This is a genomic window from Maritalea sp., from assembly GCF_051251695.1.
GTDB lineage: Bacteria > Pseudomonadota > Alphaproteobacteria > Rhizobiales > Devosiaceae > Maritalea.
Genome location: NZ_JBPOEU010000010.1, coordinates 57,672 through 145,998 on the forward strand (window position 1 = coordinate 57,672; position 88,327 = coordinate 145,998).

The 88,327-nt window shown below is 49.9% G+C and carries 81 protein-coding genes (1 of these 81 running past the window's edge); 35 read left to right on the forward strand and 46 right to left on the reverse strand.

The window, feature by feature from the left end:
- Together rimK and ACSHWX_RS07615 are read left to right on the forward strand one after the other, a co-directional pair.
- A protein-coding gene (rimK, locus tag ACSHWX_RS07610) for a 30S ribosomal protein S6--L-glutamate ligase (protein WP_435667603.1) crosses the window boundary here: on the forward strand, positions 1–564 show its 3' portion. Its footprint begins 342 nt before the window's first position; 564 of the gene's 906 nt are visible here — the last part of the coding sequence; the start codon falls outside the window, past its left edge; it ends in the stop codon at positions 562–564.
- Positions 564–1,616 carry a succinylglutamate desuccinylase/aspartoacylase family protein gene (locus ACSHWX_RS07615; protein ID WP_435667604.1) on the forward strand — a complete coding sequence of 351 codons (1,053 nt, stop codon included), beginning with the start codon at positions 564–566 and terminating at the stop codon, positions 1,614–1,616. Before rimK ends, ACSHWX_RS07615 begins: the two co-directional genes overlap by 1 nt.
- A gap of 34 nt (positions 1,617–1,650) precedes the next feature.
- Here the strand turns inward: ACSHWX_RS07615 and fghA are convergent, their stop codons facing one another.
- Both fghA and ACSHWX_RS07625 read right to left on the reverse strand, forming a co-directional pair.
- Complete coding sequence (gene fghA / locus ACSHWX_RS07620) at positions 1,651–2,484, reverse strand: S-formylglutathione hydrolase (RefSeq protein WP_435667684.1); 834 nt, start codon at positions 2,482–2,484, stop codon at positions 1,651–1,653.
- Between the two features lie 10 nt (positions 2,485–2,494).
- Complete coding sequence (locus ACSHWX_RS07625; protein WP_435667605.1) at positions 2,495–3,604, reverse strand: S-(hydroxymethyl)glutathione dehydrogenase/class III alcohol dehydrogenase; 1,110 nt, start codon at positions 3,602–3,604, stop codon at positions 2,495–2,497.
- A 148-nt stretch (positions 3,605–3,752) separates the two neighbouring features.
- On the opposite strand from ACSHWX_RS07625, the gene ACSHWX_RS07630 reads away from it, so the two are divergent.
- Positions 3,753–4,517 carry a hypothetical protein gene (locus ACSHWX_RS07630; RefSeq protein WP_435667606.1) on the forward strand — a complete coding sequence of 255 codons (765 nt, stop codon included), beginning with the start codon at positions 3,753–3,755 and terminating at the stop codon, positions 4,515–4,517.
- Entirely contained in the window at positions 4,514–5,527 is a 1,014-nt protein-coding gene (locus tag ACSHWX_RS07635) for an aldose epimerase family protein (protein WP_435667607.1), read from the forward strand. Before ACSHWX_RS07630 ends, ACSHWX_RS07635 begins: the two co-directional genes overlap by 4 nt.
- Positions 5,528–5,580: 53 nt before the next feature.
- On the opposite strand, the gene ACSHWX_RS07640 is transcribed toward ACSHWX_RS07635, so the two are convergent.
- Together ACSHWX_RS07640 and ACSHWX_RS07645 are read right to left on the reverse strand one after the other, a co-directional pair.
- Entirely contained in the window at positions 5,581–6,414 is an 834-nt protein-coding gene (locus ACSHWX_RS07640) for a hypothetical protein (RefSeq protein WP_435667608.1), read from the reverse strand.
- Positions 6,411–8,342: a vWA domain-containing protein gene (locus ACSHWX_RS07645; protein ID WP_435667609.1), complete on the reverse strand. Its 1,932-nt coding sequence runs from the start codon at positions 8,340–8,342 to the stop codon at positions 6,411–6,413. Before ACSHWX_RS07645 ends, ACSHWX_RS07640 begins: the two co-directional genes overlap by 4 nt.
- Before the next feature lie 229 nt (positions 8,343–8,571).
- Between ACSHWX_RS07645 and ACSHWX_RS07650 the strand changes: the two genes are divergently transcribed.
- The gene (locus ACSHWX_RS07650; protein WP_435667610.1) at positions 8,572–9,291 is read left to right on the forward strand and encodes an autoinducer binding domain-containing protein; all 720 of its coding nucleotides are present in this window, start codon (positions 8,572–8,574) and stop codon (positions 9,289–9,291) included.
- Between the two features lie 109 nt (positions 9,292–9,400).
- Here ACSHWX_RS07650 and ACSHWX_RS07655 read toward each other — a convergent pair whose 3' ends face one another.
- Complete coding sequence (locus tag ACSHWX_RS07655; RefSeq protein ID WP_435667611.1) at positions 9,401–10,567, reverse strand: M20 aminoacylase family protein; 1,167 nt, start codon at positions 10,565–10,567, stop codon at positions 9,401–9,403.
- 297 nt (positions 10,568–10,864) lie between these two features.
- Between ACSHWX_RS07655 and ACSHWX_RS07660 the strand changes: the two genes are divergently transcribed.
- Positions 10,865–11,446, forward strand: coding sequence for an ATP-dependent Clp protease proteolytic subunit (locus ACSHWX_RS07660; RefSeq protein ID WP_435667612.1), 582 nt, complete (start codon positions 10,865–10,867; stop codon positions 11,444–11,446).
- Positions 11,447–11,539: 93 nt separating this feature from the next.
- Here ACSHWX_RS07660 and ACSHWX_RS07665 read toward each other — a convergent pair whose 3' ends face one another.
- Entirely contained in the window at positions 11,540–12,349 is an 810-nt protein-coding gene (locus ACSHWX_RS07665; RefSeq protein WP_435667613.1) for an isocitrate lyase/PEP mutase family protein, read from the reverse strand.
- 263 nt (positions 12,350–12,612) lie between these two features.
- Between ACSHWX_RS07665 and ACSHWX_RS07670 the strand changes: the two genes are divergently transcribed.
- Together ACSHWX_RS07670 and ACSHWX_RS07675 are read left to right on the forward strand one after the other, a co-directional pair.
- Positions 12,613–13,938, forward strand: coding sequence for a lipopolysaccharide biosynthesis protein (locus ACSHWX_RS07670; RefSeq protein WP_435667614.1), 1,326 nt, complete (start codon positions 12,613–12,615; stop codon positions 13,936–13,938).
- Positions 13,939–13,950: 12 nt separating this feature from the next.
- The gene (locus ACSHWX_RS07675) at positions 13,951–14,604 is read left to right on the forward strand and encodes an NUDIX hydrolase (RefSeq protein WP_435667615.1); all 654 of its coding nucleotides are present in this window, start codon (positions 13,951–13,953) and stop codon (positions 14,602–14,604) included.
- Here the strand turns inward: ACSHWX_RS07675 and ACSHWX_RS07680 are convergent.
- Positions 14,601–15,272 (reverse strand): NnrU family protein, encoded by a 672-nt coding sequence (locus ACSHWX_RS07680; RefSeq protein ID WP_435667616.1) that lies wholly within the window; start codon positions 15,270–15,272, stop codon positions 14,601–14,603. The two genes, ACSHWX_RS07675 and ACSHWX_RS07680, sit on opposite strands and share 4 nt — an antisense overlap.
- Before the next feature lie 117 nt (positions 15,273–15,389).
- Here ACSHWX_RS07680 and rirA point away from each other — a divergent pair, with 117 nt between their 5' ends.
- Both rirA and ACSHWX_RS07690 read left to right on the forward strand, forming a co-directional pair.
- The gene (gene rirA, locus ACSHWX_RS07685; protein WP_435667617.1) at positions 15,390–15,860 is read left to right on the forward strand and encodes an iron-responsive transcriptional regulator RirA; all 471 of its coding nucleotides are present in this window, start codon (positions 15,390–15,392) and stop codon (positions 15,858–15,860) included.
- A gap of 24 nt (positions 15,861–15,884) precedes the next feature.
- Entirely contained in the window at positions 15,885–16,883 is a 999-nt protein-coding gene (locus tag ACSHWX_RS07690) for a YeiH family protein (protein WP_435667618.1), read from the forward strand.
- A gap of 249 nt (positions 16,884–17,132) precedes the next feature.
- Here the strand turns inward: ACSHWX_RS07690 and ACSHWX_RS07695 are convergent, their stop codons facing one another.
- The 7 genes from ACSHWX_RS07695 to ACSHWX_RS07725 form a co-directional block, all read right to left on the reverse strand.
- Complete coding sequence (locus ACSHWX_RS07695; RefSeq protein WP_435667619.1) at positions 17,133–18,164, reverse strand: trans-3-hydroxy-L-proline dehydratase; 1,032 nt, start codon at positions 18,162–18,164, stop codon at positions 17,133–17,135.
- The gene (locus tag ACSHWX_RS07700; protein WP_435667620.1) at positions 18,164–19,273 is read right to left on the reverse strand and encodes a cis-3-hydroxy-L-proline dehydratase; all 1,110 of its coding nucleotides are present in this window, start codon (positions 19,271–19,273) and stop codon (positions 18,164–18,166) included. Before ACSHWX_RS07700 ends, ACSHWX_RS07695 begins: the two co-directional genes overlap by 1 nt.
- A 22-nt stretch (positions 19,274–19,295) precedes the next feature.
- Positions 19,296–20,297, reverse strand: coding sequence for a 4-hydroxyproline epimerase (locus tag ACSHWX_RS07705; protein WP_435667621.1), 1,002 nt, complete (start codon positions 20,295–20,297; stop codon positions 19,296–19,298).
- Positions 20,298–20,310: 13 nt separating this feature from the next.
- On the reverse strand, positions 20,311–21,555 hold the full coding sequence (locus ACSHWX_RS07710; RefSeq protein ID WP_435667622.1) for an NAD(P)/FAD-dependent oxidoreductase: 1,245 nt from the start codon (positions 21,553–21,555) through the stop codon (positions 20,311–20,313).
- A gap of 59 nt (positions 21,556–21,614) precedes the next feature.
- Complete coding sequence (locus ACSHWX_RS07715; protein WP_435667623.1) at positions 21,615–23,045, reverse strand: aldehyde dehydrogenase family protein; 1,431 nt, start codon at positions 23,043–23,045, stop codon at positions 21,615–21,617.
- Positions 23,046–23,089: 44 nt separating this feature from the next.
- A complete protein-coding gene (locus ACSHWX_RS07720) occupies positions 23,090–24,049 on the reverse strand; it encodes a dihydrodipicolinate synthase family protein (RefSeq protein WP_435667624.1) in 960 nt (319 codons plus the stop codon).
- Positions 24,050–24,325: 276 nt separating this feature from the next.
- A complete protein-coding gene (locus ACSHWX_RS07725; protein ID WP_435667625.1) occupies positions 24,326–25,216 on the reverse strand; it encodes a LysR family transcriptional regulator in 891 nt (296 codons plus the stop codon).
- A 97-nt stretch (positions 25,217–25,313) separates the two neighbouring features.
- On the opposite strand from ACSHWX_RS07725, the gene ACSHWX_RS07730 reads away from it, so the two are divergent.
- The 3 genes from ACSHWX_RS07730 to ACSHWX_RS07740 all read left to right on the forward strand — a co-directional run bounded on the left by ACSHWX_RS07730 (position 25,314) and on the right by ACSHWX_RS07740 (position 27,190).
- On the forward strand, positions 25,314–25,727 hold the full coding sequence (locus ACSHWX_RS07730) for a DUF6326 family protein (RefSeq protein ID WP_435667626.1): 414 nt from the start codon (positions 25,314–25,316) through the stop codon (positions 25,725–25,727).
- 71 nt (positions 25,728–25,798) lie between these two features.
- Entirely contained in the window at positions 25,799–26,416 is a 618-nt protein-coding gene (locus ACSHWX_RS07735) for a class I SAM-dependent methyltransferase (protein ID WP_435667627.1), read from the forward strand.
- A 105-nt stretch (positions 26,417–26,521) separates the two neighbouring features.
- Positions 26,522–27,190 (forward strand): GntR family transcriptional regulator, encoded by a 669-nt coding sequence (locus ACSHWX_RS07740; protein ID WP_435667628.1) that lies wholly within the window; start codon positions 26,522–26,524, stop codon positions 27,188–27,190.
- 45 nt (positions 27,191–27,235) lie between these two features.
- Here ACSHWX_RS07740 and ACSHWX_RS07745 read toward each other — a convergent pair whose 3' ends face one another.
- Positions 27,236–27,796 carry a peroxiredoxin gene (locus ACSHWX_RS07745; RefSeq protein ID WP_435667629.1) on the reverse strand — a complete coding sequence of 187 codons (561 nt, stop codon included), beginning with the start codon at positions 27,794–27,796 and terminating at the stop codon, positions 27,236–27,238.
- A 416-nt stretch (positions 27,797–28,212) separates the two neighbouring features.
- Here ACSHWX_RS07745 and ACSHWX_RS07750 point away from each other — a divergent pair, with 416 nt between their 5' ends.
- From ACSHWX_RS07750 to ACSHWX_RS07760, 3 genes are read left to right on the forward strand one after another with little or no spacing between them, the layout of a single operon-like run.
- Positions 28,213–29,568 carry an NAD(P)-dependent oxidoreductase gene (locus ACSHWX_RS07750; protein ID WP_435667630.1) on the forward strand — a complete coding sequence of 452 codons (1,356 nt, stop codon included), beginning with the start codon at positions 28,213–28,215 and terminating at the stop codon, positions 29,566–29,568.
- 18 nt (positions 29,569–29,586) lie between these two features.
- Entirely contained in the window at positions 29,587–30,897 is a 1,311-nt protein-coding gene (gene preA, locus ACSHWX_RS07755) for an NAD-dependent dihydropyrimidine dehydrogenase subunit PreA (protein WP_435667631.1), read from the forward strand.
- Positions 30,839–31,840, forward strand: coding sequence for a DMT family transporter (locus tag ACSHWX_RS07760; protein ID WP_435667632.1), 1,002 nt, complete (start codon positions 30,839–30,841; stop codon positions 31,838–31,840). The genes preA and ACSHWX_RS07760 overlap by 59 nt, the downstream gene beginning before the upstream one ends.
- Here the strand turns inward: ACSHWX_RS07760 and ACSHWX_RS07765 are convergent.
- Complete coding sequence (locus ACSHWX_RS07765) at positions 31,837–32,475, reverse strand: TetR family transcriptional regulator C-terminal domain-containing protein (protein ID WP_435667633.1); 639 nt, start codon at positions 32,473–32,475, stop codon at positions 31,837–31,839. The two genes, ACSHWX_RS07760 and ACSHWX_RS07765, sit on opposite strands and share 4 nt — an antisense overlap.
- The gene (locus ACSHWX_RS07770; RefSeq protein ID WP_435667634.1) at positions 32,472–33,131 is read right to left on the reverse strand and encodes a TetR family transcriptional regulator C-terminal domain-containing protein; all 660 of its coding nucleotides are present in this window, start codon (positions 33,129–33,131) and stop codon (positions 32,472–32,474) included. Before ACSHWX_RS07770 ends, ACSHWX_RS07765 begins: the two co-directional genes overlap by 4 nt.
- 174 nt (positions 33,132–33,305) lie before the next feature.
- Here ACSHWX_RS07770 and ACSHWX_RS07775 point away from each other — a divergent pair, with 174 nt between their 5' ends.
- From ACSHWX_RS07775 to ACSHWX_RS07815, 9 genes are all read left to right on the forward strand, one after another.
- Positions 33,306–34,631: an aspartate aminotransferase family protein gene (locus ACSHWX_RS07775; protein WP_435667635.1), complete on the forward strand. Its 1,326-nt coding sequence runs from the start codon at positions 33,306–33,308 to the stop codon at positions 34,629–34,631.
- Positions 34,632–36,122 (forward strand): CoA-acylating methylmalonate-semialdehyde dehydrogenase, encoded by a 1,491-nt coding sequence (locus ACSHWX_RS07780; protein ID WP_435667636.1) that lies wholly within the window; start codon positions 34,632–34,634, stop codon positions 36,120–36,122.
- A 34-nt stretch (positions 36,123–36,156) separates the two neighbouring features.
- On the forward strand, positions 36,157–37,407 hold the full coding sequence (locus tag ACSHWX_RS07785; protein ID WP_435667637.1) for a Zn-dependent hydrolase: 1,251 nt from the start codon (positions 36,157–36,159) through the stop codon (positions 37,405–37,407).
- A 221-nt stretch (positions 37,408–37,628) separates the two neighbouring features.
- Positions 37,629–37,898, forward strand: a complete 270-nt coding sequence (locus ACSHWX_RS07790; RefSeq protein ID WP_435667685.1) for a GIY-YIG nuclease family protein — start codon at positions 37,629–37,631, stop codon at positions 37,896–37,898.
- Positions 37,899–38,102: 204 nt separating this feature from the next.
- On the forward strand, positions 38,103–39,557 hold the full coding sequence (gene hydA / locus ACSHWX_RS07795; RefSeq protein WP_435667638.1) for a dihydropyrimidinase: 1,455 nt from the start codon (positions 38,103–38,105) through the stop codon (positions 39,555–39,557).
- A 229-nt stretch (positions 39,558–39,786) separates the two neighbouring features.
- Positions 39,787–40,572, forward strand: a complete 786-nt coding sequence (locus ACSHWX_RS07800) for an ABC transporter ATP-binding protein (protein ID WP_435667639.1) — start codon at positions 39,787–39,789, stop codon at positions 40,570–40,572.
- Positions 40,562–41,461: an ABC transporter permease gene (locus tag ACSHWX_RS07805; protein WP_435667640.1), complete on the forward strand. Its 900-nt coding sequence runs from the start codon at positions 40,562–40,564 to the stop codon at positions 41,459–41,461. Before ACSHWX_RS07800 ends, ACSHWX_RS07805 begins: the two co-directional genes overlap by 11 nt.
- Entirely contained in the window at positions 41,458–42,321 is an 864-nt protein-coding gene (locus ACSHWX_RS07810) for an ABC transporter permease (protein WP_435667641.1), read from the forward strand. The genes ACSHWX_RS07805 and ACSHWX_RS07810 overlap by 4 nt, the downstream gene beginning before the upstream one ends.
- 51 nt (positions 42,322–42,372) lie before the next feature.
- On the forward strand, positions 42,373–43,362 hold the full coding sequence (locus tag ACSHWX_RS07815; RefSeq protein WP_435667642.1) for an ABC transporter substrate-binding protein: 990 nt from the start codon (positions 42,373–42,375) through the stop codon (positions 43,360–43,362).
- Positions 43,363–43,497: 135 nt separating this feature from the next.
- On the opposite strand, the gene ACSHWX_RS07820 is transcribed toward ACSHWX_RS07815, so the two are convergent.
- The 3 genes from ACSHWX_RS07820 to ACSHWX_RS07830 form a co-directional block, all read right to left on the reverse strand.
- Positions 43,498–44,646 (reverse strand): MFS transporter, encoded by a 1,149-nt coding sequence (locus ACSHWX_RS07820; RefSeq protein WP_435667643.1) that lies wholly within the window; start codon positions 44,644–44,646, stop codon positions 43,498–43,500.
- Positions 44,639–45,400: a DeoR/GlpR family DNA-binding transcription regulator gene (locus ACSHWX_RS07825; RefSeq protein ID WP_435667644.1), complete on the reverse strand. Its 762-nt coding sequence runs from the start codon at positions 45,398–45,400 to the stop codon at positions 44,639–44,641. Before ACSHWX_RS07825 ends, ACSHWX_RS07820 begins: the two co-directional genes overlap by 8 nt.
- 80 nt (positions 45,401–45,480) lie before the next feature.
- The gene (locus ACSHWX_RS07830; protein WP_435667645.1) at positions 45,481–47,115 is read right to left on the reverse strand and encodes an ATP-binding cassette domain-containing protein; all 1,635 of its coding nucleotides are present in this window, start codon (positions 47,113–47,115) and stop codon (positions 45,481–45,483) included.
- Positions 47,116–47,334: 219 nt separating this feature from the next.
- Between ACSHWX_RS07830 and ACSHWX_RS07835 the strand changes: the two genes are divergently transcribed.
- A complete protein-coding gene (locus ACSHWX_RS07835; RefSeq protein WP_435667646.1) occupies positions 47,335–47,565 on the forward strand; it encodes a hypothetical protein in 231 nt (76 codons plus the stop codon).
- A gap of 523 nt (positions 47,566–48,088) precedes the next feature.
- Here ACSHWX_RS07835 and ACSHWX_RS07840 read toward each other — a convergent pair.
- Together ACSHWX_RS07840 and ACSHWX_RS07845 are read right to left on the reverse strand one after the other, a co-directional pair.
- Positions 48,089–48,676: a histidine phosphatase family protein gene (locus ACSHWX_RS07840; RefSeq protein ID WP_435667647.1), complete on the reverse strand. Its 588-nt coding sequence runs from the start codon at positions 48,674–48,676 to the stop codon at positions 48,089–48,091.
- A gap of 83 nt (positions 48,677–48,759) precedes the next feature.
- Complete coding sequence (locus ACSHWX_RS07845) at positions 48,760–49,794, reverse strand: TRAP transporter substrate-binding protein (RefSeq protein WP_435667648.1); 1,035 nt, start codon at positions 49,792–49,794, stop codon at positions 48,760–48,762.
- Positions 49,795–50,099: 305 nt separating this feature from the next.
- Here ACSHWX_RS07845 and ACSHWX_RS07850 point away from each other — a divergent pair, with 305 nt between their 5' ends.
- Positions 50,100–50,537 carry a universal stress protein gene (locus ACSHWX_RS07850; RefSeq protein ID WP_435667649.1) on the forward strand — a complete coding sequence of 146 codons (438 nt, stop codon included), beginning with the start codon at positions 50,100–50,102 and terminating at the stop codon, positions 50,535–50,537.
- A 13-nt stretch (positions 50,538–50,550) separates the two neighbouring features.
- Complete coding sequence (locus tag ACSHWX_RS07855) at positions 50,551–52,104, forward strand: alanine/glycine:cation symporter family protein (protein WP_435667650.1); 1,554 nt, start codon at positions 50,551–50,553, stop codon at positions 52,102–52,104.
- Between the two features lie 239 nt (positions 52,105–52,343).
- On the opposite strand, the gene ACSHWX_RS07860 is transcribed toward ACSHWX_RS07855, so the two are convergent.
- The 6 genes from ACSHWX_RS07860 to ACSHWX_RS07885 form a co-directional block, all read right to left on the reverse strand.
- Positions 52,344–53,315: a carbon-nitrogen hydrolase family protein gene (locus ACSHWX_RS07860; protein WP_435667651.1), complete on the reverse strand. Its 972-nt coding sequence runs from the start codon at positions 53,313–53,315 to the stop codon at positions 52,344–52,346.
- Between the two features lie 109 nt (positions 53,316–53,424).
- The gene (locus ACSHWX_RS07865) at positions 53,425–55,215 is read right to left on the reverse strand and encodes a SulP family inorganic anion transporter (protein WP_435667652.1); all 1,791 of its coding nucleotides are present in this window, start codon (positions 55,213–55,215) and stop codon (positions 53,425–53,427) included.
- Positions 55,216–55,575 carry a TIGR01244 family sulfur transferase gene (locus tag ACSHWX_RS07870; RefSeq protein WP_435667653.1) on the reverse strand — a complete coding sequence of 120 codons (360 nt, stop codon included), beginning with the start codon at positions 55,573–55,575 and terminating at the stop codon, positions 55,216–55,218.
- Positions 55,576–55,659: 84 nt separating this feature from the next.
- Complete coding sequence (locus ACSHWX_RS07875) at positions 55,660–56,556, reverse strand: MBL fold metallo-hydrolase (RefSeq protein WP_435667654.1); 897 nt, start codon at positions 56,554–56,556, stop codon at positions 55,660–55,662.
- Positions 56,557–56,573: 17 nt separating this feature from the next.
- Entirely contained in the window at positions 56,574–57,014 is a 441-nt protein-coding gene (locus tag ACSHWX_RS07880) for a DUF6691 family protein (RefSeq protein WP_435667655.1), read from the reverse strand.
- 2 nt (positions 57,015–57,016) lie between these two features.
- A complete protein-coding gene (locus tag ACSHWX_RS07885) occupies positions 57,017–57,445 on the reverse strand; it encodes a YeeE/YedE family protein (protein ID WP_435667656.1) in 429 nt (142 codons plus the stop codon).
- Positions 57,446–57,531: 86 nt separating this feature from the next.
- Here ACSHWX_RS07885 and ACSHWX_RS07890 point away from each other — a divergent pair, with 86 nt between their 5' ends.
- The 3 genes from ACSHWX_RS07890 (at position 57,532) to panC (ending at position 59,597) form a co-directional block, all read left to right on the forward strand.
- Positions 57,532–57,840, forward strand: coding sequence for an ArsR/SmtB family transcription factor (locus ACSHWX_RS07890; RefSeq protein ID WP_435667657.1), 309 nt, complete (start codon positions 57,532–57,534; stop codon positions 57,838–57,840).
- Between the two features lie 90 nt (positions 57,841–57,930).
- Positions 57,931–58,749 (forward strand): 3-methyl-2-oxobutanoate hydroxymethyltransferase, encoded by an 819-nt coding sequence (gene panB / locus ACSHWX_RS07895; RefSeq protein WP_435667658.1) that lies wholly within the window; start codon positions 57,931–57,933, stop codon positions 58,747–58,749.
- Complete coding sequence (panC, locus tag ACSHWX_RS07900; protein ID WP_435667659.1) at positions 58,746–59,597, forward strand: pantoate--beta-alanine ligase; 852 nt, start codon at positions 58,746–58,748, stop codon at positions 59,595–59,597. The genes panB and panC overlap by 4 nt, the downstream gene beginning before the upstream one ends.
- Positions 59,598–59,618: 21 nt before the next feature.
- On the opposite strand, the gene ACSHWX_RS07905 is transcribed toward panC, so the two are convergent.
- Positions 59,619–61,478, reverse strand: a complete 1,860-nt coding sequence (locus ACSHWX_RS07905; protein ID WP_435667660.1) for an ABC transporter ATP-binding protein — start codon at positions 61,476–61,478, stop codon at positions 59,619–59,621.
- Positions 61,479–61,554: 76 nt separating this feature from the next.
- Complete coding sequence (locus tag ACSHWX_RS07910) at positions 61,555–63,399, reverse strand: ABC transporter ATP-binding protein (RefSeq protein WP_435667661.1); 1,845 nt, start codon at positions 63,397–63,399, stop codon at positions 61,555–61,557.
- A 163-nt stretch (positions 63,400–63,562) separates the two neighbouring features.
- On the opposite strand from ACSHWX_RS07910, the gene pepN reads away from it, so the two are divergent.
- Both pepN and ACSHWX_RS07920 read left to right on the forward strand, forming a co-directional pair.
- The gene (gene pepN / locus ACSHWX_RS07915; protein ID WP_435667662.1) at positions 63,563–66,199 is read left to right on the forward strand and encodes an aminopeptidase N; all 2,637 of its coding nucleotides are present in this window, start codon (positions 63,563–63,565) and stop codon (positions 66,197–66,199) included.
- A gap of 161 nt (positions 66,200–66,360) precedes the next feature.
- A complete protein-coding gene (locus tag ACSHWX_RS07920) occupies positions 66,361–67,833 on the forward strand; it encodes an ATP-binding protein (protein WP_435667663.1) in 1,473 nt (490 codons plus the stop codon).
- 8 nt (positions 67,834–67,841) lie between these two features.
- Here the strand turns inward: ACSHWX_RS07920 and ACSHWX_RS07925 are convergent, their stop codons facing one another.
- The 10 genes from ACSHWX_RS07925 to ccmI all read right to left on the reverse strand — a co-directional run bounded on the left by ACSHWX_RS07925 (position 67,842) and on the right by ccmI (position 80,542).
- The gene (locus ACSHWX_RS07925) at positions 67,842–70,724 is read right to left on the reverse strand and encodes a bifunctional [glutamine synthetase] adenylyltransferase/[glutamine synthetase]-adenylyl-L-tyrosine phosphorylase (RefSeq protein WP_435667664.1); all 2,883 of its coding nucleotides are present in this window, start codon (positions 70,722–70,724) and stop codon (positions 67,842–67,844) included.
- Positions 70,725–72,119, reverse strand: coding sequence for an ATP-binding protein (locus ACSHWX_RS07930; protein WP_435667665.1), 1,395 nt, complete (start codon positions 72,117–72,119; stop codon positions 70,725–70,727).
- Positions 72,112–72,783, reverse strand: a complete 672-nt coding sequence (locus ACSHWX_RS07935; RefSeq protein ID WP_435667666.1) for a winged helix-turn-helix domain-containing protein — start codon at positions 72,781–72,783, stop codon at positions 72,112–72,114. Before ACSHWX_RS07935 ends, ACSHWX_RS07930 begins: the two co-directional genes overlap by 8 nt.
- Before the next feature lie 75 nt (positions 72,784–72,858).
- Positions 72,859–74,355: a Do family serine endopeptidase gene (locus ACSHWX_RS07940; protein WP_435667667.1), complete on the reverse strand. Its 1,497-nt coding sequence runs from the start codon at positions 74,353–74,355 to the stop codon at positions 72,859–72,861.
- Between the two features lie 131 nt (positions 74,356–74,486).
- Complete coding sequence (locus tag ACSHWX_RS07945; protein ID WP_435667668.1) at positions 74,487–75,239, reverse strand: sulfite exporter TauE/SafE family protein; 753 nt, start codon at positions 75,237–75,239, stop codon at positions 74,487–74,489.
- 45 nt (positions 75,240–75,284) lie between these two features.
- On the reverse strand, positions 75,285–76,508 hold the full coding sequence (locus tag ACSHWX_RS07950; protein WP_435667669.1) for a bifunctional alpha/beta hydrolase/OsmC family protein: 1,224 nt from the start codon (positions 76,506–76,508) through the stop codon (positions 75,285–75,287).
- Positions 76,480–76,968, reverse strand: coding sequence for a cytochrome c-type biogenesis protein (locus tag ACSHWX_RS07955; RefSeq protein WP_435667670.1), 489 nt, complete (start codon positions 76,966–76,968; stop codon positions 76,480–76,482). The genes ACSHWX_RS07950 and ACSHWX_RS07955 overlap by 29 nt, the downstream gene beginning before the upstream one ends.
- Entirely contained in the window at positions 76,965–78,947 is a 1,983-nt protein-coding gene (locus ACSHWX_RS07960; RefSeq protein ID WP_435667671.1) for a heme lyase CcmF/NrfE family subunit, read from the reverse strand. The genes ACSHWX_RS07955 and ACSHWX_RS07960 overlap by 4 nt, the downstream gene beginning before the upstream one ends.
- Before the next feature lie 14 nt (positions 78,948–78,961).
- On the reverse strand, positions 78,962–79,405 hold the full coding sequence (gene ccmE, locus ACSHWX_RS07965) for a cytochrome c maturation protein CcmE (protein WP_435667672.1): 444 nt from the start codon (positions 79,403–79,405) through the stop codon (positions 78,962–78,964).
- Positions 79,406–80,542, reverse strand: a complete 1,137-nt coding sequence (gene ccmI / locus ACSHWX_RS07970) for a c-type cytochrome biogenesis protein CcmI (RefSeq protein ID WP_435667673.1) — start codon at positions 80,540–80,542, stop codon at positions 79,406–79,408. It abuts the gene before it with no gap.
- A 167-nt stretch (positions 80,543–80,709) separates the two neighbouring features.
- Here ccmI and ACSHWX_RS07975 point away from each other — a divergent pair, with 167 nt between their 5' ends.
- Positions 80,710–81,783 carry a hypothetical protein gene (locus tag ACSHWX_RS07975; RefSeq protein WP_435667674.1) on the forward strand — a complete coding sequence of 358 codons (1,074 nt, stop codon included), beginning with the start codon at positions 80,710–80,712 and terminating at the stop codon, positions 81,781–81,783.
- Entirely contained in the window at positions 81,770–83,647 is a 1,878-nt protein-coding gene (locus ACSHWX_RS07980; protein WP_435667675.1) for an FAD-dependent oxidoreductase, read from the forward strand. Before ACSHWX_RS07975 ends, ACSHWX_RS07980 begins: the two co-directional genes overlap by 14 nt.
- Positions 83,648–83,652: 5 nt before the next feature.
- Here ACSHWX_RS07980 and ACSHWX_RS07985 read toward each other — a convergent pair whose 3' ends face one another.
- The 6 genes from ACSHWX_RS07985 to ACSHWX_RS08010 all read right to left on the reverse strand — a co-directional run.
- Positions 83,653–84,960 (reverse strand): hypothetical protein, encoded by a 1,308-nt coding sequence (locus ACSHWX_RS07985; protein ID WP_435667676.1) that lies wholly within the window; start codon positions 84,958–84,960, stop codon positions 83,653–83,655.
- Positions 84,961–85,042: 82 nt separating this feature from the next.
- Positions 85,043–85,501: a hypothetical protein gene (locus ACSHWX_RS07990; RefSeq protein ID WP_435667677.1), complete on the reverse strand. Its 459-nt coding sequence runs from the start codon at positions 85,499–85,501 to the stop codon at positions 85,043–85,045.
- Positions 85,502–85,545: 44 nt separating this feature from the next.
- Positions 85,546–86,856: an ATP-binding protein gene (locus ACSHWX_RS07995; RefSeq protein ID WP_435667678.1), complete on the reverse strand. Its 1,311-nt coding sequence runs from the start codon at positions 86,854–86,856 to the stop codon at positions 85,546–85,548.
- 35 nt (positions 86,857–86,891) lie between these two features.
- Positions 86,892–87,551 (reverse strand): response regulator transcription factor, encoded by a 660-nt coding sequence (locus tag ACSHWX_RS08000; protein WP_435667679.1) that lies wholly within the window; start codon positions 87,549–87,551, stop codon positions 86,892–86,894.
- A gap of 24 nt (positions 87,552–87,575) precedes the next feature.
- A complete protein-coding gene (locus tag ACSHWX_RS08005; protein ID WP_435667680.1) occupies positions 87,576–87,905 on the reverse strand; it encodes a hypothetical protein in 330 nt (109 codons plus the stop codon).
- 44 nt (positions 87,906–87,949) lie between these two features.
- On the reverse strand, positions 87,950–88,327 hold a 378-nt coding region (locus tag ACSHWX_RS08010; protein ID WP_435667681.1), incomplete at its 5' end, for a hypothetical protein.

Genomic DNA, 88,327 nt, shown 5'->3' on the forward strand with positions numbered 1-88,327 from the left:
CCAAACACTACATTTGCGCACGATCCGAAACAAACTGAAGAAGTGATCAAACTGGCCGGTGGCGCACCATTGGTGATCAAGTTGCTTGAGGGCACTCAAGGTGTTGGCGTTATGCTTACAGATACCGATAATTCTTCAAAATCGGTAATCGAAGCCTTCCGTGGCGCGCAAGTGAACATTTTGGTCCAACAATTCATCAAAGAAGCTGGTGGGTCTGACATTCGAGCGTTTGTGATTGGCGGTAAAGTTGTTGCTGCAATGCTGCGTACTGGCGCCGAGGGGGACTTCCGGTCCAACTTGCACCGTGGTGGTTCAGCAAAATCAATCAAAATTACGCCAGAGGAACGCGCGACTGCAGTGCAAGCCGCCAAATCTATGGGGCTTAATGTTTGTGGTGTGGATATGCTGCGTTCTTCAACCGGTCCTGTGGTGATGGAAGTCAACTCCTCTCCCGGACTTGAAGGCATTGAAAACGCCACCGGGATCGACATTGCCGGCAAAACCATCGAGTTTTTGGAAAAAAATGCGAAACCAAACAAAACCCGTACACGAGGTAAAGGCTAATGCCTAAGCGCGCGCCTTTTCAGTTGGGAACACATGCAATTGAGGCTGGTAGCCGCGAAACGGTAGACTTACCCGTTAGCGTTCTTTCGGACCACACGCCCGTCACCTTGTCGGTGCATGTGGTTCATGGCCGCCTGCCCGGTCCAACGCTTTTTGTTTCGGCTGCGGTACATGGTGATGAAGTGATTGGCGTAGAGATTGTGCGGCGCTTGCTCAACAGCAAAAAGCTGTCTGGTTTGCGTGGCACTTTATTGGCCATTCCCATTGTGAATTCGTTCGGGTTTATGAACCATTCTCGGTATCTGCCGGATCGGCGCGACCTCAATCGCACCTTTCCAGGTAGCGCCCAGGGCTCATTGGCTGGACGGTTGGCGTATATTTTTACCCAGGAAATTCTCAAAAAATCTGACTATGGCATCGATCTGCACTCGGCAGCGGTAAACCGGGCAAACCTGCCACAGGCACGCGTTTCACATAAGTCCGACAAAGCGAAAGAGTTAGCGCAGGCATTTGGTGCTCCTGTCACCCTCCTCTCACCACTTCGCGAGGGATCGATGCGCCAAGTGGCTGATGGGCTTGAAACGCCTATGGTGCTTTACGAAGCAGGCGAAGGCTTACGGTTTGACGAACATGCTGCAAAAGTTGGCGTTACTGGCATTTTGCGGGTGATGAGCCATTTGGGTATGCTGAGCGCAAAATCTGTGAAACGGCCGAAGGTAAAGCCGCTTCTCTCCTCATCCAGTTATTGGGAGCGAGCTGCGGCTGGCGGGATCATGCGTACATTCAAAGGGAATGGCGAGATCGTACAAGAGGGCAGTTTGTTGGGCATCATTTCTGATCCTTTTGGCGAAAAGGAAGTGGAAATAAAAGCGTCATATCCCGGTCTAATTGTCGGGCGAACCAACTTGCCAGTGGTAAATGAAGGCGACGGATTGTTCCATATCGCCAAGATAACACACTCTGACGAATTGGCCGAAGTCGCTCTGGGCCACTTGCATTCGCAAATGGAAACAGAAGCCGAAGCGCTATTCGACGAAGACGAAATTATTTAGCGTCACGGGATTGGGCGGCAATTGCCGCCCATCTCTATTTCAAGTGGTCTGCATGCCAAGCAATGTGTTCTGGCATAAAGGTGGAAATGAAGAAGTAAGAGTGATCATACCCTTCCTGAATACGGATAGTCGCATCAATTTCAGTGCCCCTGACCGCTTTAGCCAGCGCTTGCGGGCGACAACCCTCTTCCATGAATTGGTCTTTGTCGCCTTGGTCGACAAGAATTGGTGAAAAGCGATTGCCGTCGACAATCAAATCACACGCATCATATTGCCGCCAACCGGCCTCGTCAGTGCCAAGATATTTTTCAAACGATGGTTTGGACCAACTCGCTTCAGACGGGCGACAAATCGGCGCGAAAGCTGAACAGCTTCTGAATGTGTTTGGGTTTTTCAAAGCGATTGTTAATGCGCCATGCCCGCCCATGGAGTGCCCCATTATCGACTGCCGTGACATGTCAGCGTTAAACTTTTCGCCTATCAATTTTGGCAATTCGTCCACCAGATAGTCATACATATTGTAGTGTTTGTTGAACGGCTCCTGAGTGGCGTTCAGGTAAAATCCTGCGCCTTTGCCAAACTGCCAATTGTCCGGCTCGTCCGGCACATCGTCACCACGTGGAGAGGTATCAGGACACACAATAATGATGCCCATTTCAGCCGCCATCTGACGGTATTCGCCCTTATCCGTCACATTGGTATGGTTGCAGGTTAAGCCAGACAAATACCAAATGACGGGACAAGCTTGTGATTCAGCCTGCGGTGGCACAAACACTGCGAAAGTCATTTCGCAATTGCATGCCGAAGAGGCGTACGCATAAACCCCTTGCACGCCGCCATGGGCGCGGGTTTCAGAAACTGTTTGCATCATTTTCCTCTTAGTATTTCACAACGCCGCGAATGCTTTTACCTTGGCGCATCAAATCAAACCCGTCATTGATTTTATCAAGCCCCATCGTGTGGGTAATCATCGGATCGATTTCGATTTTACCGTCCATGTACCAATCAACGATTTTTGGCACATCAGTGCGCCCTTTTGCGCCACCAAATGCAGTGCCGCGCCAGTTGCGTCCTGTCACCAGTTGGAAAGGACGTGTTGCGATTTCTTGGCCTGCACCCGCCACACCAATGATGATCGATGTGCCCCACCCTTTGTGGCAGCACTCCAGCGCTTGGCGCATCACATTTACATTGCCAATACACTCGAACGAGTAATCAGCGCCCCCCTTCGTCAGATCGACGATATAAGGCACCAGGTCGCCCTCAACTTCGTTCGGGTTGACGAAGTGGGTCATGCCGAAACGTTCGCCCCATGCCTTACGGTCAGGGTTTAGATCGACCCCAACGATCATGTTGGCACCGGCAAGCCGAGCGCCTTGGATAACGTTAAGCCCGATTCCGCCCAAGCCAAACACCACGACATTGTCGCCGGGTTGAACTTTTGCGGTGTTGATCACCGCGCCAATGCCGGTGGTTACACCGCACCCGATATAGCAAATGCTTTCAAACGGCGCATCTTCGCGCACTTTAGCCAGCGCAATTTCAGGCACAACTGTATGGTTGGCGAACGTTGACGTGCCCATATAGTGAAAAGCGGGTTCGCCTTTGATTGAGAAGCGCGACGTGCCATCCGGCATCAATCCTTGGCCTTGCGTCGTGCGAATTTTTTGGCACAGATTCGTCTTGCCCGACGTGCAATAGTCGCATTCACGGCATTCTGGCGTATAGAGCGGAATAACATGGTCGCCTTTTTTAAGGCTAGTCACACCCGGGCCGATATCGACCACAACGCCAGCGCCTTCGTGGCCCAAAATGGCTGGAAAGATACCCTCCGGGTCCGCGCCGGACAGCGTAAATTCGTCCGTATGGCAAATGCCTGTTGCGCGGATTTCAACCAACACTTCGCCCTCTTTTGGGCCTTCAAGGTCCACATCGCAAATTTCAAGCGGTTTGCCTGCTTCAAATGCAACTGCTGCTCTGGTTTTCATCGGTTTCCTCCCAACAAGAATTCAAACTATGTTTGGTGCCCTATGGCACGTAAGAATCTGCTATTTGAAATCATGCTAGCAATGTGCGTAGCAGATCAACAGCACTGTTTTTGTGATGATTGGGATTTTGGTTTGATGGAAGGCTTGAATGTCCACTGAAATAAAGGCAAGGGCCATCTTTAGGCAAGTTGAATGTTTGATCTCAATGCACAAGTCCGGTGCGTTGGGGGGTGAACACATGCCCGAAGATGTCCACCCGAAATTGCCTGCCGATAGCGCGGAATTGCTGCATTATTTCACCCTTGGCATGTGCTTGAATTATCAACGCGACGCCTATGCTCTTTGGCAAGCTTGTACAAAAACGTTCAACGACAGTGTTCACAAGTGGGTTTTTGATCCAAAGCTGGCGGCATCTGCATCAACTGACACGCTGCGCCAAGCATTGCTGCACTACAAAGTTGCTTTACAGCCCAACCGCCATGTTCAGAACTGGCAACGGGTCGCCGCCGGTATCGTGAAACATAGCAACGCAGATATACGCCAGCTTTTAGAGCGCGAAGACTATGATATCGACAAAATCCGCACCTTTATCCAAACGCACAAAAGTAATTTTCCTTATTTAGCGGGTCCAAAAATCTGTAACTATTGGTTATATGTGTTGTTGCAATATACGTCATTGCCGTTGCAAAATAAGGCAGCGCTTTCGGTTGCGCCGGACAGGCATGTTATCAATGCGAGTTTGAAACTTGGATTGATTTCTGCGTCCCAATTTGAGCAAAATGATGTTGCTGATATTACCGCCAAATCATGGGAACTATCGCTGCAAGGATCGGGCCTTAACCCCATAGATATTCACACCCCATTGTGGCTTTGGAGCCGTTCTGGCTTTATTGAAATGACAGGTAAAATATGAGTTTAACGATTGAAACCATTGGCGAAATTGACAACAAGCCGTTCAAACGCGCCGTACTTAAAAGCGAACAAGCACAAGTTACAATCCTCTCGTTAGGTGGGATCACCCAAAGTTGGATCATTCCCGGTCCAACCGGTCCTTTGGACGTGGTTTTGGGCTATGATGATCCAAATGACTATTTAGATAACCCGGACTATTTTGGCACAACGGTGGGGCGGGTTGCCAACCGGATTAGCGGTGCGCAATTCGAACTTGACGGGAACGTCTATAAGCTCAGCGAAAACGGACCCGGCATGATGCTGCACGGCGGCGCTAAGGGGCTTTCGAAGCGCAATTGGGATTTGGAAGAAGCGGACGAGAACACTGTTCGCCTCACCTATTCTTCTCCCCATTTGGAGGAAGGATTTCCCGGCAATGTCGAGTTTGAAATGCTGATCAGCCTTAACAACGCAAAATTGAGTTACGACATTAAAGCGCGACCAGACCGACCAACCCCGATTAATTTTGCCCAACACAATTACTACAACTTGCTGGGAGATGGCTCGAACCGCGACCATCAACTCCAAGTGTTGGCCGATCAATATACACCGCTTGGCGATGACCTTTTGCCCACGGGCGAGATCAAATCTGTCAAAGGCACGCGCTTTGATTTTCGCAATGCCAAGACGTTGATTGACGCTGATCCCGAACAACTTGGCGTTGACCTTGCATATGTTCTGCCCGCAGATCGCGACCATGATGAAGCGATTGCACATGTTTGTGCCCCAAATGGCGTAAAGCTAAAAATATGGTCAGACCAGCCTTGCTTACAAACATATAGTGGCAACAATCAAAGCGTGTTGAGTAGCGGCAAAAGAGCAAGAAAATTCGGACTGCTATCTGCGATTTGTCTTGAGCCACAAAAACACTCCAACGCGGTAAATACGCCAGCATTTCCAAGCATTATTTGCACACCTGAAAAACCATATTCCTATCAGACGAGTGTTGAGATATCAGCGGATGGTACGTAGCCAGAACAAAACTGGCGCGGTGTGCAGTTTTTGCTGACCGCGCCTTGATAATCTTAATCACTAACGCGCACAAAATGCCCGCGCACATCGGCCACACACATGGTTGAACCACCGGCCATTTTTGCCAATGCTTCTGCTAAGTTCATTTGCACATTAGCCCACACCGCCACTTTGGTGGGTGATAAAGCGTTCATCCCATAACGCACTTTAACGGCAATGCCCGCTTGACGCGCTTGTTCGCCGCCAAATTCGTAAATCTCCGAGATATACCCCCTGTTCCCTACACGTTTCCAGCTATGCACGCCAAGTTCGGACGAAAAATCGGTTGGATGATAGGGGCTGGAAAAGACAACGCTGTTGCTAAACGATTGGCCGATGCTTTGGCTTGCCATATTATCAAGTCCGGGAGGGCAGCCCGTGACTTTTTGGTCTGTCATCTCAGATTTCCAGGTGCCATTTTTAAGCGTAATTTGATTATCGGAGACGCCTTCAAACAAGTCGAGTGGCATTGTTTCAGGCAAGTCAGCAATATCAATTGGCAACACTTTGCGCATTTCATCAATCGTTACCAACCGTTCCGCATCAGTCATTGGCCGGATGATATCGACATTGCCATCCCCACCCAATTGACGGTCAATATCCTCCAGCGCCCCTGTAGCAATGCGGGCTGGTTTGCCTTTTTCTAAAATAATCGCAGTCGGTTTTGCCCCACCCTCAAGGGTAAATGCCGGGTCGATGGCCAAAATGGCCTGTTCAAACGAGACAGGTTTTTGTTCAAATTTTGGCTGACCCTGTGCATCAATCGTTACGATAATTGCATCGCCATCTGCGGCTAGGGCCGTGGAACTGGAAAGTGCAAAAACGGTCGCTAGGAAGATTTTTCTCACTGGTTGTCCTCATCTATGCGGGTCAAAATTTCCTCAATGTCATCGGTCGAAAGCTTGCGATATCCGATCGGGATTTCCCTCAAGCTTGTCGCGATGATTTCAAATTGTGCGCGTTCGTCGCCAATGGCATTTTCATTGCGACACAACTCGCCGCGCGGCACTGCAATGCAAGGCCCGCTTTTGGCGTCCCACATGCGTTGATTTAGGGCGACAATGAACGGATTGGGATCATCTGACCGTTTTACCAAAACCAATGTGGGGTGCGTTGCAACGGTTCCACCGGCGGTGGTGTAAAAATAGGGTTCTTCAGCCGACCAGCCTTTGGCCATGCTCCAATTTAGCTGCACACGCGGGTCCGAAAAACCGCATATCGCTTGTTCAACGCAATTATATTTGAAGTCAAACGAAGCCACGCTACCCGCTTGTTCTTGCGCCGCAGCTTGTTCTTGAGCAAGTTCCTCTTCGCTCATCATTGTGGATGGGTCTTCACCGCCAGAAGCATCCTCGCCCCCGCCCATTTCTATGGGCGCCACCGCGTCGTCATCATCTTCGCCAATGGTGTTTGCGCTCTCAGGTAAAAGTTGCACACCGCCCAAATAATAGGTCGCCTGATAGTCTCGATTGACCTCCAAAATATAGTCACCGGGCGGCAAGTCAGCAGGCAACGCGAATGGTTGTCCTTTTTCCGCATAAATTGAAGTCACCTCTTCTTCTGCCATGTTGCGGATAACAATCATGTCTCCTGCGCGACCACCGTCCGAAAGTTGAAGCATCGGCGCACCCGGGGTCACCGGACCTAACTCGATAATATGCAAATCGACTGGCGCCAGAGTGAACTCCAGTCGCACAACCTCTTGCCTCAAACTATAGGCATCTGCCACATAAAGCGCGTCATATTCACCGGGATCAAGCACGGCCAACATGGCCACTTCGGCCTGCGCCTCGGCTGACAATAATTCGTCCTCATCTTTGCCCCCGCGCGGCACAATCCGGATGCGATCATCAGACCCAATGTTGGCAAGCCCAACTTTAAAGCGTATATCCTCGCCCACTCTAGGGGTGCCCAATAGCGCCAGTTCAGCATTTACCTCGGGCCGTTTGGCCCAAATTGTAAACTCAGTTTGCCCACCGCGTTCAACCTTAACCGATGCTTCCCCTTGCGCTTGGCCGGTGCCAACATCAAAAGACACGCCAACTTGGTATTCCCCTTCAGCAAGATCAAATTTCGCATTGGTGATTTCGGTCTCTTGTGTTCGGGTCTGCCCGTCCAAACTGTTGAACACCCACACGGTTCGTCCATATTGAGAAATTTCATCGCCTTCCAAAATGGCGGATAGCGAAATTGTTCGCTTAATCGGCCCATCGCTAATCTTGTCCGCGTCCAATTGGGTCACGTCCGTTAAAGCCTTGGTCAGACCTTCAGCATCAGAAACATCAAAATACTTGCCACCAGTATTTGCCGCCAAACACTCCAGTTGTGCTTTATCTTCAGGTGCAGCTACATCAAAGCCCACCACATGAGCGGTGAAATCCACCCCTAAACGTTCCAGCTCCTGCCCAACAGCACAGGGATCAAGTTGGCAGGTTTCTTTGCCATCAGAGAGCAAAATCACGGTCGCCCGCTCTTCGGTAAACCGCAACTGCTCTGCCGCCATTTTTACCGCCGCAGAAAGCGGCGTTTTCCCTTTTGGTACAAGTTCTTGCACCAGTTTACCAAGGTTTAGCGAGGCACCGGGTGCTGGCGTCGAAATCAACTCAATATCGCTGCAATCGCCTTTGCGGCGATGGCCATAGGCAATAAGACCAGCATTGACCGACTGGGCGTCCCATCGGCCAGAAAGATCGTTGAACACCTCCCGTGCCAACTCAATCTTTGTGAGTCCCTCAATCTGCCCCCACATGGAACCAGAGGCATCAAAAACCACCATTATATCGGTTCTCTCTTGTCCGGTGGCTATTCCGGAGCCCAGCAGAAAGGACATCACTATCGGAACAAAAACCTTGGATAAGAATTTGAAATTTCGCACGAATAAGCACCCCGCTTGACCCAGAAACTGAGGCGAAATATGCTTCGGCGCGAGGCAACGAACAAGCTATGGATTTCCTTAGGGGCACACCAAAGCCTGGTTGACCGGTCTAAACTTGAAGGTCATGCATGTGTTAAACCAATTGGCTTGTGAATTTATTGAAGGTCTACAAGCCCAGAGCTCTCAATCTCAAATCTGGGCGCATAGCGCGAAATTTTTTGCGCAGTTTGGTTTTGAGGGGATCGTCTATCTGGATCAAAAGGGCGACGATGTTAATTTCATGTCCAGCTTGCCTGATTATTGGGTAGAGCATTATCGCGATCAAAACTACCACCTTATCGATCCGTTTGTTCCCGTTTGCTGCGCGCAGTTTGAAACCATTTTGACCGGGGTCACATTTATGGATCGCCATAAAAGCATGACCTCTGCTCAGAGAAACTTTGTGCGCGAGGCAGGCGAAACAGGATTTATCTCTGGCTTTTCAGTTCCTTTTCGCAAAATTGGCAAGGAAGGTGCTGGGGGCTGGAATTTCTTATCTGACAAGTCTGGTGGCGACACTATTGCGCTTCACAATCAACACGGTTCAACAATAGAACTGGCCAGCTTTTGTGCGCACCAAGCCATAAGTCGAGCCAAAAAATCAGCTGATCATTCACAGCTTAGTCCGCGCGAAATCGAGACGTTGCAATGGCTCAGCAAAGGCCTGCGCTCCCAACAAATTGCTCATAAAATGAATGTGAAACAGGTGACCATTGAGTTTCATTTTCGCAATGCCCGTCAAAAACTTGGCGCCGCGACCCGCGAGCAAGCTCTAGCCATCGCGTTGGCTCAAAATCTCATTCAGCCATAAAGCGCCTGGTCTGTTGTAGCTCTCCATTCCAAACCAACACCACCATGTTTCGCAAACAAAAAAGCCCTAGCAGAGCTAGGGCTTTTGCCAAAATACACAATTCGGTTTGTTAAGCAGGCATGCCTTTTTCGACAAGTTTCACCATGTACGAACAACCGGTCGGGATGATCTCGTCGTTAAAGTCATAATCAGGGTGATGCACCCCGGCGGTGTCGCCCTGCCCTAAAAAGATATATGCGCCTGGACGTGCGTTGAGCATGAAGGAGAAATCTTCTGCCCCCATTACCGGATCGGTATCGTTTACAACGCGGTCTTCACCAACAATTTCCTTGGCGACTTCCACCGCAAAATCGGTTTGGGCGGCGTGGTTGATCGTCACTGGGTATTCTCTGTTATATTGAACAGAAATCTCCGCGCCGTGCATTTCACCAATGGACTTACAAATTTGCTTGATCCGCTCTTCAGCAATATCGCGAATTTCTTCGTCCAGTGTGCGCACAGTGCCGGAAAGTTTTGCAGTCTGAGGAATAACGTTGTCCGTATCGCCACCATGGAATGTGGTGACGGATACCACAACGGATTTGAGAGGATCAGTGTTGCGCGAAGCAATTTTTTGGAATGCCTGCACCAAATCAGTGCCAATAATAATCGGGTCAATGCCAGAATGTGGACGCGCGGCATGCGCCCCTTTGCCTACAATATCGATATAGAATGTATCAGCAGCGGCCATCAATGGACCCGTACGTGTCGCAATGTGGCCTACTTCACGTCCTGGTGCGTTGTGAAGCCCATAGACTTCATCGACATTGAAACGATCCATCATACCGTCTTGGACCATTTCATTGCCGCCACCGCCGCCTTCTTCAGCCGGCTGGAAAATCATGATGGCCGTGCCGTCGAAATTGCGCGTCTCGGCCAGATATTTAGCTGCACCCAACAGAATAGTCGTGTGCCCATCATGGCCGCAAGCGTGCATAACGCCGGGATTGGTCGATTTATAGTCGTGTGGTTGTGCCTCTTCAATCGGCAACGCATCCATGTCGGCGCGCAAGCCGATGGTTTTGCCAGATTTGTTTGTTTTGCCTTTTATCACCGCAACAACGCCAGTGCGCCCAATGCCCGTCACAACTTCATCAACACCAAATTCCTTGAGCTTTTCAGCCACCAACGCTGCGGTGCGGTGTTCGTTAAAACCAAGCTCCGGATGGGCGTGGATATCTTGGCGGATCTCTGTCAGTTCATCATGAAATTCAGCAATACGATTGATAATAGGCATCTTCGTTCCCTAAATGTCGGGCACCCTAATTGGTGCAACCAATTTTAAAGCCATTCGATCACGACTTTTTTGTGAATGCAATTGCTTAAATTGCATCAAGTTATGCGCGATCACGCAATGTTGCCTTGAAGCGGGTGGCAACAGCCACTAGATGGGTAAGATGCGATTTACGATAAGTTTAGGCGAATCATAAACTGTTCGATTAAAAGTACATTGTGCCTTAGATTGGGCACCTTAAACTAAGCATGACCAGGGTTCTTAGACAAAGACCCAAAGCTGATTACAGGATGAAGAGACATGGCTGAAGAAAAAGATAAACCGAAAGACGAACAAGACAACGCATCGGTCGAAAAATTGCTTTTCAAAAGCCGTAACGTGCTGATCACTGGCGAGATCAATGATAAAATAGCACGCGAAGCGACCGCACGCCTGCTTGCATTGGCCGAAGATGGCGATGACCCGATTAATGTCTTTGTATCGTCACCAGGCGGCCATGTTGAAAGTGGCGACATGGTGCATGACATTATCAAGTTCATCAAACCAACAGTTCGCACCATCGGTTCTGGCTGGGTTGCAAGCGCTGGCGCATTGATCTTTATCGGTGCAAAAAAAGAAAATCGACTTTGCTTGCCCAACACGCGCTTTTTGATGCACCAACCTGCTGGTGGCGTTGGCGGACAAGTTTCCGACATTCAAATTCAGGCCGAACAAATCAAGCAAATGCGTCGCCGGTTTGAAGAATTGTTTGCTTTGGCAACAGGCAAAACGCCTGAAGAAATCGAAAAAGATACTAAGCGCGATTTCTGGCTGAACACTGACGAAGCTTTGGCTTATGGCCTTTTAGGCAAAGTCATTAAAAGTGCAGCAGAATTGACGTAATACATTGATCAAACTTTGAATTAAAACGCGCCCATGTGGCGCGTTTTTTGTTTTGGGGCGTAAGAAATGAACAATCCGCCACGCTCATATCCCCTAACGTTTGGTCAGCTTTTCAATTTCCGCACCAGAAATTGACTTTCCCAACAACGAAAATTCACCATTGTTGAACATGGCATTTGCAGCATCATGAATTGCACGATGGGTAACCCGCGCTAGACTTGAACCTAAGCTGATCCGCGCAACGCCTGCGTTGGCATAATCTTTAACGGTGTTTTGTGTAAACGGTCCGGCGCAAATCGCATTGACTGGCCCGTCCACTTCCCGGCAGATGCGGGCAACATCGTCCATTGTGCCCGGCATTGGGGCAAACAATACGCCAGCACCAGCTTTTCGGAATGCTTGCAAACGTCTTATTGCTTCATCCAAACTATATTTGCCGTGCATCACGCCATCTGCGCGCGCTGTTAGCACGAAATCATAGGGCAGCGCCTTCGCCGCCTCGGCTGCGGCCTCGATCCGTTCAACAGCCTGTTCAAACCCATATGGCTCAGCTGTTGGCAAATCCATATCTTCAATCCCACAACCAGCAATTCCAATTTTTCCCGACGCCTGAATGGTTTGCACCACATCTTCAAGCGTTGGGCCAAAACCGTTTTCAAAATCACCATTCAATGGCACAGCAACTGCTGAATTTAGTTCGTCGGCATGGCTTAGGGCATCATCGCGCGAAATCTCGCCCAAATCGCCAACACCTTTAACGAATGCCAGAGCGGCGGACGATGTTGCCACGGCCTGTGCGCCCATCGCCTCCAACATACGCGCGGAGCCAATGTCCCACGCATTTGCCAGTATGAACGGGTTTCCGGGTTGGTGCAGTTTTGCAAATGCAGATGGGTGCGTCATTTCATTCTCCAAAGATAATTAGGTCAACATCATTGACCCAATACTATCATATGGAAGGTTTCGCACAATCGAAGATCAGGCGTTTGTCGCAAAATCTTGCCAATTGAGGTTTTCCAATCCCTCGCGAAAGGTAAAACGGGCATATTCGCGTGGGGAAATATCTAAGAATTACCAAGAATTAATCCGAATGGCGGTATTGTTTTCTCGTCCACGCGATTTGCGTCGGCAGACCAACGCGCCGCAAGAATAAGGGCAATCACTCCATGGGCATACGGCAACAACTCGCATCAAAGTCCGTAATCCTTTTCGCCATTCGAATTGCAGGCGCTGGCACAATATTTTTGGTGCAAGCCGCCATTGCCCGTTTTTGGGGAACCGGATCGCTTGGCGAATATTTGGTGGCCATCGCCACCATCAACTTGTTGGCGATCACATTGCCTTTGGGCTTACAAACTGTGGGTTCCTACTTCGCAGCTGAATATGCCGCTAAGAATGATGGCGCAAGCCTTATTCGATTTGCCAAACTCGCCTACGGCTTGACCCTTTTTCCGGGGATATTGATCACCATCATTGGCTGCATGTTGGTGCCAAACCTTGGCGAAATCGGGAAAACGATGTCCATGCTGTGGGTACCGATTAGTTTGATGTCCGTCGGGGCGGCGGTTTATTACATCAATGCTGGGATATTGGTGGGGCTGAAACGACCATTTGCTGGACTGTTGGTCGATACAACTTTTCGCCCTTTGATTGTGGTTGGCGCTCTAATTGCCAGTTATTTTATCGCTGCGCCAGATGATCGCGTTTTGATGCTTTTGTGGATATTGGCCAGCTTTTATTGCTTGGTGATCGCAATCCAACTGTTGGTGACAGTCAAAGCATTGCTCAATCTCCCCCAAACGGCGACGCAGACCGAACCACAGTTTAAACGCTGGTTTTATTTCGCCCTCCCCTGGATCATCATTACCTTGTCGACCGACTTTTTCTTTGATGCAGACCTTTTGATGCTCACGGCATTTTTGCCCAAGGATCAAATTGCTGTTTTTGGGGTATGCACACGCATTTTCGTTTTGGCCTCGTTTGGCATCAGTGCGGTTTATGCCGTCACCATGCCCAACATTATGGAGCGTGTTTCAGCCAACAACCAAGATGGGTTGGATAAAGTCATACTAGATTCAAATTTGGTCGCGACTGGGCTGGCCATTATTTTGGCGCTCGGCGTCGCCATTGCGAGCCCCTTGGTTTTGATGCTGTTCGGCAAGGACTTTTCGGGTGGCTATTGGCCCCTCCTCATCCTATGCGTTAGTTTGGTGGTGCGCGCTGTTTTCGGCCCCGGCCCGCTCATATTGTCATCGAAAAATCGACCCTATGCGGTGCTACCCTCTGTTGCGCTTGGCCTTGGTATGTTGCTGATTGCAAATATTGTGTTGGTGCCAAGTTTGGGGCTCACTGGGGCGGCAATTGGTGCTGTCATGTCCTATTTAGTTGGATCATTTATGGTCTGGCGAACCACAAAAAAACTAACAGATATAGATGTTTCAATTTTCCCAGTGGTTGGACGGATTTTGGGAAGAAGCTCCACAAATACTTAGAGAGAAATTGCAATGCTTGATCAAAACGACAGACCAACACCGTGGACAATCCTTGAAAGCAAAACACGGGTCAAAGACAAGTGGATTAATCTTAGAACCGATAAATGTCAGGCCACCAATGGCGACATAGTCGAGCCCTATCATGTGCTCGAATACGGCAATTGGGTGAACGTGGTTCCGTTTTGTGCTGACAGTATGGAGCTGATCTTGGTTGATGAATATCGACATGGCATCGGCATGCCTGTGCTCGGACTTTGCGGCGGTGCTGTAGATAAGGAAGATGGCACAGACCCTCAAATTGCAGCAGAAGCAGCCGCGATAAGGGAAATGCGTGAGGAAACGGGCCACCAGGTTTCGCTCGCCGCCTGTGTACTCAAATCCATGCCCAACCCTGCTTTACAAAACAATTGGGTTTATTGCTTTGTCGCATTTGATGCCCAAAACGTTGGGGCTCCATCCTTTGATGAAGGGCATGGTGAGTTTTGCGTAACCGTAAAGCGCAACTTGATTGACGTTCTCACTCAAATTTCCAGTGGCGAACTGCAAATGCCAGCGATGCATGTGGCCGCGCTTTGGTCTGCGGCACAATTTATCCTGAAGTCCGACACGCTGCCGCAATCAGCGGTGCCTTTGCGCGATGACCTTAAGCGTTATTTACTGGGTTAGAAATAGGCGAGCGGGCTAACACCAATTGCGAATTCATGGGCGAAAAGCAAAACGAAGAATGCCAAGACACCCGCAACAATCTCAGCAATCAACTTGAAGCTCATCGCACGTTTTATCCGCGCCGGTAGCGGTCCAGTTGTGAGCGATGAAAACTTGGCAAAGGCTTCAGGGCTGAGTTTGTTGCGCGCGCGTTTTTCAACGGCTCTCATGCCGATAAAACTAAACGCCAACATGCCGCCAAATAGGATCAGCCCAATCACATCTCCATTGACCAACAGATGGGCCAACGACCAGAGCAAAAACGTCAATACAATTGGGTGACGGACCAACGCCAGAATGCCGGGGCTATCTATATCAGTCTCGCCGCCGCGAAATGCAATTGAAAGCGAATTCGCTCGGGTTACAGCGCTTGCAAATAAAATGCACGAAACCAACATGATCAATATAGCGAGCGCAACCGTAAATTGGGTCGTGGGCCAAAGCCCGATATAGGGCGCGTTTTGGGCAGCAATAATCAGCCAAACGAGCAGACCGATGGACGCAATTGAATATGCGGCCATGTAAATTTTACGGCCAAATCTATCCATACCCCAATCCCGAAAACCAGTGGCGCGTGGCAATGTGTGCGCACCAAGAAATGCAGCAAGTGCGGTAATAAAGTTGATCATGATTCATCCATTGACTATTTTGTTCATTTGCAGCGGATGCACGGTCTGGGTCAATGCGGCATTTCACCTTTTAAATTTAGCTGCTATAAAGATGACAATTGCAGTAAGGATTCATCTATGCGCCTAACCAAACAATCCAATTATGCCATTCGCATTTTGATGTATTGCGCCAGCAATGACGGTTTAAGTCGCATTGGGGAAATCGCCTCATTTTATGATATTTCAGAAACCTTCCTGTTTAAAATTCTTCAAATTTTGAACCATTCTGGGTTCGTGCAAACTGTGCGTGGCCGCCATGGTGGTATCAAACTCAAACGCCCGGCAGCTGACATAAAATTGGGCGAAGTTGTTCGCGCGACAGAAGACAATTTTGCCCTTGCGGAATGTTTTGAAGGCGGTGGCGATATTTCTTGCCCCCTTACCGGCACATGCGGACTTAACCATGCGCTGCACCGCGCACTGGATGCTTTCCTGTCCGTTTTGGACGAGTATACGATTGAAGATTTGACCGACAATCGCCGGAATATCAACGTCCTGCTGCAATTCGAAAATGCAATTCGCGACGCACCCAAGAAAGTCCAAGCGTAGCTATTTACCAAGTTGGATTTTGTTGTGACAGGTCTTAAACACTCAGTGTTGAACAATTGGCGTGGGGTGCTGCTTTGCGGTGCAATCGCTGTCGTCGCGATATTTCTGGCGTCAAATTATGGCGCACCGGTCATGGTGTTCGCGCTATTGTTGGGCATCGCGTTCAACTTTGTTTCACCTACGGGCAACATAATCGGCGGTGTCAATTTTGCTTCCAGCACATTGCTCAAAATAGGCGTCGCCCTATTGGGTGCACGCATCACCCTATCTGACGTATTGGCCCTCGGCCCTGTTCCTCTTATCGTCGTGATTGTTTGCCTTTTCAGCACCATTGGGGTGGGTGTTCTCGTCTCAACTTTATTCGGGCGCAACAAGGCGTTTGGATTATTAACGGGGGGCGCTGTGGGCATTTGCGGCGCGTCGGCCGCTCTGGCACTTACCTCCATCTTGCCCAAAGGCAAAGATGGTATTGGCGAGCAAGATACGATCTTCACCGTCATCGCCGTCACCACGCTTAGCACGGTCGCCATGGTCTTTTACCCGCTGATCATCGCCTATTGGGGCATTGAAGACCAAGCCGCAGGCGTATTTTTGGGCGCCACTATCCATGATGTGGCCCAAGTCGTGGGCGCGGGTTACTCCATTTCAGAAAGTGTGGGGGACGTATCAACCATCGTCAAATTGTTCCGCGTGGCCATGTTGGTGCCCGTCATCGCTGCCATCAGTTTTTTCGTTTTTAGCAGTGCGACCGGAGAACCTTCCGTGCGAAAACAGTTCCCGATGTTTCTCGCATGGTTCGTATTACTCGCCGCGCTGAACTCGGTGGGTTGGATCCCTCAATCTGTGGGGTCTGTTTTGGGCGAATTGTCCAAACTCGCGCTTGTGATGGCAATCGCCGGGTTAGGTGTCAAAACCTCGCTGAAAAAGCTGATTGAGGTGGGTCCCGTTTCCATGGCCATCGTGGTTATCGAAACCATCTGGATCGCCTTGATCGCAATTGTTGGATTGCAGTTTATTGGGTAATTGAAGTTGAAATGCCTCAAGGGTTTGGCTATCCACCGATCACCCTACCCCCATTCGTCACCCTCGTGCTCGACACGAGGGTCCATTCTGAGACTGCAATTACGTCCAGATACCAAGTCACTCACTTCGCTGCAAACGCTTCATGGATACTCGGGTCAAGTCCGGGACGGCCAAGAAATATAAAAAGAACCTCTAACCCTGCCGCCCCGGACTTGATCCGGGGCCACGCTACAATTGTGCAAACCTCAATCAGTCTTGCATCGGCCACGTATCGCTCAACCGATAACCTTCCGGCCACGGGTCGGAAGGGTCGAGCATATGCTGGTGCGTTCCGGTAATCCACGCGCGGCCATTGATGCGCGGTAAAATCGCGTCGCGGTCTCCGCAAGTTGTCACCTCACCAATATCGCAATTGAACTTTGAGCCGGTGATCGAGGTCGCAATGTATTTATCATCTCGCTTCATTTCGCCTTTAGCGAACATCAGCGCCATGCGGGCAGAACAGCCGGTGCCAGTCGGCGAACGATCAATTTTTCCCGGTCGTATAGCGACAGCATTTGCGCCGGTTAGCGTGTCGACATCGCGGCTGATTTTGCCCATGAATTGGCAAAACGAGATGTGATCCCAATCTGGATTTTCAGGATGAGTGAACCCCAATTGGTCATTCGCTGCCGCCGTGATGCGCATACCTAATTCAGCAATTTTGCGCGCATTTTCTGGTTTTATTTCAACGCCCAAAGCCTGGGCATCCACCATCACGAAACTATCGCCACCATAGGCGGTATCAACGATGAGTTCGCCCAACCCGTCGACCTGTAGTGGCACCTGTAATTGATCGACGAAGCTTTTCACGTTAGTGACCGTGATGCTTTGTGCCTTGCCATCTTTGCACTGCGCAACAACTTCAATCAGCCCGCCGGGAGCTTCCAACGTTAGTCTGGTTTCTGGCTCGGTCATGGGCAAAATGCCGCTATCCAATAGCACTGTCGCGACACATATCGAATTGGACCCTGACATAGGTGGCGTATCCGCCGGCTCCATAATGATGAAGCCCATCTGCGCTTTTGGATTTTTCGGCGGAACCAACAAATTGACATGCCGGAACACGCCGCCACGCGGCTCATTCAACATAAAGTTGCGCAAGGTTTCATCTTGCTCAATAAAATTACGTTGCTCCCACAACGTGTCGCCCGGTGGTGGAGCAACGCCGCCAACGATGACGTCACCTACCTCGCCCTCGGCGTGGCAGGACACAACATGAATGATTTTGGTTGACCGCATTATACTACTCGCAATTCAAACTCGGGCTCTCCCAGAACGTCAAAGTCTGGCTCAATGCCCAATCCCGGTGCGTCCGGCGCTGACATAAAGCCGTTCATGCGTTTTGGTGCGCCTTTAGCGAAATCAACAGTGCCGTATGAATTGAAATCCGTCGCGGAAAAAGAGAATTCTTCTGGCGTTGAAGCCGCCAAATGGGCGATTGTTGCCGTCACGATATCGCCGCCCCACGTATCCTCAATAGTCATCGCCAAGCCAGCATTTACGCACATGTCGCGCATCACCCGTGCTTTGGTGAGGCCACCAACTTTGGAAACTTTTAGGTTGATCGCGTCCATTGCGTCGTCGGCCAGCCCCTTGCGCAACATGGCTTCATCGGTGATGTTTTCATCCATAATGAACGGGCGCGCTGTGCGGCGGCGGATCGACAAGCACTCTTCATATGTCATGCAGGGCTGTTCGATATAGACATCCAAATTCGAAACCGCAGCGGTTACACGCGCCGCTTCATGTCGGTTCCAACCGGTGTTGGCATCTGCGACCAGCACTTCACCTTTATCGAGCACTTTGCGCGTCGCATGAATACGGGCAATATCGTCATTCGCATCGCCACCAACTTTGAGCTGGAATTTGGTATATCCCTCTTGGCGATAGCCATCGATCTTTTTGGCCATCACATCTGGAGCTTCTTGGGAAATTGCGCGGTAGAGTGCCACTTTATCCTGCTGCTTACCGCCAAGCAAAGTGTAGACAGGCAAGTCTGTGGCCTTGCCCAGAATGTCCCAACAGGCAATGTCGATTGGCGCTTTGGCATAAGGATGACCACGCAGCCCCTCGTCCATGGCTTTGTTGACCACGTTCAGGTCGCGCGGGTCCAAGCCGATTACATGCTGTGCCAATTCCTGCAATCCGGTGCGGACGCCAAGGGCATAACTGGGCAAATAGGCAGACCCAAGCGGACAACATTCCGCATATCCGGTGATACCAGCATCTGTTTCCAGAGCCAGAACAGTTGAGTCAAAAACTTCAACAAAATTGCCGTTCGACCAATTGTAACGTCCCTCACGCAAAGGCAGATCAATTTGATAAACGCGTAGCGCGGTAATTTTCACGTTGGTTCCTCCCAATGAATGCTTACGGCAGAATGAAGCCATGTTTGAATGGATCACGATCATCAACAAAGATCGTGTTGTAGCCCGTTTTGCGCGCCCATCCGCCAATCGATGGAATAATCGCGTCCAGTTCGCCAACCTTGGTTTCAGCTTCAACGCGACCGTGGAATAATGAGCCGATGATGCTTTCGTGAATGAAGTCGTCGCCAACGTTTAAGTCACCTAATGCTGCCCAATGGGCCATCCGCGCGGAAGTACCGGTGCCGCACGGGGAACGGTCAATCGCCTTGTCACCATAAAACACAGCATTGCGGGCCGAAGCGTGCGGATCACGCGGCGCACCTGTCCACAAGATGTGGCTTAGGCCCCTGATTTCAGGGTGTTCGGGATGGATAAACTCGTATTTCTCATTAAGTGCTTTGCGCAATAAAGGTGACCAACGGATCAAATCAAGCGAGGACAGGTCTTCAATGTCTCTGAAATTATCTTGCGGTTCGACAATCGCATAAAAATTACCGCCATAGGCGACATCAACGCTTATTTCGCCTAATCCCGGAACATCCGCAGCAACCCGCGTCGCGTGCAGATAGCTTGGCACATTGGTGATGCGCACTTCTTCGACATATCCATCGATCATTGAATATTCAGCTTTTATGCGCCCCGCCGGAGCATCAAGGTAGAGCACGCCCGGCTCCTTAGGCGTCACCAAGCCTTCTTCGATCGCCATTGTCACCGTACCAATGGTGCCGTGGCCACACATGGGCAGACAGCCCGACGTTTCAATAAACAGGATAGCCGCATCACAATCGTCACGGGTCGGTGGATAAAGAATTGAGCCCGACATCACATCATGGCCGCGCGGTTCAAACATCAGCGCCGTTCGCACCCAGTCATATTCGGCCAAAAAGTGCGCACGCTTTTCCAGCATGTTCGCGCCCTTAAGGTCAGGTCCGCCACCTGCCACAAGTCGCACAGGGTTGCCACATGTATGTCCGTCAATACAAAAAAAGCTATGTTTCGCCATGCTGCGTGCCTTTCTAAAAGCGAGATGGGTTGAAGGGGTTCATGTTGATTTTTGGCGCACGTCCTGCCACCAAATCTGCCACCAGTTTAGCCGTGGCTAAACTCTGGGTCAGCCCCAAATGTCCGTGCCCAAACGCATAAGTGATTTTATCTGTTGCCGACGCGTGGCCAATCGCTGGCAATGAGTCGGGCAGCGAGGGGCGAAAACCCATCCATTGCGTGCCGTTTTCTGTGCCTAATTCGGGCAAAAACCGTTTAGCTTTTTGCAGCATAATCTCGGCGCGTTTGTAGTTTGGTTCCGCTTCCAGCCCGGCAAATTCAACCGCACCGCCAACGCGAATGCCTGTGGAAAGCGGAGTCATAACAAAGCCATGGCTGCCAAAGATCAATTGCCGCTTGAGGTCAAATGCCCCCACTGGCAGTGTCGTGTTGTACCCGCGCTCCGTTTCCAACGGTATTTTGTCGCCCAGCTTTTCGGTCAAGCGATGGGACCATGCGCCAGCGGCGATAATGATATTGTTCGCGTTCAGCTTCCGGCCATCTGCGAGCGTGATTGCTCCAGACGCGTTGATGTCTGAAACTTCGTTTTCAATCAGACCACCACCATTTGCGCGCACCATATCCCAAATCGACATAGCCCATTCAAATGGATTGTCCACCGTTTGCCATGTGGGCAGAAATGTTGCGCTTTTGATGTGCGAAGACAGCCCGGGCTGTAACTCTAAGAGTTCTTCACCCTCAACGTGGCGAAAGGGTATGCCGTGTTTTTTGCGCTCAGCATTGTTTTCAATATTAGCTTTAACGTCTGCGTCATTTTCGTAAAGGTGCAGCGCACCGTCCGAGCGGATTTGACTGCCCATTTTGGGCAGTTGCGCAAATTTGGCGATTTCGGCACATGACAAAGTCATCAGGTCGGCTTGGGCTTCCACCGAGCGTTTAAATTGGTCCGGCCAACTGGCACGGAAGAACCGCATCAAGAAGGGGGCAATTGTTGGCAAGTAGCTGGGGCGAATGGTCAACGGTCCCAAGGGATCGGCCAACCACTTTGGTGCTTTGAGCAACATGCCGGGCGACGCCATGGGCAAAAGGTCTGTCACCGCGAACGCTGCTGCATTGCCAAAACTTGCTTCTTGGGCGATGCCTTTACGGTCAACCAAAGTGACGCGTCGGCCTTCTTGCTGCAAATAATGGGCGATTGAAAGGCCGATAATGCCGGCCCCGACAATAAACACATCATGTTGCTGGTCAGCTTTTGACATTGGCGCACCCAATCGAAGAGAAAAGACACCCGGCGACAAACCGCCGGGTGCGGGGTTGGTTAGGGTTGTGTGTAAGCCGTTTTAACACTGGTATAGAATTCAGCCGCATAGCTGCCTTGCTCGCGCGAACCAAAACTAGACCCCTTCGTGCCACCAAATGGCACATGATAATCAACGCCTGCCGTTGGCAGATTGACCATCACCATGCCCGCTTGCGCATTGGCTTTGAAGTGGCTTGAATACTTGAGCGAGGTGGTGCAAATACCAGACGACAGGCCAAACTCGGTGTCGTTCGCGACCGCCAGAGCTTCATCATAGTCTTTGACTTTGATCACACTTGCGACAGGGCCAAACACTTCTTCTTGGTTGATACGCATACCGTTTGTCGTTTGTGTCACCAAAGCTGGTGCCATATAAAAACCTTCAGTGTCACGGTTCAGCCGCTGACCGCCAAATACCTTGCCACCTTCTTTTGCGGCAACGTCCACATAGTCTAGATCTTGCTGGAGTTGGCTCTCATCGACCACGGGGCCAATTTGTGTATCTGAGCGCAGCGCGTGACCAACATTTAGGTTAGACAAACGTTCCTCAACAGCGCTCACGAATTTATCGTGAATGCCTTGTGTCACAACCAAACGCGACGATGCAGTACACCGCTGACCGGTTGAGAAAAACGCCCCGTTGACGCAAGCATCAACTGCGATATCCAGGTCAGCATCGTCCAATACAACCATGGGGTTTTTGCCACCCATTTCCAGTTGTACCTTTTTAAGCAACTTGCCGCATTCCGCAGCAATGCCCTTCCCTGTGGGAACAGAGCCTGTGAAGCTGATGGCGTTGATTTTGTTTGATCCAATAAGCTTGGGCCCAACTTTGGAGCCGCGACCAAACACGAGATTAAACACGCCTTCTGGCAGACCAGAACGTGAAATAATATCGGCCAACGCATAGGCACAACCCGGCACCAATTCAGCTGGCTTAAGCACAACGGCATTACCGTAGGCCAATGCAGGCGCGATTTTCCAAGCTGGAATGGCAATTGGGAAGTTCCAAGGCGTAATCAGCCCAACAACACCAATTGGCGAACGGGTCACATCTATATCAACGCCGGGACGAATAGACGCCAACACGTCGCCTGTTTGGCGCAATGTTTCACCCGCGAAAAACTTAAAGATTTGGCCAGCACGCCCTGCTTCACCAATGCCTTCAGGCAAGGTTTTGCCTTCTTCACGCGATAAAAGTTCGCCCAATTCAGCCTTACGCGCCAAAATTTCAGTGCCGATAAAATCAAGCACATCAAAGCGCTGTTGCGGCGTTGAAGCGGCCCATTGCGCTGCGGCTGTATGCGCTGCATCGATTGCGCGGTCCATATCTGCGGCTTCAGAAACAGCAGCATGGCCCAAAATGTCGGACGTATCAGACGGGTTGATATTTGGGGTGCTGGCAGAAGTTTCTTCCCACGCGCCACCAATAAAGCTCTTATATTCCATTTAGTTATTCCACTTTTCGGGCAATTAGATTCAGATTGTTCAAGTTAGGCTGCAAGCGCCAAAACATCAGGCTGCTGGCTCCAGCTTTGATACCATGTCTGGAACAATTTGAATTGGCGCTCCGCATAGTTTCGCTGACTATCTGAGAGTGCATCTGTTTGATTGAAATGCAAAGTGTATTCAGCGTCGCCCTGCAAAACCATCATGTGTTTATAATAGAGCACCAAATCTGCGCCCTCATCAAACGAGGACAAAACTTGCATAGCGGCATCAAGTTCCTGCGCTCTTAGGCGAGCGATCGCATCGCCCGCAGCGGCTTTTTCGCATAGCGCAACAAGATGCAGCGCTTCTTTGGGCAGCGCGTTGCCAATGCCCGTAATGGAGCCACCGGCGCCACAATTGATATAGCCGTGGAACACTTGGGTATCCACACCAATCATGAGGTTCACACTGTCGTCTTGTGAGGTGATAAATTCAGCCGCGTACCGAAGATCGTCCGCGCCGCCAAATTCTTTAAAACCAATCAAGTTTGAATGATCTTTGCGCAAATCAAAGAACAGATCGGCACGGGTCGCAAAACCATAATAAGGGCTGTTGTAAATCACTGAAGGTAAATCAGGCGCTGCGTTTAGAACTGCTGCAAAGTGTTGGCGTTGCGCTGCCATTGAGCTGCCGCGAGACAGGACGCGCGGGATAACCATCAAACCATGTGCGCCAACTTTTTGTGCGTGCGCTGCATGTTCCGCCGCGATTTTTGAATTGACCGCGCCAGTGCCCACAATGGTTGGAATGCCAGCTGCAACAAGACGGGCAACGCCTTCCATGCGGTCAGCGTCGCTCAGCAAGGGCCAGTCGCCCATGGAACCGCAGTAAACAACTGCGGACATACCTGTATCAATCAGTTCTTTTCCTTTGCGCACCAACGCATCAAAATCCACACTGCGATCAGCTTTGCAAGGTGTCATTAGCGCCGGAATACAGCCAGAAAAAATGTTCGTGTTCATAGTCTTATCCTTCATCGATCGGATTTAAACTTCGATAATTCATCAGAAATTTCAGCTTGTCACCAGCACGATCACTTGCCCGAAAATTGGGAACGAAAGGTGAGGTTCGATGGCGTTATATTATCCTATATCATAAATTGGATACAATCTTCAATATTCTTTATTTGGCGAATGTTCTTTTGGATAAGCAGAAGAAAAATCTGAGCGCGAGAACCCATAACCTGCAAGGCTAGCGTGCTAACTATATGACTTTAAGCGGTTTTTCGCGATGTAGCCCTAAGCTTCTTTGAGAACTTGCTCGAGCATATCAAAAACTACTCGAATTTTTTTCGATGTATGTAGTTCTTGATGCGTGACCAGCCAAACTGGAAAATCAATTGGTGGCACATGCGGCCAAATCCGAACAAGCTCGGGTTCCGATTTTGCAATTGCATCAGCGGTCACGCCCACGCCTAAACCTGCCCGCAACATTTCATGGGCAACCAGCGCACTTGTGCACCGTAATGTAAATTGATCCAACCTTAAGGTTAGCCCGAGACTTTTACATACTTCAATAAACTGAACGGGATCACGTGGCCCTACAAATTCAACATTCTCATGATCTTTCGAACCGGGGCGAAAGCCAATTTGGTCCAGATATGACTGAGAGGCATAAAAACTTGCCGTCCAGTTTCCTACAAGCTTGGCAACCAAGCTTGCCTGGGCTGGTCGTACGTGGCGAACTGCGATGTCCGCATCACGACGCTTTAAATCTTGAATCTGATCAGAAGAAAATATCCGTATCGTCAAACCAGGCGCCGACTTTTTCAATCGTCTGATGGCCTTCGTTATAAACTTCACACACAGAGTATCGACCGCGGTAATGGAGACCTCACCGGATACTTCATTATTGACAGTTTGTGCCACCATTGAAATGCGACTTGCTGCACTCCCCATATCGCGCACATGTTCGAACAATTGTTGTCCGGCCACTGTCATGGTCAGCCCGCGGGTACTGCGTTCAAACAGCAATAGGTTCAAGGAATTCTCTAGCCCTGCAATCTGCCGAGTAATGGTAGGTTGGGTAGTGGAAAGGATACGCGCTGCGCCACTGAAGCTGCCTTCTTCGGCTGTAGCCAAAAAAGCGCGCACTTGGTTCCAATCAAAGTCAACTTCCTGCCAGTTCATACATTTACGTATACCGAAACCACAAAACTAGGCAATTCCTATTTTGTTGGCGTATATATACTCTGAGCTGAAACGAGATTAGATTGAAGGATCAAAAATGACGAACCAAAATTCACGTCAAATTTTATCCACCTTGTGGGTATTCCTTCTGCTCAACATGGTTTTCCGCGACATCCACGAAATTGGAACAGCCGAATTCTTGAACGAAGCTTTGACAGGCAAGGTCAACGGGACAGTTATCACAGATGAATTGATGTTGATCGGGTTCGTTTTAGTCGAAATCCCGCTGGCAATGATTATAGCATCGCTTTTTCTACCTGATCGCATATGCAAATGGATTACTATTTTTGCCGCAACACTAACCGGCGCAATCCTCGCGCTTGGACTGCCCGGTGACTTAGATGACCGTGCCTTTGCGGCCGTAGAGTTCATCGCACTGAGTTCTATTTGCTGGATTGGTTGGCAACTGCCGTCAAGAACGAAAGCTAGCACTCAATTTCAACGCAACTGATTGCCTTGCATTTGCACGAGACGTCATCCGCACCACATCAGTTACCATCAGACAGTTAAAAGGAACACAGCATGAGCGCTCAATCAGTACGTTTTTGGGATAAACAGGCAAAAAGCTACGCGGAACGGCCAGTCAAAGACACAACGTCTTACGAAGAAATGCTTGTCCAAATTGCGCAACGGCTAAAGCCCGAGGACAAAGTGCTTGAGATTGGCTGTGGTACAGGCAGCACAGCGGTCCGCATGGCCGAACATGTTTCGAGTTGGACCGCAGCTGACATTTCACCTGAAATGATCGACATCGCAAAAAACAAAGCTGCACCTGATAACGCCAATTTTTTGGTTGCCGAAGCCGATTCCGAGTTTGCCGATGCACCCTTTGATGTGGTGTGCGCCTTTCACATTCTGCATTTGGTGCCTGACCCAAAAGCAACACTGCAAAGCATTTTCGACCAACTCAAACCCGATGGTTTGTTTATCTCCAAAACAGCATGCATCGGCGAGATGGGCTTTTTGCCCCTCATATTCTTGCCGATAATGAAGCTATTTGGCATTGCGCCTCCTTTGCATGTCCTTTCGAAGGACAAACTAGAGGGTTTGATTGAAAACACTGGCTTCAAAACGATCGATTGTCGAATTTTCGGCACCAGTAAATCCAGCATTTATGTTGTGGCACAGCGCCCACATTAGCCATTCTGGGCAGTTCATTGCCCTTCAAATCATCTCCGGGGATGGCGAAATCAAATGCGCTGAGATATATTGGAACGACAAAATTGATTTGAATTGAGCATTAATATGAAGCTGAGCACCGTGAATGTGCGCGCCGCTGCTTCGGCTGCGGACCTTATATTTGAGGCCCTGCGCGAAGCTATTTTTACCGGAGAACTAAAATCCGGCGAACATTTGCGTCAGGACGCTTTGGCGGAAATGTTCAACACGTCGCGCATCCCTGTCCGTGAGGCTCTTACGAAGCTAGAGCAGCAAGGATTGGTGAAAACCGAACGGTTTCGCGGCACGACAGTTTCGTCACTTTCTGCGGACGAAGTGAAAGAGATTTTCGAATTTCGCGCGTTGCTGGAAGGCGAAGTGATTAAGCAAGCAATCACCAATATGGACGACGAAACATTGGTGTTGGCAAAAGAGCATTGCGATGCATTTTCCAACGAGAGTGATTCTGCAAAATATGGCGAATTGAACCGCAATTTTCACTATTGCCTATATGAACGGGCTAATCGCCCCTACCATTTGCATATCGCAAAAACCACGCTTGACCGCATTGAAAGTTATCTGCGGGCGCAATTGGTTTTAACCGATGGCATGAGCCGTGCGCGGCGCGAACATATGGGCATTTTGCAAGCTTGTGTTGATCGCGATGGCGACCTGGCAGCAAAGCTGACCCGAGAGCATATTCTTGGTGCCAGCGAGAGCTTGATCAATTATCTCAAAGACCAGGAAACAAAATAAAAGGCGGGAAAACCCGCCTCTTTAATTCATCATTTATCGACAGAATTAAGCGACTGCTTCTTTAGCAAAAGGCTTATTGTCTTGGATCCAAGTAAGCACAAATTCAGGTGCTGAAAACTCATATGGATCGCTCTCAATATCGTCTTGGAAACCAGCTTCTTCGAACCAGCCAACGATCTCACCGTCATCAACAACAGTTGCATAACGCCAAGAGCGATAGCCAAAACCAACATTTTCTTTTTTGACAAGCATGCCCATTTTGCGGGTGAACTCACCAGAACCATCTGGGATCAAACCGACATTTTTTACGCCCTGCGACTCACCCCATTTGTTCATCACAAACGCATCATTTACAGACAAACAATAGATCGCATCGACACCAGCTTCTTGGAATTCACCGAACATTTTTTCAAAATTCGGCAATTGATATGTCGAACATGTTGGCGTGAAAGCACCCGGTAGGGAAAATAGAACAACCCGTTTGCCAGCAAAATAGTCAGCGGTTGTTTTGTCTTTCCAGCCAAATGGGTTTGGACCTTCAATAGATTCGTCGCGCACGCGTGTTTTAAAAACAACGTTTGGCACTTTCATTCCGACTTTAGCCATGTTCATACCTCTTGATAGTTGTTGTTTTTCCGAAACTTCTCGTCCAAACTTTAAGCATCACTATAAGGGGACTACTACCCTTTTAAGAGCTGAGATTTGAGGCGATGAAGCGTCAGAAATTTCGAGTAAATTGTTTGGATGAGTGAATAAGACATTCCCTGTACATGGGCAAGCCAAAAGCCTCAGAAATCACAACAATGAGCGCATATGCCTCACCATTTGTAACTAATACGCAAAAATTCAAATTCAAAAACTTGACTAGATGGTCAGAAAAGATTTGACCTTTTGGTAAAAATATCGAATATTTTATGGTGAAGGAAAGTGTTGTCACAATTTTTGGGTACCATCCGGTTTGAGGAGACTGGATGAGATGAAGCCCCATTAAATGGTGACTATGATTTTGGGGAGGACAATTGATGAGCGAAACAGATTTCGTCTCGCGGGATATCCGTTCTGGTCGGCTGGACCAAATAGACTACGATTCAAATTTTGAGGATTTGCACGCGCCGCTAAATCACCATGAAGCGGTGGTTGAGGCAGAGCGTTGCTATTTTTGCTATGATGCGCCCTGCATGACGGCATGTCCGACCAGCATCGACATTCCCCTCTTCATTCGACAAATATCCGTCGACAATCCAATTGGCTCTGCAAAGACCATTCTCAACCAAAACATTCTTGGGGGCATGTGCGCCCGCGTTTGCCCCACTGAGACATTGTGCGAAGAAGTTTGCGTTCGCGAAGAAGCGGAGGGCAAACCGGTTAAGATCGGCCAACTCCAGCGCTACGCCACAGATCATTTAATGGCGGAAACCAATGAGCATCCATTCAAACGCGCGGCTTCAACCGGCAAGCGTGTCGCTGTCGTTGGCGGCGGCCCCGCAGGTCTATCATGCGCGCACCGCTTGGCGATGCATGGTCATGATGTTGTTATTTTTGAAGCCCGTGAGAAATCAGGCGGACTAAACGAGCACGGCATTGCAGCCTATAAAACCACCCATAACTTCGCTCAGCTAGAGGTTGAGTTTGTGTTGGGTATTGGCGGCATTAAAATTGAACACGGTAAGGCCCTTGGCGCAGCTATCAATCTAACGGCGCTTAGAGAAGAATATGATGCGGTGTTCTTGGGGTTAGGATTAGGCAACACAAATGGTCTTGGCCTTACGGGTGAAGATAATGACGGTTGTCTTGATGCCGTCGACTATATCGAAAAGCTGCGCCAGACAGATGACCTTTCCACATTAGAGGTTGGGCGCGATGTAGTGGTGATCGGCGGTGGCATGACCGCCATTGATATTGCTATCCAGACCAAGCTGCTTGGCGCTGAAAATGTCACCATCGCTTATAGGCGTGGCCAAGAGGCAATGAATGCTAGCCTTTACGAACAAGAGTTAGCCCAGACCCACGGCGTTGTTATTCGCCATTGGTTGCAGCCAAAAGCGCTCATCTCCAATGATCAAAATCAGATCACGGGAATCGAGTTGGAATATACCGCCCAGACGAATGACAAACTGGAAGGCACTGGTGAAACCGTAAAACTCGAGGCTGATCAAGTATTTAAGGCCATTGGCCAAAAGTTTGATTCAAGTACTTTAAGTGACGCGGGTATTGACCTTGAGGCGCGCCGCATCAAAGTCAACGAGAAGGGCAAAACCTCCCTTAGTAAAGTTTGGGCCGGTGGCGACTGTGTTGCTGGCGGGGAAGACCTCACCGTTGCGTCCGTTGAAGATGGCAAAGTTGCTGCACAAGACATTCACTCATTTCTATCACGCTAACCGAATAGGAGAACCGATATGGCTGATCTATCGACCACTTTTTTAGGCATCAAATCGCCAAACCCTTTTTGGTTGGCATCCGCACCACCAACGGACAAGGCATATAATGTCGAACGTGCATTTGAAGCAGGATGGGGCGGCGTTGTTTGGAAAACATTGGGTGAAGAAGGCCGACCCGTCGTCAACGTAAATGGCCCGCGCTATGGCGCTATTTTCGGCCCTGACCGGCGTTTGATGGGGCTCAACAATATCGAGCTGATCACGGACCGCTCGTTGGAAATCAACCTTCAAGAAATGACCGACGTGAAAAAGCGTTGGCCAGACCGCGTGATCATCGCCTCAATTATGGTCCCATGCGAAGAAGAAGCTTGGAAGGCAATTCTGCCTCGCGTCGAAGCAACGGGCGTTGACGGAATTGAACTCAATTTTGGTTGTCCGCACGGCATGAGCGAACGCGGCATGGGCGCTGCTGTTGGCCAAGTGCCTGAATATATCCAGATGGTCACTGAATGGTGCAAAAAATACTATTCAAAGCCCGTCATCGTAAAACTAACACCGAACATCACTGACGTGCGCCACCCTGCCCGTGCAGCAAAAGCTGGCGGTGCAGACGCCGTGAGTTTGATCAACACCATCAACTCCATTGTTGCCGTGGACTTAGATAATTTCGCCCCTGTGCCAACAATTGATGGCAAAGGCTCACATGGCGGCTATTGCGGTCCTGCGGTGAAACCAATCGCGATGAACATGGTGGCAGAAATTGCCCGCGACCCAGAAACAGCTGGTTTGCCAATTTCAGGCATTGGCGGCATTTCAACCTGGCGTGACGCGGCTGAGTTTATCTCATTGGGTTGCGGCAATGTACAAGTTTGCACTGCAGCCATGACATATGGCTTTAAGATCGTTGAAGAAATGATTTCTGGCCTATCCGAATGGATGGATGAAAAAGGCTTTGAAAGCATTGATGACTTTATGGGGATGGCCACACCAAATGTGACCGACTGGAAACACCTCAACCTCAACTACGTTACCAAAGCCAAAATTGATCAAGACTTGTGCATTAGCTGTGGGCGTTGTCATATTGCCTGCGAAGACACATCGCACCAAGCGATTACCAGCTTAGTGGATGGCGCACGTAAGTTTGAGGTGATTGACGATGAATGCGTTGGGTGTAACCTTTGTGTAAATGTCTGCCCGGTTGATGGTTGCATAACAATGGAGCAAATTGGCGGCGTCGACCCGCGCACCAATAAAGAGATTGATCCAAATTATGCCAACTGGACAACCCACCCCAACAACCCCAGCGCGGTCACCGAGCCTGCCGAATAAAATTCAAAACACCCGTTCATTAAATGAACAAGCAATAGTTGGTCGCGAAAAACTTCGCGGCCATTTTGCGATGATCCTGTTTGCGGTTTTAATTTCAGCGTCATTTTCGTTTGGTGCCCTAGCGGCGCCCCACATTGATGCCGGTGCCCTAAGCGCATCACGGTTCGTTTTAGCATCAATCGTGATGTTTCTGATCGCCTTCTTCACCCGCGTGCCGCTGACGCAAAACCGCAAATTCCTCCCCGCATCTCCACATCGTTTTCTGATTTTGGGCTCGCTAATGGGCGTTTATTTCGTCACCATGTTCGAAGCACTCAAAATCGCATCACCCGTTTCAACGGGCGCTGTGTTCACGTTGATGCCGCTCATATCCGCTGGGTTTGGCGTAGTGTTTTTGGCCCAACACGTCTCTTTTCGCATGTTGGTCAGCCTTCTGATCGCCGCCGCTGGTGCGGTCTGGGTGATCTTTCGCGGAGATTTGGAAGCCTTGTTATCGTTCAACATCGGAACGGGGGAAGCCATCTTCTTTATTGGAGTTGTCTGCCATGGTGCATACGCGCCCTTAGTGCGCAAACTCAACCGGGGCGAACCGGTGGTGCAGTTTTCGTTTTGGACATTGGCTGCCTGCGCTGCTGTTTTGGCAGTTTATGGCGCCTGGGGCATTGTTTCAACAGATTGGCTGAACTTGCCTGCGGTCGTTTATTGGGCCGGGTTATATCTCACCATATTCACAACTGCCCTCACCTTTTTCTTGCTGCAATATGCAAGCCTGCGCCTTCCGGCCTCTAAGGTGATGTCATATGGATATTTAACCCCAAGCTTTATCATTTTGATCGAGGGGTTCAGCGGACGCGGTTGGGTCAATCCAAGCGTCGCGTTGGGCGCATTGGTGACTGTTTTGGCATTACTGGTTCTAGCATTTGCGAAAGAAGATAGAATTTAGCGGACTTTGAGCAACGAGGTGAACAGCTGCTCTAAATAGGATTTTGTTTGCTCAAATTTCTCTGGGTCATCAATACCACCACCCAAAACGACACGAACTTGAACTTCAAAATCCGCATAATGCTGGGTTGTCGCCCAGATGGAAAAGATGAGGTGCTTTGGATCAACCTTGTTGATCTTACCTTCTTCCATCCACTTGCGCATGATGTCAGATTTCTCTTCAATCAAATCGTTGATTTGCCCTTCAAGAATGGGCTTGATGCGCAGCGCACCTTGAATAATCTCGTTGGCAAACAAACGACTTTCACGCGGATAGTCGCGGGTCATTTCGAGTTTTAAACGCACGTAATTGAGAATTTCTTCCAGCGGATCACCGTCTTCGCTCAGCTTGCGCATGGGATCAAGCCAAGAATCTAAAAGGCGCGCCAAAAGTGTTTCATGGATATCTTGCTTAGATTTGAAATAATAAAGCAAGTTGGGCTTAGACATACCTGCTTCTTCTGAGATCTGATCAATGGTTGATCCACGGAACCCGTGTTGAGAAAACACTTCAAGCGCTGCTTCGAGTATCTTTTGCTCATTCGCCCGCTGAATACGCGTTTTACGCTGCGGTTTCTCAGAACTGCTGGCAGTCATTTTTCGCCCCCGAATTTAAGCCCAACGCCGCCAAGAATGATTTTCTTTACGTCTCTGGTTGCGCTAATCCAAGCCTTGTCGTCCAACGGCAATCCGTCATTGAGCGTTTCAACTTGGTGGACGAAATCAGCATAGTGCTGGGTTGTCGCCCATATCATATATAGAAGGTGCTTAGGATTAACCTTGTCGATAAGCCCTTTATCTATCCAACTTTGAATAACGACTTCTCTGGAAAGCGTCCACTCTTTTAACGTTGTCTCCAAGTAGTCTTGGATGATCGGCGCGCCATGCATAACCTCGTTCGCCCAGACTTTAGATCCGTTCGGATGTTGGCGTGAAATCTCCATCTTCTTGTCAATATAACTCGCCAGCGCGTCTGCTGGTTCCATATTTTGTTCAAATGAATCGGCGGCATCCAACCAAATATCAAAAATATTTTGCACAACTTGGCTGTAAAGCGCTTCTTTTGTGGGGAAATAATAGTGCAAATTAGCCTTTGGTATTCCAGCTAAGTCAGCAATCACTTGTGTTGTTGCGCCCTTAAATCCATACTCTGCAAATGTCTTCTCTGCGGCCTGCAAAATGGCGGATTTCTTCTGGTTTCGTGTGGACGGTTTCCTAAAGTCCCCGCCCTTTTCCTGAAGTAATTTCGTCAATTTCTTTCACCGCCACACATAGAAGTTCAAAATCTTTTCATCACGCACAAATTAAACTTGACCAACTGGTCAGATTAGTTAATGATTTTATCAAATAGTCAATTTTTGGAAAGCGTTAAATTCGCGAAACTTAAAAAGACTATACCGCAGCGAACGAGGAGGGGAGGTGCGGAAATGAACGACGCCACCACTGTACCTAATGATCTGAACGCGTTTTGGATGCCGTTTACGTCCAACCGCCAATTCAAAAAACAACCACGCATGTTCGTTGGTGCAAAAGACATGCACTACACCACAAGCGATGGCCGCCAAGTGCTCGATGGCACGGCTGGCCTATGGTGTTGTAATGCCGGTCATTGCCGTCCCAAAATTACCGAGGCTATTCAAAAGCAAGCTGCGGAAATGGATTACGCGCCTGCGTTCCAAATGGGTCACCCAAAAGCGTTTCAACTTGCAACTCGGCTGACCGACATTGCGCCAGATGGCATGGACCATGTGTTTTTCACCAACTCTGGTTCAGAGTCTGTAGAAACAGCCCTAAAGATCGCCCTCGCCTATCAACGTGTTAAAGGCGGCGGCGCGCGAACCCGCTTGATCGGGCGAGAGCGCGGTTATCACGGTGTTAATTTTGGCGGTATCTCAGTTGGCGGCATCATGCCAAACCGCAAAATGTTTGGCACCTTGTTGGCAGGCGTTGACCATATGCCCCACACCCATTTGCCTGAAAAGAACGCTTTTACGCGCGGCATTCCAGAACATGGCGGCGATTTGGCCGACGAGCTGGAGCGTATTGTTGCGTTGCATGACGCGTCAACTATCGCAGCGGTCATCGTAGAACCAGTTGCTGGCTCAACCGGCGTGCTTGTTCCGCCTAAAGGCTATCTCAAACGTTTGCGCGAAATCTGTACGAAACACGGCATTTTGCTGATCTTTGACGAAGTCATCACCGGCTTTGGCCGTTTGGGCTCTCCGTTTGGCGCACAGCATTTTGACGTGATGCCGGATATGATCACCACCGCCAAAGGCCTGACCAACGGCGTGATCCCTATGGGCGCAGTTTATGTGACCAATGAAATCCATGACGCGTTTATGGAAGGTCCTGAGCACATGATCGAGTTCTTCCACGGCTACACCTATTCAGGCAACCCAATCGCCAGCGCGGCAGGTTTGGCCACGCTTGAAACTTATGAAGAAGAAGGTCTGCTGACCCGCGGCGCAGAATTGGCGTCCTATTGGGAAGATGCCCTGCACTCTTTGAAGGACGCCAGACACGTTATTGATATTCGCAATATCGGGTTGATCGGCGCGATTGAGCTCGAGCCAATTGCTGGACAGCCAACAAAACGCGCGTTCTCATGCTTCCTTGATGCCTATGAGCGCGGGCTGCTTGTGCGCACCACGGGCGATACTATTGCCCTCTCCCCGCCATTGATAATCGAGAAATCGCAAATTGATGAGTTGGTAGATATCATTCGAACCGTATTGAACGAGGCTGACTAAATGTCGACCATCCAAAACGCCATCAATGGCCAAAAGGTCACTTCTGTTTCTGACAACCGTGTGCCGGTGTTTAATCCCGCAACTGGCGAACAAAGTGCTGAATTGCCTCTTTCCACTGTGGAAGAAGTCAACGCAGCGGTCGCGGCTGCAAAAGCAGCGGCACCGGCTTGGGGAGATACACCGCCCCTAAAACGCGCGCGTTTTATGTTCAAATACAACGAGTTATTGAACAAGCACGCAGACGACATCGCGCGTGAGATTTCCAAGGAACATGGGAAAACCCATGACGATGCATTAGGCGAAGTGACCCGCGGCATCGAGGTCGTAGAGTTCGCTTGCGGCATCCCTACCTTGTTAAAAGGCGATTATAGTCGCAATGTTGGCCCGTCCGTCGACACATATGCCGACCGCAAGCCATTAGGCGTTGTGGCTGGCATCACCCCGTTCAACTTCCCTGCAATGGTCCCCATGTGGATGTTCCCTGTGGCCATCGCTTGCGGCAATACATTCGTGCTCAAACCCTCCGAGCGTGACCCATCGGCCCCCATGCTTATTTGGGACTTGTTCCAAGAAGCTGGGTTCCCCGATGGCGTATTGAACGTTGTACATGGTGATAAATTGGCCGTGGATACGCTTTTGGATCACCAAGACGTCAAAGCGATCAGCTTTGTCGGCTCTACCCCAATCGCAGAATATGTCTATCAACGCGGCACAGCTGCTGGCAAACGCGTACAAGCACTTGGCGGCGCTAAAAATCACATGATCATCATGCCGGACGCGGACATGGACAAAGCCGCCGACGCCCTGATGGGCGCAGGTTATGGTTCGGCTGGCGAACGGTGCATGGCAATTTCTGTCGCCGTTCCAATTGGCGAAAAAACCGCTGACACGTTGGTCGCAAAGCTTAAGCCGCGTGTTGAAGCCTTAAAAGTTGGCCCTGCATCAGACAAAGACGCTGAAATGGGCCCGCTCATCACCAAGATGCATCAGGACAAAGTTTCTGACTATATCGACCAAGGCGTCGCATCAGGCGCAGACCTTGTTGTTGATGGTCGTGGATATGCACCGCAGGGTTATGAGAACGGCTATTATGTTGGCGGCACATTGTTTGACCGCGTGACGACTGACATGTCGATCTATCAAGAAGAAATTTTCGGCCCCGTTTTGTCGGTTGTTCGCGCAGGCGACTACCAAGAAGCCGTTGATATGATCAACGCGCATCAATACGGAAACGGCACCGCAATCTTTACCCGAGATGGCGATGCAGCCCGTGAATTTGCCGACAAAATCGAAGTGGGTATGGTCGGCGTTAACGTGCCAATTCCCGTGCCAGTGGCTTACCACAGCTTTGGCGGCTGGAAGCGCTCATCGTTTGGCGCGCACGGCATGTATGGTCCAGAGGGCGTACATTTTTACACACGGCTAAAAACGGTCACCACAAGATGGCCAGGCGGCATTAAAGAAGGCGCAGTTTTCAACTTCCCGTCGTAAGCAACATAAGTTTGAATATTTGAGGGACGAGCACATGACAGCACCAGGCACCAACCAACGTATCAATAGCGATCGGCTATGGGACAGTTTGATGGAAATGGCGAAAATCGGACCCGGTTTGCGGGGCGGCAATAACCGCCAGACCGTCACCGATGAAGATAGCGAAGGCCGTCACCTGTTCCGTAAATGGTGTGAAGACGCTGGTATGAGCATGGGTGTTGACCAGATGGGCAACATGTTCATGCGCCATGAAGGCACTGACCCTAACGCCCTTCCCGTTTATGTTGGTTCGCATTTGGATACCCAGCCAACCGGCGGCAAATATGATGGCGTTTTGGGCGTTCTTTCTGGCCTAGAAATCATCCGCACCCTGAATGATCTAAACATCAAAACCAAGCACCCGATCGTTGTGACCAACTGGACCAACGAAGAAGGCACCCGCTTCGCCCCCGCCATGCTTGCATCCGGCGTTTTCGCTGGTATGCACACACAAGACTGGGCATATGATCGCGAAGATGCGGAAGGCAAGAAATTCGGCGCGGAACTGGAACGTGTCGGCTGGAAGGGCGAAGAAGAAGTGGGCGCACGCAAAATGCATGCCTTCTTTGAACTCCATATCGAGCAAGGTCCAATTTTAGAGGCCGAAGGCAAAGAAATTGGCGTCGTAACCCATGGCCAGGGCCTTTCATGGACGCAGTTCACGATCACCGGCAAAGAAAGCCACACCGGATCAACTCCAATGCCAATGCGCAAAAACGCGGGTCTTGGCATGGCGCGTGTTTTGGATTTGGTCGACAAAGTCGCTTGGAGCCACAAGCCCGACGCCGTCGGCGCGGCTGGCCATATCGATGTCTATCCCAACTCACGCAATGTGATCCCGGGCAAAGTCGTCTTCACCGTCGATCTACGCTCACCAAGCCTTGCAACCATTGAAGACATGGAACAACAAGTCGCCATTGGCGCGATGAAAATTTGCGAAGAAATGGGCCTTGGCATCGAGATTGAAAAAGTTGGCGGCTTTGACCCAGTTGAGTTTGATGAGAAATGCGTGACCGCAGTGCGCAACGCGGCGGAACGTCTGGGCTATTCACACCGTAATCTCATTTCCGGCGCTGGCCACGACGCCTGCTGGATCAACCGCACCGCCCCAACCGCCATGGTGATGTGCCCCTGCGTTGATGGTCTTAGCCACAACGAGGACGAAGACATAAGCCAAGATTGGGCAGCGGCGGGGACTGATGTGTTGTTCCATGCGGTTGTGGAAACGGCGGAGATTGTTGAATAGGTACAAGGTTTAAGGTGACCCCGGATCAAGTCCGGGGAGGCCAAAAGGAAGGGTGGGAGTTACCCCTTGGGCACTCCAGCACTCAATGCGGAATGAGACGAAAGCCAATGGGCGGAGGCAATCCAGCACCTTACGCGGGATAACATAAGCCCCACAGGGGCATTCCCGGCCTTGAGCCGGGATCGACAGAAAAGGAAAAAAAGCTGAGCTACTATGTCTACATCCTCGCCAACAAGCCTGAAGGCGCAATCTATGTGGGATCAGCGAGAGACTTAAGGCAGCGAGTGGAGCAACATCGGAGCGGTGAGGTTGAGGGACATACAAAGAAGTATAACATCAAAACGTTGGTTTTCTTTGAACGCTTTGACGAACCTGATGAAGCCATTGCAATGGAATACCGTCTGAAAAAATGGCGACGCGAGTGGAAGGATAAGTTGATCGAGAAAGCAAACCCGGAATGGCGCGACATTTCCGCTGACATTCCTTATTAGGGCTTAAGTTGACCCCGGATCAGCCTGCGCGGCGCGAACGCCACTTTTTGATACGGGGATGCCAAGGGTAAAATCGACTTGTCCCCACAGGGGCATTCCCGGCCCTGAGCCGGGATCAAAAGGGGAAAAATACAAGCGCAACAGCGCAGACCAAAATCGAACAAAGCCGCAAGGCACCACAAATTTCTTTGGGAGGAGGAACAAATGGCATCGAAAGTGATCAAAGGCGGGACAATTGTCACCGCAGACCTAACCTACGAAGCAGACGTTAATATTGAAGGCGGTGTGATCACCGAAATTGGGCCTGGCCTTTCCGGCGATGAAACCTTGGACGCAACCGGCGCATACATTATGCCCGGCGGGATCGACCCGCACACCCACCTCGAAATGCCCTTTATGGGCACTTATTCCAGTGATGATTTTGAAAGCGGTACCCGTGCAGCGGTTGCGGGCGGCACCACGATGGTTGTGGATTTTTGCCTGCCCGACCCAAACCAGTCTTTGCTTGAAGCCATTGCCCGATGGGACAATAAATCCTCCCGCGCCAATTGCGATTATTCCTTTCACATGGCGATCACATGGTGGGGCGAGCAAGTCTTCAACGAGATGCCCGAGGTCACCAAACGCGGCATCAACACGTTCAAGCATTTCATGGCCTATAAGGGCGCGCTGATGGTGGATGATGATGAAATGTATTCATCATTCAAACGCTGTGCCGAAATTGGCGCCCTGCCCCTCGTCCATGCAGAAAATGGCGACGTTGTTGCGCAACTCCAAGCCCAATTGTTGGCAGAAGGCAACAATGGCCCAGAAGCACACGCCTATTCTCGCCCTCCCGAGGTGGAAGGCGAAGCCACCAACCGCGCGATCATGATTGCTGATATGGCGGGTGTTCCGGTTTACATCGTTCACACCTCAAGCGAACAAGCCCACGAGGCTATTCGCCGCGCACGGCAAAACGGCATTCGCGCATTTGGCGAGCCGCTAATCCAGCACCTAACGCTTGATGATGGCGAATATGCGAACGCAGATTGGGACCATGCCGCCCGCCGCGTTATGTCCCCGCCGTTCCGCAATAAAAAGCACCAAGACAGCCTTTGGGCAGGTCTTCAGTCAGGCAGCTTGCAAGTGGTTGCAACTGACCATTGCGCGTTTACGACAGAGCAAAAACGCAATGGGCTGAATGATTTCACGCTGATCCCGAACGGCACTGGTGGCCTTGAAGACCGGATGCCGATGCTTTGGACCCACGGCGTGGCCACTGGCCGCTTGACCATGAACGAATTCGTGGCTGTTACTTCCACAAACATCGCGAAAATCCTGAATATGTACCCGAAAAAGGGTGCGGTTTTGGTGGGTGCTGATGCTGACCTGGTGGTATGGGACCCTAACAAAGAGAAGACGATAGGCGCAGCCACGCAACAATCTGCCATTGATTACAACGTATTTGAGGGCAAACACGTTAAGGGCCTTCCGCGCTACACATTGAGCCGAGGCAAAGTGGTGGTTGATGACGGCGCGGTAAAAACCGAAGAAGGTCACGGTAAGTTCGTTGCTCGCGAACCCTACAGCGCCACCAACAAAGCCCTGTCGCAGTGGAAACAAGTCACCGCACCACGCAAGGTGGAACGCACTGGCATTCCGGCAAGTGGGGTTTAGTTGAGTATGGCCAGTACTTGCCCTAGCGAATGCAGTGGACGATCGTCGAACCGACAAAAAAGTTTCTCACCGAGCGCAGATTCCAGTATTCCAGATTCTGTACGCAACGTCGACGAGGGATTGATGAAGTGTGCCTATTGCGGATGTGTTTATGGTCGCATTACTAACCAGAAGTTCGGCCATTATAATAATGGAGTGATTGGGCATGGCTGGTACGGAGCAAATACTCATGACGAATAACACCGTAATACAAACCAACAATCTGGATCTCACCTTCGAAACCAATGACGGGCCGGTCCAAGCGCTTCAAGGCATTGATCTAACCGTTGAACTTGGCGAATTTGTTTCGTTTATCGGTCCATCCGGTTGCGGTAAAACCACGCTTTTGCGGGTGATTGCAGATTTGGAGAAGCCGACCGGGGGCACGATACAAGTTAACGGCATGACGCCAGAACAAGCGCGGATGAAACGCGCTTACGGTTATGTGTTTCAGGCTGCAGCACTTTACCCTTGGCGCACGATTGGCGGCAACATTTCCCTTCCGCTTGAAGTGATGGGCATGTCAAAAGCCGAGCGCAAAGCTCAGATCAAGAAAAACCTTGAGCTGGTCAATTTGGAAGGGTTTGAGCAAAAATTCCCATGGCAATTGTCCGGTGGGATGCAACAACGCGCTTCGATTGCGCGGGCGCTGAGTTTTGACCCAGACATGCTGTTGATGGATGAACCGTTTGGCGCATTGGACGAGATTGTTCGTGATTACTTAAACGAGCAACTTTTAGAACTTTGGGCGAAGACTAAAAAGACCGTGGTGTTCGTCACTCACTCCATTCCCGAAGCGGTGTTCCTCTCCACAAAAATCGTTGTAATGAGCCCCCGCCCCGGCCGCATTCATGAAGTCATTGATTGTGATCTGGGAGAAAATCGCACCCTTGATATTCGCGAAACGCCGCGCTTTATCGAAATTGCACATCAAGTGCGTGAAGGTTTGAAATTGGGGCACGCACATGACGAGTAGTCGAGAAGGATTTGCCGCATTTTTGCATGATCGGCTGATCCCGATCGGTACCGTTTTGCTGGCCATTTTTGTTTTATGGTACATTTTCACTGCCGTTTTAAACGCACCATTTGAGCGCGATCAGGCGGGACGTGCCGGGGTTGAGATTTCCACCACTCAGTTGATTGCCAACACGATGGCGCAAAAACGCCCCGTGCTGCCAGCTCCACATCAAGTGGTTGTCGAGATATGGCAAACCACGGTTGAAAAGAAAATCACATCCAAGCGGTCACTGGTTTATCATACTTGGGTCACCCTTTCTTCAACCCTCTTAGGCTTTGCCCTTGGCACTGGTTTGGGCGTGTTGCTGGCCGTGGGCATTGTCCACTCTAAAGTGCTCGACAAAAGCCTGATGCCTTGGATCATCACCTCGCAAACCATACCCATTTTGGCGATTGCCCCGATGGTGATCGTGGTGTTGAACGCGATTGGCATTTCGGGGCTTTTGCCCAAAGCGATTATTTCGATGTACTTGTCATTCTTCCCCATTGCCGTTGGTATGGTGAAGGGTTTGCGTTCCCCCGAAGTAATGCATTTGGATCTTATGCACACCTACAATGCCAGTCGATCCCAAGTATTTTGGAAATTGCGCTGGCCTGCGTCAGTGCCATTCCTTTTCACCTCCATGAAAGTCGCAGTTGCCATCAGCTTAGTTGGCGCGATTGTTGGTGAATTGCCTACCGGTGCATCTGCTGGTTTGGGCGCGCGATTGCTATCCGGCTCGTACTATGGCCAAACCATTCAGATTTGGTCTGCACTCATCGCAGCGGCAGTGTTGGCCGCATTGCTGGTCGTGTTTATCGACATTATTGGCCGCGCGGTCACCAACAGCATGGGGGCAAAAGCATGAACATCAGTTGGATCATTGCGGCTCTGGTTTTTTGGATTGCGACATGGGCGATCAACCAGGTTTTGGCCAAAAGACGCTTTAAAGACAAAGTGGTACAAGGTGGCGTGGATGTATTGATTCCGATTTTGTTTGGCGCGGCCCTGCTGGTGTTGTGGGAAGGCGTTTGCCAGGGCTTTAACGTCCCCACAGTTTTATTGCCACCCCCATCAATGATTTGGGCGCGGATTACCTCTTCGGTTGATATCTTGTTCGCCGATTTTCAACAGACCTATATGAAGGCGGTGATCGCCGGGTTTGTCATGGGGTGTGGTTCGGGCTTTATCGCCGCCATCATTGTGGATCGCATTCCGTTTTTGCGCAAAGGCTTGCTGCCGGTTGGCAACCTTGTCGCCGCCCTACCCATCGTGGGTATCGCACCGATTATGGTGATGTGGTTTGGCTTTGATTGGCCGTCAAAAGCTGCCGTTGTTGTGGTGATGACCTTCTTCCCCATGTTGGTGAACACGGTTGCGGGCCTGGCTGCGTCCGGTCATATTGAACGGGACTTGATGCATACTTATGCATCGAATTATTGGCAGACATTGTTCAAGCTGCGCTTACCCGCAGCGATGCCGTTTATTTTTAATGCGCTTAAAATCAATTCCACATTGGCATTGATTGGCGCGATTGTTGCCGAGTTTTTCGGCACCCCAATTGTTGGCATGGGTTTCCGTATTTCCACCGAGGTGGGGCGGATGAATGTCGACATGGTTTGGGCTGAGATTTTTGTCGCAGCCCTCGCCGGCTCGCTTTCATATGGGCTGTTGGCTCTGTTGGAACGAGCAGTTACTTTCTGGCACCCATCTTATCGGTCAAAATAAGAACAAGAATTACCGGTTGGATATTTGAAGAATTATTGAGGAGGAGAAAACATGAAGAAAACACTCGCACTAACCCTTGGACTGGCAACCAGCTTAATGGCCGCCACATCCGGCTTTGCCGCCGATAAACTTACCTTGCAACTCAAATGGGTTACCCAGGGCCAGTTTGCTGGCTATTATGTCGCTAAAGACAAAGGCTTTTACGACGAAGCGGGTTTAGACATCGAAATTAAAGCCGGTGGCCCGGACATCGCACCGCCTCAAGTGATAGTTGGTGGCGGCGCTGACGTGATTGTTGATTGGATGCCATCTGCTTTGGCATCCCGGGAAAAAGGCGTGCCGTTGGTCAATATCGCCCAGCCATTCAAGCGTTCGGGTATGATGCTGACTTGCCTTAAGGAAACTGGCATTACCTCACCTGACGATTTTGCCAACAAAACATTGGGCGTTTGGTTCTTTGGCAACGAATATCCATTCCTTTCATGGATGAGCCAGCTTGGTCTTGCAACTGATGGCAGCGATGGTGGTGTGACCGTATTGAAGCAAGGCTTTAACGTTGATCCATTGTTGCAAAAGCAGGCGGATTGCGTTTCCACAATGACCTACAATGAATATTGGCAGATCATTGATGCGGGCCTTTCAGAAGATGATTTGGTTACCTTCAAGTACGAAAATGCCGGCGTTGCAACATTGGAAGACGGTCTTTATGTGCTCGAAAGTTCACTCGAAGACCCAGCGATGGTCGACAAACTCGCGCGTTTTGTTCAAGCTTCTATGAAGGGCTGGCGCTATGCTGAAGAAAACCCAGATGAAGCTGCAGACATCGTTCTAGAAAACGACGATACTGGCGCACAAACAGAAGAACACCAACGTCGCATGGTACGCGAAGTTGCCAAGCTTACCGCTGGAACTGACGGTCGTTTGAGCGAAGACGACTATAACCGTACAGTGGAAACTTTGCTGGCCGGTGGTTCTGACCCTGTGATTTCTGCCCCACCATCTGGCGCTTGGACATCAGTGGTTACTGACAAAATGATGTAGGGTTAATCCCAATTGCATCGAACTTTGAACGCGGCCTTCGGGCCGCGTTTTTTGTTTAATCAGTGCCTCATTCCAATTGTATGCGGAACCTTTTCTTTCCCTTCGGCATGAGCCGTTTCCGAGTTTATCGCATCGTCACTGCGGATCGGGCGATGCCCGAAGCACTCTTGATAAAAACACAATGACGAGTGCCAATGCGGCGAGCACCAAAAACGCGCCCCGGATGGACGTCGCGCCGGCAACAAATCCAATTAACGGTGGACCAAGCAACAAGCCGCCATATCCCAATGTTGAAACCGCAGCGATGGCAACGCCGGGGGATTTGGGTGAAAACTCAGCCGCTTTGGTAAAAGCAATTGGGATGATGAGCGCATAGCCCATGCCCATTAAGCCAAAGCCGATTAGCCCGAAAACAAATGTGCCGCTTATCACCGCTGCACTGCACCCCACCAACGCGAATAAACCGCCCATTCGGGCCGATAGTTCGCTGCCAAACCGCGCGATGATTTGCCCTCCAAGGAACCGCACAATCACCATGCCGATGGAAAACACTGTATAGCCAAGGGCCGCGTTCGCCTCCGAAGCGGAGGTTACAGATTTAAGGAAAATCGCCCCCCAATCCGCCATGCCCCCCTCACCGATTGCGGAACAAAAAGCAATGACGCCCACCGCCAACAACGGACCGCGCGGAATGGCAAACAGGGGCGGTTTGCTGGTGGGTTGATGCTGTGTGGATGTCCAAGAGATATTGGCAAACGCAAACGCAACAATGCCAATGCAGACCGCCGCAATCGCAAAATGCATAGCTGGCGAAAGCCCCGCAGTAACCGCCACAAATCCGGTTGCCGCCCCCAAACCAGCGCCCATGCTAAACATGGCGTGGAAACTGCTCATTTGGGGTTTGCCGTTGGCCTTTTCGACTTCGGTCGCCCAAGAATTCATCGCGACATCCATCGCCCCGTGAGTTGCCCCGAAAAAGAATAGCGCCACCGCTAAAAAATAGATGCTGGGGCTAACGCCCAACAAGATAAGCGCCAAAACGTAAAAGATCGCGGTAAATTTGGTAACGCGGAACGCGCCCAGTTTGTCGGCCAGGTGCCCCGCAACGGGAAACGACACAATCGCCCCAGCAGCCATAAGCAAAAGCAACAATCCGATGGACGTATGTGACAATTCAAAACGTTGCACGATGGCAGGAATGCGGGATGCCCAAATGCCGAACAATGCGCCGTTTAGCGCGAACATTGCAGAAACGGCATTCCAATATTTTTGGCCGTTAGACATACTCAACTACCACTCCGGCTTTTGCAAAGTCAGATGCGCGGCCCTGCTCTGTATCTGTGATCAATAAATCAATATCGGTGGTGGCCAGTGTTTTGTGGCGACTACGCGTATCCAGTTTTTCCTTCGTGGTCAGCACGATTGTGCGATTTGCAGCGTTCGCCATCGCGGTTTTAAGGCTGCTTTCTTCAAACTGGTCCGAACTCAATCCAAATTTTGGGTGTAAGGCGCATGCCCCTAAAAAGCACATGTCTGCGGCAATATTGCCAAGCGTGTCTTCGGCCATCGCGCCAACACTTATCCCCCCATAAGGGCTGACTTTTCCACCCACCAACATTGTTTCCAAACCAAGCGCGCTCGTCGCATCGGCAACGAGTGGAGCTGGGGTGACGATCAGACAGTTCGGCTTTTCACCCATCAGTTGAGCAAGTGCCAAAACCGTTGTGCCGCCATCCAAAACCACCGCCATGCCATCTTCGATGTGAAATAGTGCCTGCCGCACAATCGGTGTTATACCGGGATTTTTATGCACACTCCGCGCTCTAAGCGGGGCCACGGGCTTCGCAATTGGCACCGCCCCACCCCGCACACGCCGCACAAGGCCAGCATCCTCAAGCGCCAAAATATCCCGCCTGATTGTATCGAGCGAAATGTCAAACTCTTGCGCCAAGTCAAGGGCAACCAACTGCCCGCCATTTTTCGCGCGCTCCGCCAAGATGCTTTGGCGTGTATCTGGATTGTTTAGCTCAGTTGTCATATGGGTCAGCTTTGCGATTTACTGCAGCATTTTGCAATATACTGCATGAAATTGCATATTTATGCAATGCTACCGATCAACTACATTTCAACAACACGGTCAAACCGCTTCAAAAGCGCATCGTCGTGCGAGATGCAGATCAGCGTGAGGTCATCCTCATTTAGCAAATGATCGAGAACCAGGTCACGCGTTGCACTATCCAAATTGCTCAGTGACTCATCAAAAATCGTCACATTGTTCATGTGATAGAGCGCGCGCGCCATCATGATCCGTTTTCGCTCTCCACCCGAAACATTGCTTCCCCGTTCGCCGATGTTTTCCCCGGACTTGATCCGTTCCAACATTTGATCAGAAAGGCCCGCAATGCCAACCGACCAATCCAATTTGGCCTCATCGTCCTCGCCCAACATGATGTTGTCTGCAATCGACAGATTGAGAATATTCTCATCTTGGCTCGCATAGGTAATAGCTGGGTGAACCTTGTTAATGCCGAAACTTTCTCCATCAACCGTTTCAAAAACAACGTCGCCTTGGTCCGGCAATTTCAAGCCAGATAAAACATTCGCAAAACTGGTCTTTCCTGACCCGCTGGCACCGCGAAGCAACAGTTTTTCACCTGCCTTCAACGAAAGGTTGAAACGCTCAAGAACCGCGACGTCGCCGTGTTGGATTGTCACGTCCTTCACCTCAATTTGGTCCAGTTCACCCAATGTGGATTTCTTCACCGCAGTTTCAAAATCCCCTTCGCCCTCCACGAGTTTTTCAGCCAAGTTCTCAGCGGAGACGGCATTTGTGCGCAATTTCAGCAAGCCCCGATTAATGCGCCTTATCGGCATAAACATGGTGCCCGCCAATGCCAAAACCGTAGCCATATCACCCGCATTTAGTTTGCCCTGCTGCAGCAGATAAACGGAAAGAACCAACAAAGCGCCCAGGGTGATCGCGTAAATTGCAGAATTCCCAAGTCCCCACACTTGGTTGAGCAAATGAACTTTTAGCTGCAATTCTCGCTGACCATCAGCGGCGTCATAGAAACGTTGATCCAGAGAATAGTTTTTGCGAAAAATCTGGAATATTTCCCTGTTTCGCAACTGATCAAAGGCCTGCTCGGATACTTCTTCATCTATTTTGTTGGCACGTCGAATGGCCGGGCGAATGAAATTCTGGACAAAATACAACCAGACGAAGTAACCAACGGCACCACCCAACATGACGTAACACAAGGCTGGGTCCAACGCCGCAAACACTGCGCCAAATGCAAGCAGCAACGAATAGATGGGCAGCCCAACCGAATAAACCAAATGATCAACCGAGCTTTGAACAGCGCTTACGCCCCGCGACCAAAGTTCAAGCAATGTCCCTGTGCCATTGTCTTTACGCGCCACCGAATGCCCCAATAGGTGGCCAAAACTGGTCTTTTTGAGCAATAATGTAAACTTGGTCATAACCCGATCAGCAAGATGATCGGCAACGGCGCTGAACAGTTGGATCAGAAAATGCAACCCCGCATAAAGCGCAACCATTTGCATAAGCGCTGCCATCGCATTCGGTTCGTCGACGATTTTTTGCACAAAATCCCCGAAAAGAAATGGCTGATAAATGGCCAAAGCTTGTTGGATCAAATGAAAACAAGTCGCCAAAAGGAGCATCAAGAAATTTTTAGGCGACTTGAGTATTTCTTGAAACAGGCCGTTTCTGTGGCAATAGGCGAACATGCAGCCTCGCAAATGGTGATGTTAGGGATCCGGACCATAAATGCAATCGCACGCTTTTCCAATTGCTTCATTTAGGAATATCGTGCTTGGCAACGACCAACCTTATCCCCACCCATACAAACCTGCTTTACACTTTCATCCATCTTCTGCCCCAAGCGACCATCGACGGATGGCGGGGAAAGTTGAGTTTAACTCCGTTGTCATTCCCGCGAAGGCGGCATGAAAAAGCTAGGTGCCGAGGAAGCGAACACAGTTCGCAACGACGGCGCAAAAAAAGCTAGGTGCCGGGGTCGAGAGCGCAAGCGACCAACGGCGGCATGTAAAAAAGCTGCGCGTTTGGCAAAAGACCCAGAAAAGCACTTTGCTTTCGGTCATGTTCAAACGTTCAGTTTTACTCAGCGTAAAGAAGAAGCAGGTGACCTCGCGGGACGCGGCGGGGGAACGTTTTAGGACTGTTGTCCAGCCGGACACCGAAGGCATCCGTAGGCCGTTTGGCGGGAACTGTTTTCCGTCTTTGTGGGATCAATCAATCCCGTGATCATCAAAAAGGCTCCCTAAGGGAGTTCAACAGTTTTGATGGAACGCAGGTAAAGGGGATAGAAGGGTAAGCACCTCGGGGCGTCGGTTCTAACGCGCAAAACATCTGTTGCACGAGGCGTTTTTTGTCTCATTTCTTACGACCCATAACGAGACAATAATCGCCTCGTGTATCGCATATTAAAGCGTTGCCAGAAAAAGTGGGAACCGGCTTTTCGGTTCGGCAACGCGATCTAAAAAGACCATGAGAAACCCGAATGCGTTGGCATGTCGGGGATTTGGTGCAGCCCCCATCAATTCGTCACCCTCGGACTTGATCCCAGGGTCCACAATGAACTGGCCGCGCTGAAGGTCCGCATGGATACTCGGGTCAAGCCCGAGTATGACGAAGGTGGAGAGGAAGGGACGAAGTCATCGCGACCTAAATACTCATTAACTAGATTGAAGGGGGATTGCCAAGTTCATAGACCGTTTGCGACCAGTACCCCTCGCCATTGGCAGCAATAAGAGTCCAGTGACGTTTGTCCAATTCACTGCCAATAAGCCGGTTAAAAATACCATGGCCAACCAGTAAAATATCTTGATGCTGTTCTGCTGCCTCGATCAACAAGTCCACAGCTTGTGCGGCTCGCAATTTAATTTCGCGGAAAGGCATCGCATTTGCATGGAAGCCAAACAGCCAACCAAGGCGAAACAGAATGCTCCACATTAGAATTGGCAGTCGTAAAATGCGGCCCTCAGTGAACGGCATGCCAGCCTCACTAAACATTGGATCGATGCTGACATTCTGGTCAAGTCCAAGTCGTTTGCAAGACGTCTTGGCCCGTTCCAGATCAGAACAAAAGTGTGCGTTCACTGCGTTGGCTGAGTTCACTGCTAAGTTCGGTGGCGTTGAATCTTCAGCCAAATCGCCCGTCTCGTAAGCGCGGATCACTTGACCGAACTCGTTGGCGGTCACCCATCGGAAACGCAGGGCATCAAGATCAATTTCAGGACGCCCATGACGCATCAGTATGATTTTCATTGTATCCACCAAAAAAGGAACACCCAAACAAAAGGAGTGCCGGGTCCCCGACACTCCAATATTATGTACCAGCATTCAAGCCATTATTCGGCGTGTTTGGCGATCGCTGTTTGGGCTTTGGCCAACAGACCAGCCGCGTCAATGCCCGCGCCCGATGCTTCATCGACCCAACGCTGGATTACCGGTTTCAAGGCCTGTTCAAACTCAGCTGTTTGCTCAGGGGTCAACATGATGTGGGTATTGCCAGCGGCGACGGCTTGGGCAATGCCTTTGTCATCGGTCGCGGCCCAAACTTCGCCAAGTTCCTTCAACCATGCGTCGCCCGATGCATCACGGAACGCTAGTTTGATGTCCTCTGGCAACTCATCCCAGCGCGATTTGTTCATCGACATTTGGAACACAAGCGTGCCGAACCGCACCTTGTCAGCGCCTTCAATTTGGAACTGGGTTTGCTGTTCAAGCTTTAGCGCAGGGATGATTTCCCATGGCACAAAAGCCGCATCCACGGCTTTGGTGGCCAGGGCTTGGGGTAAGGCTGGAACGGGCATAGCCGCCGCAGAAGCACCTAGCGCTTCAATGGTCCAGGCACCGGTACGGGATGGGGTGCGGATTTTTAGGCCCTTCACATCTGCAGGCGTGGTCACGGGTGTTTCAACCGTATGTAGGCCATTGCCGCCATGCACATGGAGGAACATTACCTCAAGGCCCTTATATTCAGCTGCAAGGTCAGTTTCGAACAATTCCGCCATGGCCAAATTGGTTGCACCGGGATTGTTGGTGTGGACGAATGGCAGCTCAAAAACTTCGGTGCGCGGAAATACGCCGGGGGTATATCCGTTTACGGTCCAAACGATATCAACGATGCCATCGCGTGCTTGGCCGACCAATTCTGGTGGACGACCGCCCAGTGACATTGATGGGAAAATTTCAATGCTCACACGACCATTTGACGCCGCTTCAACAGCTTTGGCCCACGGCTCAATTGTTTCGGTTTGGGAAGGCGTCTTCGGCCCAAGGAAGTGGTGCAGCTTAAAGTTATATTCGGCCGCAATAGAAGATGCTGCTGACAACATGGAAATGCCAGATGCAAAAAGGAGTGTTTTAACTGAGAATGTCATGTTTGATCCTGTCCGGTCTCAACTTCAGTCAAGACAATTTGAGGGACTAATAATTGGGCGCACAATGATCAATATGGATGATCTGCGCAACCCCAAAATCACTGAAGCAAAAATAGCGAGAAAGGAATGTGTTTGCATATTCTTAACAATTTGCAATACTTCGAGAATAATCGCTCGATTGACGATTGTGGCAGGCGGGAGAAATCATTAGGGGCATCGCAATCACAAACCCACCAAGAGCATAGGCATTCTTGGAAAATATCCCGACTGCCGGGTTGGTGAAGGTGTGTGAGAGGAGAACTGCAATGTCTACTAAGCTCGTTGTTGGCCTAGATGGTCACGCGTCAGGGCAGCGCGCATTAGCGCACGCTCAGCATTTGGCTAAATTGATTGGCGATTGTGAATTGCTTGTCGTTTACGTCGTGGAATGGTCGCCATTTTCATTTCAAACACCGGAAGAAAATGCGGAACGACATAAACGTCGCGAAGAAGAAATCTCGACAGCTATGGAAAGGGTCATTGATCCGGCTCTAAAAGATTTGCAGGCTGCAGGCTTAACTGCCCGTGGCATCGTGCAACATGGCGATGTGGCAGAAACTTTAAATCGCGTTGCTGAACAGGAGAATGGCAGTCAAATCATCGTCGCCAGATCATCTGAAGGTGGATTTACTAAACGTCTATTTGGCAGTGCCACGTCAAACCTTGTCATGAGCGCAAGCTTGCCTGTGACAGTTGTCAGTTAATTGGGGGGAAATCATGAATAAAATTAAAGCAATTGCGCTGTCGTTGGCGGCGACAGCAGGAACTGTCACGCCTGCCTTATCGCAGGAAGCTATGACAATTGATCAACAGGTCAACGCCGTTTTCGCACAGGTTACTGGACCATTTGTAAGCCTGATCTTCTCACCATTTCCAGGCACCAACTTTCCATGGATTGTGATGTGGTTGGTGGTCGCTGCGACATTGTTCACTTTCTATTTCGCGTTTGTTCAAGCACGCTTTTTTGGCCACGCCATTAGCTTGGTCAAAGGCGACTATTCTGACCCGAACGATGCGGGTGAAGTCAGCCACTTTCAGGCGCTGACCACAGCTCTGTCGGGAACAGTTGGACTTGGAAACATTGCCGGTGTCGCTGTTGCGGTTGGCATTGGTGGCCCGGGCGCGACGTTTTGGATGATCCTGGCGGGCTTGCTGGGCATGGCATCCAAATTCACCGAATGTACTTTGGGCGTTAAGTACCGCAACGAATATGAAGATGGCACCGTATCTGGTGGACCAATGTATTACATCTCCAAAGGCTTCAAGGAATTGGGCCTACCGGGCGGTCGTATACTTGCTGTCCTGTTCTCGGTTTTCTGTATTCTTGGCGCACTCGGCGGCGGAAACATGTTCCAAGCGAACCAAGCACACGAACAGATTTCTGGCATCGTTGGTGCTTACCCAGGTTGGATTACGGGCATCATTTTCGCGGGCGTTGTATTTGCAGTTATCGTGGGGGGGATCAAATCCATCGCAAACGTGACTGAACGTGTCGTTCCGTTTATGGGCATCTTATACGTTGTAGCCGCCTTGGTTATCTTGATCGTGAATTATGACAAGATTGGCTGGGCATTTGGTCAAATCTTTGAAGGCGCATTCACTGGACTTGGTGTTGCAGGTGGTATGGTTGGCGCTTTGATACAAGGCTTCAAACGGGCAGCGTTTTCCAACGAAGCTGGTGTTGGCTCTGCGGCGATTGCTCACTCTGCTGTGCGCACAAAAGAGCCGATTACTGAAGGGTTTGTTTCCTTGCTTGAGCCCTTTATCGACACTGTGGTTATCTGCACCATGACGGCACTTGTGATTGTGATTACGGGTCAATTGATCCTGGATCCAGAAACGGGCAGATATGTGTTGAATGAAGCAGGCACTGCAATTTCTACGATCGATGGCAATTCGGGTGTCTCTTTGACATCAGCTGCGTTTGGCTCTGCCATAAGCTGGTTCCCGTTCGTACTTGCAATCGCGGTAGTATTGTTCGCCTTTTCAACCATGATCTCATGGTCATATTACGGTTTGAAAGCGTGGACCTACCTGTTCGGTGAAGGAAAAAACAAGGAATTGGTTTTCAAGATCTTGTTCTGCGTGTTCATTGTAATTGGTGCCGCTGCAAGTCTTGGTCCGGTTATTGACTTCTCTGATGCGGCGATCTTCTCGATGGCTGTTGTCAATATCTTCGCGCTTTATTTCTTGATGAAGCTTGTAAAGAAAGAGTTGGTTTCATATTCCAGCCGTCTTGAAAGTGGCGAAATCAAAAAATTCAAGCATTAAAACAAAACAGGCGCCCCGTTTGGGGCGCCTGCTCAATAGCGACAATCCGATTACTTACTCTCGAAAACTTATCGGTATCGCTGACAAGCAAGTAGAGCGGATCTTCGTCTTCCTCAATGGTCAAAAATGGAGCCGTCAGGTGAGCAGCGTCACCATTCCGTGCTGTGAACAGAACAAGCGGATAAGTTCATCACCCTTGCGGATGATTTCATTGACTGGCGAGCGTTTTAGAATGGTGCCTAATTCTGCTCGCTATCATCGAAAATAGCAGTCGTTTGACGTTGCCGATTTACATGTAATTGAGTGACATCAGGCCGTGAATAATGGCCAACAATGTCAAGATTTTGTCGTTCTTCACGCACGCGGGCATGATCAATTTCCACCACAAACAGGCCCTCATTGCCCATTTGCGGCTCCAAGATCCAATTGCCATCTGGGCCCGCAACAGCGGAACCTCCATTGGCAAAATGTTCGGGTGCGTTGTTGGTCAACTCGTCATAAAACGGCGTTCCAGCAGGAATATCAGATGGGCGCATGAGGCCGGAAACGGACACAACATAGGAACGGCTTTCAAGGGCAATAAACCGTGTAATATCTTTCGTATTGTGCGTGCCGCCGGGCCAAACCGCGACCCGTAAGTCTTCGCCCTGTGCATAAAGGGCAGCACGGGCCAAAGGCAGCCAATTCTCATAGCAATTTAGTCCGCCAACCGTGAACTCGCCAAGCTTGTGGGTGCGAAGGCCGTTTCCGTCGCCTTGCGCCCAAACCAGCCGCTCGTCATAGGTGGGTTGCAACTTGCGATGCACCGAAGCGATTTGCCCGTTCTTATCAATAAACACCAAAGAGCAATAAAGACTGTGCCCACCGCGATCTGGCGCCCGTTCCATGATGCCGATATAGGCAGACATTGAATGCTGTGCGCAGATTTTGCAGATCGCATCCAAATCACCGCGTTCGATCACTACACCTTGATCAAGATAATGGGCATACATGCGCTTTTGTGCAGGCGAATTGAACCGCGCCCCGTCCGTTAGCTCAACCCAAAATGGATAGCCAGGCACCAGCGCTTCGCCGAAGGTAACGAGGTCAACGCCTTTTGCTGCGGCGTCCGCTACAAAGTCCGTGACTTTGGCGATTGTCTTCTCTCGATCAAGCCAAACTGGCGCGATCTGAGCGAGTGCCACCGACAACTTATCTCTGCTTTGAACCATATTGCGCCCCTCAAACCCAAAATGCACCGCCATAAAGCGATGCATTTGGATTAATTTGTCAATTTGCACGACATGTCAAATGTCAGATAGAATTTTAAGTCTGATTCAATTACATTTTGTTGCCGTTTACCGCAGTTGCCAATTTCGTCTGATTGCAAGTCTGGGGCGCAACTGTGCAAATCGCTTGGTATTGGGACAGAAAAACCTGCCCTGTCAGGTGAGCCAAAAAGTCTGTTTTAGCCAGCTTGTCCATAACCGGGCCTTTGATTTCAGAGAAGTGCAATTTCACATCCTGATCGCCAAGGCGCTCGTTGATTGCCTCTAAGCTTTCCAGCGCGGAGGTATCGATTTCATTGACCGCGGGGCACATCAAAATCACATGTTTAAGTGCGGGTTGATCCGCGACAAGATCATAGATGCGATCTTCAAGGAAACGCGCATTGGCGAAATAAAGGCTTTCGTCAACCCGGAGCGACAAAACAGTGGGTGTTGTTTGCACATCATGCCGATCAATATTGCGGAAGTGTTCGGTGCCTTCAACCAAACCAACAATCGCTGCGTGAGGGCGCGACGTCTTGTAAAGATGCACAGCAATGGAAACCAGAACCCCGGTGCTCACGCCCAATTCAACACCCCACATCAGCGTTACAACCATGGTTGACGCTACAGCAGCAAAGTCTGCCTTCGAGTAATTCCAAGTGCGCTTAAGGATTGAAAAATCAACGAGCGTCATCACTGCAACGATGATGGTCGCGGCTAATGTGGCTTTGGGTAAAAAGAACAAAAGTGGTGTCAGCAATATCGTTGCCAGGGCAATGCCAACCGCCGTAAACGCTCCAGCAGCTGGAGTTCGAGCGCCAGCATCAAAATTGACCACCGAGCGTGCAAACCCGCCGGTTACCGGGTAACCACCGCCAAAAGCAGAAGCGACATTTGATGCGCCAAGTCCGAACAATTCCTGATTGGGATCGATACGTTGGCGGCGTTTTGCGGCCAACGTCTGCGCAACAGAAACAGATTCCACAAATCCAATAATCGAAATCAGTGCTGCAGAACCTGCCAACGAGATGACCAATTCAAGGTCAAGCTTTGGCACCTGAATACCGGGTAAACCTTGCGGCACCGCGCCAACCAGCGCAACGCCCTGCCCTTCAAGACCGAACAAAAAGGCAACCAACGTTGTGATGGCAACTGCAAAAACCGGACCCGTTTTAGCCAAAATGTCCGCCATTCGCTCTTTGAGCCCGAAGGAAAGCAATAGCGGCTTGAGCCCTTTGCGCACCCAAAACAAAAAAGCTGTGGCGGCAATGCCGATCACCAACGTAAACGGATTGATTTGGTTGAGATGAGAGACGATCGATGTCAGCAACTCAGCCAAATTGTGACCGTGCGCATCAATGCCCAAAATGTGTTTAAGCTGACTTGTGGCAATTATAATGCCGGATGCCGTGATGAACCCTGAGATAACCGGGTGTGAAAGAAAGTTGGCCATGAAACCAAGGCGCAACAAGCCCATCACCAAGAGCATTAGCCCAGAGATGAGGGCCAATGCCATGGCGGCAAAAATGTATTCTTCGGTGCCCTGTAGCGCCAATTTGCCAACCGCTGCAGCCGTCATGAGCGAGATCACCGCCACCGGCCCAACCGCTAAGGCGCGACTTGAGCCAAACAAGGCGTAGGCAACCAGTGGTAGAATTGACGCATAAAGGCCCATTTGGGGGGGCAGACCAGCCAGCAACGCGTAAGCGAGTGACTGCGGGATCAGCATGATCGTCACAATGATTGCCGCCACTAAATCACTGGTCAGCGTTTCCCCATTGTAGGTTTTACCCCAATCAAAAATAGGTAGCTTCTTCAATCGCTTGGTGAATTGGCTGACAATCTGGTCCCGCTGGATCATTTATTCGCCCATCGGTACATGCATGGCGGTAGCTTCCTGATTGAGCTCCCACAAAGAGTGAGCGCGAGCGCCCGAACGGCAATAGCCCAACATGGGCTTTGGCATATCGAAATAGCCTTGCGCAAACTTGTCGACATCGGCTTTGCATGCTTGCCCCGGGAGAATGGGTACATGCATGGCAAAAATGCCGAATTTCCTGGCCTCCTCTGCAATATCAGCAAACAAAGGTTGATTGCCTTCTTCGTCATCTGGACGTGCGCAGATGATCGATTTGATGCCTTGTTCCGCCAGCTTAGGTAGATCAGAGAACCCAATTTGGCCGGATGTATAGAAGTCTTCTGAGACTTTATTCATGTTCATTTTTGAATTGAACTCCATGGGGCCATGCTGCGCCAAAAAAGGCAGCAGCACGGATTTAAACACATTTACAATCGTTTGCATAAATCAGAGCTTATTCACCGGTACTTTGAAAAACACATCCCCTTGGTCATCAGCCGGGGGCATTTTGCCGCCGCGCATATTCACTTGCAGGGAAGGAATGATCAGTTTGGGCATATCCAAACTGGCGTCTCGCTCTTCACGCATCTTGACGAATTCATCCTCTGTGATGCCATCTTTGACGTGAATATTGTGTTCCCGTTCGGCATGAACACTGGTTTCCCACTGAATGTCACGTCCGTTCGGTCCATAGTCGTGGCACATGAACAGCCGCGTTTCGTCCGGCAATTGCAACACCCGCATCACGGACCTGTAAAGCGTGCGCGCGTCTCCACCGGGGAAATCCGCCCGCGCTGAGCCGCCATCAGGCATAAACAAAGTATCACCAACAAATGCAGCGTTGCCAACAACGTGGGTCATGCAGGCCGGTGTATGGCCGGGGGTATGCATAACATGAACGCTCAGATTGCCAATTTGGTAGCTGTCCCCGTCAGTGAACAGCTGATCGAATTGCGACCCGTCGCGTTGGAACTCAGTGCCTTCGTTGAACACCTTGCCAAAGACGTCTTGCACAATGGTGATGTTTTCACCAATGCCCATTTTGCCACCCAACTTGCCTTGGATATAAGGGGCTCCAGACAAGTGGTCGGCGTGTACATGGGTTTCGATCAGCCATTCAAGTTCAAGCTCATTGTCTTTGATGAACTTGATGATTTGGTCAGCGCCGCCGTACGAAATCCGGCCTGCGGCGTAATCGATATCCATCACAGAATCGATGACAGCGCATTTATTGCTCGTTGGGTCTTGCACCACATAAGAGATGGTGTTTGTCGGCTCGTCGAAAAACGCCTTGATTTTTGGTTTCACGTCCATTTGTGTCGTGAATGGGAGCGGCTCAATCATAATTCATCCTTTCGACTTCAATTTGTGGTTTTAACGGTCGAAAACGCATTTCGTCCGCGTAAATATTTTGCCGCTGTGATCCCGACGATCATTGCACCGACAAATATGAATGTATCTACATTGACCAACCCGAGTGCAGGAATTGACCCACCGGGGCAAAAGCCCGTGATGCCCCAACCCAGACCAAATGTAGCTGATCCCAAAATCAATGTCGTATCAATTTGCTTTGCGGCAGGAAGCGAAAACACATCTTCTAGAACTGGTTTTGGCCGCTTAAGCACAAAGAAATAGCCAATAGCTGTGACCACTAGCGCCGATATCATCACAAGAAGCAGGCTCGGGTCCCAAGTGCCTGCAATGTCGAAAAAGTTCAGCACTTTAGCTGGGTTTGCCATGCCGCCAATAGTAATGCCGATGCCGAAGATAAGGCCGATAACGAATGTTGAAATCAAACGCATGATCAAATGCCTCCAATAAGGTGACGGATAACGAACACGGTGACAAATGTTGCAGCCATAAAGGTTGCGGTGGCGGCAATCGAGCGCAAAGATAAACGCGCCATGCCGCAAACACCGTGGCCGGACGTGCATCCAGACCCATAGTTGACACCAAGACCAACAATGATGCCACCCACGATTACGGCGCCAATAGAAACCGGGTTTTCAAATGGAACAGGTGTTCCCGTAATTGTTGAAACAACAACGGGCCCTAGAACAGCGCCAAACAAAAACGACGCGCGCCACGGCCAATCAGCTTGCACTGGCGGCAACATGCCCGCCAGAATGCCTGTCATGCCGGCAATGCGCCCATGAAATGCCATAAGCAGCACGGACGCCAGTCCAATCAAACTGCCACCAAGAATTGCTTCTAACGGTGTAAACTCAGTCATACCCCTATTACCTCGCTTCGTACTCTGTCATAATAATTGAAATCATCTCTTGCATTCATATATGCGCACATTCTAATATAGTCAATATGGATATCGAAAAACTAGAAAAAAATGCCGATGCGGCAGCAGAGCTTTTGGGCGCAATGGCCAATGCCAATCGCCTTACAATTCTGTGTAATTTGGTCGGATGCGAAAAACCCGTGACCGAGCTGGTGGAGCTTGTCGGGCTTAGCCAACCTGCGCTTTCTCAACATTTAGGGAAATTGCGGGCGCTTAAGCTTGTCAAAACGCGCCGAGAGGGCAACGTTATTCATTACTCACTCACGTCTGGCGAAGTTGAGGCCGTGCTGAATACGCTTTACGGCATATATTGTGCGCCTAAAGACCAAACCTGATTTGTTGATTTAGTTGCCGATCCGCTTTATTGAAGCGCTGGCGCCAATGTGGGGTTGGACCGTTTTGTCAGATCAATTAGGGTCAATCTCATGAGTGCTTCAACCAACAAAAAACCCATTAGTGCCAAAAAAATTATGGGCATGAAGGGCCAAGAACCGATTGTGTGCTTGGCCGCTTACACCACGCCGATTGCGCGAATGGCAAACGTGCATTGTGATTTAATCCTTGTGGGGGACAGTGTAGGCATGGTGTTGCATGGCCTTCCCTCCACCCAAGGCGTTTCAGTTGACATGATGGTGATGCACGGCCAAGCGGTGCGACGCGGGGCAGATTTGGCGCTGGTTGTGGTGGATTTGCCGTTTGGCAGCTACGAAGCCAGCCCAGAGCAGGCTTTTGAAACAGCGTCTTATATTATGGCACAAACAGATTGCTCGGCCATCAAACTGGAAGGTGGCGCGCATATGGCACCCACAATTCAGTTTTTGGTAGACCGCGGCATTCCAGTGATGGCCCATGTGGGGCTTACCCCACAATCTGTTAAAGGCATTGGTGGCTATGCGGTGCAAGGGCGTGGCGAAGACCGCCAACGGGTACTTGATGACGCCACAGCCGTTCAAGATGCTGGCGCGTTTGCTGTTGTTTTGGAAATGGTGACAGAAGAACTGGCAATTGAAGCCACCAAAGCGTTGCATATTCCAACCATTGGCATTGGCGCTTCCAACCAATGTGACGGGCAAGTGCTGGTGGTGGATGACATGCTGGGGATGTTCCAAGACTTCAAACCAAAATTCGTCAAACGATTTGCGCAGTTGGGCGAAGCGGCTGAAACCGCCATTGCGACCTATGCCGATGAAGTGAGAACCCGCCAATTCCCCGGCGATGACCACATCTATGCGGACAAAAAATGAGTCCGGTGATCGTTCGCACTGTCGATGAATTACGCAAAAAGGTGCGTGGGCTTCGTGACCATGGGCGCACCATTGGCTTTGTGCCGACAATGGGCGCACTGCATGAGGGGCATTTAAGTCTTGTGCGGGCCGCAAAAGCGGACGGACATGCGACTATTGTGTCGATTTTCGTGAACCCTACACAGTTCAATGACCCGAAAGACTTGGAAAAATATCCTCGCAACGAAGCCGCAGATGTTGCGCTTTTAGCGCCGTTGGACGTCGCGATTGTATTCGCCCCAACTGTTGATCAGATGTATGTGGATGGGTTTTCGACCAAGGTCAGCGTTACCGGAATTAGCGAAGTCTTGTGCGGGGCGACGCGTCCTGGCCATTTTGATGGTGTAGCGACAATAGTGAGTAAATTGCTGTTACAGGCTTTGCCTGACGCCGCCTATTTCGGGCAAAAAGACTATCAGCAATTGGCGGTGATCGACCGCGTGGTGGCGGACTTGAACATTCCCACTGAAATTGTGGGCTGCCCGATATTACGGGAAGTAGATGGCTTGGCGATGTCTTCACGCAATGTGCGATTATCTTCAGCAGGTCGACAAGCGGCACCCGTTCTGCTTACGACGCTAAAAGATGCAGCGACTAAAATTGCTGGCGGCGCAGATATAAGTACAACAATAGATGAGGCGCAAAAAACAATATTGGGTGCAGGATTTTCCAACATCGACTATTTGGAATTGCGCGCAAACGCTGATTTGGCCAAACTGAGCAGGTTCGACCGCCCTGCCCGACTGTTCGTTGCGGCGTTTCTGGATGGGGTTCGCTTGATCGATAATCTAGAAATTGGTGACGCGTAAGGTCGCGCCACCAAATTGTTTTTATGCGCTCAGTTCTTCCTGGGTTGCCGGATTGATAAATCCGCCAGATTGTCGCTTCCAAAGCTGAGCGTAGACGCCATCCTTTTGCAGTAACTCGTCATGAGAACCGTCTTCGATGATTTTGCCGCCATCCATAACAATCAACCGGTCCATTTCGGCAATTGTTGAAAGACGGTGCGCAATGGCAATCACGGTTTTGTTCTGCATCAAATGTTGCAACTGCTCTTGGATCGCCGCTTCAACTTCACTGTCGAGCGCCGAGGTCGCTTCATCCAAAATCAAAATCGGTGCGTCTTTTAGCAACACCCGTGCGATGGCAACCCGCTGGCGCTGACCGCCGGACAGTTTCACGCCGCGTTCGCCCACATGGGCGTCGTAGCCTTGACGTCCCTTAGGGTCGGTTAGCTCCAAAATGAAGTCATGCGCTTCGGCTTGTTTGGCCGCTGCAATCATCATTTCTTCTGTTGCGTCTGGGCGACCATAAAGCAAGTTTTCGCGCACCGAACGATGAAGTAAAGACGTGTCTTGCGTCACCATTGCGAGGTTTTCACGCAAACTATCTTGGGTGACAGAAGCGATATCATTACCATCGATCGTGATGGCGCCTTTTTCGACATCGTAAAACCGCAGCAAGATATTGACCAAGGTCGACTTGCCCGCACCTGAACGCCCCACAAGGCCGATTTTTTGCCCGGCAGGAATGTCCAACTTAAGATTTTCGATAATGCCTTTATCGCTGCCATAGTTAAAAGTGACGTCCTGAAAGGCAATTTTGCCTTTCACTTCAGGAATTGGCTGCGCACCAGGCTTATCACCCACCAAACGCGGCAAGGAGATTGAGTTGATACCGTCTTGCACCGTGCCGATATTTTCGAACAATGCAGACATTTCCCACATCACCCAATAGGACATGCCCCAGATGCGCAAGATGATCCCCAAAGCGACAGCCACGGGGCCAGGTTGCACTAAACCTTCCAGCCAAAGCGAAATGCCGATCCAAGCGACCGTGAACAAAAGCACCGAATTCATACATACGATAATGATGTCCAGCGACGCGCCTAGCCGCATTTGGCGATGCACGGTTTTAAGGAACCCGTCCATGCTTTCTTTGGCGTAAGCTTCTTCGCGGTTTGAATGCGAGAACAGCTTTACCGTGGCGATATTGGTGTAGCTATCGACAATACGTCCGGTCATCAAAGAGCGTGCATCTGCTTGATCTGCGGAAATCTTGCGCATGCGCGGCACAAAATAACGCATCAACGCGATATAGCCGACCAGCCAAATGACAAATGGCACCATCAAGCGCCAGTCCGACGCCAAAGTGACGACGAGAATACCCAAGAAATAGGTGACGACATAAACCAAAATGTCGAGAATTTTCATCACTGTTTCGCGCACAGCCAAGGCGGTCTGCATCAGCTTAGTGGCGATGCGGCCCGCGAACTCGTCTTGGAAATAGGTCATGGATTGACGGATCAAATATCCATGAACATCCCAGCGAATGCGCATTGGAAAATTGCCCAACAATGTCTGGTGCATAACCAACGATCCGAAGATGGAAATCAACGGCTTCGCCACGAGAATAACAATGCCCATGAACATCAGGCTTGGCCATTCCTGTGCAATAAATGTTTTCGGGTCACTTTCGGAAAGCCAGTTTACGACGTTCCCCAAAAACCCGAACAACATAACCTCGGTTAGAGCGATCAACGCCGAAACCACGGCCAACATGATCAGCCAGACTTCCATGCCCTTGGTGTAATGCCGACAAAACGCATAAAGCGTTTTAGGTGGACGCGTTGGCTCATTTTTCGGATATGGGTCTATCCGGCTTTCAAACCAGTCAAAAATTCTTCCCATTGCGATCATCTCTTATTTAATAAGTTTTTTCTTTTTTTAATTGATTTTTAGACGAAAGGCAACTGCCTTCAAATTGTTATTCCGCAGCGGCAAATCCACCGGACTGACGTTTCCACAATTGGGCATAATGCCCACCCAACTTTAATAACTCTTCATGGGTTCCATCTTCCACCACTTGGCCATCATCCATAACCAAAAGCCGATCCATCGCTGCGATTGTGGAAAGTCTATGTGCAATTGCGATGACGGTTTTATCCGCCATCAATTCTTGCAATTGCTCCTGAATAGCCGCTTCAACTTCACTATCCAGCGCCGAAGTTGCTTCATCAAGCACCAGAATGGGCGCATCTTTAAGTAAAACACGCGCAATCGCAATACGTTGGCGTTGGCCACCTGAAAGCTTCACGCCGCGCTCGCCAACCTTGGCATCATATCCCTTGTTGCCATCTTCATCTTGCAAATCAAGAATAACATCATGGATTTTGGCCCGCTTTGCAGCCTGAACCATTTGCTCTTGGGTTGCATCAGGATAGCCATATTTAATATTGTCACCAACTGAACGATGCAGCAAAGACGTGTCTTGGGAAACAAAGCCAATCGCTTGGCGCAGACTGTCCTGCCCGACCCGAGATATGTTTTGCCCATCAATCGTAATCACACCTTTTTCAGCATCAAACAAACGAAGCAGCAAATTGACAATCGTCGACTTGCCCGCACCAGAACGGCCGATCAAACCGACTTTTTCACCCGGTTTGATATTGAGGCTAAGCTCATCGATAACGCGCTTGTCCGCGCCACCGTCGTAATTGAACTTCACCTTTTCAAACGCGATCGATGCGTTTTGAATTTGTAAGTCCGGTGCGTTTTTATCGTCAGTCATGGTCAGTGGTTTGGCGATGGTTTCCATGCCATCACGCACTGTGCCCATGTCCCGGAAAATGCCCGACGCGACTTCCAAAATCCAACCTGAAATATTGAGCAATTGCCAAACGAACGGCACGATCATAGCGAATTGGCCGGTGGTGATGATCCCATTGTTCCAATAGACCAGCGCCAAATAACCCGTTGTGATCATCAAAATCGTATTGATGATGAAAAGGCTTGCCCACATACGGGTAAAAATACGCATGAGGTTGCGGAACTGCTTGATGTTTTCCTCAACCGACCCAGCCACATATTTGTCTTCAATATTGCCAGTAGCAAACGTCTTAAGCGTTTGGATGTTGGTGTAACAATCCACCATCCGTCCGGTCACGACCGAGCGTGCGTTCGAATTGATTTTGGACTGTTTCGCGATGGCGGGCAGACAGAAATACATCAGGGCCAGATAGGCCGTGGCCCAGCCCAACAAGGGAAATAAAAACACGATATCCTGATTGGCCAATACACTGGTGGCCACGATGAAGAACACCACCATGTACCAAACCGCATCGATGACCTCCATCGCGCTGCTTTCCAGCGCAGGACCCGTTTCAAATACTTTTGACGCGATACGGCCCGCGAAGTCTTTTTGGAAAAATGTCCAGCTTTGACGCACCACATGCCAATGGGATTGCCAACGCACCCGGCCCACGAGAGATGGCACGATGGTGTGATATTGGACAAGAACATCTAGGATAAAAATTGATGGTCGCAGCGCAAGCGTTATGCCCATCGCCAAGAGCAGCGTGCCTTGGTCCTTAAACAATGTTCCTGGCTCTGTGCCAGACACGAGATCAACTATAGTGCCCAGGAAAACTGGGATCATACTATCTATAGCGGCGCCGATTGCCACAATGACAATTTTGAACATGATGGGCGTTCTAAATTGGTTCAAAAAGTACAAATAGAACTTCACCAAGTCCATCGGTGGATGCGGATTTGGTTCAATATGAGTCGGCGAATAGTGCTTCTCGAACCAAGCAAAAATTGAATTTAACATGTCTGATACACTAAAAAGGTTGGCAAGCTGGCCCGAAACGACCAGCTTTTTAGAATACATGGTGTGGACGCATATTGCTGTAGCAGACCAGCCACAGTAGCGTTACTAAAAAAAACTTAAGTGATTCGTGCAACCGAATTCTAAACTGGGATGAGAGCAAGCAATGAGTGACGACCACGCCACCACCTACCTAAGTGATTATAAACAAAGCGATTATGTTCTGGAAACGACCGAACTAGATGTCGTGTTTGCCCCTGACGAAATGGACGTTAAGGCGAAGCTGACATTTTCGCTTCGGGAAGGCACGGCGCCGGGCCAGACCCTAAAACTGGATGGGGAGCGCATGGAATTGGTGTCCATCTCGGTTGATGGTCACCCGCTGGAAGAAAGCGAATATATTGTCACGGACAAGTCGCTTGAAGTTTCCAGCCCGCCGGAAAAATTCGTTCTTGAGACCGTTGTGCGGCTGAAACCAGAAGCCAACAAGTCGCTTGAAGGTCTTTATCGGTCCAGCGGTGTCTGGTGTACCCAATGCGAGGCGGAAGGGTTCCGCCGGATCACCTATTTCTATGATCGCCCTGATGTGATGTCCGTATTTACGGTGCGGATGGAAGCCGACAAATCCGACGCGCCGGTTCTCCTGTCAAATGGTAACCCGGTTGAAAGTGGTGACTTGGACGGCAACAGACATTTTGCCGTGTGGCACGACCCGCACCCCAAACCATCCTACCTGTTTGCGATGGTTGCTGGTGATTTGGCCCACATCTCGGATGAGTTCACAACGAGTTCTGGCAAGCATGTTGATCTGGCGATTTATGTTGAGCACGGCAAAGAAGGCCAATGCGCATGGGCCATGGACAGCCTGATCAGGTCGATGAAGTGGGATGAAGAGCGCTTTGGTTGCGAATATGATCTCGATGTCTTCAACATTGTCGCCGTATCAGATTTCAATCTTGGTGCGATGGAAAACAAGGGCCTCAACATCTTTAACGACAAGTACATCTTGTCGGACCCGCAAACGGCTACGGACCAAGATTACGAGAATATCGAAGCGATTATCGCGCACGAATATTTCCACAATTGGACCGGCAATCGCATCACTTGTCGCGACTGGTTTCAGCTGTGCCTAAAAGAGGGCCTGACGGTTTTCCGGGATCAGGAATTCACCAGTGACGAACGTTCGCGCGCTGTGAAACGGATTGAAGATACACGCGATCTGCGGGCGCATCAATTCGCTGAGGATTCTGGGCCATTGTCGCACCCGCCTCGCCCCAATCAGTTTAAAGAGATCAACAACTTTTACACCGCAACAGTGTACGAAAAAGGCGCGGAAGTTGTGCGCATGATCTTGACCTATTTGGGCAAAGACACGTTCCGCAAGGGCATGGACATTTACCTAGAGCGCCATGATGGCGATGCTGCTGTCATCGAAGATTTTGTGAAATGCTTTGAAGATGCCAGTGGCAAAGACCTATCCCATTTGCAAAAATGGTACACGGTTGCAGGTCGCCCTGAGATCAATGTCAGCCATTCCTATGACGCTGAAAATAAGCGGTTGAGCGTGACTTTAGCGCAGACCAACAAAGCAACGCCTAATGACGCTGAAAAAGAGCCTAAATTCATTCCAATTCGCTTTGGTCTTGTTTCCAACAATGGTGTTGATCTTAACTGGAACAGCGTGTCTGGGGCTCAGGTTGAAGGCGACTTGATGATTATGGACCAGGCCGAGCACCATGTGGTTTTTGAAGGCGTTTCAAGCAAACCAACCCTATCGCTTTTCCGCGAGTTTTCATCTCCAGTGAGTGTAAAATCAGACCTCACCATGGAAGACAAACTCAATCTAGCCCGTTTAGATAATGATCCGTTCAACCGCTGGGACAGTTTGCAAAATGTTGCCCTTGATATTTTGGTGCCTGCTGCAAAAGTGGGAGGTGAAGATCCTTCACCTCAAGATCTAGGCAAATTGGCAGATGCGTTCCGTGCGATCCTGATTGACGACGACGTTGACAATGCCTTCAAGGCGCTCGCATTGGCTCTGCCCTCTCAAATTGTGTTGGCAGAACATGTAGGCACCGACATCGACCCCGAACGCGTTTATGACGTGCGTCGGATGTCGCTTTCTGCCATCGCATCGATGATCGAGCCTGAATTGGCAGCGGCGTATAAGTCGCTCGTTGATGATGCCGATTATTCGCCAGACGCGGCATCTGCCGGAAAACGCGCATTGAAGAACCAATGCCTTGGTTTGCTGTTGGCGGCGGATGATGAAAAAGGCAGTCAGGTTGCTGTTGCCCAATATCATGAGGCAGCCAACATGAGCGACAGGAGCGCCGCCCTTGGTGCGCTGGCAAGTGCTGGGCACCCTGCAGCCAAAGAAGTGCTGGCTCATTTCCGAGAAAACTATTGCGACAATATTTTGGTTTTCGACAAGTGGCTTAGCCTAAATGCGATTATGCCTGATAGTGCCGCGCTTGATCGGGTAAAGTCATTGATGGACGATCCGCAGTTTAACATTGAAAATCCAAACCGGGTCCGTTCACTTGTGGGGGCGTTTGCGTCCAACCAAGTGCAGTTTGGCCGAAGAGATGGTGCGAGCTTTGAGTTCATCACTGGTTTGGTCGCTGACATTGATACGCGGACGCCACAATTGGCCGCACGTCTTTTGACGATGTTCCGGTCGTTCAAAAAATACGAATCAACGCGTCGGGAAGCGGCACGATCTGCGCTTGAAAACCTCAAGAATGACTCCAAACTGTCGCCAGATTGCACTGACATTTTGGAGCGCACGTTGAACGGGTAATTTTTTTCAATGCATAAGTGATTCAAAAGACTCAACGAATTTTTTATGGTTAAAAATCTATGAATTAGGGGCTCGACAACGAGCCCCTTTTTGATTCAAGCTATCACTCAACGAAGATCAAATTACTTCGTAAGGGCATATCAGGTTTTATTGGAGGGTGAATGATGACGACGGAGCAATCCGGCGGCACCGATAAAGGATTCCGTTCAACGCACAATGTGCAGGACGAAGGTTCCTTCAGCCAGCCAAGAACACTCACCCTCAGCCCATGGCAACAGCTTTTTAGCAACGACGAAAATGCGCTGTTGGAAAACGCTAAACTTCTGATTTTACTTTGTGTTCTAACGATCGTGATTTTTGCGACCCAGGACTTATCGCTTGCCGTTCGCGCACCAATGTTGATTGGTGTGATCATTGTTACATTTTCATTGTTTCGGCTGGTCAATTTCACACAGGCCGTGCCGCAGCCGACAACAGAAGAACCCGTCAACCGGCTTGTTCAAACACTTGAGCATCTGCCCCATGGCCTTGCGCATTGGGACCAAAACGCGCAGCTGATTTGGTGCAACGCAGCGTATCGCGATTTTATGGGTTTAAGCGCGGAAATGTGCGAACAAGGCACGCGCTATAGTGACATTATGAGCGTGGCAAGCAGGCCAGTTTCTTTTGATGCTCGGTTGGACGACGAACACCACAGGCTCGTTGTCGCCACCTGCGACAATCAAAAGATTATTCAAATTGAAGACATTGCAGATCAAGAACAAAACTTCCTGACGATTATCACTGACAATACCGAACAGCACCAAATATCAAAAGCCAAGAAAAGCCTTGAAGGCCAATATCGCGAACTTGCAAAACAATATCACGCCGAGAAAATCGCAGCCGAAGCCGCAAGCCATTCGAAAACAAGCTTTCTCGCGCACCTCAGCCATGACATGCGCACACCGCTTAATCACATTATCGGATTTGCAGACCTTGTGCAGCACGAGCCCTTTGGGCCTTTGGGTGACCAGCGCTATACCAACTATGTTGCAGACATTAAGCGATCAGGTGAAGAGCTCCGTGATAGTTTCGCCTCTGTTCTTGATTTGGCGCAGCTTGAGGGCGGAGAGGTCGTTCAGCAAAATGTTGATATCGATATGTACAAATTCGTCCAAGACACTTTGCGCCGTCATGCGGCCCGCGCCAAACGCGCAGGATTGACGCTAGACGTTGTTAGCTTGTGCGACGGCCATGTTGATGCAGACCCTGCTCTGTTGCGCCGTATGGTGGACAATCTGATGGATAATGCGATCCGCTTTACCCAAGATGGCGGGAACGTGTTTTTCAACTGCTGGAGCGGTATTGATGGGGTTGTGCTGGAAATAACCGATAGCGGCATTGGCATTCCAAAAGAACGGGTAGATTTGCTATCTCAACCGTTCGTTTTGGGGGAAGCAGCATTCGCCAAAGAACACAAGGGATTGGGCCTTGGCATCGCCACATCCCGCGCCATCGCTGAACTTTGCGGCGGCTCTTTATTGATCGATAGTAACCCAGGTATCGGTACGACGGTTGCTATTACGTTGCCCACTTTTATCGAAGAAGGCACCAAACAAATTGCTGCAAGCGAAACATTAGAAAAAGTCGCTTAGCGATTCTATTATTTGACAAAACTCGCAAACAACGTCCGTGTTGATTGTTGCCGATCATCAAGTTCTTGTGCCAATAATTCCAAACTCGGAAAATTGCAGGTTCGGGTGAGTAACTCGACGAAGCCATCACTCCAATTTTCAGCCGGCAATGGATCGATGAGACAGGCAGCGCTTAGCTGCATGATCACGGTATATAGATGGTAAGTCATCGAGATTTGCTCGAAATCAATTAGTTTGTTCTGCTTTGAAAGCGCGGCAAAAACCTCAAGCGGTGGCGCTTGCGGCACCCCCAATTTTTTGCCATCGCTCAACTGAGCAAACTGCACCATAAATTCGAGATCGATCAAACCGCCATCGGCGAGTTTGATGTCCCACACCGATTTTGCAGGGCGATCTTTGAGCAGCTTTTGCCGCATATCCAAAACGTCGGCGGTGGTTTTTTCCACATCTTGTCGCGCCGCCAATACATCTTGGATAACGCTTGAAATTTTGGCTTCCAATGTCCCATCAGCCAAAACAGCCCGTGCGCGGGAAAGGGCCATATGTTCCCACGTCCACGCGTCGTTTCGTTGATAATTTTCAAATCCCTTAAGACTGGTGGCCAAAGGCCCGGCATTGCCGGAGGGTCGCAGGCGCATATCCGTTTCGTAAAGCACCCCTTGGGCAGTGGGAGCAGATATTGCAGCAACCAAGCGTTGGGTCAGTCGAATAAAATACTGAGATGTGGCCAGTGGTTTTTGACCGTTGGATTGGTCCGATCCCTCGGGCGCGTCATATATCAAAATGAAATCAAGATCAGATTGCGCGTTCATTTCGCGGCTAGCAAGTTTGCCGAACGCCAACAGCGCGACCTCTGCGCCCTCGACCTTGCCATGCTTCACTTCAAACTCGCGGCGAACTGCCTCAAACACCCAATTCATCAACACTTCGGCTAGGGCACTAAATTGTCGGGCAGCAATATCGACCGCCAACGTGCCTGCCACCAACCCAGCACTGATCAGAAAGATTTGCTCTTGCCCAAAAATACGCGCCCGATCAATTAGGTCTTCATAAGATCTGGCTTCCCCTAAAAACTCTTGAGCCTTTTGGTTGATTGTTTCCGGACTTGGTACATCATCATAAAATGCAGGGTCGATAAGCCCATCAACGATATGAACCCGCGTCAGAATGGCGTCGGTCATGCGCGGCGCGGCGGCCATAAAGTCGATCAATAAATGCTGTAATCTGAGATTGTTCTGCAACAGTGCAAACAGCTGAATGCCGGTGGGTAATTTGGATAAAAAGAAATCAAACTGGCGCAAAGATTCGTCTGCATTACGGGCATTTGAAATCGCGCGCAGCAAACTGGGCACCAATGTCGTTAGATTTTGTCGCGCCCGATCGGCGCGGGTAGCAGCGTAACTGCCATAGTGCCAGCGCCTTATGGTTTCAATCGCTTTTGACGGGTCTTTAAAGCCAATATCGGAAAGGGTCGTCCACGTTTGTGGGTCATCATCGCTGCCGGTGAAAACAAGATTGCCCAGATCGCCGCCTTCGTCGTCGTCCCTAAACAGTTCCCCATAATGATCGACCACCGCATCAATGCAGGTTCGGTAAGCACTTTTGAACGCTTCAACGTCTTTGAAGGGCAGCAGGGCAACGATTGGTTCCAATTGTTGATCATTGTCAGGCAACGCATGGGTTTGCTCGTCATTGATCATTTGAACGCGATTTTCCACTGCCCGCAAAAACCAATAACGCTCAACAAGCCCGATTGCGATTTCCCGGTCGATCCAGTTGGTGGCAGCCAATGCATTCAACGTATCGCTGGTTGAACGGGTGCGCAAAAGTGGGTCGCGACCACCGGCAATCAATTGCTGAACTTGAGCAAAAAATTCAATTTCCCGAATACCGCCGCTACCCAATTTAACATTGTGCCCGAGCACCATGCGCCCTGCGATGTTTTTGGCCGTATTGATTTGACGTTTAATCGCTTTGATATCGCCGATGGTCGCGAAATCAAGGTGCTTGCGCCAAATGAAGGGAGATAGTTCTTGAAGGAAAGCGTCCCCGGCCTGAATATCGCCAGCGCATGGACGCGCTTTAATCCAAGCGGCACGTTCCCAGTTCTGCCCGCGCGATTCATAATAGCTCATTGCCGCACCGACAGAGATCGCCACTGGCGTCGAACCGGGATCAGGGCGAAGACGCAGGTCGGTACGGAAAACATAGCCGTTCTCGTCGCGATCCTGCATGAAGCTCGTGAGGTCTCTCACGATTTTTTCGTATATCCGGGCAACCCGTTTGTTATCGGCAAATGGGCAGCGGGAAAGATCGTAAAAGGCGACAATATCGATGTCCGACGAGTAGTTTAGTTCCAGACCACCATGCTTACCCAAGGCAAGGATGGTCAGGCCTGATTGACGCGCGGGTCTGATCGTTGGATCAATTTCAATACCCAACTCAGTAAACCGAGCCGAGGTGAGATTATCCAGCGCCGCATCAAGACATTTATCGGCAAAAAGGGCCAAACTCTTTGTGGTGATTTCTGCGGTGATCGCACCGGAAACTTCGGCCACTGCTGTCACCAAGGCAATGCGGCGTTTAAGCTGGCGCAGCGATTTGCGCAGTTCATGCTCCTCGACTTCCGGCGCTGCGGCAGTATCAGCATCGTGCAGAATTTGAGATATAATCTCATCAACCGGTTGAGCAAGGCTCGCTTCGAACCAGACCAAATTGAACCGCGCGCAGTCCAACAAATAGGGTGCAGCATTGAAAATTGGGACTAGGCCAGACTTGCAGCTTTGCAGGTTTTTAAGTGTCTGGTCAGATTGGGTGAGCAGTTCGTCAAACGCCGAATTATCTCCATATGTTTTTTCAAAGCTTTGGAGATGGTTGGCGAGTGAGGACATTTAGCGCTCCGTTGGTAGGGTCAACCGGATCAATGCCCCCGGCTGATTGTCAAGAATCTCTATTGTCCCTTTATGCAGCCGCGCGACGGCCGCGACAAGGCTGAGACCGAGGCCGGAGCCCGGTTCTGATCGACTTTTCTCCAAACGCACGAAACGTTCCAGCACTTTTTTCCGGTCCGCTTCCGGAATACCAGAGCCATTATCTGCGACTTCAACGACAATGTCCTGCCCCGAAGTGCGTAAACTGACCATGATCGCGGGATCATTCTTGGCCCCTTTGGCATATTTAATCGCGTTTTCAACCAGATTGACCAACGCCTGACCAATCAGTTCGCGACTGCCCGAAAAGGCCGGTAGTTTTTCTACCTTGGTTGAGAGCGTGATTCCGGCATCTTCTGCAACCGGTTCATATAGTTCAGTAATATCTGCAACCACCTCTGCCAAATCCAACGCCGAATATGCGCTTGATGGCGTCCCGGCTTCAACGCGGGCGATAAGCAACAATGCATTGAATGTGCGGATGAGTTGATCGCATTCCTCAATGGTACTCTCAAGCGCGTCACGCCGTTGTTCTGGCGACGTGCCGTCTTTGAGCGCACCTTCAACGCGGTTACGCAAGCGCGTGAGCGGTGTTTTCAGGTCATGCGCCACATTGTCGGTGACTTCTTTTAGCCCCTGCATCAATTGCTCAATACGTTCCAGCATGGCGTTGAGGTTGGTGGCCAGTCCATCGAATTCGTCGTTGCGTTTGGTTACGGGTATGCGTTCGGACATCGATCCGGACATGATCTTACGCGCCGTGTCCGACACGGTATCAACCCGCTTAAGCACTGATCGAGTGGAAATGATCCCCACAATGATCGACAAAATGATGATCCAAATAACGCCCCACATAAAGGCCTGAAAAATGGCAGCACTAAACCCGCGACGTTCCACAATGTCGCGACCAACAACTAGGCGAAAGCCGCTGGGCAATTGAAAGCTTTTGACCAGGGCAACGCCATTGGCGCGCGGGTCATCTGCGTTAAATCCATCGCCCCGATCATACTTGAATGTATGGGTGCCCGGGTTTTCCAAAACATCAATCGGCACGGTGGGTACGTTGCCAGCAATACCCAATCCGGATGCGTCGGAAACATAATATATGCCCGGCCCAGGTCTGTTTGCCGCTCGTTGCAGCGCAACAATTAACCCACGCGTACCAAGCCGCTGGTATTGCTTGTTAAACTGGCTGATCTCTCGATCAATTGTTTGCAATTGCTGCTGCTGGATCATGATGGACGTCTGAAAGGCGATATAGCCCAAAATGGCGATAGCGAACACGACAAACATCCCGACCAACAATGCGGTCAGCCGAAATGTTGTTGTGCGCCAAAGCTGCCAAAAGCTATGCACGAACCATATATCCTGCACCACGAATGGTATGAAGAACTTGGGATTGACGTCCCTTATCGATTTTAGTGCGCAGTCGCGACATATGGACGTCGATCACGTTGGTTTGTGGGTCGAAATGATAGTCCCATACATTTTCCAGCAACATGGTGCGTGTGACCACCTGCCCGGCATGTTTCATAAGATATTCCAGCAGACGAAACTCGCGAGGCTGCAACGTGATTTTTTCGCCTTCACGTTCAACGTTGCGGGACAATCGATCAAGGGTTAAGTCCCCGACCTGATATGCGGTTGATGCTTCTGCGGGCGCCGTACGCCTCGCCAGCACTTCGATACGGGCCAACAGTTCGGAAAACGCATAGGGTTTGGTAAGATAATCATCACCACCTGCACGCAATCCGGTAACCCGGTCATCGACTTCGCCTAGTGCGGACAGGATCAGCGCGGGGGTTTCGTCATTTTCAGCCCGGAGCGATTCAATGATTGAAAGACCGTCGCGTCTTGGCAACATGCGATCAACAATCAGAATATCGTAATCCATGGAACTGGCCATCGCGTAGCCCGTTTCGCCATCTGCGGCGTGGTGGGTGATGTGCCCAGCCTCATCCAATGCCTGAATGAGGTAATTTGCCGCTTCGCGATCATCTTCAATCAAAAGAATCTTCATGGTGGCAAATTACCCCTTCCTTGGTTCAGATACAATTATTGGCCGCCCTTTTTTGGGCGACCAATAGAATTGACGTTATTCGATTGGTAGTCCGATAAAGCGTGTGTTGCCATCGCGAACGACTTTCACCAACATTGTTGTGCGTTCCGCACTCACAACCTCATTGATGGCGTCTTCAAAATCGGCAACAGAATTTACCGGCATTGAATTGGCTTGAAGGATCACGTCGCCTGGGGCTAAGCCTTTATCCGCTGCGTTGCTTTCTTCCATAATGTCAACGACAACAAGACCGTCGCCTTCTTCATTTGGCACCAAAACCAAACCTGTGGCGGTTTCCTTTGGCTCCATTGGGTCGGCAGGCACCTCTTCTGGTGGTGGTGCCAACGCTTGTTCTTCGGTCAAAGTTGCGAGCTTCACGCTAATTTTTTTGCGTTGTGCGTCGCGCCAAATCGTCAATTCAACTTCTGTTTCAGGGCTGAATTGAGCGATGATCCGAGCCAAATCCCGGGCATCATCAATTTTCTCACCCTGTACGCGCAGGATGATGTCGCCAGATTGAATGCCAGCTTTTTGTGCCGGTGAGTCTGCACGCGGCTCGGTGACCAACGCGCCGGTCGCTTTAGCCAAGCCAACGCTTTCAGCAATATCGTCTGATACGTCTTGGATGGAAACACCCAAATAGCCACGTGTGACATTACCGTCATCGATCAGATCAAACACGACTTGTTTAACGACATTTGCTGGTATCGCAAAAGCGATTCCGACATTGCCACCGCTTGGTGAAAAGATGGCGGTGTTAACGCCAACAACTTTACCAGTTGTGTCAAATGCTGGTCCACCCGAGTTGCCCCGGTTTACGGCCGCATCAATTTGAATGAAATCGTCATAGGCGTTGGCGTTAATGTCGCGGCCTCGTGCTGAAACGATACCGGCTGTAACCGTGCCGCCCAAACCAAATGGATTGCCAATAGCAACGACCCAATCGCCGACGCGAGCTTCGGTTTCTGAAAATTCGACATATTCCATGTCCGTGGCCGCTTCGATCTTCAGCACCGCCAAATCTGTGCGTGGATCGGTACCGATAATTTTTGCGTCCATTTCCGAACCGTCATCCAAGACGACAACAACTTCGGCTGCGTCTTCAACAACGTGATTATTGGTCACAACAAAGCCGTCAGCTGAAATGATAAAGCCGGAACCGACTGATTGACCAAAGCGTGGACGTTGTTTGCGGTTGTTGTTTCGGCCATCGCGTTGCCCAAATTGGTCTTCAAAACGTTTAAAGAATTCTTCAAACGGATGACCTTCTGGCAAATCTGGCATTTCAAAATTTCGGTCGAAACGTGGACCACGAGTTTCGACAACTTCAGTTTTTACCCGGATTGAAACAACAGCAGGGCGCACGGCTTCAACCAAATCAGCAAAGCTAAATGGCGCAGCGTTTTGAACCGCAATTTGGGCATTTGCTGGCATCGAAGTCGTCGCGACACCAACAAGAGCTGATGTTGAAATGAGTGCTGCTGCGGTGATCGCGGCAAGGCGTTTGCTTCTAGTCAATTTCATGAGCTGCATAAAGTTCTCTCCTGACAAATGCAATTCCAATCGAATTGAAATCAATATGGGTCATCGACCCTTTCTGCATCATGTCAGCAGCATTACAATTTTGTAATGTTCGGGGCTAAACTGTGTCCTTAATTGGACATTTAGATGGAGCGGTAGATCAAGATAATCGCAATAAACGTCATTGCGATTTTGAAGGCTTGTCTGAACATTTTTTCGGGCAGTCGATCCAACAACATACCGCCAACAGCTGTTCCCGCAAAACCTGCACCAACCATAGCGACAAGCAAAAACGCGTAATCGTAAAACGCAAAGCCAAGGAAAATAAACACGAGAATTTTGGAGATGTTTTGGAAAGTCATCAGGATTGCGTGGGTCGCAACATAGGGCTTGCGCTCGTCGATGAACTTTAAAAGACCAGCAACGATGGGTCCACTAACGCCAATTATCATAGAGATAAACGCCGCGAAGCCACCAAACGCGAACAAAGCGATAGGCTGACGATTTTTGGAGGAGGGTTTTGGTCCCCAGACCGAATAAAGCAGGAAGCCTGCAATCAGTAGGGTGAACAAGCGGTCGGGCATCCAAACGGCGACTTGGCCACCCAAGATTGCTCCGGGGATACCGCCGATGGCGAACCAAATCGCGTATTGCCATTGGATATCTTTACGACGCAAGAATGCGCGACCAGCGTTAGAGCCCAATTGAGCAACACCGTGGACGGGAACCGCAATGGCCGCGGGTAAAAAGAAAGTGAGAATGGCGATCAATGTTATGCCGCCACCTAAGCTTAGCGCCGCCGTTATTCCGGAGGTGAAAAAGCTCGAAATGACCAATATGAGGGCGACCCAACCGTCAAGACCAGACGGTATGAGGAAACTGAGGAAATCCAACATGGGCGTTTCTTATATCGCCCCTCAGATTCGCGCAAATCTGATGGATTATTGATCGACAGCTTTTGTGGTGACGACAGAGCTTTGCTCCAAGGTTTTATGAACCGGGCATTTATCAGCGATTTCCAGCAAACGGGCGCGCTGATCGTCGTCCAAATCGCCTTCGATTAAAATCCGGCGATGGAAGATGTCTACACGGCCTTCACGCCCCTCACCACATTCTTCACAATCTTTGGCGTGTTTCTTTGCGTGGTCCACCCAGGTCTCGATGTGATTGACCGGCCATTTTTTGCGATCCGCATACATGCGCAAAGTTATCGTTGTGCAGCTGCCCAGCGCAGCGCACAGCAAATCGTAAGGCGTTGCACCTCGGTCTGTGCCACCAACTGAAACAGGCTCATCCACACTGATATGGTGACCGGAGGCGTTGATGTTGAGGTGATATTTCCCCTCACCGCTTTCTGCAGCGATCGTGTGCCCCTCATCATCAATTGATGGTGCTTTTGACGGAATAAACCGTTCCGCCCAAGCCGCAATTACTTCGGCGGCATAGGACGCATCTTCGATTTTGGTGAGCAAATGATCTGCATTGTCCAGCGAAACAAAGCTTTTGGGGTGTTTTGCAGCTTTAAAAATGCCTTCAGCATTTTCAATGCCGACGGTTTGATCAACGGGGCTGTGCAAGATCAGTTTTGCGCCCTTAAACTTGGCGATCTGGTCACCAAGGGATTGGTTGCGCACATCATCAACAAATTGCTTTTTGATTTTGAAAGGTCTGCCGCCAAGATCAACTTCACCCTCGCCGTTCTTTTCAATATCTCCAAGAGAGCATTGGAACATGTGAAGGATATGATCAACGTCGGCAGGAGCTCCGATGGTGGCTACGGCTTTTGCGGAAGGAATTTGTGCGGCGGCGGCTAAAACAGCGGCACCACCAAGGGAGTGCCCAACCAGAAGAGTTGGTGCATCATAATGCTCATCAAGCCATTTGGCTGCGGCAACCAGGTCTTGTGCATTTGTGGAGAAATTGGTGTCAGAAAAGTCACCGCCAGAACGGCCGAGACCTGTGAAATCAAACCGTAAGACGGCAAAACCGTGTTCGGTTAGGGCGTTGGCAACTCGACGACTGGCGACAAAGTCTTTAGAGCAAGAAAAGCAATGCGCAAAAATTGCAAAACCGCGTGTTTCGCCGTTTGGCCAATCAATTGAGGCGGCGAGTTGTTCACCCAATGCGCCGCTAAACTCAACCTTTGGTTCTCTGCCCTTTTTCATGTTCGTCGTCTCCTTCGCCCAAGAGCCGCGCCAATTTCGCCTCTTCTTGAGGAGATAAAGCAGTAGGCTTGGTTTTTTTACTTCTTAGAACAGAAAACAACGCTAACGCGCCAATCACAAATAAGATAGGAGCTGTGAGCCAGAGCACCAGATTGTGGCCCGCAAATGTAGGTTTGAGCAACACGAACTCGCCATATCGCGACACGACGAAATCAACCACTTGCGTATCGCTGTCGCCAGCGACCAAACGCTCACGAACAACGATGCGCAAGTCCTTCGCCAAATCCGCATCGCTATCGTCAATCGACTGGTTTTGACACACGAGACATCGCAGCCCTGACGAAATCGAACGGGCACGTTGTTCGAGCACTGGATCAGACAAAACTTCGCTCGGATCCACCGCGTATGCTGGCGAAAAACAGCAAAGAAACAACATGAAGATGATCAGAATTCGATTCATGAAGTTTGCCCAACTGCTTGGTTTTTAGAACGTTTTGGCGCAGCAACGCGCATCCGTCTGTCAGAAAGGGAGTAAGCCCCAGCCAGCGCCATGATGAGTGCACCAAGCCAGATCAAAGTGATCATCGGTTTGTACCAAACGCGCACGACACGTTGTCCATCTTCAGTTTTGTCGCCCAACGAAACGTAGACTTGCGAGAAGCCGAAAGTTTCAATACCAGCTTCTGTCGTTGGCATTCGGCGGGCTGCATAGTAGCGTTTTTCAGACGACAATGTTCGTGCAGAATTGCTCGATTTCGATACAGAGAATAAAGCACGTTCAGCCGTAAAATTCGGGCCCTTTATTTGCTGTTCGCCATCGAATTGAATGACATATCCGGATAGTTGAGTTTGATCGCCCGGACGCATGGTGGTGATCAATTCAGTTTCGAAACCACTTACCATCACCACGCCCAATACGCTTACACCAAGACCAAAATGTGCCCCGGCTGTAGACCAAACAGATTTCGGCAAACCAGCAAGTCGCTTCATGCTTGTCGAAAATTCAGTTCTGAACAGTTTTGAGCGTTCTGCCAAGTCCGCTAGCGCGCCGACCATCACCCAAAAAGCGAGCAAAAATCCAAGCGGCAACAGATTTGCGCCCTGCCAAACATAGGCTGAGAACAAAACGGTCGCTATGAGAGCGACAATGACAGCACCAAACAGGCGCTTAGTGACGACAAACAGGTCTGCGCGCTTCCACGAAAGGAATGGGCCGAACGGCATAACCACCAATAACGGCACCATCAACGCGCCAAAGGTGAGATTAAAAAATGGTGCCCCAACGGAAATTTTAATGCCAGTAAAAGCATCTAGTACAAGTGGATAGAGTGTTCCAACAAGTACCGCAGCGGTGGCTGTCGCTAGGAACAAGTTGTTGACCACCAACGCCGCTTCTCGGCTAACCGGCGCGAATAGACCACCAGATCTAAGGCTCGGGCCGCGAATGGCGAACAGAATAAACGCACCGCAGATGAAAAAGGCGAGTATGCCCAAAATGACGAGGCCGCGAGACGGATCTGACGCGAACGAATGCACAGACGTCAAAATGCCTGAACGCACCATAAAGGTGCCTAAAAGGGAAAGTGAGAACGTCAAAATGGCCAGCAAAACAGTCCAAATTTTCAGGGCGTTCCGCTTTTCCATCACAAGAGCAGAGTGCAAAAGCGCTGTGCCTGCCAACCACGGCATAAAGGATGCGTTTTCAACAGGATCCCAGAACCACCAGCCGCCCCAACCAAGCTCATAATAGGCCCAGTAAGAGCCCATCGCGATGCCAAGGGTTAGGAATATCCAACTCGCCATGGTCCACGGACGGACCCAGCGCGCCCATGCAGAATCAATTTTACCTGAGATGAGTGCTGCCATAGCGAATGAGAAACAGACGGAAAATCCAACATAGCCGATGTAAAGAAGCGGTGGATGAATGGCTAGGCCAATATCTTGCAAGATTGGATTGAGGTCCCTGCCCTCAAGCGGCGTGTTGGCGATCCGCGCAAACGGGTTGGACGTGAATACTGTAAAACCGATAAACGCTGCACTGAGCAAGCCTTGGTTGGCGAGAGCCAAAACAAATAATTTGCGGGGTAGTCCCGTGCCAAACAACGCAACGGCAGCACCAAACATCGTCAGGATGAAAATCCAGAGGAGCATCGAACCCTCGTGGTTTCCCCATGTGCTGGTGAGTTTATAGAGTAAGGGTTGCTGCGAATGAGAGTGTTCATAAGCCAGCATCAGCGAAAAATCAGATGTCGCAAAGGCCGCCATAAGCGCGGCGAACGAAGCCGCGACCAGAACGAATTGGGCAATCGAGGCATTGCGGATGAACGCGGAGCCCGAGGCGGTACTATTTTTCCAAATCAATGCGCCAACACCAACCTGACCAATTGCAATTGCAAAAGCCAAAATGAGCGCAAAATGTCCAAGTTCAATTGTGTACATTGATTTGTCCTAATCTATGCTTCGTCGGTATGGCCCGAACACAGACCCTTTTCTTCAAACTTATCCGCCATATCTTTTGGCACATAATTCTCATCATGCTTGGCTAAAACATTTGTCGCGACGAACCTGCCGTCAGCGTCCAATGCGCCTTCCAAAATGACTTCCTGCCCTTCACGGAACAGGTCCGGCATAATACCCTCAAAATGGGCGGCAACATCTGCCTTGCAATCGGTAACTTCAAAGTCATGAACGGTTTCGGTTTGTTTCCAACTTGCAGACTTCACGATACCGCCAAGGCGAAACGCTTGCCCCGCCGCAATTTGGCGCTCTTCTACTTCGCTTGGCACCACAAAGAACGCGGCTGTGCTGGACATGGCTATTGCGATAAACACAACCGCTGCCATCACAACTGAGCCAAGTCCTGCTATTATTGCCAACCGTTTTTGTTTGCGTGTCATTTATTTTTCCACATTTTCGATTTGGGTTATTTCGGTTCTGGCTAAAAGCTCAAACTGTTCAAGCGCTGGCGCGTCAGCAGCCAAGTTCGTCCTTGCCGCGCCCAATGCCATTTTTGCGGCGTCCAAATCCCCCTGCACAACACGAGCACGAAGCAGTCGTTGCCATTCCTGCGGTGAACCGCCCTCGTTAAGCAGTCTTTCTGACAAGCCAGCGACCATATTGTTGATCATTTCGCCCCGGTCTGCATCTGACATTTCAGCCGCAGCTTTCACATCTTCGTCAGACGGGCCATTTTGAGCATCTGGAACAATACCTGCCCCCTCTTGGGCTACGCGAAGTCCTGCACGGGCAGTTGCCAACCATGGCTCATTGCCAACGGCAACACCAAGGATTTTTTCCCATAGACCAATGGCTAAATCGTGGTCGCCGGACCTCGTCGCTTCGCCGGCTACATAAAACTGTGAACGCAAATGATCTGGATCGATCGACATTGCCCTATTGAGCAACTCCATCGGTTCTCCCGCCGCATCTCCTTGCTGAGACAACATAACGGCTTCTGCCAAATTTGTTAGATTGTCGGCACTTTCGCCTTCCAAGCGCACAATATTGCGAAATGCTATTGCAGCGTTTTCATATGATTGCTGCCGCATATAAATCGGCGCAATTACCTTCCAGCCCTGCAAATCGTCGGGAACATCAAACAGTCTTTGTTCAATCTTGAGCACAGCGTCTTTGATATCTATATCGGCGCCCTGCGCAATTCGCTGTGATAACGGCGCGTTTGAAAGCCCAGGATTTCCAACCCCAACATAAGTAACCGCTGTGATCCCCAAAATTGCAAGAATACTTACTCCGACGAGCAAATTTGTGGGACCATACGGGTTCAATACGGATTTAGCGGCTTCAGTTTGACGCAAAAATTCGCGGTCGAGTTCAAGCTTTGCTGCCTCGAATTCGCGTTGTTCGAACTTTGACGCGGCCAAATCCTGTTCTAACTCGGCCAATTGTTGAGCGTAAAATACCCGTGCAGTTGATTGCTCGTCGTCGCTTTCGCCTTGGTCGCGCGCGCGTAGCGCGTTTGCGAGCACCAAAACTGTAGCCGCGAGAATAGCGCCGATGCCGATCCAAAATACCATGTTTACAACAGATCCCTATCTGAACGTTTAGATACTTATATTCAGTTGTGCGCAATTTTGCAGCAGATAATCAAATTCTGCGAGAAAACCTTCAGGACTGATTGACGCATGGGTTCAGAAATGGTGCAACTAGGCGACAAAAAAGGGCGGGGCTAGCGCAAACAACCATGAGTGTTGAGGAAATTGATTTTGCCATTTATGGCAGCGATATCGATGCTGCATTTCTAGCAGCAGAGCTTGTGCGAGAACATGGCGCCAAGGTGCTGTTGATCCGAGATCAAGTTAACGACTATTCCATACACCACTTGCAAACCTACTCTGTTGGCGCATTTTGCGAGCCAGACACCTTACGCATCATTGGTCATGGGTTGGAGCGCTGGCACAGTAAATTTTCCGGAAGAACTGGCCGTGATTGTTTTGAGCGCACAGGGCTAGCACTTCGCGTCGGAAATCAGCACAACAAAGATCTGCTGCATTATGTTGAAGGCGCGATGATCGCGATCGATCAGCAGTTTGAGCGAAAAGCCGACACTGACGGAATTGAACATTTGAAGTTTCGAGGCGTTGTGGCCCCCTCGCGTAAAAAAGCACTTGAGTTTATTTACAACAAATATGTGGGTAGCGGCCTCGCCGTGTTTGATCGAACCAATTTTGAAAGTGCAACCCGCCAAAAGAGCGGCCCACTCGTCTTGCGTTCATCCAAAATGCGATATGATGTGGGTCACAGCATTTTTTTGGACGTGGACTTAGTGCAATCACAAAGCACCGCCAACAAAAACAACGTGTTAAGGACGTTTTTTGGTTCCAAAATTGTCGTGAAATCACACGATACACGCCCAGTTCATACCATCAACCTTGATTCCGAATTCGAAACAAGACCACATGGGCATGGTCAGTTGTTGGTAAAAAGCCACGGTTCGTTTAACGATCTCGCGCACCAAGCGGAGCGCACAATCCATGGCTTCTTGGATAAGTCGCTGATTGCGCAAGGCACCTATCAAGATGTTGCGACCAAAGATGGTTCCCCAATGTTCGCTAAACTGAACACTCATCAGTCCGTCTTTGCTGGTGGGAAAAATGCAAGTGCCTTCCTGATGCCTAGCGTGGCGGACATTCTCGTGGGCAGCCAGAACGCCGCCTCCAAAGATTATTGGCAACACCGTGCGAGCAAAAACCGTCAGTGCGCCGACATATTGCAAGCGCCAAAAACTGGTGGGGAGTTTCAAAATGCAGGACTTTAGGTTCCCAGCCGACGAACGTAGCCCTTTCAAAGGCGCATTAATTGACCGCAATCAGATTATTCAATTTCGTCTGAACAAACGCCTATTTCATGGGTTTTCAGGCGACACCGTATTCACAGCACTGCTCGCAAATGGCGTAAACATTTTGCGTGGCCGTGGTGGAAAGAGTATTCCGCTCAATCAACAAACTGCTGGGCAAATTAAACTATTGTCGCACGATGGTGAAAAACTGGCACTTAGCGCTGCAGAATTACCCATCACCGATGGAATGAAAATCAAGACGCCCAACGGCAGTAACTCTGGAGTTTTCGGCAAACTTTTTAAAGGATCAGGCGCAAGAAACACACTTCAATACTCCCTTGCTGAGGCTGAGGGAGCCGAAGAGCGCTCGTTATCCGTCAAGTGGGGCGAAGACCAGGATATTGTCGTAGTCGGTGGGGGAATTGCCGGTCTTCAAGCCGCAATAGTAGCAGGAAGAGCAGGTCGAAGGGTTCTCCTCTTGGAAAAGTCTAGTCGCCTTGGTGGTATGTGCGACTATTATGGACGTGCCGAAGATGAAGAAGCACCAAAAGACTTAGTCAACAGACTTTGCGCCGAACTGTCGGACATGAGCAATGTCACAGTGAACCTATGCGTGGAAGTCACTGATGTACGTCGCAACACATTGTTGGTATCGGACAAAAATGTGGGTGGGTCTGAGATCAACAGCAAAAGCGATTTTTGCAAATTTCGATTTGAGAAACTCATCATTGCAGTGGGTGCCAATTACGGTACAGAAAACGCGGCAACACGTCATATTATTGGTGTTAACAGTGCGGCCGAAACCTTCAGGCTGGCTGCAGATTATGGAATTAGGCCAGCGAATGGTCTTGCACTGATCACTGGTGGAAATTCTGCTTATCGACTTGCCATGCTACTCAAAGAAAATGGCGTTGAGATTGACCAATTGCTGGACAAACGGATCAACCCCACGTCACGACACATTGATTTTGCGAAAGCAGTTGGCGTGCTCATGCAGTTTGGGCAAGTGCCGAAATCCATTTCGGCGGGCAAGCAAGGCGTTGAAGTCGAGTTGCAGGAAGTTGCGGACACCAAAGGCAAACTCAAGCTCAGAAAATTTGCTTCCTTACTTCTATCTGACGCTCCGCGACCGAACTATTTTCTTTGGGTCCGTTCCGGGGGAATGTCGGCATATGATAAAAATCAAAAACACATAATTCCGTTCGGACGCGTACAAAATGTAGAAATTGTTGGTTCAGCAAAAGGACTAACGACCCAACACGAATGTCTCAACGAGACACAGCTATCAGTGGCGCAGCAACTTGAATTGAAACAAATTCCGTCCAAAAAATACACCGGGATAAATCAATATGAAACCATGCCGCAATCGTTTGCTGGGGATTTACGTGAAAGCCCTGTCAGTTCAATAAGAAGCAAGTCAGGCATTCCTGACTTCGTTGGCGATGCACACACCGAGGCATTGAGCGAGTTTCAATTTCAAAACATGGTCACTAGCAGGTCCGTTCGTCAAACAATCAACATTGAACAGCAGGAGAACGACACCACTTCCTTTGAAGATTCTAATGCCTCAAACGAAAGTGATTTTCTTGGAGGAAGATTGGGCAGTCGCTTTGCTTCACCAAAAAGCTCAAACTTACTTTGGAATGACAATATTGTACTTCAAGCGGGGCAGATGATTTTCGATGGGGATGGCGTAGACAAGACACCCGAACTCGTCGGAATAGTAATACGCAATGGCGATTTACTTTCAGCGATTGTGGAGGATTCGATGACGGAAGCCGGTCAAAAAGTTTTCATTCAAACCAGAAGTGGACTGCATAGCGCTAGCTTGAGCAACGCTTAGAACCATCAGCTGTTCGATTTTTGCACCTGAGATCGACGTTCGATATTGGACTTGTGCTTGGCCAACGTTGTTGCATAATCAAGGCCAAATCTAATCGCGCAGAATTTGATCAAAACCTCGACCCTCGTTCGTGTAACTTTATCATTAGCCCCTACACGTTTGTAGTGCTCGAACACCCGGTCTATAAGGTTTTCCAAAGCATACCCGACATCTTTCCAGTTCTTTTCAACCATAGCGTTTACTGCCAATGACTCGCGGGCGGAACGTGTTGCTGACAATATGTAAAGCCCATTGTAAGCCTGCAATACATCGGCAGGGTTTATAGCAGCTGATGTTTCGCCTTTTGTTGGCCTAAGTACATTTTTCATGTTTGCGAGGACATCACTGAAGCGACTATGCAAAGCTACAGCACCGCGTTTTGTGAACCCCTCCAACAAAAGGTTCCATTTCGCTGATTTTGGTAAATCAAGATGGAGGTGAAGTCCGCGAGCAATGTGATGGAACCGATCGATTGCCTTGCACATCAAATCAACGTCTTTGAACAATCCGGCTTGCTGCTCGATAATTTCGATCTGCTTTTGTGCCTCAAGCACCAGCGCGTCCAAGAACTCACTGTACCCGGTTTTTTTGAAAGCTTCTTCAGTGTTTGCGAAACACAGTTTGGCGATTGTTGCGGCCAGAATATCAGGCCGAGCTACGCCGGCGACAAACGATAAACACCATAGTTTTTTTATATCAGTTGATGGAAAATCGATTTGTTCCAAAGCGTATTTTAGCGCTTCAGGGTCATCAAATGAACTTAACTCTCGCCCGAACGTTGCCCCACTCTGGATGTAGCCTACATAGTTAAATGCCAGCAAAATTGTCGGCACCACCTCGTACACCTCGGCCCCGCCCATCTGAATAGACAGGCGCCTTTGTAATTCGTCGTCTGAATTGCATTTGACGTATAGCGGCTCAACTAAATTGATGATTTCACTAAGGTGCTTTTCAAGCTCATAATCAGTCGGGATTGCGCCGCTTCCGAGTGCTTGATTTAGGTTGGCCACGACATCGGGATCTAGATCCCGCTGTGCCCATTCCCAGAGATGTTCAATTGCATCTTTGCTGATTGCAGCCTGCTTAATTACTGGCGCCGCACTGGTTACAACCGTGTTCAAGGCCGTGAGAATGCGTTCTATTGCAAGGTCTTTTTGAACAAGCGCGATCTCTTCACTGTCGATTTCAATCTCGACATCACTGACGGCAGGGCTTTCCGACGCTTTTCGATTACTGCTTAGTGCAGCCAACTGTTCAATAGGAGAGCGTTGCATATCTTTATTCTGCTCGTTCAGTTTCTCAACTCGGTAAGACTATCAAGTATAAGTAAACAAACGATTTTTAAATTCTACGGGCTTATCCGGTAACAACACTCCATTGGCCGTCTTCTTCGCGGCAAGATGTTCCGGTGTTGGACAGGCGTTGCCCACTTAAAACAACTGTGTGTGTAAATTCACGACAATCGAGCTTGTTGACTTTAACATATGGACCAACGCTGACTTCGCCACGAGCAGAACTGTCGGCTGACCATTCACGAAATGCGCCAACTCGTCCATATTGTAGCGCAAAAAACTGCGCACTTGCGGCCTCAGTTTTTTCCTTTTTCGTCAGTTTGGAAACAGCATCTGTTGGTAAAAATGAGAGTATTTCATTTTCAGCAAAGTCTTGTGTCGGCTGCGTAACAATTGCCTGCTGGGAGCTTGTTGTCGAAAAATCTTGTGACGTTGTACGCGTACTGGACTGCTCCAGCCTTGCACATGCGGCCAAAAGTGCAATCAATACCGCCAACGAAACCGCTTTTACAATACTAGACATTTACTGTTCTCCCGAACGCAACAATCACCGCCAATACGGCAAAATTATGATTTTTGTTTATCAACCGCTGGCAAATGCAACGTAACACAAAGACCGCCCAACTTCGAACGGCAAAGCGCTATCTCGCCTCCATAGACTGAAACGAGTTCACTTACAATTCCTAGTCCCAAGCCAGAACCGGGAACTTGTTGATCAAGCCTTCTCCCGCGTTCCAAAATGGTTTCAAGTTTGTCGTCAGGCAAACCATCGCCGTCGTCTTCGACGAGAACTTCTATCATGTCAAACGGAAGGTTTCGCAGGGTGACCCGAACATTCGAACTTGCCCATTTCGTCGCATTATCTACCAGGTTTCCCAACATCTCGTCGAAGTCATCGGGATCTCCGCGAAAATGGTCAATTTTTGCATCACCTTGAATAAGCTCAATATGGTTTTCCGGTTTTAGCTTTTTCATAACCGACAAGATTTTCTCAGCCGCTGGCATCGTATCCGTGTTCTGCCCACGAACAGCGGTGCGTGCCGCCAATTGAGCCCTATCCAAATAACGGCTCACCGTTGCTTGCATCTTGTCCAGTTGTTGCCCGACAAATTCCGATCCTGACTTTCCAAGTTCGTTGCGCATCACCGCCATCGGTGTTTTGAGGCCGTGTGCGAGATCACCTACCTGGTTTTTAGCCCGCTCCATGATTTTGTCATTAACGTCCAGCAGTGCATTGATTTCAGTCTTAACTGGCTCCACTTCCTTAGGAAACTCTTCCTGAAGCCTGACCGATCGTCCATTTCGAATGTCCTCAACTGCTGAACTAAGTCTAAACAAAGGCCCTAAACTCAGGCGCGCAACAAATGCGCACATCGTTGCTAACAACAATCCCACGGCCACTAAAACCAGCAGAGCTTGTTGCTGAAATGCATTCACCTCGGTGGCAATTTCATCCCAATCGGCGGTGACGGAGATTACAAAGCTCATCTCCTCCGAAATTGATATTTGCCGTTCAAAAATTCTCAGCCAATTTCCGGCATCATCAAACGCATTGGCACGCCGCGCATTGTTTTCATCAAATGGAATACTCAGTGCAGGAATTAGAACGCCGAAAGCTGAGGTTGAGACATTTACGACTTGGCCTTGTCCGTCCAAGATTTGCCAGTACCATCCAGAATTCGCCTGCGTGTAACGCGAGTCAATTGATGGAAGGGTCTGAAGACTGGCTTCATTCTCAGCAAGCAGACGCGCAATTAGCGCATCGGCCTGTCTATCAGTAATCGCATCAATATTCCGGGTAAGTGACTGAGAATACAGCTGGGAAAGCAACACCCCCGTAATGGCCAAACCAATAGAGAGGCCTACTGCCGTTAACAAGAACACTCGCCAGACAATTGAAAACCGATTCAATATCAAGAACTTGCAACTTTATAGCCCAAACCACGGACTGTTTGGATGAAATCTTGAGGGAGCTTTTTCCTTAAACGTCCAACAAAGACTTCGATTGTGTTGGAGTCCCGGTCAAAATCTTGATCATATAGATGTTCTGTAAGTTCGGTCCGAGAGATCACTTTGTCTTGGTGATGCATCAAGTAGGATAAAAGCCTGAGCTCATGCGACGTGAGCTTTAGCGCCATGCCGTCAACGGTCACTTTGCTCCCAGCGGTGTCCAGTCGGACGGTGCCGATTTCAATTTCGTTTGAGGCAATTCCCGCAGAGCGCCTGACCAGTGCTCGAATTCGGGCAAGCACTTCTTCCATATGGAATGGCTTAGCCACATAGTCATCGGCACCAGCATCAATGCCCTGAACTTTATCGGTCCAACGATCACGCGCAGTGAGCATAAGCACCGGCATGGTTTTACCGTTACGGCGCCATTCTTCAACAACGGATATGCCATCTTTAATTGGCAGCCCGATATCAAGGATCACCGCGTCATAGGGTTCCGTGTCGCCAAGAAAATGGCCTTCTTCGCCATCAAATGCATTATCAATGACATAACCAGCATCAATAAGTGCAGATGAGATTTGACGATTGAGGTCCACGTCATCTTCAACGACCAAAATCCGCATAACTTCTCCCCCAATAGAATGGTTTTAGGTGTTTCCACCAAATTGTTGGCCGTTATTTGCGTTCACAGCAACGCCGAGCGCTTTGCCCTTCGCATCTACAACTTTAAAGAAATACACAAACTGACCATCTACCTCACACAGGCGTTGACCAAAAAGCTTGGCACCCTTTTTCAATCCCATTATCCGCGTTATTTTATTAAACGACAAGATTTGTTTGGATTTAACAAGTTTATTTATCTCCCCGTGGGGCAGACAATTCTTTTGTTGTGCAAAGGCTCCCGTTGGCGCAGTAAAAACCGCGCCAAGAGCGAAGACCATTGCAACTAACCATTTGCGTCTAGCTATATTCATCATGCCGGAAGGATTACCAAACTCTTCCTGAATGATAGATGAATAACCTATGCATTTGCAATTTCAGACTTCATCCCTCTCCTTAGGAATAGCACGGCCAGCGCCTCCATAATCAACTGAAGCGCATTTTGAGCGTCAATAGCGGGCACATTGATGCCTAGCAGTTCCAAAATGCCAGAAATCAGCATGAAAATGGCAACCAAATATGTCTTATAGCCCGATAGAATGTTCAATTTTGATGATCCTTTTTGTGAGTTGATGTTTCGTTTGAGCAATTTTGCAGCTTGCTGTTTGACGTGATTGATACGGTTGCGCCAACCTGTTCCAAAAACCGAGTAGGTTTTCAGCTTTCTCAAAAAGCTGTGCCGATTTTCGATGTATTGGGAAAGAAGAGCCTTCAAACTTGACTGCTCACAGTATTTTTC

What these genes read in the sequence shown, in the direction of transcription:
- ACSHWX_RS07615 (WP_435667604.1), top strand. Translation starts at nt 564, where the DNA reads ATGCCTAAGCGCGCGCCTTTTCAGTTGGGAACACATGCAATTGAGGCT.
- fghA (WP_435667684.1), bottom strand. Translation starts at nt 2,484, where the DNA reads ATGCAAACAGTTTCTGAAACCCGCGCCCATGGCGGCGTGCAAGGGGTT.
- ACSHWX_RS07625 (WP_435667605.1), bottom strand. Translation starts at nt 3,604, where the DNA reads ATGAAAACCAGAGCAGCAGTTGCATTTGAAGCAGGCAAACCGCTTGAA.
- ACSHWX_RS07630 (WP_435667606.1), top strand. Translation starts at nt 3,753, where the DNA reads ATGTCCACTGAAATAAAGGCAAGGGCCATCTTTAGGCAAGTTGAATGT.
- ACSHWX_RS07635 (WP_435667607.1), top strand. Translation starts at nt 4,514, where the DNA reads ATGAGTTTAACGATTGAAACCATTGGCGAAATTGACAACAAGCCGTTC.
- ACSHWX_RS07645 (WP_435667609.1), bottom strand. Translation starts at nt 8,342, where the DNA reads ATGGTGGTTTTTGATGCCTCTGGTTCCATGTGGGGGCAGATTGAGGGA.
- ACSHWX_RS07655 (WP_435667611.1), bottom strand. Translation starts at nt 10,567, where the DNA reads ATGCCTATTATCAATCGTATTGCTGAATTTCATGATGAACTGACAGAG.
- ACSHWX_RS07660 (WP_435667612.1), top strand. Translation starts at nt 10,865, where the DNA reads ATGGCTGAAGAAAAAGATAAACCGAAAGACGAACAAGACAACGCATCG.
- ACSHWX_RS07665 (WP_435667613.1), bottom strand. Translation starts at nt 12,349, where the DNA reads ATGACGCACCCATCTGCATTTGCAAAACTGCACCAACCCGGAAACCCG.
- ACSHWX_RS07670 (WP_435667614.1), top strand. Translation starts at nt 12,613, where the DNA reads ATGGGCATACGGCAACAACTCGCATCAAAGTCCGTAATCCTTTTCGCC.
- ACSHWX_RS07675 (WP_435667615.1), top strand. Translation starts at nt 13,951, where the DNA reads ATGCTTGATCAAAACGACAGACCAACACCGTGGACAATCCTTGAAAGC.
- ACSHWX_RS07680 (WP_435667616.1), bottom strand. Translation starts at nt 15,272, where the DNA reads ATGATCAACTTTATTACCGCACTTGCTGCATTTCTTGGTGCGCACACA.
- rirA (WP_435667617.1), top strand. Translation starts at nt 15,390, where the DNA reads ATGCGCCTAACCAAACAATCCAATTATGCCATTCGCATTTTGATGTAT.
- ACSHWX_RS07695 (WP_435667619.1), bottom strand. Translation starts at nt 18,164, where the DNA reads ATGCGGTCAACCAAAATCATTCATGTTGTGTCCTGCCACGCCGAGGGC.
- ACSHWX_RS07705 (WP_435667621.1), bottom strand. Translation starts at nt 20,297, where the DNA reads ATGGCGAAACATAGCTTTTTTTGTATTGACGGACATACATGTGGCAAC.
- ACSHWX_RS07710 (WP_435667622.1), bottom strand. Translation starts at nt 21,555, where the DNA reads ATGTCAAAAGCTGACCAGCAACATGATGTGTTTATTGTCGGGGCCGGC.
- ACSHWX_RS07715 (WP_435667623.1), bottom strand. Translation starts at nt 23,045, where the DNA reads ATGGAATATAAGAGCTTTATTGGTGGCGCGTGGGAAGAAACTTCTGCC.
- ACSHWX_RS07720 (WP_435667624.1), bottom strand. Translation starts at nt 24,049, where the DNA reads ATGAACACGAACATTTTTTCTGGCTGTATTCCGGCGCTAATGACACCT.
- ACSHWX_RS07725 (WP_435667625.1), bottom strand. Translation starts at nt 25,216, where the DNA reads ATGAACTGGCAGGAAGTTGACTTTGATTGGAACCAAGTGCGCGCTTTT.
- ACSHWX_RS07730 (WP_435667626.1), top strand. Translation starts at nt 25,314, where the DNA reads ATGACGAACCAAAATTCACGTCAAATTTTATCCACCTTGTGGGTATTC.
- ACSHWX_RS07735 (WP_435667627.1), top strand. Translation starts at nt 25,799, where the DNA reads ATGAGCGCTCAATCAGTACGTTTTTGGGATAAACAGGCAAAAAGCTAC.
- ACSHWX_RS07740 (WP_435667628.1), top strand. Translation starts at nt 26,522, where the DNA reads ATGAAGCTGAGCACCGTGAATGTGCGCGCCGCTGCTTCGGCTGCGGAC.
- ACSHWX_RS07745 (WP_435667629.1), bottom strand. Translation starts at nt 27,796, where the DNA reads ATGGCTAAAGTCGGAATGAAAGTGCCAAACGTTGTTTTTAAAACACGC.
- ACSHWX_RS07750 (WP_435667630.1), top strand. Translation starts at nt 28,213, where the DNA reads ATGAGCGAAACAGATTTCGTCTCGCGGGATATCCGTTCTGGTCGGCTG.
- preA (WP_435667631.1), top strand. Translation starts at nt 29,587, where the DNA reads ATGGCTGATCTATCGACCACTTTTTTAGGCATCAAATCGCCAAACCCT.
- ACSHWX_RS07760 (WP_435667632.1), top strand. Translation starts at nt 30,839, where the DNA reads ATGCCAACTGGACAACCCACCCCAACAACCCCAGCGCGGTCACCGAGC.
- ACSHWX_RS07765 (WP_435667633.1), bottom strand. Translation starts at nt 32,475, where the DNA reads ATGACTGCCAGCAGTTCTGAGAAACCGCAGCGTAAAACGCGTATTCAG.
- ACSHWX_RS07775 (WP_435667635.1), top strand. Translation starts at nt 33,306, where the DNA reads ATGAACGACGCCACCACTGTACCTAATGATCTGAACGCGTTTTGGATG.
- ACSHWX_RS07780 (WP_435667636.1), top strand. Translation starts at nt 34,632, where the DNA reads ATGTCGACCATCCAAAACGCCATCAATGGCCAAAAGGTCACTTCTGTT.
- ACSHWX_RS07785 (WP_435667637.1), top strand. Translation starts at nt 36,157, where the DNA reads ATGACAGCACCAGGCACCAACCAACGTATCAATAGCGATCGGCTATGG.
- hydA (WP_435667638.1), top strand. Translation starts at nt 38,103, where the DNA reads ATGGCATCGAAAGTGATCAAAGGCGGGACAATTGTCACCGCAGACCTA.
- ACSHWX_RS07800 (WP_435667639.1), top strand. Translation starts at nt 39,787, where the DNA reads ATGACGAATAACACCGTAATACAAACCAACAATCTGGATCTCACCTTC.
- ACSHWX_RS07805 (WP_435667640.1), top strand. Translation starts at nt 40,562, where the DNA reads ATGACGAGTAGTCGAGAAGGATTTGCCGCATTTTTGCATGATCGGCTG.
- ACSHWX_RS07810 (WP_435667641.1), top strand. Translation starts at nt 41,458, where the DNA reads ATGAACATCAGTTGGATCATTGCGGCTCTGGTTTTTTGGATTGCGACA.
- ACSHWX_RS07815 (WP_435667642.1), top strand. Translation starts at nt 42,373, where the DNA reads ATGAAGAAAACACTCGCACTAACCCTTGGACTGGCAACCAGCTTAATG.
- ACSHWX_RS07820 (WP_435667643.1), bottom strand. Translation starts at nt 44,646, where the DNA reads ATGTCTAACGGCCAAAAATATTGGAATGCCGTTTCTGCAATGTTCGCG.
- ACSHWX_RS07825 (WP_435667644.1), bottom strand. Translation starts at nt 45,400, where the DNA reads ATGACAACTGAGCTAAACAATCCAGATACACGCCAAAGCATCTTGGCG.
- ACSHWX_RS07830 (WP_435667645.1), bottom strand. Translation starts at nt 47,115, where the DNA reads ATGTTCGCCTATTGCCACAGAAACGGCCTGTTTCAAGAAATACTCAAG.
- ACSHWX_RS07835 (WP_435667646.1), top strand. Translation starts at nt 47,335, where the DNA reads ATGAAAAAGCTAGGTGCCGAGGAAGCGAACACAGTTCGCAACGACGGC.
- ACSHWX_RS07840 (WP_435667647.1), bottom strand. Translation starts at nt 48,676, where the DNA reads ATGAAAATCATACTGATGCGTCATGGGCGTCCTGAAATTGATCTTGAT.
- ACSHWX_RS07845 (WP_435667648.1), bottom strand. Translation starts at nt 49,794, where the DNA reads ATGACATTCTCAGTTAAAACACTCCTTTTTGCATCTGGCATTTCCATG.
- ACSHWX_RS07850 (WP_435667649.1), top strand. Translation starts at nt 50,100, where the DNA reads ATGTCTACTAAGCTCGTTGTTGGCCTAGATGGTCACGCGTCAGGGCAG.
- ACSHWX_RS07855 (WP_435667650.1), top strand. Translation starts at nt 50,551, where the DNA reads ATGAATAAAATTAAAGCAATTGCGCTGTCGTTGGCGGCGACAGCAGGA.
- ACSHWX_RS07860 (WP_435667651.1), bottom strand. Translation starts at nt 53,315, where the DNA reads ATGGTTCAAAGCAGAGATAAGTTGTCGGTGGCACTCGCTCAGATCGCG.
- ACSHWX_RS07865 (WP_435667652.1), bottom strand. Translation starts at nt 55,215, where the DNA reads ATGATCCAGCGGGACCAGATTGTCAGCCAATTCACCAAGCGATTGAAG.
- ACSHWX_RS07870 (WP_435667653.1), bottom strand. Translation starts at nt 55,575, where the DNA reads ATGAACATGAATAAAGTCTCAGAAGACTTCTATACATCCGGCCAAATT.
- ACSHWX_RS07875 (WP_435667654.1), bottom strand. Translation starts at nt 56,556, where the DNA reads ATGATTGAGCCGCTCCCATTCACGACACAAATGGACGTGAAACCAAAA.
- ACSHWX_RS07880 (WP_435667655.1), bottom strand. Translation starts at nt 57,014, where the DNA reads ATGCGTTTGATTTCAACATTCGTTATCGGCCTTATCTTCGGCATCGGC.
- ACSHWX_RS07885 (WP_435667656.1), bottom strand. Translation starts at nt 57,445, where the DNA reads ATGACTGAGTTTACACCGTTAGAAGCAATTCTTGGTGGCAGTTTGATT.
- ACSHWX_RS07890 (WP_435667657.1), top strand. Translation starts at nt 57,532, where the DNA reads ATGGATATCGAAAAACTAGAAAAAAATGCCGATGCGGCAGCAGAGCTT.
- panB (WP_435667658.1), top strand. Translation starts at nt 57,931, where the DNA reads ATGAGTGCTTCAACCAACAAAAAACCCATTAGTGCCAAAAAAATTATG.
- panC (WP_435667659.1), top strand. Translation starts at nt 58,746, where the DNA reads ATGAGTCCGGTGATCGTTCGCACTGTCGATGAATTACGCAAAAAGGTG.
- ACSHWX_RS07905 (WP_435667660.1), bottom strand. Translation starts at nt 61,478, where the DNA reads ATGGGAAGAATTTTTGACTGGTTTGAAAGCCGGATAGACCCATATCCG.
- ACSHWX_RS07910 (WP_435667661.1), bottom strand. Translation starts at nt 63,399, where the DNA reads ATGTTAAATTCAATTTTTGCTTGGTTCGAGAAGCACTATTCGCCGACT.
- pepN (WP_435667662.1), top strand. Translation starts at nt 63,563, where the DNA reads ATGAGTGACGACCACGCCACCACCTACCTAAGTGATTATAAACAAAGC.
- ACSHWX_RS07920 (WP_435667663.1), top strand. Translation starts at nt 66,361, where the DNA reads ATGATGACGACGGAGCAATCCGGCGGCACCGATAAAGGATTCCGTTCA.
- ACSHWX_RS07925 (WP_435667664.1), bottom strand. Translation starts at nt 70,724, where the DNA reads ATGTCCTCACTCGCCAACCATCTCCAAAGCTTTGAAAAAACATATGGA.
- ACSHWX_RS07935 (WP_435667666.1), bottom strand. Translation starts at nt 72,783, where the DNA reads ATGAAGATTCTTTTGATTGAAGATGATCGCGAAGCGGCAAATTACCTC.
- ACSHWX_RS07940 (WP_435667667.1), bottom strand. Translation starts at nt 74,355, where the DNA reads ATGCAGCTCATGAAATTGACTAGAAGCAAACGCCTTGCCGCGATCACC.
- ACSHWX_RS07945 (WP_435667668.1), bottom strand. Translation starts at nt 75,239, where the DNA reads ATGTTGGATTTCCTCAGTTTCCTCATACCGTCTGGTCTTGACGGTTGG.
- ACSHWX_RS07950 (WP_435667669.1), bottom strand. Translation starts at nt 76,508, where the DNA reads ATGAAAAAGGGCAGAGAACCAAAGGTTGAGTTTAGCGGCGCATTGGGT.
- ACSHWX_RS07955 (WP_435667670.1), bottom strand. Translation starts at nt 76,968, where the DNA reads ATGAATCGAATTCTGATCATCTTCATGTTGTTTCTTTGCTGTTTTTCG.
- ACSHWX_RS07960 (WP_435667671.1), bottom strand. Translation starts at nt 78,947, where the DNA reads ATGTACACAATTGAACTTGGACATTTTGCGCTCATTTTGGCTTTTGCA.
- ccmE (WP_435667672.1), bottom strand. Translation starts at nt 79,405, where the DNA reads ATGACACGCAAACAAAAACGGTTGGCAATAATAGCAGGACTTGGCTCA.
- ccmI (WP_435667673.1), bottom strand. Translation starts at nt 80,542, where the DNA reads ATGGTATTTTGGATCGGCATCGGCGCTATTCTCGCGGCTACAGTTTTG.
- ACSHWX_RS07975 (WP_435667674.1), top strand. Translation starts at nt 80,710, where the DNA reads ATGAGTGTTGAGGAAATTGATTTTGCCATTTATGGCAGCGATATCGAT.
- ACSHWX_RS07980 (WP_435667675.1), top strand. Translation starts at nt 81,770, where the DNA reads ATGCAGGACTTTAGGTTCCCAGCCGACGAACGTAGCCCTTTCAAAGGC.
- ACSHWX_RS07985 (WP_435667676.1), bottom strand. Translation starts at nt 84,960, where the DNA reads ATGCAACGCTCTCCTATTGAACAGTTGGCTGCACTAAGCAGTAATCGA.
- ACSHWX_RS07990 (WP_435667677.1), bottom strand. Translation starts at nt 85,501, where the DNA reads ATGTCTAGTATTGTAAAAGCGGTTTCGTTGGCGGTATTGATTGCACTT.
- ACSHWX_RS08000 (WP_435667679.1), bottom strand. Translation starts at nt 87,551, where the DNA reads ATGCGGATTTTGGTCGTTGAAGATGACGTGGACCTCAATCGTCAAATC.
- ACSHWX_RS08005 (WP_435667680.1), bottom strand. Translation starts at nt 87,905, where the DNA reads ATGATGAATATAGCTAGACGCAAATGGTTAGTTGCAATGGTCTTCGCT.